Consider the following 115343-nt stretch of genomic DNA (forward strand, 5'->3'; position numbering starts at 1 on the left):
CGCCCTGCCTGCCGAGCAGCTTCCGGTCTGGGACGCCCAGGTCGCCGCGGTCAACGGTCCCGCATCCGTGGTCGTCTCCGCCGACCCGGCCGGGGTCGAGGAGGTGCTGGCGTGGTGCGCCGAACACGGTGTGCGCGCGTCGCGCGTCGCGATCGGCTACGCCGCCCACTCCGTCCAGGTCGAGGCGCTGGAGCAGGAACTGGGCACGGCGCTGGCGGGGATCAGCCCGCAGGCCGGTCCGGTGCCGTTCTGTTCCACGCTCACCGGGGACCTGCTCGAGACCACCGAGCTCGATGCCGGTTACTGGTACCGGAACCTGCGCAACCCGGTGCGCTTCCACTCCGCGACGGAAGCGTTGCTGGCCCAGGGGCACACCGTGTTCGTCGAGGTCAGCCCGCACCCGGTGCTGACGATGGCCCTCAACGAGACCTTCGACGCCGCCGCCGGTGACGCGGTGGCGTTGGGGACGCTGCAGCGGGACCGCGACGAGGCCACGCAGTTCCTGACCGCGCTCGCGCACGCCCACACCGAGGGGGTCGCGGTCGACTGGGCGGCCTTCTACGCGGGGCACCGGCCGCAGCGGGTCGAGCTGCCGACCTACGCCTTCCAGCACCGGCGTTACTGGCCCGAGGCTCCGGCCGCGGTGGCTTCCGGCCGCGGGGACGTCGTGCAGGACGGCTTCTGGGCCGCCGTCGAGCAGGGTGACCTCGATGTGCTGGCGGACGGTTTGGCGGACGGCGAGGCGGAGTCCCTGGAGGCCGCGCTGCCCGCGTTGTCGTCGTGGCGGCGGCGGAACCGTGATCGCTCCACAGTGGACTCGTGGGCGTACCGGGTCGAGTGGGTGCCCGTCCCGGGTTCGAGCGGTGTGGTGGCGGGGACGTGGCTGGTGGTGTGCCCGGCCGGTGGTGACGCGGCGGGCGTGGCGGCCGGGCTGCGTTCGGCCGGCGTCGACGTGCTCACCCGGACCGTCGAGCCCGGCGGCGAGCCGGCCGGGGTGTTGGCCGAGCTGCCGGAGATCGCGGGTGTGGTGTCGTTGCTGGCTTTGGACGAGTCGCCGGGTGTGGTGCACCCGGCGGTGCCGGCGGGGCTGGCGAGCACGATCGAGCTGGTGAAGCTGATCGCGGGCTGGGAGACCCCGGTGCCGGTGTGGGCGGTGACCAGTGGTGCGGTGTCGGTCGGCCGGTCGGATGCGGTGTCGAGTGCGGCGCAGACGATGACGTGGGGTTTCGGCCGGGTTGCCGCGCTGGAGTACCCGTCGTGGTGGGGTGGTCTGGTCGACGTGCCCGCGACGGTGGATGCGCGGGCCGCGATCCGGCTGCGGGACGTTCTCGCCGGTGGTGAGGATCAGGTGGCGATCCGGTCTTCGGGGGTGTTCGCCCGCCGTTTGGTCCACGCACCCGTCACCGCCTCGGTGGCGTCGTGGTGTCCGCGGGGCACGGTGCTGATCACCGGTGGCACCGGTGGTCTGGGGTTGCTCACCGCGCAGTGGGCGGCCGACGCGGGCGCCGAGCACCTGGTGCTGCTCTCGCGCAGCGGCCCGGCGGCCGAAGGCGCCACCCGGGTGCGGGAGCAGCTGGCGGCCGGGGGCACCCGGGTGTCCATTGTGGCCTGTGACGTCGCCGACCTCGGCGCGCTGGCGTCCGTGGTGGCGGGACTGCGCGAACAGGGTGCGGACATCACCGCTGTCGTGCACACCGCGGGTGTCTCGCAGCTGAACCCGATCGCCGAGACCAGCGCGGCCGACTACGCCGCCGTGGTGACGGCGAAGGTCGCCGGTGCGGCGAACCTCGACACCGTGTTCGGGGACACCGAGCTGGACGCGTTCGTGTTGTTCTCCTCGATCTCGGGCGTGTGGGGCAGTGGTGGGCAGGGTGCCTATGCCGCGGGTAACGCCTATCTCGACGGTCTCGCGCAGTACCGCAGTGCGCGTGGGCGCACGGCGACGTCGATCGCCTGGGGTGCGTGGGCCGGCGGTGGCATGGCGAAGGACGCGGCGGAGGAACGCCTCGCCCGGGTCGGGCTGCCGACGATGGATCCGCAGCTCTCCCTGGCCGCGCTGGGTGTTGCCGTGGGGTCCGGCGAGCCGCTGGTGACGGTGGCGGACGTGCGGTGGGACCGCTTCGTACCGAGCTTCACCGTCGCCCGCCCGAGCACGTTGCTGGCCGATCTCCCCGAGTTCGCAGCCATCCGTGACGCCGCCGCGGTGGCCCAGGACGAAGTCGCCGGGACGGTCACGGAGTTCCAGGCGATGCTGGCCGGCGTGGCCGAGGCGGACCGGCTCGGGGTGGTGAAGGACCTGGTGCGGACCGAAGCTTCGGCGGTGCTGGGCTTCGCGGACCCGGCCGGCTTGGACCCGGCGCGGGCGTTCCGCGAGCTCGGTTTCGACTCGCTGACCGCGGTGGAGATGCGCGGCCGGCTGAGCGCGGTGACCGGGCTGCGGCTGCCCACCACCATCGTTTTCGACTACCCGAACGCCAACGTGCTGTCGAAGCACCTCCTGCGGGAATGCCTGGGCGGCACCGACGAGTCCCTGACCGTGCCGGGGCCGGGCGTGGTGTCCGACGACCCGGTGGCCATCGTCGGGATGAGCTGCCGCTTCCCCGGCGGCGTCGGTGATCCCGAGCAGCTGTGGGACCTGCTGAGCCGCGGTGAGGACGCGATCTCCGGGTTCCCGCGTGACCGCGGCTGGCCGGACGCCCACGACAGCCGGTACACCCGGCAGGGCGGGTTCCTGGCGAACGCGGGGGAGTTCGACCCGGGGTTCTTCGGGATCTCCCCGCGCGAAGCGGTCGCGATGGACCCGCAGCAGCGGCTGCTGCTGGAAGCCTCGTGGGAGGCGTTCGAGCACGCGGGCATCGCGCCGCACACCCAGCACGGCAGCGGCACCGGGGTCTACATCGGGGCGTCGTCGCAGGGGTACGGGAGCGCCACCCCGGAGCTCGCCGCGAACGCCGACGGGTACGGGCTGACCGGCACGGCCACCGCGGTGATCTCGGGCCGGATCTCGTACGCGCTGGGGTTCGAAGGGCCGTCCGTGACCGTGGACACGGCGTGTTCGTCGTCGTTGGTGGCGATGCACCTGGCCGTGCGGGCGTTGCGGTCCGGCGAGTGCGCTCTGGCGCTGGCCGGCGGTGTCACCGTGATGGCGACCCCGACGGCCTTCGCCGAATTCGACAAGCAGGGCGGGCTGGCCGGTGACGGGCGGTGCAAGTCGTTCGCGCAGGCCGCCGACGGCACCGGCTGGGGCGAGGGTCTCGGGATGGTGTTGCTGGAGCGGCTCTCGGACGCGCAGCGGTTCGGGCATCCGGTGCTGGCGGTGGTGCGTGGTTCGGCGGTGAACTCCGACGGCGCTTCCAACGGGCTGAGTGCTCCGAACGGCCCGTCGCAGCAGCGGGTCATCGCCCAGGCGCTGGCCGACGCGGGGCTGACCACCGCCGACGTGGACGCGGTGGAGGCGCACGGCACGGGCACGAAGCTGGGTGACCCGATCGAAGCGCAGGCGTTGCTGGCGACCTACGGGCGGGACCGCCCCGCGGACGAGCCGGTGTGGCTGGGGTCGATCAAGTCCAACATCGGGCACACGCAGTCCGCCGCCGGTGTCGCCGGGGTGATCAAGATGGTGCAGGCGATGCGGCACGGCGTGCTGCCCAAGACGCTGCACGTCGACGAGCCGTCGTCCGTTGTGGACTGGGAAGCGGGTGCGATCGAGCTGCTGACCGAGCAGCGCGACTGGCCCGAGACGGGGGAGCCCCGCCGGGCCGCGGTGTCCTCGTTCGGGATCAGCGGCACCAACGCGCACCTCATCATCGAACAAGCTCCTCCGATCGCGGAACCGCCGCGGTCCGCGCCGGTTTCCCCGGTGCCGTGGGTGGTGTCGGGCCGCACCAGAGCGGCACTGGCCGCGCAAGTCGAGCGGCTGCGGTCCTTCGTGGCGTCCCGGCCGGAGCTGTCGCGGGTGGACGTCGGGTATTCGCTGGTGACCGGCCGCTCGGTGTTCGACCACCGGGCGGTGCTGCTGGACGGCGCCGAGATCGCCTCGGGCTCGGTGGTCTCCGGCGGGCTCGGGGTGTTGTTCTCCGGGCAGGGTTCCCAGCGGGTGGGGATGGGCCGGGAGCTGTATGACGCCTTCCCGGTGTTCGCCGACGCCTTCGACGCCGTCTGCGCGGAACTTGATCAGCACCTCGACCGCGGGGTGCGGGACGTCGTGTTCGACGACGGTGCCTTGCTGGATCAGACGGTGTACGCCCAGGCCGGGTTGTTCGCGGTCGAGGTCGCGTTGTACCGGTTGGTGACTTCCTGGGGCGTGCGGCCGGATCATCTCGCCGGGCACTCCATCGGTGAACTGGCCGCGGCCCACGTGGCCGGTGTGTGGTCGCTGGCGGACGCGGCCCGGGTCGTGGCGGCGCGGGGCCGGCTGATGCAGGCCCTGCCTGCCGGCGGGGTGATGGCTTCGATCCAGGCATCCGAAGCCGAGGTCGCGGCGACGGGTGTCGAGGTCGCCGCGATCAACGGGCCGTTGTCGGTCGTGGTGTCGGGTCCGCAGGCCGAGATCGAGCCGGTGGTGGCGCGGTTCGCCGCGACCGGGGTGAAGACGACCACGCTGCGGGTCAGCCACGCGTTCCACTCGGCCTTGATGGAGCCGATGCTCGAAGACCTCCGTGAGGTGCTCGAGACGGTGGAATTCGGGGAACCGTCGACGCCGATCGTTTCGACGGTGACCGGGCAGCTCGCCGAAGTCTCCGAACCCGGGTACTGGGTGGAGCAGGTGCGCCGGACCGTCCGGTTCGGTGACGCCGTGGGCACGCTGGCCGGGCTGGGTGTCCGGACGTACCTGGAACTGGGACCCGGCGGAACCCTGGCCGCGATGGGCCCGGACAGCGCCCCCGACGCGGTGTTCCTCCCGGCCCTGCGCAAGGACCGGGCCGAAGCCGGCACGCTGATCACCGCGGTGGCGCGGGCGTACGTGCGCGGCGCCGACGTGGACTGGACGTCGTTCGTGGCCGGCGGGTCGCGGATCGAGCTGCCCACCTACGCCTTCCAGCGCGGGCACTTCTGGGTCGAACCGCCGGAGCCGCGCGAGAGCGCCGTCGACGAGCTCGACGCGGAATTCTGGGACGCCGTCGGACGTGCGGACGTCTCGGCGCTCGCCGGGACCCTGCGCCTCGACCCGGGCACCGAGGACTCGATCGGCTCGCTGCTGCCCGTGCTGTCCACGTGGCGCCGGGAACGGCGCACCCAGTCCGTTGTGGACGGCTGGCGGCACCGGGTGAGCTGGAAGCCCGCCCCCGGGACCGGCCCGGCCGGCCTGTCCGGCGTCTGGCTGCTCGCGGTGCCCGCCGGGCGCGGCAGCGACGACGCGGTGCTGGCGTGCGCGGCGGAGCTCGGCGAGCGCGGCGCCGTTGTCGTGCCGATCCCGGTCGACGGCGCGAACGACGACATCACGGACCTGACCGAAGAGTTCCGGGTCGCCCGGCGGAACAACGACCCGGTTTCCGGGGTGCTGTCGCTGCTGTTCGCCGACCCCGGGGACCACCCCGCGCACGAAGGCCGTCCGATCAGCGCGTTCGCGGCGCTGAACCTCGTGCGGGCGATGGCGGCGGCCGACCTCGAGGCGCCGCTGTGGCTGGTGACCCGCACCGCGGTGTCCGTCGGTGCGGACGACCTGCTCGGACGGCCCGAGCAGGCGCAGGTGTGGGGGCTCGGCCGGGTCGCCGCCCTGGAGCAGCCGCGCCGGTGGGGCGGGCTGATCGACCTCCCCGAGCTGATCGACGCCCCGGTGCTGAACCGGCTGGCCGGGCTGCTGGCCCGGGCCGACGGCGAGGACCAGCTGGCGATCCGCCCGGCCGGGGTCTTCGTGCGGCGGCTGCTGCCCGCGCCGATCGGCGCGGCGACGGCGCCGCCGTGGGAGCCCCGGGGCACGATCGTCATCACCGGTGGCACCGGCGCGCTCGGCGGGCACACCGCCCGCTGGCTCGCCGGCCGGGGCGCGGAGCACATCGTGCTGCTCAGCCGCCGGGGCGAGCAGGCGGACGGCGCGGCGGAACTGGTCGCCGAACTGTCCGGGCTCGGCGTCCGGGCCGCGGTCGCGGCCTGCGACGTGGCGGACCGGGCCGCCGTCGCGAAGCTCGTCGACGGGCTGGCCGAGGCCGGCGATCCCGTGCGGGCCGTGGTCCACACCGCCGGGATCGGGCAGTTGCTGCCGCTCACGGAGACGACCGCGGCCGACTTCGCCGCGATCGGGTCGGCGAAGGTGCTGGGCGCGAAGCACTTCGACGAGCTGCTGGACGCCGGCGACCTCGACGCCGTCGTGTACTTCTCGTCGGTTTCGGCGGTCTGGGGCGTCGGGGACCACGGCGCGTACGCCGCGGCGAACGCGTACCTGGACGCCACCGCGGAACGACGACGCGCGCAGGGCGCGCCGGTGCTGTCCGTGGCGTGGGGACCGTGGAGTGACGGCGGCATGACCACCGCGGGCGCGGCGGAGTCGCTGCGCCGGATCGGCACCCCCATGCTCGACCCGGAGCCGGCGGTCGCCGCGCTGGGCCGGGCGATCGACAACCACGACGGCGCGGTCGTGCTGGCCGACGTCGACTGGGAGCGGTTCGCGCCGGTGTTCACGGTCGCGGGCGCCCGCCCGCTGATCGGCGACATCCCGCAGGTGCGCCGGATCGCCGAGGCGCCGGCGGAGGACAGCGCGGACATCGCCAAGGCGGTCGACGAGTTCCGGTCGAGCCTGGCACTGCTGCCCGAGACCGACCGGAACGACGTGGTCCTCACCATGGTCCGCGAGCACGCGGCGGCGGTGATCGGCCACGCGGCCGGCGGCGACGTCGAGCCGGGCCGGGCGTTCCGCGAGCTCGGGTTCGACTCGCTGACCGCGGTCGAGCTCCGGGACCGGCTCGGGTCCGCGACCGGGTTGCGGCTCCCGTCGACCCTGGTGTTCGACTACCCGACCCCGCTGGCGCTCGCGGCCCACCTCCAGGCCGAGGCGCTCGGCGAGGTGACCGAGCCGGACCTGCCGTCGGGTGGGGAGCTCGACCGCCTCGAGGAGGTCCTCGCCGGCCGCGCCGCCGACGACCTGGGGCGGATGCGGGTGGTCATGCGGCTGGAAACGCTGCTGGCGAACGTGAGCAAGGCGTCCGGCGCCGGTGACGGTGTCGACGGCCGGCTCGGCGCCGCCACGAACGAAGAGCTCTTCGAACTGATCGACAGGGATCTCGGGATCTCCTGACCACACGGGCAAGAACGGTTTTTCAATGGTCGAGCGGAGCGGTGCGTCGATGTCGGATGAAGGCAAGCTGAGGGAATACCTCACGCGGGTGATCTCCGAGTTGCAGCAGACTCGTCAGCGCCTTCGCAACGCGGAGTCGGGCGAGCCGGAGCCGATCGCGATCGTGTCGATCAGCTGCGCCTACCCCGGTGACGTCCGGTCGGCCGACGACCTGTGGCGGCTGCTGGAGACGGGCACCGACGCGATCTCCGGGTTCCCGGCCGACCGCGGCTGGGACATCAGCGGGCACCGGACGGCGGACACGGACCAGGAGATCACGCCGGAAGGCGGTTTCCTGCACGACGCCGCCCGGTTCGACCCCGGCTTCTTCGGGATCTCGCCGCGTGAGGCGCTGGCGATGGACCCGCAGCAGCGGTTGCTGCTGGAGGCGTCGTGGGAGGCGTTCGAGCGGGCCGGGATCAACCCGCGGGTGATGCGCGGCAGCTCGACCGGTGTGTTCATCGGCGGGTCCACGCAGGGGTACGGCGTCGGCGCGGGCCGGTCCGAGGGCACCGAGGGCTACGGCCTCACCGGCGACGTGACTTCGGTGCTGTCGGGGCGCGTCGCCTACAGCCTCGGCCTGGAAGGGCCGGCGGTGACCGTGGACACGGCGTGCTCGTCGTCGCTGGTGGCGCTGCACCTGGCGGTGCAGGCCCTGCGTGGCGGTGAATGCACGATGGCGCTGGCCGGTGGGGTCACCGTCATGGCGACGCCCGGCAACTTCATCGAGTTCAGCCGTCAGCGCGGCCTGGCCGGTGACGGCCGGTGCAAGGCGTTCGCCGAGGCCGCCGACGGCACCGGGTGGGGCGAAGGCGTCGGCATCCTGCTCGTCGAGCGCCTTTCCGACGCGCAACGGCTCGGGCACCCGGTTTTGGCCGTGGTGCGGGGGTCGGCCGTCAACCAGGACGGCGCGTCCAACGGCCTGACGGCGCCCAATGGTCCTTCACAGCAGCGGGTCATCCGGGCGGCGTTGGCGAGTGCGCGGTTGTCGGCGGATCAGGTCGACGCCGTCGAGGCGCACGGCACTGGGACCACTCTCGGTGACCCGATCGAGGCTCAGGCGTTGCTGGCGACCTACGGCCAGGACCGGGTGCGGCCGTTGTGGCTGGGGTCGATCAAGTCGAACATTGGGCACACGCAGTCCGCGGCGGGTGTGGCTGGTGTGATCAAGATGGTGCAGGCGATGCGGCATGGTGTGTTGCCGCGGACGTTGCATGTGGACGCGCCTTCGTCCCATGTGGACTGGTCGGCTGGTGCGGTGGAGTTGCTGACCGAGCAGCGGGAGTGGCCGGAGACTGGGCAGCCGCGGCGGGCTGGTGTGTCGTCGTTCGGGATCAGTGGCACCAACGCGCACGTGATCTTGGAGCAGGCGCCGCCGATGACGGAAACCCCGCCCCCCGCAGTGGTTTCGCCGGTGGTGCCGTGGGTGGTGTCCGCCCGGAGTGAGGCGGCGCTGGTGGCGCAAGTTGAGCGGCTGCGTTCCTTCGTCGATGCCCAGTCGCCGGTGGACGTCGGGTACTCGCTTCTGACGGGACGGGCGCTCTTCGACCACCGGGCCGTGCTGCTGCTCGATGGCACCGAGATCGCCACCGGTTCGGTGGTCTCCGGCGGGCTCGGGGTGTTGTTCTCCGGTCAAGGATCGCAGCGGGCCGGGATGGGCCGGGAGCTGTATGAGGCGTGCCCGGTGTTCGCCGAGGCCTTCGACGCTGTCTGTGCGGAACTGGACAAGCATCTCGACCGTGGGGTGCGGGATGTCGTGTTCGGCGACGGCGACTCCCTGGATCAGACGGTGTACACGCAGGCCGGGTTGTTCGCGGTCGAAGTTGCCTTGTACCGGCTGGTGTCCTCGTGGGGTGTCAGCGCGGACTACCTTGCGGGGCACTCCATCGGTGAGTTGGCCGCGGCTCATGTTGCCGGGGTGTGGTCCCTGGCGGACGCGGCCCGGGTGGTCGCGGCACGCGGTCGGCTGATGCAGGCCTTGCCTTCGGGTGGGGTGATGGCGTCGATCCAGGCTTCCGAAGCCGAGGTCGTCGCTGCCGGTGGTCAGGTGGCGGCGGTCAACGGGCCCACGTCGGTGGTGGTGTCCGGGCCGCAGGCCGAGGTGGAGGCTGTAGTCGCGCGCTTCGCCGATGCGGGCGTGAAGACGACGATGTTGCGGGTCAGTCATGCGTTCCATTCGGCGTTGATGGACCCGATGCTGGCCGAGTTCCGCCGGGTGCTGGAGACGGTCGAGTTCGGGGAGCCGTCGACGCCGATCGTGTCGACGGTGACCGGGCAGATCGCCGATCTCGCGGAGCCGGAGTACTGGGTGGAGCAGGTGCGTCGGACCGTCCGGTTCGGTGATGCCGTAAGCACTCTGGCCGAGCTGGGTGTTCGGACGTATCTGGAGCTGGGGCCTGGCGGCTCGTTGTCGGCGATGGGTGCCGACATCGCTTCCGAGGCCGTGTTCCTTCCGGTGTTGCGCAAGGACCGTGACGAGGTCCGGACGTTGGTCACCGCGCTGGCGGGCGTCTACGTGCGAGGCATCGAAGTGGATTGGGCGCCGTTCGTGGCCGGTGGGTCGCGGGTCGAGCTGCCCACCTACGCCTTCCAGCACGAGCACTTCTGGCCCTCGGAGCCCGCCGGGTGGCTGGGGGACGCGACCGGGCTGGGCCTCCGCCCGGTCGACCACCCCCTGCTCGGCGCCGCGGTGTCGCTGGCCGAAGGTGACGGGCTGGTGCTGACCAGCCTCCTGTCGACGCGGTCGCACCCGTGGCTGGCCGACCACGTCGTGCTGGACACCGTCCTGCTGCCCGGCACCGCGTTCGTCGACCTCGCCCTGCACGCCGGTGAGCAGGCGGGCTGCCCCGTCGTCGAAGAGCTCACCCTGCAGACGCCCCTGGTGCTCGACCAGGACGACAAGGTCACGCTGCAGGTCGCCGTCGCCGCCGCCGACGAATCCGGGCGGCGCACGGTGAGCGTGTACTCCCGCGCCGCGGGTGACGAAGACGGCGACTGGACGCAGCACGCGACCGGCGTGCTCGGCGCCGGCGAGCCGGCCTCGGCGGAATCGCTCGCCGAGTGGCCGCCGCGCGACGCCGTCGCGGTCGGCGTCGACGGCTTCTACGACCGGCTGGCCGAGCTCGGCTACGGCTACGGCCCGGTGTTCCGGGGCCTGCGGGCCGGGTGGCGCCGCGGTGAGGAGATCTTCGCGGAGGTGGCGCTCCCGGAATCCGTGGACGTCGAGGGCTTCGGCATCCACCCGGCGCTGCTCGACGCGGTGCTGCACCCGATGGGGCTGGCCACGCCGGAAGGCGACGAGCAGCCGGGCGGGGCCGGGCTGCCGTTCGCGTGGACCGGGGTTTCGCTGACCGCGGTCGGCGCCACCGCGGTTCGGGTGCGGATCACGCCGGCCGGCTCCGGGGTGTCCGTCCTCGTCGCGGACGGCGCCGGGGACCCGGTGGCCTCGGTGGCTTCGCTGGTGCTGCGTCCCGCTTCGGCCGAGGGCCTCCGCGGCGCCGCCGCACGGGCGGGGGAGGACTCCCTCTACCGGGTCGTGTGGTCGGCGGCGCCCACCCCGGAGAACGACGGCGGCGAGAGCTGCGTGGTGCTCGGTGAGCCGGCCTGGCTGGCACCGCTCGGCCTGCCGTCCTACCCCGGCCTGGCCGCCGTGCCCGAGGTGCCCGAGCTCGTCCTCGTCGCGTTCGGCGCCCCGGACGGAGACCTCGCCGAGGGCACGCACGCCGCCGTCCACGAAGCGCTGGCCCTGGTGCGGACCTGGCTGGCCGACGACCGGTTCGCCGGGGCGCGGCTGGGCTTTGTCACCTCCGGCGCGGTGCTCGCCGTCGACGGTGACGACCTGACCGATCTTCCCGCCGCGTCGGCGTCGGCGCTCCTGCGGTCGGCCCAGGCGGAGAACCCGGGCCGGATCGTCGTGGTGGACGTGGACAGCGCCGCCGAGTCGGTGCCGGCCGTCCTGGCCGCGGCTTCGCTCGAAGAGCAGCAGGTGGCCGTCCGGGCGGGTGAGCTGTTCGTGCCCCGCTTCCGCACGGTTGCCGCGGACGACGGCCTGCGGGCGCCTTCGGGCCCGGTGCCGTGGCGGCTGGACAGCACGGAGAAGGGGACGTTCGGGAACCTCGCCCTCGTGGAGTCGCCCGAGGCGGCGGCGCCGCCGGGCCCGGGCATGGTCCGGGTGGGCGTGCGGGCGACCGGCGTGAACTTCCGCGACGTCCTGATCGCGCTGGGGGTCTACCCCGGCGACGCGATGATGGGCATCGAGAGCGCGGGCGTGGTGCTCGAGGTCGGCGCCGGAGTGACCCGCCTGGCGCCCGGCGACCGGGTGATGGGCCTGGTCACCGGCGGCTTCGGCCCGATCGCGGTGACCGACCACCGGCTGCTGGCGCGGATCCCGGCCGGCTGGTCCTTCGTGGACGCCGCCGCCGCGCCGATCGTGTTCATGACCGCGTACTACGCCCTGGTCGACCTGGCCGGCCTGAAAGCCGGCGAGTCGGTGCTGGTGCACGCCGCGGCCGGCGGAGTCGGCATGGCGGCGGTCCAGGTGGCGCACCACCTCGGCGCGACCGTGTACGGCACGGCCGCCCCCGCCAAGTGGGACACCGTCCGCGGGCTCGGCGTCGACGACGAGCACCTCGCGTCCTCGCGAACCTTCGAGTTCCGGCACAAGTTCCTCGACACCAGCGGGGGCAGCGGCGTCGACGTCGTGCTGAACTCGCTCACCGGTCATTTCGTCGACGCCTCCCTCGGCCTGCTGCCGGTCGGTGGCCGCTTCGTCGAGATGGGCAAGGTCGACCTCCGGGACCCCGCCAAGCTCAAGGCCACCCATCCCGGCGTCGGCTACCAGGCGTTCGACCTGATCGAGGCGGGCCCGGACCGCATCGCCGAACTGCTGGCCGCCGTGCTCGAACTGTTCGACAGCGGCGCCCTGCGCCCGCTGCCGGTCCGGGTCTGGGACGTGCGCCGCGCGCCCGACGCGTTCCGGTTCCTCGCCAAGGCCAAGCACGTCGGCAAGGTCGTGCTGACGGTGCCCGAACCGGAACCGCGGCACGGCACCGTGTTGGTGTCGGGCTTTTCGGGTGGCGTGGGCCGGGCCGTGGTGCGGCACCTGGCCGGGTCGGGGGTGCGGCGGCTCGTGCTGCTGTCCCGCCGCGGTGAGGCGGGCGCCGAAGACTTCGTGGCCGAGTTGCGCGCCTCGGGGGTGGCGGTGGAGGTGGCGGCGTGCGACGTCGCCGACCGGGCCGCGGTGGCAGCCGTCGTCGCGGGGCTGGGCGCCCGGCTGACGGGTGTGGTGCACCTGGCCGGCGTGGTGGACGACGGAGTGGTGTCGTCCTTGTCGCCCGCGCAGGTGGATGCGGTGCTGCGCGCCAAGGTCGACGCGGTGGTGAACCTGCACGAGCTGACGGCGGGGATGGACCTGTCGATGTTCGTGATGTTCTCCTCGGTGGCCGGGATCATCGGGTCGGCGGGCCAGGGCAACTACGCGGCCGCAAACGCTTTCCTGGACGCCTTCGCGCAGTACCGGACGGCACGCGGGCTGCCCGCGGCGTCGCTGGCCTGGGGCCCGTGGGCGTCGCCGGACGGGATGCTGGGGACGCTGGGTTCGGTGGACGCGGGCCGGATCGGGCGTTCGGGCATGGTGACGCTCTCCGCGGAGCAGGGTGTCGCGTTGTTCGACGCGGCACTGCGGTCGGCCCACCCGGTACTGGCCCCGGTGCGGTGGGACCTGGGCGTGCTGCGGGCCCATTCCGCGGCGTCGGCGTTGGCGCCCGTGTTGCGGGGTCTGGTCCGCACCGGTGCGCGCCGGAGCGCCGGGCGGGGTGCGGGGTCGTCGGCGCTGGTGCGGCAGCTGCAGGCCGCGGCGGAGCGGGACCGGACCGCGATGGTGCTGGAGCTGGTGCGCACGCAGGTCGCGGCCGTGCTCGGGCACGCGGGCGCCGGCAGCGTGCCGGAGAGCCGCCCGTTCAAGGACCTGGGGTTCGACTCCCTGACGGCGGTGGAGCTGCGGAACCGGTTGACCGCCGCGACCGGGCTGCGCCTGCCCGCGACGGCGGTGTTCGACTACCCGAACCCGGCGGTGCTGGCGCGGTTCGTGCTGGCCGAGCTGCTGCAGACCCAGCCGGTGGTCACGACGGCGACGGCGAGCGTGCGTGCGGACGAACCGATCGCCATCATCGGCATGGGCTGCCGCCTGCCGGGCGGGGTCGGTTCGCCCCGGCAGCTGTGGGACCTCGTGGCCACGGGCGGGGACGGAATCGGGGCGTTCCCGGCCGACCGCGGCTGGCACCTGGACCGGTTGTACTCCGCCGACGGCGGGTCGACCACGGTCGAAGGCGGCTTCGTCGAAGCGGCCGGCGCGTTCGATCCCGGCTTCTTCGGTATTTCCCCGCGCGAAGCGCTCGCGATGGACCCGCAGCAGCGGCTGTTGCTGGAGACGTCGTGGGAAGCGTTCGAGAACGCGGGCATCGACCCGGCGCGGGTGCGTGGGGAGCAGGTCGGGGTGTTCGCGGGCACGGCGTCCTCGGGTTACGGCGCCGGGATGAAGCTGCCCGACGGTGTCGAGGGGCACGTGCTCACCGGCGGCGCCACGAGCGTCATTTCGGGGCGGGTCGCGTACACCTTCGGGCTCGAGGGCCCGGCGGTGACCGTCGACACGGCGTGCTCGTCGTCATTGGTGGCGCTGCACCTGGCCGCGCAGGCGCTGCGGTCGGGTGAATGCACGCTGGCGCTCGCCGGCGGCGTCACGGTGATGGCCACGCCCAGCATCTTCAGCGAGTTCAGCCGGCAACGGGGCCTGGCGGGTGACGGCCGGTGCAAGTCGTTCGCCGACACCGCCGACGGCACCGGCTGGTCCGAAGGCGCCGGGGTGCTGCTGGTCGAGCGGCTGTCCGACGCGCACCGGCTCGGGCACCCGATCCTCGCGGTGGTGCGGGGTTCCGCCGTCAACCAGGACGGTGCGTCCAACGGCCTGACGGCGCCGAACGGGCCGTCACAGCAGCGCGTGATCCGGGCGGCGCTGGCGAACGCGGGGTTGTCTCCGCACCAGGTCGACGCCGTCGAAGCCCACGGCACCGGGACGACGCTGGGCGACCCGATCGAAGCCCAGGCGCTGCTGGCGACCTACGGCCAGGACCGGGAACGGCCGCTGTGGCTCGGCTCGATCAAGTCGAACATCGGGCATGCGCAGGCGGCTGCCGGTGTCGCGGGGATCATCAAGATGGTGCAGGCGATGCGGCACGGTGTGCTGCCGCGGACGTTGCACGTGGACGCGCCTTCGTCCCAGGTGGACTGGGAAGCCGGTGCGGTCGAGCTGCTCACGGAGCAGCGGGAGTGGCCGGAGACCGGGGCTCCGCGGCGGGCTGGTGTGTCGTCGTTCGGGATCAGTGGCACCAACGCGCACGTCATCCTGGAGCAGGCGCCGCCGGTGGCGGAAACCGCGCCCGCCGCAGTGGTTTCGCCGGTGGTGCCGTGGGTGGTGTCCGCCCGGAGCGACGAAGCTCTGGCCGCGCAGGTCGAGCGGCTGCGGTCCTTCGGTGCCTCGCAGTCGCCGGTGGATGTCGGGTATTCGTTGCTGACGGGACGGTCGGTGTTCGATCACCGCGCGGTGCTGCTGGACGGCGACGAGATCGCGTCGGGTTCGGTGGCGTCCGGTGGGCTCGGGGTGTTGTTCTCCGGTCAGGGATCGCAGCGGGTGGGGATGGGCCGGGAGCTGTATGAGACGTTCCCGGTGTTCGCCGAGGCTTTCGACGCTGTCTGTGCGGAACTGGACCGGCATCTCGAGCGTGGTGTGCGGGATGTCGTGTTCGGCGATGGTGCGCTGCTGGACCAGACTGTTTATGCCCAGGCCGGGTTGTTCGCGGTGGAAGTTGCCTTGTACCGGCTGGTGTCTTCGTGGGGTGTCGGCGCGGATTACTTGGCTGGACATTCGATTGGTGAGTTGGCTGCGGCTCATGTGGCCGGTGTGTGGTCCCTGCCGGACGCCGCTCGGGTGGTGGCGGCGCGGGGTCGGTTGATGCAGGCTCTGCCTTCGGGCGGGGCGATGGCGTCGATTCAAGCCACCGAGGCTGAGGTGGCCGCGGCGGGTGTCGAGGTGGCTGCGGTCAACGGGCCGACCTCGGTGGTGGTCTCCGGGGCGCAGGCCGAGGTGGAGGCCGTAGTCGCGCGCTTCGCCGCGGCCGGTGTGAAGACGAGCATGTTGCGGGTCAGCCATGCGTTCCATTCGGTGTTGATGGAGCCGATGCTGGCCGAGTTCCGGCAGGTCCTCGAGGGCGTGGAGTTCGGGGAGCCGTCGACGCCGGTTGTGTCGACGGTGACCGGGCAGCTCGCTGATCTCTCCGAGCCCGGGTACTGGGTTGAGCAGGTTCGTCGGACGGTCCGGTTCGGTGACGCGGTAAGCACTTTGCACGAGTTGGGTGTTCGGACGTATCTGGAGCTGGGGCCTGGGGGCTCGTTGTCGGCGATGGGTGCTGACACGGCTGTCGATGCGGTGTTCCTGCCCGCCCTGCGCAAGGACCGTGACGAGGTCCGGACGTTGGTCACCGCGCTGGCGGGGGCGTATGTGCGTGGCGCCACGGTGGATTGGGCGCCGTTCGTGACCGGTGGGTCGCGGGTGGAGCTGCCCACCTACGCCTTCCAGCACGAGCACTTCTGGCTCTCCGGACCGGGCGTCGGCGGCGACGCCACGCAGTTCGGCATGGTGGCGGGTGAACATCCCGTGCTCGGCGCGGGGGTGAACCTCGCCGGGGCGGACGAGTTCCTGTTCACCGGGCGGCTGTCGCCGGACAGTCACCCGTGGCTGGCCGGCCACGTCGTCTCCGGCGCGGTTGTCGTGCCCAGCTCGGTGTTCGTCGAAGCCGCGCTGCACGTCGGGGAACGGGTCGGGTGCGAGGTGGTCGAGGAACTCGTCGCCGACGCGCCGCTCGTGCTCCCGGAACGGGGCGGGGTCGCGATCCAGGTCTCGGTGTCCGCCCTCGGACCGGACGGCCGCCGGACGATCGTGGTGTACTCCCGGGACGGCGCGGACGCCGACGGCGAATGGGCTCCGCACGCCACCGGCGTGTTGTCGGCGACCCGGCCCGGCACCGAGGACTCGCTGGCCGAATGGCCGCCCCCGGACGCGGTGCCCGCCGACGTCGGCGGGGTGTACGCGGAACTGGCCGGCTTCGGGTACGAATACGGCCCGGTGTTCCAGGGCCTGCGCGCCGCTTGGCGGGTCGGATCCGTCGTCTACGCGGAAGTCGTCCTCCCGGAGCAGGCCGAGTCCGGCGGGTTCGGCATCCACCCGGCGCTGCTCGACGCGGCGGTGCACGCCAGGAGCCTGCTCCCGGCTGCCACCGCCGGTGTTCCGGTCTCCTGGACCGGCGTGTCCCTGTCCGCCGTCGCGGCTTCGACGCTGCGGGTGCGGATCACCCCCGCCGGCCCCGGCGTCTCGGTGCTGCTGGCCGACGGCGCCGGCGCTCCGGTGGCGTCGGCGGACTCGGTGGTGACGCGGGCGTTCTCGGCGGACCAGCTCCGCGAAGGCACGGCGGACCAGCACGCGCTGCTGCGGATCGGCTGGACCCCGGTGCCAGTGCCGGGGGAGACCGTCGACTGCCTTGTGCTCGACGAGCGCGCGCTCGCGGACCCGGACACCCTGGCCGAGGCGATCGGCGACCGGGCGCCGGAGTTCGCGCTGGTCCCCGCCACCTCGCGAAGTGACGACCTGAGCGTCGACGCGCACCACCGCGTGAAGGAAACGCTGGCGCTGCTGCAGTCGTGGCTCACCGACGACCGCCTCGGCGACACCGCCCTCGTGCTGCGGACTCGCGGCGCGGTCGGCACCGGGGCGCCGGAGGAGCTGACCGACCCCGCCGGCGCCGCGATCTGGGGCCTGGCGCGGGCGGCGCAGTCGGAAAACCCGCACCGCGTCGTCCTGGTCGACAGCGACGACACCGTAGCGTCCCGGGACGCGCTCGCGGCCGCGCTCGCCACCGGCGAGCCCCAGCTGGCGATCCGGGCCGGGCAGGTGCTGGTGCCCCGGCTGACCCGCGCCTTCGCCGGGCCGTCCGCGGCCGCGCCCGTCGTGGACCCCGAAGGCACGGTGCTGGTGTCGGGGTTCTCTGGTGGCGTGGGCCGGATGGTGGTGCGGCACCTGGCCGGGACCGGGGTGCGCCGGCTGCTGCTGGTCTCCCGCCGCGGTGAGGCGGGCGCCGAAGATTTCGTGGCCGAGCTGAGGGACTCGGGGGTGGCGGTGGAGGTGGCGGCGTGTGACGTCGCCGACCGGGCCGCCCTGTCCGGTGTGGTGCGCGGCCGGTTGACGGGTGTGGTGCACCTGGCCGGCGTGGTGGACGACGGGGTGGTGTCGTCGTTGTCGCCTGCGCAGGTGGATGCGGTGCTGCGCGCCAAGGTCGACGCGGTGGTGAACCTGCACGAGCTGACGGCGGGGATGGACCTGTCGATGTTCGTGATGTTCTCGTCGGTGGCCGGGATCATCGGGTCGGCGGGGCAGGGCAACTACGCCGCCGCAAACGCTTTCCTGGACGCTTTTGCGCAGTATCGGGTGGCGCAGGGCCTGCCGGGACTCTCGCTGGCGTGGGGCCCGTGGGCGTCGCCGGACGGGATGCTGGGCGCGCTGGGTTCGGTGGACGCGGGCCGGATCGGGCGTTCGGGCATGGTGACGCTCTCCGGAGAGCAAGGCGTGGCCCTGTTCGACGCGGCGCTGGGACTGGGGCACCCCGCGGTGGTTCCGGTGCTGTGGGACCTGGGAGTCCTGCGGGCGCAGGCGGTGTCGGCCGGGTTGGCGCCGTTGCTGCGGGGCTTGGTCCGCACCGGCGTCCGCCGGAGTGCGGGCCGCGGCGCGGGATCCCCGGCCCTGGTGCGGCAGGTGCAGGCGGCAGCCGAAGACGACCGCGCGTCGCTGGTGCTGGAAGTGCTGCGTGGCCAGGTGGCCGCGGTGCTCGGGCACGCCGGTGCCGGCAGCGTGGCGGCGTCCCGGTCGTTCAAGGACCTGGGGTTCGACTCGCTGACCGCGGTGGAGCTGCGGAACCGGTTGACGGCCGTGACCGGGTTGCGGCTGCCGTCGACGGCGGTGTTCGACTACCCGACCCCGGCGGTGCTGGCGCGGTTCGTGCTGGACGAGCTGCTGCAGACCCAGCCGGCCGTGGCCGCGGCGGTGGCGTCCGTGGCGGACCCGGGTGAGCCGATCGCGATCGTCGGGATGGCCTGCCGGTTCCCGGGTGGCGCGGGGTCGCCGCGGCAGCTGTGGGACCTGGTGGCCTCCGGTGGCGACGGGATCGGGGCGTTCCCGGCCGATCGCGGCTGGGACCTGGACCGGGTGTACTCCGACGGCGCCGAGGGCCCGGTGGAGGGCGGCTTCGTCTATCCCGCGGGGGAGTTCGACCCGGGGTTCTTCGGGATCAGCCCGCGTGAGGCGCTGGCGATGGACCCGCAGCAGCGGTTGCTGCTGGAGACGTCGTGGGAGGCGTTCGAGGACGCCGGCATCGACCCGGCCGGAGTGCGTGGCGGCCCGGTCGGCGTGTTCGCCGGCACGGCGTCGTCCGCGTACGGCGCCGGGATGGAGCTGCCCGAAGGTGTCGAGGGGCACGTGCTCACCGGCGGCGCCACGAGCGTCGTCTCGGGGCGGGTGGCATACACGTTAGGGCTGGAGGGCCCGGCGGTGACGGTGGACACGGCGTGTTCGTCGTCGCTGGTGGCGTTGCACCTGGCCGCGCAGGCGCTGCGATCCGGTGAGTGCAGCTTGGCGTTGGCGGGCGGCGTCACGGTCCTGGCCAATCCGGGGATCTTCAGCGAGTTCAACCGGCAGCGGGGGCTGGCCGCGGACGGCCGGTGCAAGGCGTTCGCGGACGCCGCGGACGGCACCGGCTGGTCCGAAGGCGCGGGGATGCTGCTGGTCGAGCGGCTGTCCGACGCGCACCGGCTCGGGCACCGCGTGCTGGCCGTGGTGCGGGGTTCGGCGATCAACCAGGACGGCGCCTCCAACGGCTTGACCGCTCCGAACGGACCCTCACAGCAGCGCGTGATCCGGGCGGCGCTGGCGAACGCGGGGTTGTCTCCGCGGCAGGTCGACGCGGTCGAAGCGCACGGCACCGGGACGACGCTGGGCGACCCGATCGAAGCCCAGGCGCTGCTGGCGACCTACGGCCAGGACCGGGAACGGCCGCTGTGGCTGGGGTCGATCAAGTCGAACATCGGCCACACCCAGTCCGCCGCCGGGGTGGCCGGGGTGATCAAGGTGGTGCAGGCGATGCGCCACGGTGTGCTGCCGCGGACACTGCACGTCGACCGGCCATCGTCTCATGTGGACTGGTCGGCCGGCGCGGTCGAGCTGCTGACCGAGCAGCGGGCGTGGCCCGAGACCGGCGAGCCGCGCCGGGCCGCGGTGTCCTCGTTCGGCATCAGCGGCACCAACGCCCACGTCATCCTCGAACAGGCGCCCCCGGTGCAGGAGACCCCGCGGACCGCGGAAGGTTCGCTCGGCGCCGTCGGACTGCCTTGGGTGCTTTCGGCCAAGACCGAGAAGGCGCTGGCTGCGCAGGCCGCGAAACTGCTGTCCTCCGTGGACGGTGCGGACCTCGACGACGTGGCGTACTCGCTGGCCACCCGCCGTTCGCAGTTTGAATTCCGGGCCGCGATCGTCGCCGGGGATCGGGACGGGGTTCGCGCTGGGCTGGAGGCGATCCGTGACGACCGGGCGGTGCCGGGTGTGGTGCGGGGGACTGCGCCGCAGTCGGTGCGGCCGGTGTTCGTGTTCCCGGGTCAGGGTGCGCAGTGGGTCGGCATGGCGACGGGGTTGCTCGAGTCGTCTCCGGTGTTCGCCGCGGCGATGGCCGAGTGTGAGCAGGCGCTGTCGACGTGGGTGCCGTGGTCGCTGACCGAGGTGCTCGCTGATTCGGAGATGCTGGCGCGGGTTGATGTGGTGCAGCCGGTGTTGTGGGCGGTGATGGTGTCGCTGGCCCGTCTCTGGCAGGCGTGTGGGGTGGAGCCGGGCGCTGTTGTGGGGCATTCGCAGGGTGAGATTGCTGCGGCGTGTGTGGCGGGTGCGTTGTCGCTGGACGATGGCGCGAAGGTGGTTGCGTTGCGGTCGTTGGCGATTCGTGCGCTCGCTGGTGGTGGCGGGATGGTGTCGGTGGCGTTGCCGGCCGATGAAGTCCCGGACTGGGTTGCGGTTGCGGCGGTCAATGGTCCTGGGTCGGTGGTGGTGTCGGCGGATCCGGCCGGGGTGGAGAAGCTCCTGGCGTGGTGTGACGAGCGTGGTGTGCGTGCGAAGCGGATCGCGGTGGATTATGCGTCGCACTCGGTGCAGGTGGAGGAGCTGGAGAAGGAGCTCGACACCGTGTTGACGGGGATCAGCCCCCAGGCCGGGGCGGTGCCGTTTTACTCGACGTTGACCGGGGACTTGCTCGACACCGTTGAGCTCGACGCGGGCTATTGGTACCGGAATCTGCGCAACCCGGTGCTGTTCCACAATGCGACGGAGGCATTGCTGGGTCAGGGGCACACGGTGTTCCTGGAGATGAGTCCGCATCCGGTGCTGACGATGGCGCTGAACGACACCTTCGACGCCGCCGGCAGCGACGCGGTCGCGTTGGGGACGTTGCAGCGTGACCGTGACGAGGCCACCCAGTTCCTCACCGCGGTGGCGCACGCCCACACCCACGGCGTCAGCCCGGACTGGAAAACCCTCGGCCACGGCAGGCACGTCGACCTGCCGACCTACGCCTTCCAGCACGAGCGCTACTGGCTGGAGACCGCGGCGTACCTCCCCGGCGACGGCGCGGATCCGCTCGAAGCCCGGTTCTGGGACGCGGTCGACCAGGGCGACCTGGACACGCTGACCCGGACGCTCGACTCCGGGGACGCCGGCGAGCTGGCCGCGCTGGGCACCGTGCTGCCGATGCTGTCGTCCTGGCGGCGGCAGCGGCGCGCGGACTCCACAGTGGACTCCTGGTGCTACCGGGCCGAATGGGCGCCGGTCACCGGCGAGCGCGCCCGAGGCGGGACGTGGCTGGTCGTGGCGGGCCCGCGGCATCGGGACCACCAGCTCATCACCCGGCTCCGCGCCGGTGGCGCGGAAGTCGTCGTGGCCGGTCCGGACGAACTGGACGGCCACGCGGACGTGACCACCGTCGTTTCGCTGCTGGGACTGGACGACAGCACGTCGCCGGCCGGGGTCGCCGCGACGGCCGGGCTGCTGCGCGCGCTGGGGGAGGCCGGGCTGACCGCTCCGCTCTGGTGCGTCACCCAAGGCGCCGTCTCCGTCGGCGGCGCGGACCGGCTGACGCACCCCGCGCAGGCCCAGGTCTGGGGCCTCGGCCGGGTCGCGGCACTCGAGTACCCCACCCGCTGGGGCGGCCTGATCGACCTCCCCGAGGTCGTCGACGAACGCATCGCGGACCTCGTCCGCGCGGCCGTGGCGAGCGACGAGGACCAGGTCGCCGTGCGGTCGTCCGGGATCTTCGGGCGACGGCTGGCCCGCGCGCGGTCCGACGGCGGCGGTGGCAGCTGGACGCCGTCGGGCACCGTCCTGGTGACCGGTGGCACCGGCGCGCTCGGGCGGCAGGTCGCCCGGTGGCTGGCGGCCAACGGCGCGGACCACGTGGTGCTCACCGGCCGCCGCGGGATCGACGCCCCGGGCGCGGCGGAGCTGCGCGACGAGCTGGCCGCGCTCACCGAGGTCTCGGTGCTCGCCTGCGACGTCTCCGACCGGGACGCGCTGGCCGGGCTGGTCGAAGGGCTGACCCCGCGGGTCGAGGCGGTCGTCCACGCCGCGGGCGACCTGGACGACTGCGTGCTCGGCTCGCTGACCCCGGCGCGGCTCGAAGAAGCCTTGCGCGCCAAGGTGACGGGCGCGGCGAACCTGCACGCGGTGACCGACGGGCTGGACCTTTCGGCCTTCGTCCTGTTCTCCGCGTTCGCCGGCGTGACCGGCGGGGTCGGCCAGGGCGCCTTCGCCGCGGCCAACGCCTACCTGGACGCGCTCGCCGAGCACCGGCGCGGCCGCGGGCTGACGGCGACCTCCGTCGCGTGGGGTCCGTGGCTGGACGGGAGCATGGCGCTCGAGGACGACACCTTCGCCGAGCGGATGCGCGGGCGCGGCCTGCCGTGCCTGCCGGCCGAAGGCGCACTCGCCGCACTGGCGAAGACGATCGCGCGCGGCCGGCCGGCCACGATGATCGCCGACGTCGAGTGGGACCGGTTCGTGCCCGGCTTCATCGCGGCCCGGCCCAGCCCGCTGCTCGCCGACCTCCCGGAGGCGCGGCCGTTCCTGGCGGGCGACGAGGCGGCACGGGACCGCGGCGAAGAGTTCCGGCGGAGCCTCGCCGCGATGTCCGAGGCCGAGCGGCAGAAGGCCGTGCTCACGCTGGTGCGCACCGAAGCCGCCGGAGTGCTCGGGTACGGCACGGTCGAGCCGGTGAGCCCGAAACGGCAGTTCCGGGAGCTCGGGTTCGAGTCGCTGACGGCGGTCGACCTCCGCAACCGGCTCGCCGCACGCACCGGGCTGCGGTTGCCGGTGACCGTGGCGTTCGACCACCAGACGCCGCTCGCGCTCGCCGGGTTCCTGCGGTCCGAGCTCTCCGGTGCCGAGCCGCCGCCGGTCTCGGTGCTCGGCGAGCTGGACCGCCTCGAAACCGCGCTGGCCACGGCGGCACCGGACCGCACGGCACGGCACCGCATCACCACCCGGCTACGGGACCTACTGGCCATCTGGGACGAACAGCCGGGCGCCACCGAAGACGACACCGTCACGGCGAAGCTGGGGTCCGCGACCGCGGACGAAGTGCTGGCGTTCATCGATCAAGAACTCGGAGCGTCCTGACAATGAGCGCCGAACTTCGGCACGGGCAAGGGAGTCAGCGGCCAATGGCGGACGACGAAAAGATCCTCGACTACCTCAAGCGGGTCGCGGCCGACCTCCACCAGACGCGCCAGCGGTTGCGTGACGTGGAAGCGGGCCGGCAGGAACCCATCGCGATCGTCGGCATGAGCTGCCGGTTCCCCGGCGGGGTGAGCACCCCGGAGCAACTCTGGGAACTGCTCGCCGAAGGCCGCGACGCACTCACGCCGGTCCCGGCCGATCGAGGCTGGGAAGCGGGCGCGCCCGACGACGGGCAGCCGCGGCCGTCCGGCGGGTTCATCCCCGCGGCGGACTTCGACCCGGAGCTGTTCGGGATCAGCCCGCGTGAGGCGCTGGCGATGGACCCGCAGCAACGGCTGCTGCTCGAGACGTCGTGGGAGGCGTTCGAACGCGCGGGGATCGACCCGCTGTCGCTGCGCGGCGAACGGGTCGGCGTGTTCGCGGGCACCTCGGGCCAGGACTACGGCATGGTGGCGCAGCTCGCCGCCGACGGCGCCGAAGGCCACGCCCTGACCGGGACCGCGGCCAGCGTGCTGTCCGGGCGCGTCTCCTACGTGTTCGGCCTCGAAGGCCCGTCGGTGACCGTGGACACCGCGTGCTCCGCGTCGCTGGTCGCCCTGCACCTCGCCGCGCACGCCCTGCGCCAGGACGAGTGTTCGCTGGCGCTGGCCGGTGGCGCGACCACCATGGCGACACCGTCGGTGTTCGTCGAGTTCGGCAGGCAGGGCGGGCTGTCGACGGACGGGCGTTGCAAGGCGTTCGCCAAGGCCGCCGACGGCACGGGCTGGGGCGAAGGCGCCGGGCTGCTGGTGCTGGAACGGCTCTCGGACGCCCGTCGCCACGGCCACGACGTGCTCGCGGTGCTGCGGGGGTCGGCGATCAACTCCGACGGCGCGTCGAACGGCTTGACGGCGCCGAACGGGCCGTCCCAGCAACGGGTGATCCTGCAGGCGCTGGCCAACGCCGGCCTGGCCACCGAACAGATCGACGCGGTCGAAGCGCACGGCACCGGCACCGTGCTCGGCGACCCGATCGAGGCGCAGGCCCTGCTGGCCACCTACGGCAAGGGCCGGCCGGCCGGGCGGCCCTTGCTGCTGGGCTCGATCAAGTCGAACATCGGCCACACCCAGGCCGCGGCCGGGGTCGCCGGGGTCATGAAGATGGTGCTGGCGATGCGGCACGGCACGCTGCCCCGCACCCTGCACGTCGACGAGCCGACGCCGCACGTGGACTGGTCCACCGGTGGCGTTTCCCTGCTGACCGAACCGGCCACCTGGCCGGAGACCGGCGAACCGAGGCGCTTCGGCGTCTCGTCGTTCGGGATGAGCGGCACCAACGCGCACGTGATCATCGAGCAGGCGCCGCAGCCGGAGCCGGTCGCGGTCGCCGGGGACGCCCCGATGGCCGTCGTGCCGTGGGTGCTGTCCGGGAAGACCGAAGCGGCCCTGCGGGCACAGGCCGGGCGGCTCCTGTCGCACGTGGACGTCGTCGGGCTCGACCCGGCCGACGTCGGCTTTTCCCTGGCGACCACGCGTGCCGCCCTGGAGCAGCGCGTCGCGGTGCTCGGCGCGGACCGCGAGGAGCTGCTCGACGGGCTGCGGGCGTTCCTCGACGGCACCGCCAAGCCCACCGTCCTGCGGGGCGAGGCCGTCGAAGACGCGCAGGTGGGATTCCTCTTCTCCGGCCAGGGCGCGCAGCGCGGCGGGATGGGCCGGGGGCTGTACGAGCGGTACCCGGTGTTCGCGAAGGCGTTCGACGCCGTGTGCGCCGGACTCGACCGCCACCTCGACCGTCCCGTCAAGGACGTCGTGTTCGACGGTGGTGACCTGGTCGACCGGACGGTGTACACGCAGGCCGGCCTGTTCGCCGTCGAAGTGGCGTTGTTCCGGCTGCTGCGGCACTGGGGCGTCACCCCGGAAGTCCTTTTCGGACACTCGATCGGCGAGCTGGCCGCGGCCCACGTCGCGGGGGTGCTCACCCTCGAGGACGCGACCACGCTGGTGGCCGCGCGCGGGAAGCTGATGCAGGCGCTGCCGTCCGGCGGGGCGATGGTGTCCCTGCGGGCGGCCGAGGCCGACGTCCGGCCGCTGCTGACCGGCGACGTGGCCATCGCGGCCGTGAACGGCCCGGAGTCGGTCGTCATCTCGGGTGACGAGGACGCCGTGCTCGCGCTGGCCGCCCGGTTCGGCAAGGCGAAGCGGCTGCGCGTCGGCCACGCGTTCCACTCCCCGCGGATGGACGCGATGCTCGAGGAGTTCCGGCGGGTCGCAGCCGGGCTGACCTACTCGGCGCCCGAAATCCCGATCGTGTCGGACCTGACCGGCGAGCTCGCTTCGGCCGAGCTGTGCGAGCCCGGGTACTGGGTCCGCCACGTCCGCGAGGCGGTCCGCTTCGGCGACGGTGTCGAGTGCATGCGCCGGCTCGGCGTCACCACGTTCCTGGAGCTGGGCCCGGGCGGTGTCCTCACGGCGATGGGCGCGGACTGCCTGGCCGACACCGCCTGCGCGTTCGTCCCGGCCCTGCGCCAGGACCGCGCCGAACCCGCCGCGGTCACCGCGGCGCTCGCGCAGCTGTTCACCCGCGGGGCCGGGATCGACTGGCCGGTGTTCTTCGAGGGCTCGGGCGGGCAGGTGGTCGGGCTGCCGACGTATGCCTTCCAGCACCGGAGCTTCTGGCCGAAGCCGTCGGCCGGCCGGCCCGGCGACGTCGCCGCGGTCGGGCAGGCCGGCGCGGACCACCCGCTGCTGGGCGCGGTCGTCACCCGGGCCGACGGGGACGGCGCGCTGTTCACCGGCCGGCTTTCGCTGCGGACCCACCCGTGGCTGGCCGACCACACCGTGCTGGACACCGTGCTGCTGCCGGGCACCGCCTTCGTCGAACTGGCGATCCGCGCGGGCGATCAGCTGGGCTGCGGCCGGATCGCCGAGCTGACCCTGGAGACCCCGCTGATCCTGCCGGAGCGCGGCGGGCTCGCGGTGCAGCTGACCGTCGACGCCGAAGACGAGTCGGGACACCGGTCGCTGAAGCTGTACTCGCGCCCGGACGACGACACGGGCGAGCAGCCGTGGACCCGCAACGCGAGCGGTGTCCTCGCCACCGGCGGCGGAGCCGAGCCCGACTGGGCCGACTTCACCGAGTGGCCACCGGCGGGCGCGACCGAAATCCCGGTCGTCGAGTTCTACGAACGGCTGGCCGAGGGCGGTTACGGCTACGGCCCGGCCTTCCAGGGGCTGCGGAAGGTGTGGCGGCGCGGCCCCGACGTGTTCGCCGTGGCGAGCCTGCCGGCCGAGAGCGTCGCCGAGGCTGCGCTGTTCGAGCTGCACCCCGCGCTGTTCGACGCGGCCATGCACTCGCTGGCGATGCAGGACGTCGGCCGTGGCGGCGGCCCCGGTGGGCAGCGCCTGCCGTTCTCGTGGACCGGTGTGCGGTTGTACGCGACCGGCGCATCCGAACTGCGGGTCCGGCTCTCGCCGGCGGGCGCGGACGGTGTCGCGGTGGCGCTGGCCGACCAGACCGGCGCTCCGGTCGCGTCGGTCGAGGCGGCCGTGCTGCGGCCGGTGTCGCGCGACCAGCTGGACCAAGCCCGGAGCGGCCGGCGGGAATCCGTGTTCCGGGTCGACTGGCCGCTCGCCGAGCTGCCCGGAGCCGACCCCGGCGCCGCCGGCTGGGCCGTGCTGGGCGACGACCCGTTCGGCCTCCCCGCCGCCGAGCGGTACCCGGACTTCCCGGCGCTGCGCGCGGCGGTCGACGGCGGTGCGGCGATGCCGCCGGCCGTGCTGGTGCCGTGCGCCGCGCCGTCGCCGTCCGTCGAAGCCGCGCACGCCGGTGCCGCCGGTGTGCTCCAGCTGGTGCAGGAAGTCCTTTCCGACGACCGGTTCGAGGACACCCGGGTCGTCCTGGTCACCCGGAACGCGCTGGGCGCGACAGCCGACGACCGCGTCGAAGGCTTCGCGCAGGCCACGATCTGGGGGCTGATCCGCTCGGCCCAGTCCGAGCACCCGGGCCGGTTCCTGCTGCTCGACCTCGACGGATCGGCCGCCTCCGGCCGCGCGGTGCCCCGCGCGCTGGCGCTCGGCGAACCCCAGGTCGCCCTGCGCGGGGGACAGGCCCGCGCGCCCCGGCTCGTGCGGGCCGTCGTCCCCGACGAGCCGCCGCCCTTCCCGATGGACCCGGACGGCACGGTGCTGGTCACCGGCGCGACCGGCACGCTGGGCCGGCTCTTCGCCCGGCACCTCGTCGAAGCCCGCGGCATGCGGCGGCTGCTGCTGCTCAGCCGGCGCGGGCCGGCGGCCGAGGGCATGGCGGAGCTGGAAGCCGAGCTGACCGGGCTCGGCGCCACCGTCACCGTCGCCGCCTGTGACGTCTCGGACCGGGACTCGCTCGCCGCGGTGCTCGAGACCCACCCGGTCGCCGCCGTGGTGCACGCCGCGGGCGTCACCGACGACGGCGTGATCGGCTCGCTCACCGCGGACCGCGTCGCCGCCGTGCTGCGCCCGAAGGTCGACGCCGCGGTGCACCTGCACGAGCTCACCAAGGACCTCGGCCTGTCGGCGTTCATCATGTTCTCCTCGGTGGCCGCGACCTTCGGCGGGCCGGGGCAGGGGAACTACTCGGCGGCCAACTTCTTCCTCGACGCGCTCGCGCAGCACCGCCGCTCGCTCGGACTGGCCGCGACTTCGCTGGCGTGGGGCCTGTGGGCCGACCGGAGCGGGATGGCGGGCACCCTCGACGACCGGCAGCTGGGCCGCATCGGCCGCTCCGGCGTCACCGCGATGTCTTCGGAGGAAGGCCTCGCGTTGTTCGACACGACCTGCGGCCTGGCCGACGCCCTCCTGGTGCCCGCCCGGATCGACCTCGGCGCCCTGCGCGGCGCGGTGTCCCGGTCCGGCGTGCCGCCGGTGCTGTGGGACCTGGTCCGGCTGCCCGCGCGGCGGGCCGCGGCGTCGGGTGAGGCCGCGGCTTCTTCGCTGGCGCAGCACATCCAGGGGCTGCCCGAGCCCGACCGCGTGGGGGTGGTCCTCGACGTCGTGCGCGCCGTGGCCGCGGGCGTGCTGGGGTACGCCTCGCCCGCGGAGATCGACCCGCGGCGCGCGTTCAGCGACCTCGGCGTCGACTCGCTGCTGGCGGTCGAGATGCGCAACCGGCTGCAGGAGGTGACCGGGCTGCGCCTGCCGTCGACGTCGGTGTTCGACTACCCGACGCCGTCGGACCTCGCCGGGCACCTGTGCGAGCGGGTCCTCGGCCTGCCCGTCGAAGTCGCCGCCGTGGCCGGCGCCGTGCACACCGGCGAGCCGATCGCGATCATCGGGATGAGCTGCCGGCTGCCCGGTGCCGTCGACACCCCGGAGCAGCTGTGGCGGCTGCTCGCCGACGGCGTGGACGCGGTCACGGAGGTGCCCGCCGGCCGCAACTGGGGCATCCAGGGACTCCAGGGTGGCTTCCTCGAGCACCCCGGGGAGTTCGACCCCGCGTTCTTCGGGATCTCACCGCGCGAGGCCACCGCGACCGACCCGCAGCAGCGGCTCCTGCTCGAAACCTCGTGGGAGTCGCTGGAACGCGCCGGCATCGACCCGGAAACCCTGCGGGGCAGCGACACCGGCGTGTTCGTCGGCTCCAGCGGCCAGGACTACACCAGCCTGCTGGGCCAGGCCTCGGACGGCATCGAGGGCTACCTCCTCACCGGGACCACGGCGAGCGTCATCTCCGGCCGCGTCTCGTACTTCTTCGGGTTCGAAGGCCCCGCCGTCACGGTGGACACCGCGTGCTCGTCGTCCCTGGTGGCGTTGCACCTCGCGGCGCAGGCCCTGCGCCAGGGGGAGTGCTCGATGGCGCTCGCGGCCGGGGTGATGGTGATGGCGACCCCCGGCGGGTTCGCCGGGCTCAGCGGCCAGGGCGGGCTCGCCCCGGACGGCCGGTGCAAGTCGTTCGCCGAGGCCGCCGACGGCAGCGGCTGGAGCGAGGGCATCGGCGTCCTGGCCGTCGAACGGCTTTCGGACGCCCGGCGCAACGGGCACCCCGTGCTGGCCGTGGTCCGGGGTTCGGCGATCAACCAGGACGGCGCGTCGAACGGCCTGACCGCGCCGAACGGGCCGTCGCAGCAACGCGTGATCCGCCAGGCGCTGGCGAACGCGGGACTGGCCCCGAGCCAGGTCGACGCGGTCGAAGCGCACGGCACCGGCACCGTGCTGGGTGACCCGATCGAAGCGCAGGCCGTGCTCGCGACCTACGGGCAGGAGCGTGCCCACCCGCTCTGGCTGGGGTCGATCAAGTCGAACATCGGGCACGCGCAGGCCGCCGCCGGGATCGCCGGGGTGATCAAGGTGGTGCTGGCGATCCGGCACGGTGTGCTGCCGCGCAGCCTGCACCTCGACGAGCCCACGTCGCACGTCGACTGGACCTCGGGCGCGGTTTCGCTCCTGCGGGAGGCGACGCCGTGGCCGGAAACCGGCGAGCCGCGCCGGGCCGCGGTGTCCTCGTTCGGCATCAGCGGCACCAACGCGCACGCCATCATCGAGCAGGCGCCCGCGGAGCCGGTCACCCCGGCCGGGCCCGGCGACCCGGCCGTGCTCACCGGCCCCGCGACCCCCTTCGTCCTGTCGGCCCGGACGGCCCGCGCCCTGCGCAACCAGGCCGCGCGGCTGCACACGGCCCTTGTCGAGGGCGACGTGTCCGGCACCGACGCGGACCTCGGCTTCTCCCTGGCGACGAGCCGGGCGCGGTTCGAGCACCGCGCGGTCGTGGTCGGCACCGGCCGCGACGCGCTGCTGAACGGGCTCTCCGCGCTCGCGGCCGGGGACGAAGCCCCCGGCCTGGTGACGGGTGTGGCCGGCACCCCCGGCAAGCCGGTGTTCGTGTTCCCCGGGCAGGGTGCGCAGTGGATCGGCATGGCGACGGGGTTGCTCGAGTCGTCTCCGGTGTTCGCGGGTGCGATGGCCGAGTGTGAGCAGGCGCTGTCGAAGTGGGTGCCGTGGTCGCTGACTCGAGTGCTCGCCGATTCGGAGATGTTGGCCCGCGTTGATGTGGTGCAGCCGGCCTTGTGGGCGGTGATGGTGTCGCTGGCCCGCCTCTGGCAGGCGTGTGGTGTGCAGCCGGGCGCTGTTGTCGGGCATTCGCAGGGTGAGATCGCCGCGGCGTGTGTGGCGGGTGCGTTGTCCCTGGAGGACGGCGCGAAGGTGGTTGCCCTGCGGTCGTTGGCGATCCGGGCGCTGGCCGGTGGCGGGGGAATGGTGTCGGTCGCGTTGCCGGCCGACGAGGTCCCGGACTTTGTCGCGGTCGCGGCGATCAACGGTCCCGCCTCGGTGGTCGTGTCGGCGGATCCGGCTGGGGTGGAAAAGATCCTTTCGTGGTGTGACGAGCGAGAGGTGCGTGCCAAGCGGATCGCGGTGGATTATGCGTCGCACTCCCCTCAAGTGGAGGAGTTGGAGAAGGAGCTCGACACGGTGCTGGCGGGGATCAGTCCCCGTAGCGGGAGTGTGCCGTTCTATTCCACGTTGACCGGGGATCTGCTCGACACCAACGAACTCGATTCCGGTTACTGGTATCGGAATCTGCGCAACCCGGTGCTGTTCCACACGGCCGCCGAGGCGTTGCTGGCTCAGGGACACAACGTGTTCCTGGAGATGAGCCCGCATCCGGTGCTGACGATGGCGCTCAGCGACACCTTCGACGCCGTGGGCAGTGACGCGGTCGCGTTGGGGACGTTGCAGCGCGACCGCGACGAGCCCACGCAGTTCTCGACCGCGCTGGGCGAGGCGCACACCAAGGGCGTCGGCGTCGACTGGGCGGCCTTCTTCGCCGGGCACCGGCCGCGGCGGGTCGACCTGCCCACGTACGCCTTCGACAACGAGCACTACTGGCTGCGGATCCCGGCCGGGGCGGCCGGCGACGCCGCGTCCATCGGGCTCTCCGTCGTGGCGCACCCGATGGTCGCTGCCGGGGTCCCGCTCGCCGACGGTGCGGGGTACCTCTTCAGCGGGCGGCTGTCCGCGCAGACCCACCCGTGGATCGCCGAGCACCTGGTCATGGGCACGATTCTGGTGCCGGGCACCGGGTTCCTCGAAATCTCCACCCGCGTCGCCCGCGAAGTCGGCTGCGAAACGGTGCAGGAGCTCGTCCTCGAGGCGCCGCTCGTCCTCCCGGAGGAGGGCGGCACGCACGTCCAGATCACGGTCGGTCCCCTCGACCAGAACGGACGGCGCTCCTTCTCCGTGCACTCGCGGCCCGACGAAGGCGACCACGACCAGTCCTGGCTCCGGCACGCCACCGGGGTACTGGCCGACACCGGCGCCGCCGGGACCTTCGACCTCGGCACCTGGCCACCGGCCGGGGCGAACGCGCTGGACCTCGGCGGCTTCTACGAGTCCGCCGCCGAAAACGGGTACGCCTACGGGCCGATGTTCCGCGGCCTGCGTGCGGCGTGGGAGCGCGACGGCGACGTCTTCGTCGAGGTCGCGCTGCCCGACGACGCGAACGACGCCGGGGACTTCGGCCTGCACCCCGCGCTGCTCGACTCGGCGCTGCAGGCGACCGGGCTGGGCCTGCTGAGCATCGGCCAGAAGGACGACGACGCCGGCAAGGCCCGCCTCCCGTTCGCCTGGCAGGGGGTGACCCTGCACGCCACGGGGGCGGCCACCCTGCGGGCGCGGCTTTCGCCCACCGGAACCTCCGGTGTCGCGTTCGAGGTCGCGGACGCGACCGGCGCGCCGGTCGCGACGATCGCGTCGCTGGACCTGCGCACCATCGAGCCCGACCAGCTCAAGGCGGCCGCGGGCCCGCGCCAGGACTCGCTCTTCACGATCGACTGGGTGCCGCTCGGCGCCACCACGCCGTCGTCCGGCCGCCGCTGGGCGGTGGTCGGCGCGGCGCCGGCGAACCTGGCCGCGGCCGGGGTGGACAGCACGCCGTACGCCGACCTCACCGAGCTCGGCGCGGCGATCACCGACACCTCGCCCGCCCCCGACGTCGTGTTCCTCCCGGCCGCCTCCTCGGCCGGGGTCGACGCCGGTTCCGTGCACACGCTCGTGCTGGACGTCCTCACGGTGATCCAGCAGTGGCTGGAAGACGAGCGGTTCGGCTCGTCGCGGCTCGTGGTGCTGACGTCGGGCGCGGTGGCCGCCCGGCAGGGCGAGGACGTGCCGGACCTGGCCGCGGCCGCGGTGTGGGGGCTCGTCCGGTCCGCACAGGCGGAGGAGCCCGGCCGGTTGACCCTGCTCGACGTCGACGGCAACGACACGTCGTGGACGAACCTCCCGTCGGCGATCGGCGCGCCGGAGCCCCAGCTGGCGGTGCGTTCGGGCGCGGTCCTCGCGCCACGGCTGGTGCGGGCCACCCCGGCGGAGCAGGCGAGCGCCGTCGAGCTCGCCCCGGACGGGACGGTGCTCGTCACCGGCGGCACCGGGATGCTCGGCGCGGTGTTCGCGCGGCACCTCGTGGCCCGGCACGGCGTCCGGCACCTGCTGCTGCTGAGCCGGCGCGGCCCGGACGCCCCCGGCGTCGCCGATCTGATCGCCGAACTCGAGGCCGCGGGCGCCGCCGTTTCGGTCGTGGCCTGTGACGCGGCGAACCGCGACGAGCTGGCCGCGGTGGTGGCGTCGGTACCGGCCGAACACCCGCTGACCGCCGTCGTCCACGCGGCCGGGGTCCTCGAAGACGGGGTGGCCGGAACGCTGAACGAGACGCAGGTGTCGGCGGTGCTGCGGCCGAAGGTCGACGCCGCGGTGAACCTGCACCACGTGACGAAGGACCTGGCGGCGTTCATCGTGTTCTCCTCCGCGGCCGGTGTCTTCGGCAGCTCGGGACAGGGCAACTACGCCGCCGCCAACGCCTTCCTCGAAGCGCTCGCGCACCACCGCGGCGCGAGCGGCCTGGCCGGCACCGCGCTGGCCTGGGGCTTCTGGGCCCGGGGCAGCGGCATGACCGGGCACCTGACCGACATGGACCGGCGCCGGATGACGCGCGCCGGGTTCACCGGCCTGACCGAGGACGAAGGGGTGGCGCTGTTCGACCTGGCCCGCCTCGTCGACGAGCCGGTCCTCGTCCCGGCCCGGCTGGACCTCACGGCCATGCGAGCGCAGGCGGCGGCGGGTTCGCTCCCGCCGCTGATGCGCAAGCTCGTCCGCGGGGCGGCACCGCGCGCCGCGGACGCCGACGGTGCCGGTGACGGCGGAACCTCGCTGGCGCACCGGCTCGCGGGACTGTCCGAACAGGAACGCGACCGGGTCGTGCTCGACCTGGTCCGGGTCCGCGTGGCGGCCGTGCTCGGCCTCAACCGGCCGGACGAGGTGGACCCGGACGGGGTGTTCAAGAAGCTCGGCTTCGACTCGCTCCTCGCCGTCGACCTCCGCAACCGGCTGAGCGCGGCGACCGGGCTGCGGCTGCCGGCCACGCTGGTGTTCGACTTCCCGACGCCGTCCGAACTGGCGGAGCACCTCCGCACCGAGATGGTGCCGGCCGGACCGGCGTCGAACGCGCCGGTGCTGGCCGGGATCGACCGGCTGGAGGAGCTGCTGACCGGCGTCGGCCAGGACGACACCGAACGCGTGCGGATCACCACGCGCTTGCACGACCTGATGTCCAAGTGGGGGGACACCAGGGCTGTGGTGCCGGAAACGGCCGGCCAGCAGGACATCGACTCGGCCAGCGACGAGGAGATCTTCGAGTTCCTCGGCACCGAGTTCGGCATCTCATGAACAGTCGGCGACGACCGACCAGCCACGTCGAAGGGGTCAGCGAAACCATGTCCGAGGACGAAAAGCTCCGGTACTTCCTCAAAAAGGTCACCACCGAGCTGCAGGAAACCAAGGGGCGGCTGCGTTCCGCCGAAGAACGCGACTACGAGCCCATCGCCATCACCGCGATGAGCTGCCGCTTCCCCGGCGGCGTCGGCACCCCCGAACAGCTGTGGCAGCTGATGATGTCCGGGGTCGACGCGCTCACGTCGTTCCCCGAGGACCGGGGCTGGAACTTCGAGGACCTGTTCTTCCGCGACCCCAGCGAACCCGCGCGCAGCTACGCGCTGGAGGGCGGCTTCGTCCACGACCTCGCCCAGTTCGACCCGGAGTTCTTCGGGATCTCACCGCGTGAGGCCCTCGCGATGGACCCGCAGCAGCGGCTGCTGCTGGAGGCGTCCTGGGAGGCCGTCGAACGGGCGGGCATCGACATGAACTCCCTGCGCAACACCGAAACCGGCGTGTTCGTCGGGATGACCCCGCAGGGTTACGGCACGTCGGTCACGGTTCCGCCGGAGGGCACCGAGCTGTACCTCGGCACCGGCAACACCACGAGCGTCGCGTCCGGCCGGATCGCCTACACCTTCGGGTTGAACGGTCCCGCGGTCACCATCGACACCGCCTGCTCGTCCTCGCTGGTGGCGCTGCACCTCGCGGCGCAGTCGCTGCGCAAGCAGGAATGCTCGATGGCGCTGGTCGGCGGCATCACGCTGATGGCCAACCCCGGCGCCTTCACCGAGTTCAGCCGGCAGCGCGGGCTCTCCGGGAACGGCCGCTGCAAGGCGTTCGCCGCCAACGCCGACGGCACCGGCTGGGGCGAGGGCCTCGCCGTGGTCCTGACCGAGCGCCTGTCCGACGCCCGGCGCAACGGCCGACCGGTGCTCGCCGTTCTCCGTGGCTCCGCGATCAACCAGGACGGCGCGTCGAACGGGCTGACCGCGCCGAGCGGCCGCGCCCAGCAGAAGGTGATCCTGCGCGCGCTCGAGGACGCCCGGCTCTCGCCGGCGCAGGTCGACGCCGTCGAGGCACACGGAACGGGGACGAAGCTCGGCGACCCGATCGAGGCGCGGGCCCTGCTGGCGACCTACGGCAAGAACCGGGCCGGCAAGGACCCCCTGTGGCTGGGATCGGTCAAGTCCAACATCGGGCACACCCAGGCGGCGGCCGGCGCGGCCGGGCTGGTGAAGATGGTGCTGGCCGTCCAGCACGGCGTGCTGCCCCCGACCCTGCACGTGGAGCACCCGTCGGAGTACGTCGACTGGTCCTCCGGCGAGCTGGCGCTGGTCACCGAGCCGACGCCGTGGCCGGAGACCGGCAAGCCGCGCCGCGCCGGGGTGTCGTCGTTCGGGGTGAGCGGTACCAACGCGCACGTCATCCTGGAGCAGGCCGCGCCCGAGGACACCGAGGCCCCCGAGCCCGCCGAAGGGGACGGCTCGCCGCTGACCGTGGCGGCCGTGCCGCTGGTGGTGTCGGGCAACTCCGAGCAGTCGCTGCGCGCCCAGGCCGCCCGGCTGCGCGCGCACCTGACGGCGAACCCGGACCTGCGGCTGCCCGACGTGGGCTATTCGCTCGCCACGAGCCGGGCCTGCTTCGACCACCGCGCCGTGGTGCTCGCCACCGGCCGTGACGAAGCCGTCGAGGCACTCGGCCGGATCGCCGCGGGCAAGGACGGACCGGCGTTCGTGCGGGGCACCGCGGGCCGGTCCGTGCGCCCGGTGTTCGTCTTCCCGGGGCAGGGCGCCCAGTGGGTCGGCATGGCGGCCGGCCTGATGGAGTCCTCCGAGGTGTTCGCGGAGGCGATGACGGAATGCGAACAGGCGCTGTCGGTGTGGGTGCCGTGGTCGCTGTCGGTGGTCCTCGCCGACCCGGCGATGCTGGCCCGCGTCGACGTCGTGCAGCCGGTGCTGTGGGCGGTCATGGTCTCCCTGGCGCGGCTCTGGCAGTCGTGCGGCGTGGAGCCGGGCGCGGTCGTGGGGCACTCGCAGGGTGAGATCGCCGCGGCGTGCGTCGCGGGCGCGCTGTCGCTCGACGACGGCGCCAAGGTCGTCGCGCTGCGGTCGCGGGCGCTGCGGGCGCTGGCCGGCGGTGGCGGCATGGTGTCCGTCGCCCTGCCCGCCGACCAGGTCCCGCTGTGGGACGGCCGGGTCGCAGTCGCCGCGGTCAACGGCCCCGCCTCGGTGGTCGTCTCGTCCGACCCGACCGGCCTGGACGAAGTCGTGGCGTGGTGCGAGGAGCGGGGCGTGCGCGCCAAGCGCGTCGCGGTGGACTACGCGTCCCATTCCGTCCAGGTCGAAGAGCTGGAGAAGGAACTCGACACCGTGCTCGCGGGCATCAGCCCCCAGGCCGGGTCGGTGCCGTTCTACTCCACGCTCACCGGGGACCTGCTCGAGACCACCGAGCTCGACGCCGGTTACTGGTACCGCAACCTGCGCAACCCGGTGCGGTTCCACACCGCCACCGAAGCGCTGCTGGCCCAGGGCTACCCGGTCTTCCTCGAGATCAGCCCGCACCCGGTGCTGACGATGGCGCTCAACGACACCTTCGACGCCGCCGAAAGCGACGCGGTCGCGCTGGGCACGCTGCAGCGCGAGCGCGACGAGCCGGCGCAGTTCCTGACCGCGCTCGCGACCGCCCACACCAAGGGCGTCCGCGTCGACTGGGCGGCGCTCCACGCCGGGCACCGGCCCCGCCGGGTCGACCTGCCCACCTACGCCTTCCAGCACGAGCGGTACTGGATCGATGACGCCATCGTGCACCGGGAGGACACCGCCGTCAGCGGGTCCGCCACGGCCGATTCGGGGTTCTGGGCGGCCGTCGAACAGGGCGACCTGACGTCACTCGCCGACACCCTGGGCGCGGACGGCGCCGTGCGCGAGTCGCTCGGCGTGGTGCTCCCGGCGTTGTCGTCGTGGCACAAGCGCAGCGAAGCCAAGGCCGTCGCGGACGACTGGCGCTACCACGTCACGTGGAAGCCGCTCGCCGGGGCGACGGCGGCGAAGCCGTCGGGAACCTGGCTGCTCGTGGCGCCCGCCACCGAGCCGGAGACGACGGCGGTGTGCGCCGGGGTACTGGCCGGGCACGGGGCCGAGGTCGTCACGGTCGTCGTGGCCGGCGACGAGATGGACCGCGACTCGCTGGTGGTGAAGGTCGACGAGGCGCTCGTCCGGCTGCCGGCCGGGGTCGAGGTGACCGGCGTGCTGTCGCTGCTGGCGCTCGACGAAACCCCGAAGGACGACCACCCGTCGGTGCCCCGTGGTTTCGGCGGGACGGTCGGTCTCGTGCAGGCGCTCGGCGACGCGTTCGTCGACGCCCCGCTCTGGTGCGCCACGCGGGGCGCGGTCTCGGTGAGCCCGGTCGACCCGCTGACCGGGCCGCTGCAGGCGATGACCTGGGGCCTGGGCCGGGTGGCCGCCCTGGAACACCCCGACCGCTGGGCCGGGCTCGTCGACCTGCCCGCGGAGCTCGACAAGCGCGCGGCCGAGATGCTCGGTGCCGTGCTCGCCGGCGCGGGTGCCGAAGACCAGCTCGCGATCCGCTCGTCCGGCACGTTCGTCCGCCGGATCACGCGGTCGCGCTCTGGTGGCGCGAAGGCGGTCCGCTCGTGGCAGCCCTCGGGCACGACGCTGATCACCGGTGGCACCGGCGCCCTCGGCGGGCAGGTCGCCCGCTGGCTGGCCCGCTCCGGGGCCGAGCACCTGGTGCTCGTCAGCCGTCGTGGGCCGGACGCGCCGGGCGCGGCGGACCTGCGGGACGAGCTCACCGCGCTGGGCAGCCGGGTCACGGTGGCGGCCTGCGACGCCGGTGACCGGGACGCGCTGGCCGGCCTGATCGCGTCGATCCCGGCGGCGCAGCCGCTGACCGCGGTCGTGCACACCGCCGCGGTGCTGGACGACGGCCTGATCAACAGCTTCAACGTCGGCCAGTTCGAGAACTCCCTGCACGCGAAGGCGCTCGCCGCGGCGAACCTGCACGAGCTGACCAAGGACCTCGACCTGTCGGCGTTCGTCCTGTTCTCCTCGTTCGGCGGCATCGTCGGCACCCCGGGACAGGGCAACTACTCGCCGGGCAACGCCTACCTCGACGCCTTCGCGCAGTACCGCCGGACCCAGGGCCTGCCGGCGACCGCGGTGGCGTGGGGCGCCTGGGGCGGCGGCGGCATGGCCGACGGTCCGTTCGGGGAAGCCCTGCGCCGGCACGGCCTGCGCGAAATGGCCCCGGAGCTGGCCACCACCGCGCTGCACGACGCGCTGGAGCGGGACGAAACCGGGCTGCTGATCGCCGACATCGACTGGGAGCGGTTCTTCGTCGCGTTCACCGCGACCCGGAACAGCCCGCTGCTGTCCGACGTCTCGGACGTGCAGGCGCTCGTCCGCGCCACCGGCGGCACCGGGTCCGACGCCGTCGACGAGTCGTCGGCACTGGTCCAGCGGCTCGCCGGGCTCACCGAAGCCGAACAGAACTCGGCGCTGCTGGAAATGGTGCGGGAACAGGTCGCGTCGGTGCTCAACTTCACCGGTCCGGAGGCCGTCGCGCCGAAGCGGGCGTTCCCGGATATCGGCTTCGACTCCGTCACCGCGGTCGAACTCCGCAACCGCATGGTGGTGAAAACCGGATTGCGGCTGCCGGTCACCTTGGCGTTCGATTACCCGACGCCGAAGGAGCTCGCCGAATTCCTCCTGGAAAAGGTGATGCGCGACGGCGACACGGTCGCCACGGCCGCGCTGGCGGAACTGGACCGGATCGAGACCGCGCTCGCCGCGGTCGGGCCGGACGACCCGGGGCGCACCCGGGTGGCGATGCGGATGCAGTCGCTCGTCGCGAACTGGCAGACCCTTCGCGAAGAAGCATTGGAATCCGCGGGTGAAGACCTCGAAGAGGCCACGGATGACGAAATGTTCGCCCTGCTCGGCAAGAAGTTCGGTATATCTTGACCACACCACCGCTGGGGTGGGTGGTCTGAGCGGAGAGAGACGAAATTGAGCCAGACGGAACCGGCGTCGACCGCGGACGCGAACGCCGGGAAGAAGCCGGCAGCGGCACCGGAACAGCAGCACGCGCTCGAGGTCGCCGGGCTCAGGAAAGCGTTCGGGCACAAGGTCGCGGTGGACGACGTCGATCTCGTCGTCCCCGCCGGCAGTTTCTTCGGGCTGGTCGGTCCCAACGGCGCCGGCAAGACGACGATGCTGTCGATGGCGGTCGGGCTGCTGCGGCCCGACGCGGGCCAGGTCCGGCAGTTCGGTGTCGACGTGTGGGCCGACCCGGTCCGGGCCAAGGCACTGCTGGGGGTCCTGCCCGACGGGCTGGCCATGCCGGAGCGGCTCACCGGCCGGGAGATGCTCACCTTCGCCGGCGCGCTGCGCGGGATGGACGCCGCCGCGGTGGCCGAGCGCGGTGACGAGCTGCTCGCGGTGCTGGAGCTCGACGGCGCCGACCGGACGCTGATCGGTGAGTACTCGACCGGTATGCGCAAGAAGATCGGCCTGGCCGCGGCGCTGCTGCACGCGCCGCGGCTGCTGGTCCTCGACGAACCGCTGGAGGCGGTCGACCCGGTGTCCGGGGCGACCATCAAGACCATCCTGCGGCGGTTCGTCCGGTCCGGCGGCACGGTGGTGTTCTCCAGCCACGTGATGGCCGTGGTCGAGCAGCTCTGCGACCAGGTCGCGGTCGTCTCCGCCGGCCGCGTCGTCGCCGCGGGCCCGACCGCCGAGGTGTCGGGCGACGTCTCCCTGGAAGGCCGGTTCGTCCAGCTCGTCGGTGGTCACGTCGGCGGGACGGAGGGGCTGACGTGGTTGAGCTCCTGATCAAGCTGAAGCTGGCGCTGCTGCGCCGGTCGATGTCCGGCCAGCGCGCCGTCCAGCTGCTGATGGGCGCGCTCGCCGGGCTGCTCCTCGCGGCGGCGACCGTCTACGCCGCCGGCGTCGACTTCGCCGTGCCGTCGGTGTCCGGTGACGTGCTGGCCGTTCTCTTCGGGCTGTGGCTGCTGTTCTGGGCGTTCGGCCCGCTGATGTTCGGCGGTGGCGACTCCGAGCTCCGGCCGGAACACTTCGCGCTGTACCCGATCCCGCCGCGGAAACTGGCCGCGGGCCTGCTCGGCGCCGGCTTCATCGGGGTCACGCCACTGGTCAGCCTGGTCGCCTTCGCCGCGTTGATCGTCTACGGCGCGAAGCTGAGCTTCGCCGCCGCCGTGGTCGCGGTGCCCGCGGTGGTGCTGCAGCTGGCGCTGGTGGTGCTGGTGTCGCGGGTGATCTCGTCGCTGCGCGGCCAGGTCGTGCGGTCCCGCTCGAGCGCGGTGCTGTCCGGGTTGTTCACCGGGGTGCTGATGGCCGCGGCGAGCTCGATCTGGGCCATCAGCCCGGCGATCGGCTCGGCGCTGGCCAACGGGTTCTCGCCGGCGTTCGCGACGGTCGTGCGGATCCTGCCCTCGGGCTGGGGCCTGGTCGCCGTGGACGGGGCCGCCCGGTCGGACTGGGTGGCCGGGCTCGGCCTGCTGGCCGCGTTGCTGGTCGTGGACGTCCTGCTGCTGCTCCTGTGGGCGAGGCTGCTGGTCAAGGAGATCACCACGGGTGGCGGCGGGCACACGACCGTGTCCGCGCGCCGGAAGACCACCCCGGAGACCACCGGCGGCCGGCGGACGACCCCGGTCGGCGGCTTCGTGGTCAAGGAGGTCCTGACGTGGTTCCGCGACACGACGAGGACCCAGTTCTTCGTGTTCGCCTTCGTCTACGGCGCACTGCAGACGGTGGCCCCGCTGCTGCTCGACGAGCGGAGCTTCCTGCCGTGGACCGGCGTGAGCGTGGTGTTGTGGATGACCGCGGTCATCGCCAACCTGCACGCCACCGACGGCACCGCGCTGTGGCTGACGCTGGTGACGCCCGGCGGTGCCCGCGTCGACGTGCGGGGCAGGCAGTTCGCCTGGCTGATCGTGGTCGCCCCGGTGGCGCTCCTGCTCTGCGTGGTGTTCACCGCCCTGTCCGGGATCACCTGGGCGTGGCCGTGGGCCCTCGGCCTGACCGCGGCCGCGCTCGGTGCCGGCGCCGGCGCGGTGGTGCTGGTGTCGGTGTTCATGCTCGTCCCGATGAGCGACCCGCAGCGCCGGGGGAGTGGCGTCTGGGAGAACAGCATCGACGCCGTCCAGGTCCTCGCGGCCCTCGCGCTGGTCGCCCTCACCTGCACGCCGACGTTCGTGCTGCTGCGGCTCGGCTCGGACACCGGCTCGCCGGCGCTGAGCTGGCTCGGGGTGCCGGCCGGGATCGCGTCGGGCGCGCTGGCGGCCTGGCTGTTCGGCCGGATCGCCCACCGCCGCCTCGAATCGCACGGGCCGGACCTGCTGCACCTCATGCGGTCCGGGCACCGCAGCACCGTGCGTGGGGTCACCCCGCTCGGCGCGGGCGTGGCCGGGGAGCCGGACCGGGAGGCGTCGCCGGAGGACCTCGGTCCGGTGTGGCCTGCCGTCGTGGCGGTCACCTGCCTGATCGTCTGCTGGGTGCCGATCTTCCCGCAGGGGCTGATCCCGGCGTTCCTCAAGCTGTCCGATGACGACGCACCGCACTCGTGGTTCCTCGCGCTGTACCTGCCCGAGGCGTGGCAGTGGCCGGTGATCGCCCTGATGATCGTGGTCGGCGTCGCCATCCTCAGCGTGGCCTTCTACCTGGGCCGGAAGTACCCGGGCCGGCTGTCGCCGCCCAACGGCGGCCGGTTCGGCCGCCCGCCGGCCGGGGGGAAGCCGTCCTTCCGGCGCACCGCCGACCGGAGCGGGCAGCGGGAGAAGGTCAAGGCCGACTGAACCGGGCCACGCGATCGGCCCCGCACCCCGGAACCCGGGGCGCGGGGCCGATCGCGCGGCGCCGGTCAGCTCTGGGGACGCGCGGCGTCCAGGAACTCGTACCAGCCGCCGCGGCTGGCGGGCTTGAGCTTCGGCGAACCCAGGTAGCCCGCGAGGAACACCTTGCGGGCCAACGGCGGCACGGTGTAGCGGTCGCCGCAGGTCTCCCGCAGGTACTCCTGGGCGTGGTACCAGGCCTCGAAGCAGGCGGTGTCGTCGAGCAGCTCGAAGACGCCCATCGGCCAGCCGAGCCCGGTCTTCACCATCCGGTCGATCTCGGCCGGGCCCGCCACCCCCTGCTCGACCATGCGGATCGCTTCGGCGATGTAGGTGTTGATGAACCGGGTCATGAAGAACCCGGGACCGTCCTGGACCGCCACCGGCTTCTTGCCGATCGACTGCAGGAACCCGGTGACGGTCTCGACGGCGGCCGGGCGGCTGTGCTGCCCGCGGACCAGCTCGACCAGCGGCATCACGTTCGCCGGGTAGAACCAGTGCGTCCCGACCAGCCGTCCCGGGTCGGCGAGCACGCCGGCCAGCTCGGCGATCATGATGGACGACGTGCCGCTGGCGAAGATCGCCTTCTCCGGCGCCGAACGCTCGGCCGCGAGCAGCACGGCGTGCTTGGTGTCCCGCACCTCGGGCACGCTCTCGAAGACCAGGTCCGCGTCGGCCAGCCCTTCGTCGTAGTCGGTGGTCAGCCGCACGCGCGAAAGCATGTCGTCGGCCTGCGCGCGGTCGAGCTTGCCCCGGGTCACCCCGCGTTCGATGCCGAACGGACCGTCGCGCAGCAGTTCCGCACCGTGCTCCAGCGACTCCTTCCGATGCGACACCAGCGTGACCTCGGCACCCGGGGCCCGCAGGCACGCCAGTGCCATGCCGTGTCCCATGATGCCGCCGCCCCCGAGGATCGCCACCTGCTTGACGTCGTTCACCTGTCCTCCAGCTCTACCAACTCGTGTTGTCCGTGACCGCGGCCGCGGGGTCAGACCCGTTCGAGGACGAGGGCGGCGCCGAGCCCGCTGCCCGCCGGCGCGGTGGCCAGGCCGTGCCGCAGGTCCCGCTGCCGCAGCGCCTTCGCCAGGTGGATCACGATGCGCAGCGCGGACATCCCGACCGGGTGGCCGAGCCCGATGCTGCCGCCGTCCACGTTGAGGCGGTCGGACGGCCACTTGGCCATCCGCTCGCAGGCCACCATCTGCACGGCGAACCCCTCGCTGCACTCGATCAGGTCGATCCCGTCGAGGGTCAGCTCGGCGCCCTCCAGCGCGGCGTCCGCGGCCCGGGTGCAGCTGTACCCCATCAGCTCGGGCGGGCAGCCTGCCATCGCCATGCCGGGCACCACGACCCGCGCGATCGGCTCCAGGCCGAGCCGCGCGACCGTGGCGGCGTCGCAGAGCAGCGCGGCGGCCACCCCGTCGTTGTGCGCCGACGCGTTGCCGGCGGTGATCGTGCCTCCCGGGCGGATGGGCGCCATGGCGGCCAGCTTCTCGACCGAGATGCCGGGCCGGGGGTTCTCGTCCGCGCGGACCACGACCCGGTCGTGCTTGTGCGGCACCGTGATCGGGACGATCTCGTCGGCGAACCGGCCCGCTTCGGCGGCTTCGGCCGCCCGCCGGTGGGAAAGCACGGCGTACTCGTCCATGTCCGCACGCGACACCGCGTCCACCGCGGCGTGGTGCTCGGCGACGTCGATCATGTCCTGGGACGCGCCCCACCGGTTCGAGCCCGCCGTCTTGCATTCGGTCAGCGTGTCGACGAACTCGGTGTGCCCGAGGCGAAGCCCCCAGCGCGCGCCGTAGACGGTGTGGGGGGCGTTGCTCATCGATTCCATGCCGAGGGCGAGCACGCAGCCGGTGGCGCCCAGCGCGATCTGCTGCGCACCTTGGATGAGCGCCGCCATCCCGGACGCGCACTGCATGTTGAGGGTGAACGCGGGGGTGGTGCTCGGCACCCCCGTCCGCTGCCCGACGATCCTGGCCGGGTTCGACTCGCTCATGTCCTGCAGCACCATGCCGGCCACGATCTGCCGGACCTCGGCGGCGGCCACGCCCGTGCGGGCGAAGAGCTCGGTCACCACCGGATCGGCGATTTCGCTGGCGCGCAGGTTCGCGAGCGCGCCGCCGAACTTGCCGATGGGGGATCTGAACCCGTCGACAAGATAGACCTCGTGCATTTTGGCGCTCCTCGTCGTCCGACGTCGACAGGCACAACTTTGCCGACAGTATTGAGTCGCCCGCCGCGAAAGCACCCCCCTGAATGTGACTCGACCCCCCTGCGAACGGCGCCGGGAAGCGGTTGGCACCTAGGGGCTTGAGGGGTTCTCCGCGCGCTCGGTATCTTGCTGCGGTAATCACGGGATTCTTGACGGAAATCAGCGGGGATCGTACGCGCTTGCTTTTGAGGTGGGAACCTTTTCATGGAAAATGAAGACAAGCTCCGGTACTTTCTCAAGCGGGTTTCTGCCGAACTGGACGAAGCGCACGGGCGCCTTCGCGACGCGGAACTGCGGGAGACCGAGCCGATCGCCATCGTCGGCGCCGGGTGCCGGCTCCCCGGTGCGGACTCACCCGAACAGCTGTGGGACCTGGTGGCCTCCGGCGTCGACGCGGTTTCCGAATTCCCCGCGGACCGCGACTGGGACATGGCGACGCTGTACCACCCCGAGGTGACCAACCCCGGCACGAGCCACGCCAAGGAAGGCGGGTTCGTGGCCGGCTTCGCCGACTTCGACCCCGGCTTCTTCGGGATCAGCCCGCGCGAGGCCCTCGGCATGGACCCGCAGCAGCGCCTGCTGCTGGAGATCTCGTGGGAGGCCATCGAGCGGGCCGGGATCGATCCGGTCACGCTGCGGGAGACCCGGACCGGCGTCTTCATCGGCACCAGCGGCCAGGACTACTCGACGGTGATGTCGGTGGCGGCGGACGACGCCGGCCAGCACGCGCTGACCGGCAACGCCGCCGCGGTGGTGTCCGGGCGGATCGCCTACAGCCTCGGCTTCCAGGGGCCTGCCGTCACCGTGGACACCGCCTGCTCGTCGTCGCTCGTGGCCATGCACCTCGCCTGCCAGGCCCTGCGGGAGAACGAATGCTCCCTCGCCGTCGCCGGCGGGGTCACGCTGATGTCCACGCCCAACATCTTCGTCGTGTCGAGCGGCTCGGGCGGCATGTCGCCGGACGGCCGGAGCCGGGCGTTCTCCGCGGACGCGAGCGGCACGGGGTTCGCCGAGGGCGCCGGTGTGGTGCTGCTCGAACGCCTGTCCCACGCCGAGCGCAACGGGCACCGGATCCTGGCGCTGATCTCCGGGTCCGCGCTCAACCAGGACGGCGCGAGCAGCGGCCTGAGCGCCCCCAACGGCCCCGCGCAGCAGCGCGTGATCAGGGCCGCCCTGCTCAACGCGCGCCTGGCGCCGGCGCAGGTCGACGTCGTCGAGGCGCACGGCACCGGCACCGAGCTCGGCGACCCGATCGAAGCGGAGGCGCTGCTCGCCGCGTACGGCCAGGACCGGGACCGGCCGCTGTGGCTCGGCTCGGTGAAGTCCAACATCGGCCACACCCAGGCGGCCGCCGGCGTGGCCGGGGTCATCAAGATGGTGATGGCGCTGCGGGCCGGGGTGCTGCCCCGGACGCTGCACGCCGACGAGCCGACCCCGCACGTCGACTGGTCCTCCGGCGCGGTCTCGGTGCTGAGCGAAGCCCGGCCGTGGCCGGAGACCGGCGGGCCGCGGCGGGCCGCGGTGTCGTCCTTCGGCATCAGCGGCACGAACGCGCACACGATCCTCGAGCAGTACTGCCCGGCGGAGCCGGCCGAGCCCGCTGAGCCGGTGGCGCCGGCCGCGGGACCGGTGCCGTGGACGGTGTCCGGCCGTGGCGCCGACGCCCTGCGCGAGCAGGCCCGGCGGCTGCGGCGGCACGTGACCGACCACCCCGGCCTCACCGACGCCGACATCGGGTTCTCCCTCGCCACGACGCGGTCCCGGCACGAGCACCGCGCGACGCTGCTCGCCGGCGACCGGGACGGCTTCCTGCGCGGGCTCGACGCGCTCGCCGGCGACCGGCCGCACGCCGGGCTGGTGCGCGGGGTGGCCAAGGAGATCGACGAGGTCGTCTTCGTCTTCCCCGGCCACGGGCAGCAGTGGGCCGGCATGGCGGCCGAGCTGCTGGACAGCTCACCGGTCTTCCGCGCGCGGGCCGGAGAGTGCGCCGACGCGCTGGCGCCGCACCTCGGCTGGCCGGTGCTCGACGTCCTGCGCGGTGACCCGGGGCAGCCGTCGCTGGACCGGATCGACGTCGCGCAGGCCGCGCTGTTCGCGATGATGGTGTCGCTCGCGGAGCTCTGGGGCTCCTACGGCGTCCGCCCGGCCGCGGTGCTGGGGCACAGCCAGGGTGAGATCGCGGCGGCCTGCGTCGCCGGGGCGATCTCGCTGGACGACGCCGCGCGCGTGGTGGCCCTGCGCGGCAAGGCACTGCGGACGCTGGACGGCTCCGGCGCGATGGCGTCGATCCTGCTGCCGGTCGACGAGGTCACCGCCCGGCTCGAGCAGTGGCCGGGCCGGCTGGCGCTGGCCGCGGTGAACGGCCCCCGGTCCGCGTCCGTCACCGGCGACGGCGAAGCGGTGGCGGAGCTGGTCGCGCAGCTGACGGCCGAGGGCGCCCGCGTCCGCCGGATCCCCGGCGCGACCGCGGGCGGGCACTCCTGGCACGTCGACCGGCTGCGCGACGAGCTGCTGCGCGGGTTCGGCGAGATCACGCCGCGGGCGACCGAGGTCCGGATGTTCTCGGCCGTCACCGGCGCCCGGGTCGACCCGCTCACCCTCGGCACCGGGTACTGGTACCGCAACGTCCGCGAGCCGGTGCGGTTCGACCAGGCCACGCGTGCGGCGCTCAAGCACGGGCACCACGCGTTCCTCGAGATGAGCGCGCACCCGATGCTGGTGACGCCGCTGCAGGCCACCGCCGAGGAGCAGGGGCGGGAGATCCTCGCCGTCGGCTCGCTGCGCCGTGGTGAAGGCGGTCTCGAGCGGTTCTCGACGTCACTCGCGGAGGCGGAGGTCCGCGGGGTCGGCGTCCGCTGGGAGCCCGCGTTCGCCGGGGCGAAGGTCGTCGACCTGCCCACCTACGCCTTCCAGCGGCAGCGGTACTGGCCGCGGATCGAGGCCCGCGAAGAAGAGGTGACCGCGAGCGGCGCCGAGGACACGGCGTTCTGGCAGGCCGTCGACAACCAGGACCTGACCGAGCTGACCACCGCGCTGGACGTGCGGGGCGAGGACCCGCTCAGCACCGTGCTCCCGGCCCTGTCCGCGTGGCGCCGCCGACGGCGGGACGAGTCCACTGTGGACTCCTGGCGCTATCGGCTCACCTGGCGCCCGGTGCCGAAGACGGCGGCGGAGCGCGGTTCGGGCACGTGGCTCCTCGTGGTCCCGGACGGCGTCGCCGAGGACGTGGCCGCCGCCTGCGAGCGGGCACTGGGCCCGGCCGATGTCGTGCGTGTCGTGGGTGCCGGCTCCTTCGCCGAGGGGATCGCCGGGTGCGAAGGCCCGGTCGCGGGGGTGCTTTCGCTGCTCGCGCTGAACGAACGAGCGCTGCCGGACCTGCCCGGTGTGTCCGCGGGACTCGCGGGCAACCTCGCGTTGCTGCGGGCCGCCGACGGTCTTCGCGGGCGGCTCTGGTGCGCGACGAGGGGAGCGGTGTCGATCGGCCGGTCCGATCGCCTGCGCAGCCTCGTGCAGGCGCAGACGTGGGGGCTCGGCCGGGTCGCCGCGCTGGAGAACCCCCAGAGCTGGGGCGGCCTGATCGACCTGCCCGCCGTCCTGGACGACCGCGCGCTGGCCCGCCTCGGCGAAGTCCTCACCGGCGCCGAAGACCAGGTGGCGGTGCGCGGTTCCGGGGTGTACGGCTGCCGTCTCGTCCGGGCCGCCGCGGACACCCCCGTCGAACCCTGGCGCCCGCGCGGCAGCGTGCTGATCACCGGCGGCACCGGGGCGGTCGGCGCCGGCGTCGCCCGCTGGCTGGCGCAGCGGGGAGCCGAGCACCTCGTGCTCGTCAGCCGCCGCGGCGAGGACGGCCCGCAGGCCGCCGAGCTGCGCGAGGAACTGCGCGCGCTCGGCGCGGAAGTGACGATCGCGGCGTGCGACGCGGCCGACCGCGACGCGCTCGCGGCGGTGCTGGCCGGGCTGCCCGAGCGGCACCCGCTGACGGCCGTGGTGCACAGTGCGGCCGTGCTCGACGACGGCGTGCTGGACTCCTTGTCCCCGGAACGGTTCGCGGGCGTGCTGCGGTCCAAAGTAGACGCCGCGGTGCACCTGCACGAGCTGACCGCGGGCCTGGACCTCGACGCGTTCCTGCTCTTCTCGTCGATGGCGGGCATCACCGGCAACGCCGGCCAAGGCAACTACGCGGCCGCGAACGCGTTCCTCGACGCGCTGGCCCGGCAGCGCCACGCCGACGGCCTGCCCGCCACCTCGATCGCGTGGGGCGCCTGGGGCGAGAAGGGCATCATCGCGGAGAACGAGGCGGTCCGCACCCGGCTGCGCCGCGGCGGCACCCCGGGCATGGCCACGGACCTCGCACTGTCCGCACTGGACGGTGCGATCGCCGGGGACGACCCGGTGCTGGTGGTCGCCGACCTCGATTGGGACCTCTTCGCGCCCGGGTACGCCGGCACCCGCCCCAGCCCGCTGATCGGCGACCTGCCCGAGGCCCGCCGGGCGCTCGAGGCCGGCGCCGGCCCCGCGGACCCGGCGCCGGGCCGGGGATCGTCCGCCGTGCGGGACCTCGCCGGCCGGCTGCCGGGGGAGCAGGTGCGCGCACTGCTGGACCTGGTGCGCGCGCAGGTGGCCGTGGTGCTCGGGCACGCCTCACCCGACGCGATCGGCAACGACCGGCCCTTCAAGGACCTCGGCTTCGACTCGCTCACTGCGGTGGAGCTGCGCAACGTCCTCGCCGCCGCGCTCGGCATCAGCCTGCCGACCACGCTGATCTTCGACATCCCCACCCCGATCGCGCTCGCGGAGCACCTGCGCGCCGAACTGTTCGGCGCGGAGCCGGCCGTCGTCACCACGACGGTGGCGCCCGCGGCGGCCGTCGATGACGAGCCGATCGCCATCGTCGGGATGAGCTGCCGGTTCGCCGGCGGGGTGCGGTCGCCGGAAGACCTGTGGCGGCTCGTCGAAAACGGCGTCGACGCGATCGGCGAGTTCCCGGCCGACCGCGGCTGGCCCCTCGAACTGATCTACGACGAAGACCCGGACAAGCCGGGCACGAGCTACGCCAGGGAAGGCGGGTTCGTCCACGACGCGCCCGACTTCGACCCCGGCCTGTTCGGGATCAGCCCCCGCGAAGCGCTGGGCATGGACCCGCAGCAGCGGATGCTGCTCGAGGTCTCCTGGGAGGCGCTGGAACGCGCCGGCATCGACCCGTTCTCCCTGCGCGGCAGCCAGACCGGCGTGTTCATCGGCACCAACTACCAGGACTACGTCTCGCTCGCCGTCGCGGCCGACGGCATCGAAGGCAACCTGATGACCGGCAACGCCAGCAGCGTCATCTCCGGCCGGCTGTCCTACACCTTCGGCCTGGAAGGGCCGGCGATCTCCGTCGACACCGCGTGTTCGGCGTCGCTGGTTTCCCTGCACCTCGCGGTGCAGGCGCTGCGGCGCGGTGAATGCGACCTCGCGATCACCGGCGGCGTGACGATCATGGCCACCCCCAACGTGTTCATCGGCTTCAGCCGCCAGCGCGGTCTCGCGCCCAACGGCCGGTGCAAGCCGTTCGCCGCGGCGGCGGACGGCACCGGCTGGGGCGAAGGCGCCGGCGTCGTGCTGGTGGAGCGCCTGTCCGACGCACGCCGCAACGGCCACCAGGTCCTCGGCGTCGTCCGCGGCAGCGCGGTGAACCAGGACGGCGCCTCGAACGGGCTGACCGCGCCGAACGGGCCCTCGCAGCAGCGGGTGATCCGGCGGGCGCTGGCGAACGCCCGGCTGGCGGGCTCCGGCGTCGACGTCGTGGAGGCGCACGGGACCGGCACCCGGCTGGGCGACCCGATCGAGGCGCAGGCGTTGCTCGCGACGTACGGGCAGGACCGGGAACGGCCGCTGTGGCTGGGGTCGGTGAAGTCGAACATCGGGCACACGCAGGCGGCCGCGGGGGTCGCCGGCGTGATCAAGATGGTGGAGGCGATCCGCCACGGCGTCCTGCCGCGCACGCTCCACGTCGACGCGCCCACCCCCGAGGTCGACTGGTCGGCCGGCGCGGTGTCCCTCCTGACGGAATCCGTGCCGTGGCCGGAAACCGGCGAGCCGCGGCGGGCCGGCATCTCGTCGTTCGGGGTCAGCGGGACCAACGCCCACGTGATCATCGAGCAGGCGCCCGCCGAGCCCGCCGCCGCGCCCCCGGCCGAAGCGCCGGTCCGCGGTCCGGCGCCCCTGGTGCTCTCCGGCCGCGGCGATGCCGCACTGCGTGCCCAGGCGCGTCGCCTGCTCGACCACGTGACCACCCACCCCGGCCAGCGGCTGGCGGACGTCGCCCGCTCGCTGGCGACCACCCGCGCGTCGCTCGACCACCGCGCGGTGCTGCTCGCCGACACCGGCGACGACGCGGTCCGCGGGCTCACGGCGCTGGCCGACGGGCGGACGGCGCCCGGGCTGCACCAGGGCGTCTCGCACAGCGGCGGGGTGCTCGCGTTCCTGTTCAGCGGGCAGGGCGCGCAGCGCGCCGGAATGGGGCGCGAGCTGTACGCGGCCTTCCCGGTGTTCGCGGACGCGTTCGACGCCGTGTGCGCGCAGCTTGACCCCGAGCTGGACCGGCCCCTGCGCGAGGTCGTCTTCGGGGCGGACGACGAGCTGCTCTCCCGCACCGGCTACACCCAGGCCGGGCTGTTCGCGCTGGAGACGGCGCTGTTCCGGCTGGTGGCTTCGTGGGGGGTGCACCCGGACTACCTCATCGGGCACTCGGTCGGCGAGATCGCCGCCGCGCACGTCGCCGGGGTGCTCACGCTCGAAGACGCCTGCACGATGGTCGCCGCCCGCGGCCGGCTCATGCAGGCCCTGCCGCAGACCGGGGCGATGGCCGCGGTGGAGGCGTCCGAGGCCGAGGTCTGTGCCTCCCTCGCCGGGCACGGCGACCGCGTGGAGCTCGCCGCGGTGAACGGGCCCCGCTCGACGGTGGTTTCCGGTGACGAAGACGTCGTGCTCGCGGTGGTCGCGCACTGGACCGCGCTCGGCCGCAAGGCGAAGCGGCTCACCGTCAGCCACGCGTTCCACTCGAGCCGGATGGACCCGATGCTGGCGGAGTTCCGCCGGGTCGTGGCCGGGCTCACGTACTCGCCCGCCCGCATCGCGATCGTGTCCAACCTGACCGGCGAGCTCGCCGCGGCCGACGAGCTGCGCGCGCCGGACTACTGGGTGCAGCACGTCCGGTACACCGTCCGGTTCGAGGACGGGGTCCGGCGCCTGCGCCAGGCCGGCGTGACCCGCTTCCTGGAGCTGGGCCCCGACGGCGTGCTCGCGGCGATGACCCTGGACTGCGCGGCCGGCGACGACGTCGTCGCGATCCCCGTCCTGCGCCGTGACCGCCCCGAGGAGAAGGCCGCCTTCGCCGCCCTCGCCGAACTGCACGTGCGCGGGGTCCGCGTGGCGTGGGACGACGTGCTCGCCGGCCAGGACGCGCGGATCGTGGCCCTGCCGACCTACGCCTTCCAGCGAGAGCGGTTCTGGCCCGAGTTCACCATCCCGTCCGGGTTCGGCCGTGGCACCCCCGGAAGCGGCACCGGCGAAACCGGCACCGACGCGGAGTTCTGGGCCGCCGTGGAGGGGGAGGACTTCGCTGCGCTGGCGACCTCGCTCGACGTCGACGGGGACGCTTCGTTCCGGTCCGTCCTGCCGGCGTTGTCCTCGTGGCGCCGCCGTCAGCGTGACGACGCGGCGGTGGAGTCGTGGCGGTACCGGATCGGCTGGCGTCCCTTGACCGGCCTGCCGGCCCAGAGCCCGCCCGGGAACTGGCTGGCCCTGGTGCCCGCCGGCCACGAAGGGACCGAGACGGTCACGACGGCCCTGCGCTCGCTGACCGACCGCGGCACCCGGGTCACCTCAGTGGTGCTCGACCCGGCGGCCGCCGGCGCGGAGCGGCTCACCGCGATCCTGGGCGAGCGGCTGCCCGCCGGCGCCGGGGTGCTGTCGTTCCTCGCGCTCGACGAAGACCCGCACCCGGAGCACCCGGCGCTGTCCCGCGGTGTCGCGGGCACCCTCGAACTCCTCCGGGCCCTCGCGGGCGGGACGATCGAAACCCGGCTGTGGTGCCTGACCCGCGGCGCGGTCGCGGTCCACCCGGCCGACGGCGCCGTCCGGCCGGTCCAGGCACAGGTCTGGGGCATGGGCCGGGTGGCGGCGCTGGAGCACCCCGGGTTCTGGGCGGGGCTGGTCGACCTTCCCGAGGTCGTCGACGGCGGGCTCGACACCGTCCTGGCCGGCGCCGAGGACCAGGTCGCGCTGCGCCGGTCGGGGACCTACGGCCGCCGGCTGAACCGGGCGCCCCTGCCCGCGGACGTGGTGCGGGACACGTGGCGGCCGGGTGGCACCGTGCTCGTCACCGGCGGCACCGGTGGTCTCGGCGCCGAAGTGGCCCGCTGGCTGGCCGGCAACGGCGCCGAGCACCTCGTGCTCGTCAGCAGGCGCGGCCCGGCCGCCACCGGGGCGGCCGAGCTGGAAGCCGAACTCGCCCGGCTGGGCGCGAAGGTCTCGATCGTGCGCTGCGACGTCTCCCGCCGCGAGGAGGTCGCCGATGTCCTCGCGAACCTGCGCACTGCGGGCACGCCCGTCCGCGCCGTGGTGCACGCGGCAGGCGACGGCCGGTCGGCCCCCATCCGGGAGTCGACCGCGAGCGAGTTCGCCGAGGTGCTCGCCGCGAAGGTCGGCGGCGCGCGGCACCTGGACGAGCTGCTCGCCGACGAACCGCTCGACGCGTTCGTGCTGTTCTCCTCGATCGCCGGAGTCTGGGGCAGTGCCACGCAGGCCGCCTACGCCGCCGGCAACGCGTTCCTGGACGCGCTGGCCGAACGCCGCCGCGCCCTCGGCCGGACCGCGACCTCGGTCGCCTGGGGCCCGTGGGACGCCGATTCGGGGATGGCCACCGAGGACGCGGCGGAACAGCTCCGCAAGCGGGGGCTGCCGATGATGGCGGCGCGGCTGGCGATCACGTCCCTCCAGCACGCGCTCGACGCCGCCGACCCGGCGCTGGTGGTCGCCGACGTCGGCTGGGACCGCTTCCTGCCGATGTTCACCTTCAGCCGGCCCAGCCCGCTGCTGGGCGATCTGCCGGAGGCGGCCCGGCTGCTCGCCGCGGACACCGCCGCCCCCGACGGCGGCGCCGAGCCGGAACTGCGCGGGCGCCTGGCCGGGCTGCCGGCGCGCGACGTCGAGCAGGCCGTGGCCGACGCGGTCGCCGGGTACGTCGCGACGGTGCTCGGGCACGACTCGGCGAACCGCGTCGAGGCCACCCGCGGCTTCCTGGAGCTGGGCTTCGACTCCCTGACCGCGCTGGAGCTGCGGAACCTGGTCACGAAGGCCACCGGGCTCTCGGTGCCGTCCACGCTGGTGTTCGACTACCCGACGCCGGCCGCGCTCACCGGGTACCTGATCGGCCTGCTGGCGCCCGGGGCCGGCGGCGCGAACGACCCCGAAGAGGACCGGATCCGGCGGCTGCTCGCCGAAATCCCGGTCTCGAAGCTCCGCGACGCCGGCCTGCTCGACCCGCTGCTGCGGATGAGCGACCCCGGCGGCGAACCCGTCGCGGACGACGGCATCGAGACGATGGACGCCGCGGACCTGGTCCGGATGGCGCTCGGGGAATCCGGATCGTGACCCGGCGAGGAATGGGAGCGGACCGATGAGTGTCTCCGCGGACGAGGTCGTCAAGGCCCTGCGCGCGTCCCTGGTCGAAAACAAGCGGCTCAAGCAGCACAACGAGGAGCTGGTCGCGGCGGCCACCGAGCCGATCGCGATCGTCGGCATGGCCTGCCGCTTCCCCGGCGGGGTCCGCTCGCCGGGCGGGCTGTGGCAGCTCGTCGCCGGTGACGGCGACGCGATCTCCGAGTTCCCCGGCGACCGCGGCTGGGACGTCGACGCGTTGTACGACCCCGATTCCGCCGGTGAGGGCACGAGCTACGTCCGGCAGGGCGGGTTCCTGCACGACGCCGGCGACTTCGACGCGGCGTTCTTCGGGATCAGCCCGCGGGAAGCCCTCGCGATGGATCCGCAGCAGCGGCTGCTGCTGGAAGCGTCCTGGGAAGCGGTGGAGCACGCCGGCATCGACCCGGTTTCGCTGCGGGGCAGCCGGTCCGGTGTCTTCGCGGCCACGAGCAGCCAGGACTACCCGGCCCTGCTGATGGGGGCGCAGGCGGACGTCGAGGGGTACGTCGGCACCGGCAACTCCGCGGCGGTCGTCTCCGGACGGATCTCCTACGTCCTCGGCCTGCAAGGCCCGGCGGTCACCGTGGACACCGCGTGTTCGTCGTCGCTGGTGGCCATGCACCTCGCGGCGCAGGCCCTGCGTGACGGCGACTGCTCGCTCGCGCTGGCGGGCGGCGTCTCGGTGATGTCCACGCCCATGGGGTTCGTGGAGTTCAGCCGGCAGCGCGGGCTCGCCTTCGACGGCCGGTGCAAGTCGTTCGCCGAAGCGGCCGACGGCACCGCCTGGTCGGAGGGGGTCGGCGTGCTCCTCCTGGAACGGCTTTCCGACGCGCGCCGCAACGGCCGCGAGGTGGTGGCCGTGATCCGCGGCAGCGCGGTCAACCAAGACGGCGCGAGCAGCGGGCTGACCGCGCCGAACGGCCTGGCGCAGCAGCGGGTGATCCGGCAGGCGCTGGCGAACGCGCGGCTGACCGGCTCCGGGGTCGACGTCGTGGAAGCCCACGGGACCGGGACGACGCTCGGCGACCCGATCGAGGCGCAGGCCCTGCTGGCGACCTACGGGCAGGACCGGGAAAGCCCGCTGTGGCTGGGTTCGGTGAAGTCGAACATCGGGCACACGCAGGCGGCCGCCGGCATCGCGGGGGTGATCAAGGTGGTGGAGGCGATGCGGCACGGGATCCTGCCACGCACCCTCCACGTCGATCGCCCGACGTCCCACGTCGACTGGACGACGGGCGCGGTTTCCCTGCTGGAGGAGCAGGTTCCCTGGCCGTCGAGCGGCCGTCCGCGCCGGGCCGCCGTGTCGGCGTTCGGGGTCAGCGGGACCAACGCGCACGTGATCATCGAGCAGGACACCGCGCCGGACGAACCGCCGGCGGCCACCTGGCCGGCCCGCGACGGCCACCTCGCCTGGCTGCTGTCCGGGCGGACCGAGGCGGCCCTGCGCGCACAGGCGACCCGCCTGCTGTCGCATGTGGACAGCCGGCCGGAGCTGGCTCCGCACGACGTCGGCTACTCCCTGGCCACCGCCCGGTCCGCCTTCGACCACCGGGCGGTCGTCGTCGGCGACGGGCGCGCCGAGCTCCTCGGCGGGCTGCGCGCCCTGGTCGAGGGCGAGGACGTGCCGTCCGTGCCGACCGGGGTCGCCGCCGGCCAGGGCAAGACCGTGTTCGTCTTCCCCGGCCAGGGTTCGCAGTGGGCGGGGATGGCCGTGGACCTGCTGGCCTCGTCACCGGTGTTCCGCGCGCGGTTCGACGAATGCGCCCGGGCGCTGGCCCCGCACATCGACTGGTCGCCGGAAGCCGCCATCGAGGACCCGGTGCTGCTGGAACGGGTGGACGTCGTCCAGCCGGTGCTGTTCACGATCATGGTGTCCCTGGCCGGACTGTGGCGGTCCTGCGGGGTCGAACCGGACGCCGTCATCGGCCACAGCCAGGGGGAGATCGCGGCGGCCTGCGTGAGCGGCGCGCTGTCCCTCGAGGACGCGGCGAAGATCGTCGCGTTGCGCAGCAAGGCCCTGGTGGAGATCTCCGGGGCCGGCGCCATGGCGTCCGTCTCGCTCGCGCCGGAGGTCGCCGGGGAATGGATCCGGCGGTGGGCCGGGCAGCTGGCGATCGCGTCGGTCAACGCGCCGACCTCGGTCGTGCTCTCCGGCGACACCGTCGCCGTCGAAGAATTCCTCGCTCTGTGTGCCGCCGAAGGGGTCTGGGCGCGGCGGATCGCGGTGAGCTACGCGTCGCACTCGCCGCACGTCGACGCCATCCGCGACCGGCTGGCCGCGGCGCTGGCCGGGATCTCGCCGCGCGAGTCCGACGTCGTCTTCGGCTCGACCGTGACCGGCGAGCCGATCGACACCACCGCGCTCGACGCCGGGTACTGGTTCCGGAACCTGCGGGAGACGGTCCGGTTCGACCAGGCCGTCCGCGCGCTGGCCGGGCAGGGCTGCACGACCTTCGTCGAGCTGAGCCCGCACCCGGTGCTGCTGACCCCGGTGCACGAAACGGCCGAAGCCGCCGGCCCGGTCGTGGTGCTGGGATCGTTGCGGCGCGGCGAAAACGGACCGCGCCGGATGCTGACGTCCCTGGCGCAGGCGCACGTCGCCGGGGTGCGGGTGGACTGGGCGCGGGTCTTCGCCGACGCGGCGCCCCGTCGCGTCGAGCTGCCGACGTACGCGTTCCAGCGGGACCGGTACTGGCCGGCGCCGGGGACCGTGGTGGGGGAGCCCGCCGGATCCGCCGCGGACGCCGGTTTCTGGCGCGCGGTGGACGACGAGGACGTCGACGGTCTCGCCGCCGTCCTGGACGTCGACCGGGAAGCCGCGCTGGGCGCCGTGCTCCCCGCGCTTTCTTCGTGGCGGCGACGGCAGCGGGAGAGTTCCGCCGCGGACTCGCTGCGGTACCGGATCGGCTGGCGGCCGCTGACCGACGTCCTCGCGGCGCCGCTGTCCGGCACCTGGCTGCTGGTGGTGGGCTCGGCGCAGACCGGCGGCGAGCTCGCCGCCTCGTGCGAACAGCTGCTGGAGAAGCGCACCGGCTCCGTCGTGTGCCTCACGGTCGAGGAGCCGCTCAGGGAAGCGCTCGCCGCGCGGCTCGCCGGGATCGGCCCGGTCGCGGGTGTGCTGTCGCTGCTGGCGATCGACGACGTCGCCCACGAGGAGCACCCGGGGGTTTCGCGGGGCACAGCGGCGACTCTCGCGCTGCTCCAGGCGATCGGCGACGCGGGCGTGAGCGCCCCGTTGTGGTGCGCGACCAGGGGAGCGGTGTCGATCGGCGACGCCGATGCGGTCACCGCCCCGGCCCAGGCGCAGGTGTGGGGGCTCGGCCGGACGGCCGCGCTCGAGCACCCCGACCGGTGGGGCGGCCTGGTGGACCTGCCTGCCGAGCTCACCGAACGGACACTGGCCGCGCTGGCGGACGTCCTGGGCGGCGCGAACGGCGAGGACCAGCTGGCGATCCGGCCGGACGGCATCCACGCGCGCCGGCTGACCCGCGCGCCGGCGGCCCGGCCGGCCCGGCCGTGGCGCGTGCGCGGCACCGTGCTGGTCACCGGGGGCACCGGGTACATGGGCGCCCGGGTGGCGCACTGGCTCGCGGGCGCCGGCGCCGAGCGGCTCGTGCTGGCGAGCAGACGCGGCGAGGACGCGCCGGGCGCGGCCGGGCTGCGGGCGGAGCTGACCGCGCTGGGCGTCACCGTGCACATCGCCGCCTGCGACGTCTCGGTACGGGACGAGCTGGCGGAGCTGGTCGAAACCGAAGCGGCGCAAGGACATCGGATCACCGCCGTGGTGCACGCCGCGGGCGACCGCCGAGCCGCCCCGCTGGCCGATCTCGGGCCGGCCGAGTTCGCCGAGGTGTTCGGCGCGAAGGTGGCGGGCGCGGAACACCTCGACGAGCTCTTCGCCTCGGCGGACCTCGACGCGTTCGTGCTCTTCTCCTCGAACGCCGGGGTGTGGGGCGCCGGGGGCCAGGGCGCCTACGGAGCCGCGAACGCCCATCTCGACGCGCTGGCGCAGCGACGTCGCGACCGGGGCCGGGCCGGTACTTCGATCGCCTGGGTGCCCTGGGCCGACGACCGGAAGGCCGTCACCGACGCGCAGGAGCAGCTCGGCCGGCGCGGGGTCGCCCTGACCGACCCGGAGCTCGCGCTCACCGCGCTGCAGCTGACCCTCGACCAGGGCGAGCCGTTCGTCGCGGTGGCGGACCTGGACTGGGAACGCTTCGCGCCGGCGTTCACGTCGGCCCGGCCGAGCCCGTTGATCGCCGACCTCGACGAAGCACGCGGGTCGCTCGAGCGGTCCGCGCGCCCGGTGGAGCCGGCCGCCGGGTTCCTGGCCCGGGTGCGCCGGGCGCCGGAGCCGGAACGACGGCAGCTCGTCCTCGACCTGGTCCGCACCCACGCGGCCGCGGTGCTCGGGCACCCCGACGCCGGCGCGGTGCCGCCCGGCGGCGAATTCCTGGCGCTGGGCTTCGATTCGCTGACCGCGCTGGAACTGCGCAACCGGCTGATGGCCGCGACCGGCCTGACCGTTTCGGCCACGCTGCTGTTCGACTTCCCGACCCCGGCCGCCGCCGCCGGGCACCTGTGCGACCAGCTGGCGTCCGACGGCGACGACGGTGCGGCGGCTTCGCCGACGGCGCCCCCGCCCGGCCTGATCAGCTCGATGTGGCAGCACTCCCGGGCCGGTGGGCGCACCGACGACTTCGCCCGCGTGCTCACCGAGATCGTCGCCTTCCTGCCGTCGTTCGAAGGCACCGGGGACTTCGGCGAGCCGATGCGGCTGACCCGCCTCGCCGACGGCGGGAGCACCCCCGCGCTCATCTGCTGCTGCACGATGTCGCCGATGTCCGGGCCGCACGAGTACGCGCGCCTCAGCGGCAGCTTCCGCGGCCGCCGCGACGTGTTCGCGCTGCCAAATCCGGGTTTCGCCCCGGGTGAGCTGATGCCGGCGACGGTGGCGGCCGCCCTGGCCGTGCAGGCCGACGCCATCCTCCGGCAGCTGGACGGCGCGCCGTTCGTGCTGCTGGGGCACTCGGGCGGGTCGATCATGGCCAACACGCTGGCGTGCCACCTCGAGGCGCAGGGCTCCGGCCCGGCCGGAGTCGCGCTGCTGGACAGCTATCCGCCGTTCAGCCCGGTGCTGGGCCGGTGGTCGGGTGAGCTGATGAGCGGCATGTTCGACCGCGAGCAGTCCTTCGCGTCGATGGACGACGCGAGGATCACCGCGTGGGCCGGGTACCTGCGTCTGATGTCGGCGTGGGAACCGGCCGCGATGACCGCGCCGACCCTGCTGATCCGCGCGACCGAGCCGGTGGGCGCGATCGTGGACGGCGAAGACTGGCGGGCTTCGTGGAAGTTCCCGCACGCCGCGGCCGAAGCGCCGGGCAACCACTTCACCATGATCGGCGAGCACGGGAGTGTGACGGCGCAGGTCATCGAAGACTGGCTCGGCGAGCTCGGCTTCGACCGGTGACCGACCACACGAAGGGACAGGGGATGACCGAGCACTCGGCGGACCTGATCACGGCGGACGCGATCGCGGAGTACTACGACGGTTCGGTGGAGGCGTTCGGGATCCTGCTCGGCGAGGGCGGGAGCATCCACTCCGGGTACTGGCCGGACGGCGAGCGGGACGTCTCGTTCACCCGGGCCCGCCTCAACCTGACCGAGCTGGTCGGCGACCGGTGCCGGCTCGCGCCCGGGCAGCGGCTGCTCGACGTCGGATCCGGGCTCGGCGGCCCGGCGATCCACCTTGCCGGTGCCTGCGAGGTGCGGGTCACCGGGATCACCTTGAGCGGCAAGCAGGTGGAGACGTCCCGGGCGAAGGCGGCGGCCGTCGGCTGCGACCTCGTCGACTTCCACTGCGCCGACGCGCTGGCGCTGCCGTTCGAGGACGGAAGCTTCGACGCGGTGATGTTCGTCGAGACGATGATGCACATCGAGGACCGGGCGACGGCGTTCGCCGAGGCCCGGCGGGTGCTGCGGCCGGGTGGGCGGGTGGTCGTCGCCGACTTCGTCGAGGACACCCCACTGTCCACTGTCGAGAGCGGCATGCTGAAGTCGGTGGTCCGGTCGCCGTTCATGCCGACCCGCGAGCACTACCGGAAACTGGCCGAGGGCAACGGTTTCTCGGTCGAGGAGATGCTGGACATCACCAAGCAGGTCCGGCCGACGGCCGAGCACTACAACCGGGCGGTGGTGGCCGCCCGCCGTAAACTGTCCGAGGCGTACGGCGTCTCGGGCGCCGGGGCCATCGCGGCCATGATCAACGCCTTCGGCCGGGTGGCCGTGCGGGCGCACGGCTACCTGCTGCTGGTGGCGGCCAAGCCGTGAGTCGGCTAGCCTTTCCGCAGTATCGAAACCGCCACACTGGGTGAGGAATCGTCGAATGTCGGAGGAAACCGGGAATGCACCGGTCGTGAACGCACCTGCTCCGGGTCGTTACGGGATCGATGTCGCGAACAGCGTCGTCAAGTTCGAAACCCGGCACTTCTTCGGCCTCGCCGGGGTGACCGGGACTTTCGCCATCGCGGGCGGTGAAGTGGTGGTCGACCCGGTCACCGAGAAATCCACCGCGAGGGTCACCGTCGACGCCGCGAGCTTCCGGACGAATACGCCGGCCCGCGACAAGGCGATTCGGTCGCGTTCCTATCTGCACACCGATTCGCACCCGACGATCGGGTTCGTCTCGTCGGGCCTGCGCGAAGCGAACGGCTCCTGGGTGCTGTCCGGTGACCTGACCGTGCGCGAGGTCACCCGCCCGGTCGAGTTCACCGTCGAGCGCGCCGAGCCGACGGCGTCGGGCTTCCAGGCGCACGCCACCACCCGGATCGACCGCCACGACTTCGGCGTCTCCGCGGCCCGGGGCATGGTCGCCCGGATCCTGACCATGTCGGTCGACGTCACCGCGAACCGGGTGGCCGCGCCGGAGGAGCGCTGATCAGCCACCCCGGGACCGACGTCGGCGGTGGCCGAGGCACGTGAAGCGGGCTGGGCGCACCTGGTCCACCTCGGAGCAGGCGCCGGAGCCGGCGGCGGCGCAACACCGCCGGCTCAGCCGGGCACCTTGGCGAGCAAGGCCCGGGCCGCCAGCCGGTAGCCGGTCGCGCCGAGGCCGGCGATCACGCCCGTGGCCAGCGGGGCCAGCACCGAGTCGTGGCGGAACGCTTCGCGGGCCCAGATGTTGGACAGGTGCACCTCGATCCACGGCCGCGGGTAGCTGGCCATGGCGTCGCGCAGGCTCCAGCCGGCGATCATCAGCGCGCCCGGGTTGAGGATGGCGCCGACCGTGTCGTAACGGCGCTGGATCGCGCCGATCAGGTCGCCCTCGGAGTCGTGCTGGATCGAGGTCACCTTCCAGCCGCGGTCGGCGATTTCTTCGCTCACCGCTTCTTCGATGTCGGCGAGTGTGTCCGTGCCGTACACCTCCGGTTCACGTTTGCCCAGAATTCCCAGATTGGGCCCGTTGAGCAGCAGCAGTTCGTTCAAGGCACACCTCACGTCCGGTTGTCGAGCTGGTCCATGGATAACACGAAAACGGCCACCGAAAGCGCGCAAGGGGATATCGAGGGGACCGTGAGGGGGATTCGTAGGGGGGTGGGCACGTCACCGGCGGCGGTAGCGTCGTGAACGAAATCGCAGGTCGCGAAAAGCTGATTCGATCCGCCGAGGAGGCGTGAGACACCATGAGTGCACGGCAGCCGCTGGAGTTCCCGGCCTGGCCCCAATACGGTGACGAGGAACGAGCCGGTCTGCACCGCGCCCTCGAACAGGGCCAGTGGTGGCGGATGGGCGGGAGCGAGGTCGAGAGCTTCGAGCGGGAGTTCGCCGAATACCACGGCGCCGGCTACGCGCTCGCCGTCACGAACGGCACCCACGCGCTGGAGCTCGCCCTCGAAGTGCTCGGCGTCGGCCCCGGCACCGAGGTCATCGTGCCGGCCTTCACCTTCATCTCCTCGTCGCAGGCCGCGCAACGGCTCGGCGCCGTCGCCGTGCCGGTGGACGTCGACCTGGACACCTACTGCATCGACGTCGCCGCGGCCGCCGCGGCGGTGACGTCGAAGACGCGGGCGATCATGCCGGTGCACATGGCCGGGCAGTTCGCCGACATGGACGCGCTCGGCAAGCTGTCCGCCGACTCGGGCGTCCCGCTGCTCCAGGACGCCGCGCACGCGCACGGCGCGCAGTGGCAGGGCAAGAAGGTCGGTGACCTCGGTTCGCTCGCGTCCTTCAGCTTCCAGAACGGAAAGCTGATGACCGCGGGCGAGGGCGGGGCCGTGCTCTTCCCCGACGCCGAATCCCATGAGCAGGCCTTCCTCCGCCACAGCTGCGGCCGCCCGCGTGGCGACCGCACGTACCGGCACCGCACGTCGGGTTCGAACTTCCGGATGAACGAGTTCTCCGCGAGCGTGCTGCGCGCGCAGCTCGGCCGGCTCGGCGGGCAGATCGACACCCGCGAGCAGCGCTGGCCGGAACTGGCGAAGCTGCTGGCCGCGATCCCCGGCGTGGTCCCGCAGGGCACCGACGACCGCGCGGACCGCAACCCCCACTACATGGCGATGTTCCGGCTGCCCGGCGTGGCCGAGGACCGGCGCAACGAGCTGGTCGACGAGCTCATCGCCCGCGGCTTGCCCGCCTTCGCGGGATTCCGCGCGATCTACCGCTGCGACGGGTTCTGGGAGAAGGGCGCGCCCGAGGAGGCGGCCGACGCCATCGCCCGGCGCTGCCCCCGTTCGGAGCTGCTCAGCGCGGAGTCGATCTGGCTGCACCACCGGACGCTGCTCGGCACCGCGGAGCAGATGCACACCATCGCGGAGATCGTCGCCGACGTCGTGGCGCACGCGTGAGCGGGCCGTCCCCGATCCGGGTCGCGGTGGTCGGGCTGGGCTGGGCCGGCCGGTCCATCTGGCTGCCGCGGCTGCGTTCGCACCCGGCGTTCGACGTCGTGGCGGCGGTGGAGCCCGAGGCGGCCGCCCGGGCCGCCGCCACCCGCGGCGAACCCCGCCTCACGGTACTGGCGGAGATCGACGACCTCGATCCGGCCGAGGTGGACCTCGCCGTCGTCGCGGTGCCGAACCACCTGCACAGCGCGCTGGCCAGCCGGCTGCTCGCCAAGTCGATCCCCGTCTTCCTGGAGAAGCCGGTGTGCCTGAGCTCGGCCGAAGCCGACCAGCTCGCCGCGGCGGAGCGTGACGGCGGCGCGGTGCTGCTGGCCGGCAGCGCCGCCCGGTACCGCGCCGACGTGCGGGCCCTGCAGGCGATCGCCGGGTCGCTGGGACGGCTGCGGCACGTCGACGTCGGGTGGGTGCGCGCCCGGGGGGTGCCGGACGCGGGCGGCTGGTTCACCCGCCGCCGGTTCGCGGGCGGCGGGGCGCTGGTCGACCTCGGCTGGCACCTGCTCGACACCGTGGTGCCCTTGATCGGCCCGGTCGGGTTCACCCAGGTGGTCGGCACGGTGTCCGCCGACTTCGTCAACCGCGGCGAGGCGCGGGCCGTGTGGCGTGCGGGCGACGCGCCGGACGTCCTCGGCGCCGGTGACGTCGAAGACACCGCGCGCGGCTTCCTGATCGCCGAGAACGGGATTTCCGTGGCGCTGCGGGCGAGCTGGGCGTCGCACGAGGAGTACGACGTCACCCTGATCAAGCTCGAGGGCAGCCACGGCACGGCGACCCTGCGCTGCACCTTCGGGTTCAGCCCGAACCGCCCCGGCGACTCGGTGCTCACCCTGACCCGCGACGGGGCGACCGAGCCGATCGAGGTCCCGGACGAGCCGATCGGCACCGAGTACCTGCGGCAGCTGGACGAGCTGCCCGCCCTGCTGGCCGATCCGGCCGGCCGGGGCAAGGCCATCGGCGAAGCCGGCCGGACCATCAACGTGATCGAACGGCTCTACCGCTCGGCGAGGCTGCCGGACGCGGCGGAACAGCCGGTGCCCGTGGGGCAGGCCCGGCCGTGAAACCAGGAGCGCGCACGGAGAACCGGACCGGCGCCGGGGGCGCCACCCCGCTCGCGGTGATCTTCGACCTCGACGGGGTGCTCGTCGACAGCACCGACGTGATGCGGCGGGCGTTTTCCGTCGCCTACGCGGAAGCGGTGGGACCGGGACCGGCGCCGTTCGCCGAGTACAACCGCCACCTCGGCCGCTACTTCCCCGACATCATGCGGATCATGGGGCTGCCGCCGGCGATGGAGGAGCCGTTCGTCCGGGAGAGCTACCGGCTGGCACATCTGGTTCCGCTGTTCCCCGGGGTGCCCGCACTGCTCGCCGCCCTGCGCGACCGCGGGCTCAAGCTCGCCGTCGCCACGGGCAAGAGCGGCCCCCGCGCCCGCTCCCTGCTGGACCAGCTCGGCGTGCTGGGCGTGTTCGACGAGGTGCTCGGCTCCGACGAGGTGGCCCACCCCAAGCCGGCGCCGGACATCGTCCTGCGGGCACTGGAGCTGCTGGGGGTCGCCGCCGGCGACGCGATCATGGTGGGTGACGCCGTGACCGACATCGCCAGCGCCCGCGGCGCCGGGGTCAGGGCGGTGGCCGCCCTCTGGGGTGAGTGCGACGAGGCCGAGCTGCTCGCCGCGCGGCCGGACGACGTGTTGCGTGCACCCGGTGAGCTGCTGGACTTCTTTCCCGCCTTCGCGCGGTGACGTCCCGGTCGCCGCGCTGGTGGCTCAGCGCGGCGACCGGGGCATCGCGGCCAGCGTCCCGGCGACGACCGCCACCGGCACGTCCCGCACCAGCTCCGGCCCCGCCGGGCCGTCGAGCACGAAGCTCAGCCCGGTCACCGCCTTCTTGTCCGAGCGCATCAGCGTGATCAGCTCGTCGTGGCCGACGTCCGGCGGCAGCGCGTCCGGTGTCCCGTAATGGCGCACCACGGCGAAGTGCTCGGCCACCCGGGCCTCGTCGATCCGGCCCAGTGCGTGGGCCAGCAGGCCGGCGAACACCGTGCCGATCGAGACACCTTCGCCGTGGCGCACCGAGAAGTTCGTGGCGCGCTCCAGCGCGTGGCCCAGCGTGTGGCCGTAGTTGAGGATGTGGCGCAGGCCCGAGTCGCGCTCGTCCGCCGCCACGACCTCCGCCTTGCGCGCCACCCCGGCCGCGATCTGCCGGTGCACCGGCAACGTGCGCAGGTCGCCCGCGCCGATGAAGTGGCTGCGGGCGATCTCGCCGTAACCGTTGATCCATTCGCGGTGCGGCAACGTGTCCAGGTACCCGGTGTCGCAGAGGACCGCCGCGGGTTGCCAGTACGTGCCGACCAGGTTCTTGCCCGCCCGCAGGTTCGTCGCGGTCTTGCCGCCGACGCTCGCGTCCACCTGGGCCAGCAGCGACGTCGGCAGGTGCACGACGGGCACCCCGCGGTGGTACAGGGCGGCCGCGAGCCCGACGTAGTCCGTCGTGGTGCCGCCACCGCAGGACACGACGACGTCGGAGCGGGTCAACCCGAAACCGGCGAACTCCTCGCAGAGTTCTCCCACCGTCGCCAAGGTCTTCTCGTGCTCGCCGTCCTTCGCCGGGAGCACCAGCGACTCGACGCCGGGGTCGGGGACCAGCTCCGGTGGGCGGGCCGTCACCACGACGGCGCGCCGCGCGCCGAGCCCGGCCACCACCTCCGGCAGCAGGTCGCGGACCCCGGGACCGATGTGGACGGGGTAGGAGCGGTCGCCGAGGTCGACGTCGACGCGGTGGTGCTCGGTCATGCCGGGAGTTCCTTTCGCGGGGGCACGGGAACCGGGCCGCCCGGCAGGGCGCTGCGCAGCACCCTCGCCGCCGCCGCTTCGGTCGCGGTGGTGATGCCGAGGCAGTCGTTCGTCAGGTGCGCGTGGGTGAACAGCAGGTAGGCGGGTGGGTGGTCCGGAGTCCGCGGCGCGCCCAGCACGGCCTGCCGCAGGCTGCCGAGGTAGTGCCGGACGGCGCGCTCGTGCCGGTCGTGCAGGAACACCTCGCCCGCGGCACGCAGGCTTTGCGCGTCCTGGGCGTCGGCGTCGGCGGCCAGCGCGAGCCGCTGCTGCGGGCGCATTCCGCGGCTCCACTGTTCCCAGTAGAGGAACAGGAACGAGCGCCGGTCGGCGGCCGGCACCAGGCCGGCCACCCGGTCCAGCAGGTACGCGGCGACCGGCAATTGCGCCGCGGCGGGCAGGACGCCGTCGCGGAGAACGCCGAGCGCGAATTCGCTGGCGATCCACGCGAGGTCCGCACCGGGCCCGGTGGTGTCGGGTTCCCGGCGGGTGCCCAGCCGCCGTTCCAGTTCGGTCAGGACGTCCGGTCGCGTGTGGAACCACATGCCGAAGTGGGGGACCGGCTCGTGGATCCGGCGGAAGTACCATCGGCCGCCGTCGTCCGCCGTTCCCAGGTGGGCCACCAGATCGGGCACGATGGCGGGAATGCGGCGGTCGGCGACGGCCGAAGACGGGCCGAGAACCCGGAAGAACGCCCAGTTCCGTGTCAGCAATGGTCACCTCGGTCGACGTTCGAACCACCGTCACGCGTCTGCGGGATCGCCGCGCGCCTTCCTCGCCATCATGAACCGGTGCCGCCGATTCGGGAGTTCCGGTGGAAAGTTAGGGAGGTCGTAGGGGGCGGGCAGGGGGTATCCGCCCGCTCCGGAGAGGCGAGACTTGAGCGAGCCCGCCGGACGTGGTGTGCGACGCGCGTTTCGCACCCGGCGCAGAGGTCGCGTACCGAGTCGACGGATGTGATGAGATGTTGCGAACCGAGTTGATCAGGCCGCTGCCCGAGTTGATCAGGGCGCACGCCGATCGGTTCGGCGGGAAGACCGCGTTTCGCGACGCGCGCCGGAGCGTGACCTACGCGCAGCTCGAACTGCGCACCCGGCGCATCGCCGGCCACCTGGCCGAACTGCGGCTGCACCCCGGCGAGCGAGCCGCGATGTTCCTCGGGAACTGCGTCGAGGTGGTCGAAAGCTACCTGGCGATCACGCGGGCCAGTGCGATCGGTGTCCCGCTCAACCCGCAGGCGACCGACGCCGAGCTGGCCTACCTGCTGGCCGACAGCGGCGCCCGGGTGGTCATCACCGAGCCGTCCCGGGTCGAGCAGGTCCGCCGGGTGACGCGCGGCAACGAAGACGTCCGGATCGTGGTCACCGGGCCCGAGGCACCCGACGGCGACCTGTGGTTCGAAGCCTTCGCCGGCACGGACCCCGCCACGCCCGCGCGTGACGACCTCGGCTTGGACGACCTGGCCTGGATGCTCTACACCTCGGGCACGACCGGCAAGCCCAAGGGCGTCCTGTCGACCCAGCGGAGCTGCCTGTGGTCGGTGGCGGCCTGCTACGTGCCGGTGCCCGGACTGTCCTCGGCGGACCGCGTGCTCTGGCCGCTTCCGCTGTACCACAGCCTTTCCCACATCGCGTGCGTGCTGAGCGTCACGGCGGTGGGCGCGACCGCCCGGATCGTGGACGGGTTCGCCGCCGACGACGTGCTCGACGCGTTGCGGGAAGAGTCTTCGACGTTCCTGGCCGGCGTGCCGACGATGTACCACTACCTGGTCCGGGCCGCCCGTGAGCGGGGGTTCAAGGCACCGGACCTGCGGATGTGCCTCGTCGGCGGCGCGATCACGACGGCCGCGCTGCGCCGCGAGTTCGAAAGCGCGTTCGGCGCGCCGCTGCTCGACGCCTACGGCAGCACCGAAACCTGCGGGTCCATCACGATCAACTGGCCGACCGGCGCCCGGGTCGAAGGGTCGTGCGGCCTGCCCGTGCCGGGGCTCGGCGTGCGCCTGGCCGATCCCGAGTCCGGTGTGGACGTCGACACCGGCCAGGAAGGCGAGGTGTGGGTTCGCGGCACCAGTGTCATGGTCGGGTACCACAACCAGCCGGAGGCCACCGCCGAAGCGCTGCGCGACGGCTGGTACCGCACGGGCGACCTCGCCCGGCGTGACGACGCCGGCTACTTCACCATCACCGGCCGCATCAAGGAGCTGATCGTCCGGGGCGGCGAGAACATCCACCCCGGCGAGGTCGAAGAGGTCCTGCGCGGCGTGCCCGGCGTCGCGGACGTCGCGGTGGTCGGCAAACCCCACGAGATCCTCGGCGAGGTGCCGGTGGCGTTCCTCGTGCCCGGGCCCGGGGGGCTCGAGCCGGAGCGGCTGTTCGCGGCCTGCCGGGAGAAGCTGTCCTACTTCAAGGTGCCGGAGGAGCTCTACGAGATCACCCGGGTCCCGCGGACGCCGTCGGGCAAGATCACCCGGCACGTCCTGCTCGACCGGCCCGGCCGGCTGCGGGCCACCGGCCGGAGCCACTACGAGTCGTTGTTCCGCGTCGACTGGGTTCCGCTGCTCACCCCGCCGGAGCGGCCCGAGGCCGCGCCGCGGGTGGTGTGGGTGGGCGGTGCGGAAGACGCGCACGCCGACCTGGCCGCCCTGCGCGACGCCGTCGCGGCGGGGGAGCCCGTGCCGGACGTGGCCGTGGTGCACGCCGGTCCCGGTCTCCCGGACGAACTGCCCGGCTGGCTCGCCGACGAGCGGTTCGCGGCGGGCCGGCTGGTCGTGGTGACCCGCCGCACGGTGGCGACCGCGTCGGACGAGGACATCGAAGATCTCGCGAGCGCCCGGACGTGGGGCGCCGTTCGCGCCGAACAGGAGCGCCGTCCCGGCCGGCTCGTGCTCGTCGACCTGGACGACGACGGTGAGCTGCCGGACGCCGCACTGGCGGCCGCGGCCTCCTCGGCCGAGCCGCGGCTGGCCGTGCGGGCCGGGACCGTGCTGGTGGCCCGGCTCGCCCGGGTGGAGGTGCCGTCCGGCGCTCCGGCGAGCACGCCGGTGCTCGACCGCAAGCGCACCGTCGTGCTCACCGGGGCGGGCAGCGCGCCGGCGATCGCGGTGGCCCGCCACCTCGTTGCCGGGCACGGCGTCCGCCACCTGCTCCTCATCAGCCGTGACGGTGCGGCCGGCCCCGAAGCCGCGGCGGCGAAGGCGCAGCTGGCCGGCCTCGGCGCGAAGGTCACGCTGGTGGCCTGCGACGTCGCCGACCGGGACGCGCTGGCCGGGGTGCTGAGCCGGGTCAAGCGCCCGCTGACCGCGGTCGTGCACACCCAGGACGACGCGTCTTCCGTCGACGGTGCGCGGAACCTGCACGCCTTGACCACCGGCGCCGGCCTGGCCGCGTTCCTGCTCTTCTCCACAGTGGACAGTGCGGACGGCGGTTACCTCGACGCGCTGGCCCAGCACCGCCGGGTGGCCGGCCTGCCCGCGCTTTCGCTCGCGTGGGGGCCCTGGGAAACCGTGGCCGAACCCGGCGCGAACGTCCTGCCGGTGCGTGACGGCCTCGCGATGTTCGACGCCGCGCTGACCGCCGACCACGCGTCGGTGGTCGCGATGCGGCTCGACACCAGCTCCCTCGCCGAAGCCACGCCGCTGTTCGACGGCCTCGTCGACGCACCGGCGCGGCCGGCTTCGACGGCGCCCCGCACCGGCGGGCAGGCACTCCGTCGGCGGCTGACCACCATGGCGCCGCCGGAACGCCACCGGACGTTGCTGGAGCTCGTCCGCGCCGAAACGCGGAAGGTCGCCGGGCGCCCCGCCGACGAGGCGCTGCCGGCCGAGCTGCCGTTCAAGGAGCTCGGGTTCACCTCGATGTCGGCGGTCCGGCTGCGCACGGTGGTCGCCGACGCGACCGGGCTCCGCCTGCCCGCGACGGTGGCCTTCGACTACCCGACCCCGGAGTCCTTCGCGCGGTTCCTGCACTCGGAGCTGTTCGGCGGCGGACCATCGCGGACGAGCGCTCCCGTGGTCACCGCGGACCGGCAGGACCCGATCGCGATCGTGGCCATGAGCTGCCGGCTGCCCGGCGGCGTGAACTCCCCCGAAGACCTGTGGCAGCTGGTCGACGACGGCCGCACCGGCGTCTCCGGCTTCCCCCGCGACCGCGGCTGGAACTTCGACGACCTCTTCGGCCCCGGCCCGGACCAGCCCGGCACGTCCGTCACGGGCGAAGGCGGGTTCCTCTACGACGCCGGCGCGTTCGACGCGGAGTTCTTCGGGATCTCCCCGCGGGAAGCGCTGGCGATGGATCCGCAGCAGCGGCTGCTGCTGGAGGTTTCGTGGGAGGCGCTCGAGCGCGGCGGGATCGACCCGGTTTCCCTCCGTGGCACCGAAGCCGGCGTGTTCTACGGGATGATGCACCACGACTACGCCGCCGCCGCGGAACACGCGCCCGAAGGCACCGAGGGGTACCTGGGGATCGGCAGCGCCGGCAGCGTCGCGTCCGGGCGGGTGTCGTACGCGCTCGGCTTCGAAGGCCCGGCGATCACCGTGGACACCGCCTGCTCGTCGTCGCTGGTCGCCCTGCACCTGGCGAGCCAGGCACTGCGGGCCGGCGAATGTTCGCTGGCACTGGCCGGCGGGGTCGCCGTGATGGCCACCCCCGGGGTCTTCGTGGAGTTCAGCCGTCAGCGCGGACTGGCCCCCGACGGCCGGTGCAAGTCGTTCGCCGCGGGCGCCGACGGCACCGTGTGGTCCGAAGGCGTCGGCGTCGTGGTGCTGGAACGCCTCTCCGACGCCCGGCGCAACGGGCACCGGGTACTGGCCCTCGTGCGCGGTTCGGCGGTCAACCAGGACGGCGCGTCCAACGGGCTGACCGCGCCGAACGGCCCGGCCCAGGAACGGGTGATCCGGCGGGCGCTGGCCGGCGCCGGGCTGACCACGGCCGACGTCGACGCCGTGGAGGCGCACGGCACCGGCACGCGGCTCGGCGACCCCATCGAGGCGCGGGCGATCCTGCGGACCTACGGCCAGGACCGGCCCGCCGACCGGCCGCTCTGGCTCGGTTCCCTGAAGTCGAACATCGGCCACACCCAGGCCGCCGCCGGCGTCGCCGGGGTGATCAAGACGGTGCTGGCGATGCGGTCCGGGGTGCTGCCCCGCACGTTGCACGTCGACGAGCCGACCCCGGAAGTGGACTGGTCCGCCGGCGCGGTCGAGCTGCTGCGTGAATCCCGGCCGTGGCCGGAAGCCGGGCGCCCGCGCCGGGCGGGTGTGTCCTCCTTCGGCGTCAGCGGCACCAACGCGCACGTGGTGCTCGAGCACGTCCCCGAGCCGGCCGGGACCACCCCGTCCGCCTCGGCCGGCCCGGCCGAGGCGGACGGGGTGGGCGGGGTGGTGCCGTGGCTGCTGTCCGCGCGAACCCCCGAAGCGCTCGCGGCCCAGGCGGGCCGGCTGGTGTCCGCGGCCGGTGCTTCGGACGCGACCCCCGCGGATCTCGGGTACTCGCTCGCGACCACGCGGTCGGTGTTCGCCCGGCGGGCCGTGGTGCTCGGCGAAGACCGGGACGCGCTGCTGGCCGGTGCCCGGTGCCTCGCCGGCGGCACCCCGTCGCCGTCGGTCGTGGCGGGCACGGCCGACGTGGACGGCAAGGTCGTCTTCGTGTTCCCCGGCCAGGGCTCGCAGTGGGCCGGGATGGGCGCCCGGCTGCTCGGCGAGGCCCCGGTCTTCGCCCGCCGCATGGCGGAGTGCGCCGACGCGCTGCGCCCGCACGTCGGCTGGGAGCTGCTCGACGTCGTCCGGCAGGCCGAGGGCGCGCCTTCGCTGGAGCGCGTGGACGTCGTGCAGCCCGTTTCGTTCGCGGTGATGGTGTCCCTGGCGGAGCTGTGGCGGGCCCACGGGGTGGTTCCCGACGCGGTGCTGGGGCATTCGCAAGGGGAGATCGCGGCCGCCTGCGTGGCCGGCGCGTTGTCGCTCGAGGACGCGGCCGCCGTGGTCGCGTTGCGCAGCAAGGAGATCGCCGCCGGGCTCGCCGGCGCCGGCGGTATGGCTTCGGTCACGCTCCCGCTCGACGAGCTCGAGCCCCGGCTCGGCGACCTCTCGGTCGCGGCGGTCAACGGCCCGGGTTCGGTGATCGTCTCCGGGGCGGTCGAAGCGCTCGACGGGTTCTTGGCCGCCTGTACCCGCGACGGAGTCCGGGCCCGGCGGATCCCGGTGGACTACGCCTCCCATTCGGCGCAGGTCGAGCTGATCCGGGAGAAGCTCACGTCGGTTCTCGCGACGATCGCCCCCCGGGCGGCCGAGGTGCCGTTCTATTCCACTGTGGACAGCCGGTGGCTGGACACCGCCGGGATGGCCGCCGGGTACTGGTACCGCAACCTCCGGGAGACGGTGCGGTTCGAACCGGCGGTCCGCACGCTGCTGGGGGAGGGGTTCGGGTTCTTCGTCGAGGTGAGTTCGCACCCGGTGCTGACCACGGCCGTCCAGGAGACGGCCGAGGATGCCGGGAGCGTGGCGGCCGGAGTGGGCTCGCTGCGCCGTGACGACGGTGGCCTGGCGCGGTTCCTGACTTCGGCGGCCCAGCTGCACGTCCGGGGTGGCCGGGTGGACTGGGCGGCCGCCTTCCCGGGGGACGCGCGGGTCGTGGCCTTGCCGACGTACGCCTTCCAGCGCCGCGACTACTGGTTGCGCGCACGGGAAACCGGCCGCGGCATCCCGGCCGCGGCGGGGCTGGAGCCCGTGGCGCACCCGCTGCTCGACGCCGCGGTGACGGTCGCGGGCGACGACCTGACGGTCTTCACCGGCCGCCTCTCGGCCGACGGCCAGCCGTGGCTGGCCGACCACGTGGTCGCCGGCGTCGTGCTGGTGCCCGGCACCGCGTTGCTCGACGTGCTCGCCCACGTCGGCGAGCGACTGGGCGCGCCGGAGGTGGGGGAGCTCACCATCTCCGCGCCGATCGTGCTCGGTGACGGCCCGACCGGCCTGCAGGTCACGGTGGCCCGCGCCGACGACGAGGGCCACCGCTCGGTGCGGGTGCACACCCGGGCCGGGGAAACCGGCGAGTGGACCGAAAACGCCACCGGCGTACTCAGTGCGGCTTCGGCGGCGCACCCGGCGCCCGGTCCGGAGCAGTGGCCGCCCGCGGGTGCGCGAGCGGTCGATCTGACGGGCTTCTACGACGAAATGGCCGTCGGTTACGGACCGGCGTTCCACGCGGTCGAGGCGGTCTGGACGGCGGACGAGCACGTCTACGCCGAGGTCCGGCTGCCGGACGCGGCCCTCGCCGACGGCACCGGCGGGTTCGGCATCCACCCCGTCCTGCTGGACGCCGCCCTGCACCCCCTGGGCGTCTCGGGGTTCTTCCCCGACCGTGACCAGCCGCGGCTGGCGTTCTCCTGGTCGGGTGTGCGGCTGCACGGCCGCGGTGCGCGGGCCCTGCGGATCCGTCTCGCCCCGGCCGGCCGGGACGCCGTCCGGATCAGCGCCACCGACCACGCCGGGGTGCCGGTCCTGGACGTGGACAGCCTGGTCCTGCGGCCGGTTTCCCCGGACCAGGTGCGGGCCGCGTCGCCGGCCCGGCGCGACGGCATGTACGAGGTCGGCTGGGTGCCGGCGCGGCCGGTGTCGCTGTCCACAGTGGACTGGGAGCGGCACGCGCAGCTGCCGGAGGGAAACACGGCGGAGGTCGTCGTGCTCGGCCCGGACGGCGGTGACCCGGCGCTGCCGGTCGAACGGCGGGCGCACGCGGCCGGCCTCCGGGTGCTGACCGCCCTGCAGGAGTGGCTCGCCGACCCGCGGCGGGCGTCGGCCCGCCTGGTGGTCGCCGTCGACGACGGTGACCTGGCGCAGGCCACGGTGCCGGGGCTGGTGCGCACCGCGCAGACCGAGCACCCGGGACGGTTCACCCTGCTCGAGACCGGGGAGCTCACCGACGCCGTGATCCGGGCCGCCCTCTCGGCGGGCCCCGGCGAGCCGCACGTCGCGGTCCGGGACGGCCGGGTGTTCGTGCCCCGGCTGAAGCGCGCCGACGTGCCCGCGAGCCCCGCACCGCCGGTCCTCGCCGGCCGCACCGTGCTGGTGACCGGCGCGACGGGCGGGCTCGGCAGGCACGTGACCGAACACCTCGCCCGCGCACACGGAGTTTCCGAACTGGTGCTGGTGTCGCGCTCCGGCGCGCCCGGCGAATGGGTCGAAGAGCTGGCGGGAACGGGGGTGGCGGTGCGGTCGGTCGCGGCCGACGTCGCCGACCGCGACGCCATGGCGGAGGTGATCGGCTCGATCGCCGACCGCCTGGCCGCGGTCGTGCACATCGCCGGCGTGGTGGACGACGGCGTTCTGACGTCGCTGGAACCCGCTCAGTGGGACGCGGTGCTGCGGCCGAAGGTCGACGCCGCCTGTCACCTGCACGACCTGACCCTCGGCCTCGACCTGCGGGCGTTCGTGCTGTTCTCGTCCGTGTCGTCGACCTTCGGCGGCGCGGGACAGGCGAACTACGCCGCGGCCAACGCCTTCCTGGACGCCTTCGCGCGCCATCGGCGGGCGCAGGGACTTCCCGCGGTCTCGCTGGCCTGGGGGCTCTGGGGTGAAGACGCCGGCATGGGCGGCCGGATCGGCTCGGCCGGCCGGGCCCGGATGGCCCGGGGCGGCACGCTGCCGCTCCCGGTCGAGCACGCGCTGGGGTTGTTCGACAGCGCGCTCGTAGCCGGACCACCCGCGCTGGTCCCGGTCCGGCTCGACCTGCCCGCCGTCCGCCGCGGCGCCGAAGTGCCCGCCATCCTGCGCGCCCTCGTCCCCACGGCCACGCCGGACACCGGCGCCGTGCCCGGCGACGCCGCTCCGGTGGCCCGGCTGGCGACGATGCCCGAGGGCGACCGCGAAGCGGCCCTGCTCGACCTGGTCCGCGCCAACGCGGCGGCCGTGCTCGGTTACGCCGGCCCCGGGGACGTGGATCCGGGCCGGGCGTTCAAGGAGCTGGGCTTCGACTCGCTGACCGCCGTCGAGCTGCGGAACCGGCTCTGCTCGGTCACCGGCATCCGGCTGCCGGCGACGGTCGTCTTCAACCACCCGACGTCGAAGGCGCTGACCGCGTACCTGTCCGGCGAGCTCTGGGACCACGCTCCGGCGGCCGAGGCGCCGGTCACGGTGCTCGCGGCCGCGGACGGCGAACCGATCGCGATCGTCGGGATGAGCTGCCGCTTCCCGGGTGGGGTGAGCACACCCGAGGAACTGTGGCGGCTGGTCGACGCCGGCGGCGACGCCATCACCGAGCTGCCCGCGGACCGCGGCTGGGACGTCGCCACCCGGTACGACCCGGACCCGGACGCGGTGGGCAAGACCTACGTGCGCGGTGGCGGGTTCCTCGACGGCATCGGCGACTTCGACGCCGGCTTCTTCGGGATCTCCCCGCGTGAAGCCGCGTCGATGGACCCGCAGCAGCGGCTGCTGCTGGAAGTGTCGTGGGAGGCCTTCGAACGGGCGGGGCTCGACCCGGCCCGGTTGAGCGGCACCGGCACCGGCGTGTTCGTCGGTACCCACGGGCAGGACTACGGCTCGTCGGCCCCGGCCCACGCGGACGACGGCCTGCTGGTCATCGGCAAGGCCGGCAGCGTGCTGTCCGGCCGCCTGTCCTACGCGCTCGGGCTCGAAGGCCCCGCCCTCACGGTGGACACGGCCTGCTCGTCGTCACTGGTGGCCCTCCACCTCGCCGCGCAGGCGCTGCGCCAGGGCGAGTGCTCGCTCGCGCTCGCCGGCGGCGTCTCGGTGATGACCTCGCTCGAGGGGGTCATCGGGTTCAGCCGGCAGCGCGGCCTCGCCCCCGACGGGCGGTGCAAACCGTTCTCCGACGACGCGGACGGCTTCGGCATGGCCGAAGGGGTCGGCGTCCTGGTCGTGGAGCGGCTCTCGGACGCGCGCCGCCACGGGCACCCCGTGCTGGCGCTGCTCAAGGGATCCGCGATCAACCACGACGGCGCGTCGAACGGCCTGACCGCCCCGAGCGGGCCGTCCCAGGAACGGGTGCTCCGGGCGGCGCTCGCGAACGCCCGGCTCACGCCGTCCGACGTGGACGCGGTCGAGGCCCACGGCACCGGCACGACGCTCGGCGACCCGATCGAAGCGCAGGCACTGCAAGCGGTTTACGGCCGCGGCCGGGAGCACCCGCTGTGGCTCGGGTCGGTCAAGTCCAACATCGGACACACCCAGGCGGCCGCCGGCATGGCCGGCGTGATCAAGATGGTCCAGGCCTTCCGGCACGGCCGGCTTCCGGCGACGCTGCACGCCGGCCGGCCGTCGTCCCACGTCGACTGGACCGCCGGCGCGGTCGAGCTGCTGGCCCGGCCGCGGGAGTGGCCGGAGGCCGATCGTGCGCGCCGGGCCGGCGTGTCCTCGTTCGGCGTCAGCGGAACCAACGCGCACGTGATCCTCGAAGAGCCACCCGCGCCGGATCTTCCCGCCGAGGCCAGCGAAAGCCCCCGGCCGGCCGCGACGCCGTGGGTGCTCTCCGCGCGCACTCCCGAAGCGCTGCGGGCCGCGGCCGCGCGGCTCGTGCCCGCCGCCGAGGGGCGCCGTCCGGTGGATGTCGCCCTGTCGCTGGCGACCACGAGGACCGCGATGAAGCACCGTGCCGTCGTGGTCGCGAACGACCTCGACGACGCGCTGGCGGGCACCCGGGCGCTGGCCGCGGGTGAGACGGCGCGGCAGATCGTCACCGGCACGGCCGACGTGACCGGCAAGACCGTGTTCGTGTTCCCCGGCCAGGGTGCGCAGTGGGCGGGCATGGGCGCCCGGCTGCTCGACTCGTCGCCGGTCTTCGCCGGGCGGATCGCGGACTGTGCCGCGGCACTCGCGCCCCACGTGGAATGGGACCTGCTCGCGGTGCTCCGGCAGGAACCGGACGCGCCGTCGCTGGACCGGGCCGAGGTCGTCCAGCCGGTGATGTTCGCCGTCATGGTGTCGCTCGCCCACCTGTGGTTGTCCTGCGGCGTCCGGCCCGACGCGGTGATCGGCCACTCGCAGGGCGAGCTGGCGGCGGCCTGCGTCGCGGGCGCGCTCTCGCTGGCGGACGCGGCGAAACTCGTCGCGACGCGCAGCCGGGTCATCTCGCGGCGGCTGGCCGGCCTCGGCGGCATGGCCGCGCTGGGCCTGCCCGCCGCCGAGGTCACCGGCCTGCTGCCGGAGTGGGACGGCCGGGTCGAACTGGCGGCGGTCAACGGGCCGGCGTCGGTCGTGGTGGCCGGCGAACCGGCGGCACTGCAGGAGCTGGTCGCGCGCTGCGCCGCGACGGGAGCGCGGGCCCGGCTGATCCCGGTGGACTACGCGTCGCACACCTCGCAGGTGGAGGCCATCGAAGACGAGCTGCTGACGTCGTTCGAAGGGATCGTGCCGCGGGCGGCCGAAATCCCGTTCTACTCGACGGCCGAACAGCGGTGGATGGACACCACCGAGCTGGATTCCGGGTACTGGTACCGGAATCTGCGGCACGCGGTGTGGTTCGCCCCGTCGGCCGAGGCGCTGGTGGCCGGGGGGCACCGGATCTTCGTGGAGGTCAGCCCGCACCCCGTGCTGGTCCCGAGCCTGCAGGAGATCCTCGAGGGCGAAACCGGCGTGGTCACCGGGTCGCTGCGGCGCGGCGACGGTGGCCTGGCCCGGTTCCTGACCTCGGTGAGCGAGCTCCACGTCCGGGGCGTGCAGGTCGACTGGCCGTCGCTGTTTGACGGCGCGACCCGGGTCGACCTGCCGACCTACCCCTTCCAGCGGCAGCGGCACTGGCTTCCCGCGGCTCCCGCCGCCGGTGACGTGACGTCGGCCGGGCTCGAGTCCGCCGGGCACCCGCTGCTCGGCGCGGTGCTGGCGCTGCCGGAGTCCGGCGGGGTCGTCTTCACCGGCAAGCTTTCGGTCGGCACCCAGCCGTGGCTGGCCGACCACGTGGTCTCCGGCGCCACCCTGCTGCCCGGCACGGCGCTGGTGGAGCTGGTCGTCCGCGCGGGGGACGAAGTGGGCTGCGGCGTGGTCGAGGAGCTGCTGCTCGAGTCGCCGATGGTCCTGCCGGCGCCGGGCGGCGTCGCGGTGCAGGTCACCGTCTCGGGACCGGACGAAAACGGCCGCCGGTCGGTGTCCGTGCACTCCCGTCCTGCCGGCGCACCGCCCGAGTCGCACTGGGAGGGACACGCCAGGGGAATCCTGACGGCGAAGCCGGCCACCCCGGGCACCGTGCTGCGCAACTGGCCGCCCGCCGGCGCGGAACTCGTGGACACCGAAGGGTTCTACGCCGGGCTCGCCGAGTCCGGCTACGAGTACGGCCCCGCGCTGCAAGGCGTGCGCGCGGTCTGGCGGCGGGGCGCGGACGTGTTCGCCGAGGTCGCGCTCCCCGGCGAGCTGCGAGCCGAGGCGGGCCGGTACGGCCTGCACCCGGCGCTGCTGGACGCCGCGCTGCAGACGACGAACTTCGGCGTCCTGCCCGCGGTCGAGCCGGGCCAGGTGCTGCTGCCCTTCGCCTGGGCCGACGTCACGCTGCACGCTTCGGGAGCCGCCGCGCTGCGGGTGCACTCGACGCGGGCGGGCACCGACGGCGTCGCACTGGAAATCACCGACGAGACCGGTTCACCGGTCGCGTCGATCGGCTCGCTGACCCTGCGGCCCACCTCGACCGACCGGCTGCTGCGCGCCGGTTCACCGCGGTCGTCGCTGTTCCGCGTCGACTGGGTGCCGGTGCCCGCGGGGAAGCCCGGCCCGGCGGACGAGCTCGTCGTCGCCGACTTCAGCGCCGGCGCCCCGGACGACGGGCCGGCCGGCGCGCGTGCCCTGACCGTCGATGTGCTGAGTTCGCTGCGCTCCTGGCTCGGGGGGACGGAACCGGGCCGGCTCGTCGTGGTGACCCGGAACGCCTTCACCGGCGCCGGCGACCCGGCCGCCGCCGCGGTCTGGGGCCTGGTGCGGGTGGCGCAGGCGGAGCACCCGGACCGGATCGTGCTGGTCGACGTCGAAGACGGCGGCGGCGACTGGCGGGCGGCGCTGCCCGGCGCCGTCGCGTCGGGTGAGCCCCAGCTGGCCATCCGGCAGGGCGAACTGCACGCGCCGCGGCTGGCCGGAGTCCTCGACGCCGTCCCGGAACCCGCCCGGCCGCTCGACCCCGGCGGCACGGTGCTGATCACCGGCGGGACCGGAACGCTCGGCGCCGCCCTCGCCCGGCACCTCGTGGCCGGGCACGGCGTCCGGCACCTGGTCCTCACCAGCCGCCGCGGCCCGGCCGCGGACGGCGCCGCCGCCCTGACGGCCGAGCTGACCGAGCTGGGCGCGAGCGTGGAAGTGATCGCCTCGGACGCTGCCGACCGGGAGTCGCTGGCGGCCGTGCTGGCGGCGATCCCCGCCGAACACCCCCTCACCGGCGTGGTCCACGCGGCCGGTGTGCTCGCCGACGGCATGGTCTCGACGATGACCCCGGACCTGGTCGACACCGTGTTCCGGCCGAAGGTCGACGCCGCCTGGAACCTGCACGAGCTCACCCGCGGGACCGAGCTCGCGGTGTTCGCCCTCTTCTCCTCGGCCGCGGGCCTGTTCGGCAGCGCGGGCCAGGCCAACTACGCGGCGGCCAACGGCTTCCTCGACGGGCTGGCGCGGCTTCGCGCGGAGAACGGGTTGCCCGGCGTTTCCCTCGCGTGGGGCTTGTGGGCGCAGGCCAGCGGGATGACCGGCCACCTCGGCGAGACCGAGCTCGACCGGGTCGGCCGTGGCGGCACCCGGGCGCTGTCGGCGGCCGAGGCCACCGCGCTGTTCGACACCTGTCTCGGCGCGGGCGAAGCGGTGCTGGTGCCGGCGAAGCTGGACCTCGGCGGCCTGGCGAAGTCCGGGCAGCCGTCCCCGCTGCTGCGTGAGCTGGTGCGGCGCGAGCGCCCCGCGGCGGGCGGCGGCCACGCGGCCGCCGAGTCGCTGGCGGGCACCCTCGCGCTGCTGGACGCCGACGAACGGGCCGGAATGGTGGTGAGCCTGGTCCGGGCGCACGCCGCGGCGGTGCTGGGGCACCCCGGGACCGGCGCGATCGAAGCCGGGCAGGCGTTCAAGGAGATGGGCTTCGACTCGCTGACGGCCGTCGAACTGCGCAACCGGCTCGCCGACGTCGCGGGCCTGCGGCTGCCGGCGACGCTGGTGTTCGACTACCCGACCCCGGCGGCGCTCGCGGACCACCTGCTGGAGCGGCTCGCCGTGGACGGCGGACCCGGGGCCCCGCCGATCCTGGCCGAGCTGGACAAGCTCGAGGCGGCGTTGTTCACCAAGGCCTTCGACGAAGAGCTGCACCTGGCCGTCTCGGCGCGGCTCGACACGCTGACCACCCAGTGGAAGGCCACCGGCAGCGGGTCCCGCGGTGACGAGCCGCTGAACCTCGACGCGACCAGCGACGACGACCTCTTCGAACTGCTCGACAACGATTTCGGGCTGTCCTGACATGGACACGAACGTTCCCGGGAAGGGACCCGCGGTGGTGGACACGGACGTGCTGATCGTCGGCTACGGCCCGGTCGGCAAGGTGCTGGCGATCCTCCTCGCCCGCCTCGGCCACGGCGTCACCGTGGTCGAGCGCTGGTCGGAGCCCTACCGGATGCCGCGTGCGGTCACCTACGACGACGAGGCCGCGCGCATCCTCGCGCTGACCGGCGTCGCGGACTCGCTGGACGACGTCATCGAACCCACGCGGGACTACACCTTCCGCAACGCGCAGGGCCTCACGCTGATGCACCTCACCGTGCCCGAGCGGGGCTGGTGCGGCTGGCCCGAGTCGACGTCGATGTACCAGCCGGGACTGGAAGCGGCCCTCGACGCGAAGGCGGCCGAACTGCCCAACCTCACCGTCGTGCGCGGGCACGTGGTGGAGGAGCTCACCGACCACGGCGACCACGTCGAACTCGTCGCGAAGGGCCCCGGCGGCGAACGGTTCGGCGCGACCGGGCGCTGGGCGGTCGGCTGCGACGGCGCCAACAGCTTCGTCCGGAGCCGGATCGAACCCGGGTTCACCGACTTCGGCTTTTCGCCCGACTGGCTGATCTGCGACGTCGTGGAGAACGAGCCCCGCGAGTTCACGCCGAACAACCTGCAGATCTGCGATCCCGCCCGGCCGCGGACCTCGGTGTCGGCGGGGTACGGCCACCGGCGCTGGGAGTTCATGCGGCTGCCCGGCGAGCCGGTCGAGGAGTTCGGCTCGATCGAGACGGTGTGGCGGCTGCTGGGGCTGTTCGGCATCGACCGGTCGAACGCGACGCTCCGGCGGCACGCGGTCTACACCGTCCGGGCGCGGTGCGCCGACCGGTGGCGCTCGGGTCGCCTGCTGCTGGCCGGCGACGCGGTGCACGTCATGCCGCCGTTCCTCGGCCAGGGCATGTGCTCCGGGTTCCGCGACGCGGTGAACCTGACGTGGAAGCTCGACCTGGTGCTGGCCGGCCTGGCCGACGCGCGGGTGCTCGACTCCTACACCACCGAACGCGGGGCGCACACGCGCTCGGTGATCGAGGCGTCGGTGGACATCGGCAAGGTCATCTGCGAGACCGATCCCGCCGCCGCTCGCGGCCGCGACGCGACCATGGTCAAGGCCTTCCGCGCGGGCCGGCAGCAGGGGCAGCAGCGGCGGGTCTACCTGAAGCTCGCCGACGGCCTCCTGCACCGCGACGACGCCGGTGCGCCGGCCGCCGCGGCGGGAGACCTGACCCCGCAGGGGATGGTGGCCCGCGGCCCGCACACCGGCCGGTTCGACCAGGTCGTCGGGCCCGGGTTCGCGCTGATCGGCAGCGAGCACCCGGACGACCTGCTCGACGCGGACAGCGCCGGCTTCCTGAAGGCGATCGGAACGCGGCTGGTGCGCGTCCTGCCCGCCGGCACACCGGCCGCCGGGGGCAGCGAGCACGACGTCGTCGACCTCGACTCCGTGTACCTGCCCTACCTCGAGCGGACGGGTGCGGTCGCCGTGCTGGTGCGCCCCGACTTCTACCTGTTCGGGGCCGCGGCCGGGCCGGCGGAACTGACCGGGCTGGTCGCGGACCTCCGCCGTCAGCTCACGGAACCCGGGTAGCAGGGGAGGACCGGGTGAAGCCGCTCGTCGAGCGCACCGGGCAGCTGCGTGCCCTCGACCGCCTGCTGGCCGCCGTCCTGGCCGGGAAAGGTCAGGTGGCGCTGGTGGACGGTCCCGTCGCCAGCGGGAGAACGACGCTCCTGCGGGCGTTCGCCGAACACGCGGAGGACGCCGGGGTCGTGGTGCTGGAAAGCACCGGCTCGCACGCGGAACGGATGCTGCCCTGGGGCGTGCTGAACCAGTTCGGGCACGGCACGAGCTTCCCGGCCGGCCTGCTCGAAGACCTGCCGCCGTCGCTCGCCGACGGCGACACGGGTTCCGGCGCGCCGGAACCGGGTGTCGTGCGGGTCTTCGACCGGCTGGCTTCGGCGGTCCTGGACCTGGCGGCCCGGTCGCCGGTCGTGCTCGGCGTCGACGACGTGCAGCACGCGGACGCGCTGTCGGTGCGCTGGTTGCTGCACCTCGTCCGGCGCGTGGGCTCGGCGCGCATCTTCGTCGTGCTCACCGACGACGCCACGGTGACGACCACGCACCCGCCGTTCCGGGCCGAGCTGTCGAGGCACGCGCACTTCCGGCGGTTGAGCGTCGGCCCGCTGTCCGGTAGCGGCGTGGGCGAGCTGCTGTCGGCGCACTTCGGCGAGACCGAGGCGCGGGGGCTGACCCCGGAACTGCTGGCCGCCAGCGGCGGGAACCCGGTGCTGGTGCACGCTTTGCTCGAAGACCACCGGGCCGGGGGTGCCGTCCGGCGGCGGGGGTACGGGGTGGCGTTCGTCAGCTGCCTGCACCGCGGCGGGCCGGACCTGACGCAGGTCGCGCGGGCGATCGCCGTGCTCGGCGACGGCTCGTCACCCGGCGACCTCGGCCGGCTGATCGGCGTCGACGCCGAGACGGTCGGCGGGCTGCTCCACGCGATGACCGCGGCGGGACTGCTGACCGGCTGCGGGTTCCGGCACCCGGTGGCCAGGGCCGCCGTGCTGGACGACCTCGGCGCGCAGCGGCGCGTCGCCCTGCACCGCCGCGCCGCGGGACAGCTGTACGAACGGGGGCGGCCGGCCGCGGAGATCGCGCCCCACCTCGTGCAGGCAGGCGAAGCCACCGAGCCGTGGGCCGGCGGCGTCCTGCTGGAAGCGGCCGGGCAGGCGGTGCTCCGCGACCGGCACCGGGCCGCGGTGGACCTCTTCGCGCTGGCGCACCGGTCGTCCGCGGACGACGCCGGCCGCGCGGCCATCCTGAGCCGGCTCGCGCACTCCGGCTGGCAGGTCAACCCGGCGGCGGCGGTCCGCCACCTCGCCCCGCTCGTCGTCGCGGCGCGCGAGGACCGGCTGGGGCACCGCGATCGGCTCGTCCTGGTCAAACAGCTGCTGTGGCACGGCCGGGTGGACGACGCCGTCGAGGTCCTCGGCCTCGTCCGCGCCGCCGCCGCGGACGACCCCGGCCGGGCGGCCGAACTGAGGGACGTCGAGCAGTGGCTGACCTGCGTCCACCCGCCGCTGGCGCGCCGCCGCCGTCCCCCGGCCCGGCAGAGCGCCCACCAGGACACGCTGCTCCCGGCCAAGAGCGACCCCGTGCTCAACGCGGTGGCCGAGCTCTCCGGCCTCCTCACGCACGGCCGCACCGGAGACGCGACGGCCCGCGCGGAGCAGCTCCTGCGTGACGGCGACCTGGTCCGGACCGCCTCGTGGGGTGACGAGGCCACCCTGCTCGCGTTGCTGGTCCTGCTCGGCGCCGACCTGCCCGGCCCGGCCATGCTCTGGTGCGACCGGCTGCGGACCTCGGCGGCCCGCCGGGAAGCCGTGACGAGGCAGGCGATCCTCACCGCGGCGCAGGCCGAAATCGCCCTCAGGCAGGGCAGCCTGGCCGACGCGGCCGACCACGCGCGGGCGGCGATGGCCCTGGTCGACCCCACGGCGTGGGGCGTCGCGCTCGGCCTCCCGCTGGGGAGCCTGGTGACGGCGGCGACCCGGATGGGCGACCACGACGACGCCGCGAAGCACCTCACCCACCCCGTCGACGACGCGATGTTCACCAGCCGCTACGGGCTCCACTACCTGCTCGCCCGGGGCCACCACCACCTCGCCACCGGCAAGCGGCACGCCGCGCTCGCCGACTTCCTGTCCTGCGGGGAGACCATGCGGGCGTGGGGCGTGAACATGTCCGAGCTGATCCCGTGGCAGGCGAGCGCCGCGGAAGCCTGGCTGAGCCTGGGAAACCAGGACCAAGCCCGGCGCCTGGCCTACGAGCAGCTCGCGGAGCCGGACGTCGGGCGGCACGCCAGAGGCCTGTCGCTGCGGGTGCTCGCGGCCACGACCCCCGTCGAGCAGCGGCCGCGGCTGCTCACCGAAGCACTCGACCTGTTCGAAGCGTGCGGCGCCCGCTACGAGCAGGCACGCGCGCTGGTCGACCTGAGCTGCGCCCACCACGAAGCGGGCGACGGCCGCCGGGGCCGCATGGTGTTCCGCCGCGCCTGGCACCTGGCCGAAACCTGCGGGGCAAGGCCACTGACCCAGCGGCTCCTGTCGATCAGCGCCGACGTGGGCGACCCGTCGACCGGCCCGGACCCCGGCCGCCACCGCGCGGTGCTGACCGGCTCCGAGGAGCGGGTCGCGCTGCTGGCCGCGATGGGCTGCACCAACCGGGAGATCGCGGAGAAGCTCTACGTCACCGCGAGCACGGTGGAGCAACACCTCACGCGGGTCTACCGCAAGCTGAACATCAAGTCCCGCAAGGACATCCCGGCGGACCTGAGCGCGAACGCGCCGGTGCGGCCGGGCCGCGGGTAGCCGGCGAGCCTTCCGGCCGCCCGCGTCCCGCGCGGCCGAGGCCCCAATGTGGCCTTGGGTGCGTTGGGCGCACCGAAGGCCACCTTGGGTGCGTTGGGCGCACCGAAGGCCACCTTGGGTGCGTTGGGCGCACCGAAGGCCACCTTGGGTGCGTTGGGCGCACCGAAGGCCACCTTGGGTGCGTTGGGCGCACCGAAGGCCGCCTTGGGTGCGTTGGGCGCACCGAAGGCCACCTTGGGTGCGTTGAGCGCACCGAAGGCCACATTGGGGCGCACCCGTCGGCGGGCGACCCCAGCCGGCGGCGCGAACGATTCCGACACGGGCCGCCGGTCGCCGGTGCTACGGCAGTTCGGTGCGGCCCGGCTCGGTGGCGTTGACCAGCACCGTCATGTTGCCGCCCGGGTGCTGGTTTTCGTACATGAGCTGGTGGGCGGTCCCCACGCTTTCGAAGGACTCGCACCAGGTCAGGCACGGGTCGAGGTGGCCGGAGTCCACCAGCGAGATGACCTCGCGGCAGTGGCGCAGGTTCGCGAAGTGCGAGCCCTGCAGGCGCTTCTGCCGCATCCACAGGAACCGGAGGTCGACGTCCGCGTGGTAGCCGGTGGTGCCGCCGCAGATCACCACCATGCCCGCGTTGTCGCAGAGGTACATCGAGGTCGGGATGGTGTCCTCGCCGGTGTGCTCCAGCACGATCTTGGGTGCCGTGCGCGAGCCGACGACCTCCCAGAACTTCTCGCCGAACCGGCGGGCTTCCCGCAGCCACGCCGTGAACGCGGCTTCGTCGCCGAAGTCCGGCAGCTGGCCCCAGTGGTGGAAGTCGCGCCGGTCGATCGTGCCCTTCGCGCCGAGCTTCTCGCAGAAGTTCGCGCGCTCCTCGCTCGAGACCACGGCGACCGGGATGCCGCCGTGCAGCGCGACGATCTGGATCGCCATCGAGCCGAGGCCGCCGGCACCGCCCCAGATCAGCACCGGGTCGCCCGGGCGCACCGTGTTCGGCGGCCAGCCGCAGAGCTGGCGGTACGCGGTGGCGCCGGTCAGCAGGAACGCCGCCGCCTCCTCCCACGACAGCCGCGCGGGCTTGGGGTGGCACTGGTAGTCGTCGACGAGGCTGAACTGCCCGAAGGAGCCGTAGCTCTCCTGGTAACCCCAGGCCGACTGGCTCTTCGACGCGATCGTGTCGGCCCCGAGCCGGATGTCCGGCGCCGACTCGTCCCACATGCAGCCGGAAAGCACGACGTGGTCGCCGACCGAGACGGACTGCACGCCGTCGCCGACCGCCCACACCACGCCGGAGCCCTCCGAGCCGCCGATGTGGAACGGTTCGCCGCCCCCGCGCTTCAGCCGCGCGGCGATGACGTCCAGCGGCTTCCCCATCGCGGACCAGATGTTGTTGTAGTTGATGCCGGCCGCCATGGTGTAGACCAGTACCTGCCCGCGACCGGGCACCGGGGTGTCGACCACCTCGGTCCGGAATGCCTGCTCGGGCGGCCCGTACCGCTCCGGCCGGATCACGGACGCGTACATTTTCGGCGGAATTTCGCCGAAAGGTGGGGTCTCGCCGATTTCGTAGAGTGTTTTCATCGATTTCCTCATGTCGACGTGACCGCTGGTCCGCTGGGCGGCGCGAGGCAGTTGACAACCCGGTGTTCGCGGCGAAGTCTAGGTCGGCGGCGCGAATGCCCGGTACCCCCTAGGAGCGGCAGGCAGGGGTCCTCGCCGGAGCTTAGGGGGTTGTCCGGGGTCGCGGCCGATCGATAGGTTCGCCTCGACATTTCCCGACGCGGCGGGAACGGGATTCTGCCGATTCCCGCGCCGGGGGACACCGTGTTTTCCGGCGCTCGCCCGCGCGTGAATCGACGGGACGGACTTCATCCCGGTGCCGAGTGCGTTGACTGAAAGAGAGTGCCTGGTAATGGGAGCAGCGCGCACGAGCTACACCAAGCAGGTTTCTCCGATGGAGACGTGGTTCCTGTCGTATCCGGAATCGGTGCCGGGTGTCATCCAGATCGTCGTCGAGGGCGACGGCCGGATCGGCCACGACGAGCTGACCCGCGCGGTCGCGGTCGCGTCGGAAGCCTGCCCCGGCGCGCGGCTGGCCCGCCGGGACAGGACGTGGGTCGACACCGGGGTGGCCCCGGTCGTGCGGTCCGTGCCGGGTGCCGAGTTCGACCGCACGAAGTTCTCCGGCGTCCCCGAGCTCTACCAGCCGCTCATGCGGGACGGGGACGGCCCGACCTGCGAGGTCCTGCTGATCACCGGCGACCCGTGCGTCGTGGTGTTCCGCGCCTTCCACGGCGTGATGGACAGCAAGGGCGTGCTCCTGTGGCTCGAAGACGTCTTCCGGGTGCTGCGCGGTGAGCCGCCGGTGGGCGCGCCGTCCCCGATCACGGTGACCGAACTGCTCGACGGCGTTCCGGTCCCGCCGCGGCCGGGGCTCAAATCGGACATGGAGTGGCCGTCGGCGCTGGGACCGCGGACCCCGGGCCGTCCGGGCATCTTCTGGCGACGGCGGACCGTCGACGGGGTGCACCCCGCTCTGGTGGCCAAGGTGACCCAGGCGATCACCCGGTTCTGCGGCCGGGACACCGGCCGGTTCCTGGTGCCCGTCGACCTGCGCCGGTACCTGCCGGACGTCCGCGCGACCGGGAACCTGGTCCAGACCCCGCTGATGGAGGTCCGCGGCGACGACTCGTGGGAGACCGCGCACGAAGCGCTGCTGACCCTGCTGAGCAGCGGGCGGGACCTGGCGGCCACGGTCGAGACCTCGCTGCTCGACATCCCGCTGGCGAAGCTGCGCGAGCAGGTCGTCGCCCTGGACTCCTTCTCCGCGAAGCGTGACCGCTACGCCGCGCTCGCCGTCGTCTCCCACGTCGGGCGGATCGACCTGACCGGGCTGACCACGGATTCCTTCGTCGCCAAGGTGATCTACGGGTTGCCCAGCCTCGGCCTGGTCGGCCCGCCCGAGCTGAACATCGTCGAGTGCGGCCAGCGCACCGAGATCACCGTCGGCTGGTACAACGGCCCGACCGTCATCGACGAGGCCGAGAAGCTCCTCGACCACCTCGAAGGGGCCCTCTCGCCCCGCAAGCACCGGCAGTGGGCCGGCAACGACACGGAGCGGCCGCAGTCCCGGCCGGGCACCGTCGTCGACTGGTTCGCCCAGCAGGCCGCGGCCAGCGGCGGGAAGGTCGCGCTCGCCGGCCCCGAAGGGGACGTGACGTTCGCGGAGCTGGACCGGCGGTCGGACGCGATCGCCGCGGAGCTGACCGGCCGGGGGCTCGGCCGGGGTTCGGTGGTGGGCATCGTCGCCGCGCGGACCGTCGCCGCGGTGGCCGGCATCTGGGGGGTGCTCAAGGCGGGCGCCGCCTATGTGCCGCTGGACCCCGAACAGCCGGACCACCGGATCACCGAGATCATGCGGGACGCGGGGTGCGCGGCCGGCCTGGTCGAGCGCGCCTTCCTCGATCGCCCGCTCGCGCCGGCGGGCTGCGGGCTGCTGGCGCTGGAGGACCTGGCCGCGAACACCGGCGAGCGCCCGGACGTGGAGATCCGGCCCGACGACCTCGCCTACGTGATCTACACGTCCGGCTCGACCGGCCGCGCCAAGGGCGTCGAGGTGACCCACGGCAACCTGGCCGCCTTCGCCGGCTGGGCGATCCCGGCCTTCGGGATCGACGCGGAGATCCGCTTCCCGCTGTTCACGTCGCTGGCCTTCGACCTGCCCAACACCGCGATCTACCTGCCGCTGCTGGCGGGCGGCTCGATCGCGCTGGTGCCCGACGCGCCCAACCACCTCGTCCTGCGCGAGATGCTGGAGCGCTCCGGCGCCAACGCGCTGAAGGTGACGCCCACGCACCTCGACCTGATCAACCGGCTCGACCTGAAGCCGGCCGGGTTCCGCGTGGTGATCTCCGGCGGGGAGCTGCTCACCGGCGCGGTCGCGGCCCGGGCCCAGCGGACCTTCGGCGAAGACTGCCGGATCTACAACGAATACGGCCCCACCGAAGCGACCGTCGCGTGCACGTCGCACCTGTTCGACGCCGCGAAGGAGAGCGAGCTGGCCTCGGTCCCGATCGGCGTCCCCGGGGACAACACGAAGATCTTCCTGCTGAACGGCGAAGGCCGGCACGTCGAGATCGGCGAGATCGGCGAGATGTACCTGAGCGGCGCGCAGGTCGCGCGCGGCTACCGGGGCCGGCCGGAACTCAACCACGAACGGTTCGTCACGCTGGCCGACGGCACCCGCGCCTACCGCACGGGCGACCTCGCGAGGGTGCTGCCCCACGGCGAGCTGGAGTGCCTCGGGCGCAACGACGAGCAGTTCAAGCTGCTCGGGCACCGCGTCGAGCCGGCCGAGACCGCCCGGGTCCTGGAAGGGCACGACGCCGTCGCCGGCGCGTTCGCGCTCGGCCACGCCCGCCGCGCCGGCGGCGACAAGAGCCTGTGCGCCTACGTCGTGCTGCGCGAAGACGTTCCGGTGGCGGACCTGATCGAGTACCTCCGGGGACGCCTGCCGAGCTACCTGGTGCCCACGGCGATCGTCGTGGTCCCCGAGCTGCCGCTGACCGCCAACGGCAAGGTGAACGCCTCGGCCCTGCCGGACCCGTTCGGCGACATCGTCGCGGCGGCCCCGGTGAAGACCCGCGTCCGCGACGACGTCGAAGAGGCGGTGGCCAAGATCTGGGCCGGCACCTTGATGCTGGAGACCGACGAGGTCAACGACGTCGCCGACTTCCACCAGCTCGGCGGGAACTCGGCCACGCTGCTGGCGATGCTGGCCGCGGTGTCCAGTGAGGTCGTCGGCGGCGGGCAGGAGCGGAACTTCCTGCGCAAGCTGCCCCTGATCATCCGCCGTCCCACGTTGGAGTACGTGTCGGAACTGGCACGCGAGGCGCGTGCCGCCGCCCGCCCGCCCGCCTGAGCCACGACCACGCGAACGGGAGCGGCTGGACCCATGCCCTTGGACAGTGGTGGTGCTTCGCGCGTCGCGGTGGTCGGGTTCGCGTCCGGCCGCGGGCCGGCGGTGACGATCGCCCGGCGCGCGCTGGAGAACGCGGCGATCCTCCCCGGTCCGGCGGAGGTGGCCGGGCTCTTCACCGCCGGGCACGCGGCGCCGTCCGCCGCCGAACTCCACCTGACGGGCCCGGCGGTGCCGTCCGGCGGCTCGCTCGTGTCGGCGGTTCACCTGGCGGCGCGGAGCATCCAGGCCGGCGAGTCGATCCTCGCGCTCGCCGGGTGGGTTTCGCCGGGCCGGTCCGATTACGTGGTGCTGAAGTCCGCGGCGCACGCCATCGCGGACGACGATCCCGTGCACTGCCTGCTCGGACCCGGTGCGGTCGCCGGTCTCGACGACGTGCCGGCCGCCGACCTCGTCGACGCACTGCCCGGCCTCCCCGCGTTGTTCGCGCGGAGCGCGGTGCTTCGCTGTGCCGAGGAATCCGGAACCGGGAACGCGCTGGTCCTGGAAGCGCCGCCGGAGCGGCCCGCGCTGCCCGAGCCCGCGACGGTCGTGCCGGTTCTCCTTTCGGCCGGCAGCCCGGAAGAGCTGCGCGGGAAGGCCGAGACCCTGCGCGGGCACCTCGACCGGGCCGAGCCGCGCCTGCTCGACGTCGCGCACACGCTGGCGGTCGCGCGGCCGCACCTGGCGCACCGCGCGGTCGTGCTCGGCGCGGACCGGGCGGAGCTGACCGCCGGGCTCGCGGAGCTGGCGACCGGTGCGGTCGCCCCGGTCGCGGCCGGGAGCGGGCGCAAGGTGGCGCTGATGTTCCCCGGGGAGGGCGGGCAACGCCCGGGCATGGGCCGTGAGCTGTACTCACGGCTCGAGGTGTTTGCCGAAGCCCTCGACGAGGTGTGCGCGCACCTGGACGCCGTCTCGACGTGGTCGGTGCGCGACCTCCTGCTGGGTGACGGCGGGACCGGCGTCGCGCCCGCCGACGAAGCCCTCTACAGCCAGGACGCGTTGTTCGCGGTGCAGATCGCGTTGTTCCGGCAGTTCGAGCACTGGGGCGTGCGCCCGGACTTCGTGGTCGGCCACTCGGTGGGGGAGCTGGCCGCGGCCACGGTGGCCGGGGTGTTCTCGCTGCCGGACGTGTGCGCGGTGCTCGCCGAGCGGATCCGGCTGTTCCGCGAGAAGACGACGGTCGGCGGCGCGATGGTGGCGATGCGGGTCACCGAGGCCGAAGCCCGCGAATCCCTCGAAGGCTGCACGGACCGGGCGGCGATCTCCGCGGTCAACGCGCCGCGGTCCGTGGTCGTTTCCGGCGACCGGGACGTCGTGCTGCGGATCGCCGGCGAGTGGGAGCGACGCGGCCGCAAGGTCAAGCGGCTGGCCGTGGACCGCGCCTTCCACTCCCCGCACATGGCGCCGATGGCCGCCGGCTTCCAGGAGTTCCTGCGTGGCCTGCCGTCCCGGCCGCCGGGCATCCCGATCATCCCGGTGCACCCCGGCTTCGGCGACGACCCGGAGGTGGTGTGCCGTCCCGAGTACTGGGGCGGGCAGGTGCGCGGCACCGGGCACTTCCTCGGCTGCGTGCGGGGGCTTGCGGCGGCGGGCGTGGACACCTACCTGGACATGAGCGCCAACGGGGTGCTCGCCGCGCTCGTCGAGGAAACACTGCCCGAGGCCGCGCGCGGCGACGTCCTCGTGACGTCGGCCCTGCGGGACGGCCGATCCGAGCTCCACGCGGTGCTGGGCGCCGTGGCGGGGCTGCACGGGCACGGCGTGCCGCTCGCGTGGCCGGAAATCGCCGGGGGACGGCGGATCCACCTGCCCACCGAGGTCGCCGAACCCGTTGCGACCCGGCCGCCCGTCCGGGACCTGGCCCGGCTCATCCGGACCGAGACCGAGGCGTTGACCGGCGCGGGCTACCGGGCGGACCGGACCTTCCTGGAACTGGGCCTGGATTCCGTCGCGGCGGTGGAGCTGGTCCGCGCGCTGCGCCGGCGGACCGGGCTGCCGATCGCCACGACCGCGTTGTTCGACCACCCGACCCCGGAGCGGCTGGCGGAGCACCTGGACGGCAGCGCGCCCCGGCCGGCCGCCGTCGTGTCCCGGCGCGCCGCGTCCGGCGAGCCGATCGCCATCGTCGGCATGAGCTGCCGCTTCGCCGGCGGTGTGCAGAACCCGGACGACCTGTGGCGGGTCGTCGACGGCGGCCGGTCGGTGCTCGGGCCGATGCCCGGCGACCGCGGGTGGGACGTCGAGGCCCTCCACGACCCGGACCGCGTCCGGCCGGGCACCAGTTACGTGCGTGAGGGCGCCTTCCTGCACGACGCCGCCGAGTTCGACAACGCCTTCTTCGGCATCGGCGGGCACGAGGCGCTCGAGATGGACCCGCAGCAGCGGCTGCTGCTGGAGCTGGCCTGGGAGGCGTTCGAGCAGGCCGGCATCGACCCGGCGACGCTGCGCGGCAGCGACACCGGCGTCTACGCGGGGGTGGCCCACGACGACTACGGCGCCGGTGGTCTCGGCACGCGCGAGAACCTGGCGATCGGGACCGTGTGCAGCGTCGCGTCCGGGCGGATCTCGTTCACCTTCGGCCTGCAGGGGCCCAACCTCTCGGTCGACACGGCGTGTTCGTCGTCGCTCGTCGCCGTGCACCTGGCCGCTTCCGCCCTGCGCCGCGGCGAGTGCTCGCTCGCGCTGGCCGGCGGGGTGGCCGTGTTGTCCTCGCCCACCGTCTTCGTCGAATTCAGCCGGCAGGGCGGGCTGGCGCCGGACGCGCGGGTGAAACCGTTCGCCGAAGGCGCCGACGGCACCGCGTGGGGCGAAGGCGGCGGGATGTTCGTGCTGGAGCGCTATTCCGACGCCCGCCGCAACGGCCACCCGGTCCTCGCGCTGATCGCCGGCTCCGCGGTCAACTCCGACGGCGCGAGCAACGGCCTCACCGCTCCCAACGGCGCCGCCCAGCAGCGGCTGCTGGCCACGGCGCTCGCCGACGCCGGGATCCGGCCCGCCGACGTGGACGTCGTCGAGGCGCACGGCACGGGCACGAAGCTCGGCGACCCGATCGAAGCCGGGGCGCTCGCGGCGGTCTACGGCGCGCACCGCCCGCCCGGCCGGCCGCTGCTCGTCGGCTCGCTCAAGTCCAACCTCGGCCACACCCAGGCCGCGGCCGGAGCGGCCGGGGTGCTCAAGATGGTGCTGGCGATGCGGCACGGCCGGATCCCGGCCACGCTCAACGTCGACCGGCCCAGCTCCCACGTGGACTGGACCGGCGGCCTCCGGCTCGTCACCGAAGCCACCGCGTGGCCGGAGCGGGACACCGTCCGGCGGGCCGGCGTCTCGTCGTTCGGCATCGGCGGCACCAACGCCCACGTGATCCTGGAGCAACCGGCGGCGGCGCCGGAGGAAACCCCCGCGCACACCGGTGCCGTCACTGATCCACTGTGGACACTTTCGGCCGGTTCGCCGGACGCGCTGCGGGCCCAGGCGGCCCGGTTGCTCGCGCACCGCGCGACCGGCCCCGGGACCGACGTCCACGACCTCGGGTTCTCACTGGCCACCACCCGGGCCGCCTTGACGCACCGGGCCGTCCTCACCGGCGGCGATCGCCCGCAGCTCATCCGCGCGCTGACCGCGCTGGCGGCCGGCCGGACCGACCCCGCTCTGACGACCGGCGCGGCCGGGGACGGCGGCCTGGCCTTCCTGTTCACCGGACAGGGAAGCCAGCGCATCGGGATGGGCCGGCGGCTGGCCGAGCGCCACCCGGTTTTCGCGCGGGCGTTCGACGACGTGTGCGCCGAGCTGACCGTGCCGCTGCGTGACGTCGTGTTCGGCGCCGACCAGGACCGCCTCGACCGGACGGAGTTCGCGCAGCCCGCGTTGTTCGCGTTCGAGGTCGCGTTGTTCCGGTTGCTGGAGCACTGGGGCATCCGGCCGGACCTGCTGCTCGGCCATTCGGTCGGCGAGCTGGCCGCGGTGCACGTCGCCGGGGTGCTGTCGCTGGCGGACGCGTGCCGGATGGTTGTCGCGCGGGGCTCGCTCATGCAGGCCCTGCCCGAAGCGGGGGGCATGTGGGCGGTGTCCGCCACACCGGACGAGCTCGGGGAGCTGCCGCCCGGAGTCTCGGTGGCCGCGGTCAACGGGCCGCGTTCGGTGGTGCTTTCCGGCGCCGCCGACGCCGTTTCGGCGGTGGCCGGACGGTTCCGGCGGCAGGGCCGCCGGACCAGCCGGCTGCAGGCCTCCCACGCGTTCCACTCCGAGCTGGTGGAGCCGATGCTGGCCGGCTTCCGGGAGGTCGTGGCGAGCCTGGACTTCCGGACGGCCCGGATCCCCGTGGTCTCGGCCGTCACCGGCCGGATCGCCACGGACGAGCAGCTGTCCGCACCGGACTACTGGGTGAGCCACGCCCGCGAAACCGTCCGGTTCGCCGACGGCGTGCGCGTGCTCGCCGGCGAGGGCGCCACCACGTTCCTGGAGGTCGGCCCCGGGGCGGCCCTGACCGAGCCGGCCGCGGAGTGCCTGGACGACGCCGTCGACACGGTCGTGGTGCCCGGTGTCCGGGACGACGACGTGCTCGGCGCGGTCGCCGCGCTGCACGTGCGCGGGCACGGACCGGACTGGGCCGCCTGGTTCGCCGGGAGCGGCGCGCGGCCGGTGGCCCTGCCCACCTACGCCTTCCAGCGCCGCCGGTTCTGGCTGCTGCCCGAGAAGCCACCGGAAGCCCCGCGCGGCGCGGACGCGGAGTTCTGGGACGCCGTCGACGGCGGGGACGCCGAGCGGTTCGGCAAGCTGCTGGGCACCGACCTCGACGTCGCCGAGCTGCTGCCCGTGCTGGCGCGCTGGCGGCGCGGCCGCGACCAAAGCGCCGAGGCGGACCGGCTGCGGTACCGGATCAGCTGGCAGCCGGTCGCGGACTCCATCGCCACGAAGCGCAACTGGGTCGTCCTGCACTCCGCCGGGCAGCCCGTACCCGAGCCGCTCGTCGCCGCGCTCGACGGCGCCGTGCTGGCCGTCGACGCGGGCGCCTCCCGCGCGGAGATCGCCGGGCTCCTCCGCGACAGCGGGCCGGTGGACGGCTTCGTCTCCCTGCTGGCGCTCGACGAACTGCCGCACCCGGGCACCCCCGGGGTGCCCGCCGGGCTCGCGCTGACCACCGCACTCGTGCAGGCCGCCGTCGACCTCGACCTCGACGTGCCGGTGTGGTGCGTGACCCGGTCCGCGGTGTCGACCGGAGCCGGTGACCGGCTCGGCGCGCCCGGGCAGGCGATGGTGTGGGGCCTCGGCCGCGTCGCGGCGCTGGAGCACCCGCTGTGGTGGGGCGGCCTGGCCGACCTGCCGGAGACGGTGGACCGGGCCGCGGCCGAACGGCTGGCCGGGGTGCTGGGCGGCGCGGAGGACCAGGTCGCGGTCCGCGCGTCCGGGGTGTTCGCCCGGCGCCTGGTGCGGGCACCGGCCGCGCACCGGGCCGTCACCGGCTGGCCGCGGCGCGGCACCACGCTGATCACCGGCGCGTTCGGCGCGCTGGGCCGTCGCCTGGCGCGGTGGCTGGCCACCGAAGGCGTCCAGCGGCTCCTGCTGACCGGCCGGCACGCCGACGACCCCGCCCTCGTCGCCGAGCTGACCGCGCTCGGCGCCGAGGTCGAAACGGCCGCCTGTGACGTCGCCGACCGGCGGGCCGTGGCGGACCTGCTCGCCACGATCCCCGCCGACCGGCCGCTGACCGCGGTCGCCCACGCGGCCGGCGTGCTCGACGACGGCGTCATCGGCGCGCTGGACCCGCCGCGGCTCGCCCGGGTCCTGCGCGGCAAGGCCGACGGCGCCCGCCACCTCCACGAACTCACCGGCGGGCTCGAGGCGTTCGTGCTGTTCTCCTCCGCGTCCGGAGCCGTCGGCAACGCCGGGCAGGCCAACTACGCGGCGGCCAACGCCTACCTCGACGCGCTGGCCGAGCAACGGCGCGCCGACGGGCTGGCGGCGACCGCGCTGGCCTGGGGACCGTGGGGCGACGGCGGCATGGCCGTGGACGGCGCGGACGCGGCGGTCGTCGGGAACCGGTTGCGCCGCAACGGGATGACCGTGCTCGACCCCGGTGTGGCCCTGGCCGCGCTGGCGACGGCCGTCGCCGGTGACGAGTCCGGCCTCGTGCTCGCCGACGTCGACTGGGACCGGTTCCTGCCGGTGTTCGCCGGCACCCGGCCCAGCCCGCTGCTCGCGGAACTGCCGGAAGCCCGCCGGAGCCCGGCCGGCGCCGAACCGGCGGCCGGGCCGGCCACGCTGCGGCTGGCGGGGCTCTCGGCCGCGCAGCGCCGCCGCGAACTGCGCGACCTGGTCTGCCGGCACACCGCATCGATCCTCGGGCACGCCTCCGCCGCGCCGATCCAGCCGGGCCGGCCCTTCCACGAACAGGGGCTCAGCTCGCTGGGGGTGGTCGAGCTGCGCAACCAGCTCGGCGCGCGGACCGGGCTGCGGGTGCCCGCGAGCGCCTTCTTCGACCACCCCACCCCCGTCGCGCTGGCCGGCTACCTCGAAGCCGCGCTCACGGACGTGCCGTCCGCAGCGCCGGAAACCCCGGCGGCGGCCGAAGAGACGACCGAAGCGTCCGAAGTGGACGTGCTGAGCCGAGCCGAACGGGAAGTCTTGCTGGCACAGGAGGATCTCATCGATGGCTGACGACAACGCGGTGCTCGCCACGCTGGACCGGGTGACGACCGCGCTGCGGGACACCCGGGAACGGCTGCGCGCGGTGCAGGCGCGGGCGCGCGAGCCGATCGCGATCGTCGGGATGGGCTGCCGGTTCCCGGGCGGGGTGGCCGACCCCGACGCGCTGTGGCGGCTGGTCGAGGACGGCGAAGACGCCGTGACGGCGTTCCCCGCCGACCGCGGCTGGCCGGCCGAGCTGACCGGCGCGGGCGGCTTCCTCGCCGACCCCGCGTGGTTCGACGCCGCCTTCTTCGGCATCGGCCCGCGCGAAGCCGAGTCGATGGACCCGCAGCAGCGGCTGCTGCTGGAGGTCTCCTGGGAGGCACTGGAGCGGGCCGGGATCGACCCGGCCGGCCTGCGCGGCTCCCGCACCGGCGTCTTCGCCGGCACGAGCGACCAGGACTACCGGCAGCTGCTGCTGTCCCACCTCGACGCGCACCCCGACCACCTGGCGACCGGCACGTCGGCGGCCGTGGTGTCCGGGCGGATCGCCTACGTGCTCGGGCTGGAAGGGCCGTCGGTCTCGGTCGACACCGCGTGCTCGTCCTCGCTGGTGGCGCTGCACCTGGCGGTGCGCGCGCTGCGCGGGGGAGAGTGCGACCTCGCGCTGGCCGGCGGCGCGCTGGTGATGTCCACCCCCGGCGTCTACCGCGCGTTCGAACAGCAGGGCGCCCTCGCGGCCGACGGCCGCTGCAAGGCCTTCGGCGACACGGCGGACGGTGTCGGCTGGGGCGAAGGCGCCGGCGTCGTCGTGCTGGAACGGCTGTCCGACGCTCTCGAGCACGATCACCCCGTGCTGGCCGTGGTCCGCGGCACCGCGGTCAACTCCGACGGCGCGTCCAACGGCCTGACCGCGCCCAGCGGACTGGCCCAGCAGCGGGTCATCCGCGCCGCGCTGGCCGACGCGGGCCTGCAGAGCCGCGACATCGACGCCGTCGAGGCGCACGGCACCGGCACCCGGCTCGGCGACCCCGTCGAGGTCGCGGCCCTGCAGGCGGTGTTCGGCGGGGACCGCGCCACCCCGCTCGCCATCGGCTCGATCAAGTCCAACATCGGGCACAGCCAGGCCGCGGCCGGAGTCGCCGGCCTGCTCAAGGTGGTGCTCGCCCTGCGCCACCGCACGCTGCCCCGGACCCTGCACGCGGGCACCCGCTCGTCCCAAGTGGACTGGACGGGCGCCGTGGAGGTGCTCACCGAGAACCGGGACTGGCCGCCGGACGGCGAGCGGCCGCGCCGGGCGGGGGTGTCCGCGTTCGGCATCAGCGGCACGAACGCGCACGTGGTCGTCGAAGAGGCACCGGACCGCGCCGCCGCGCCGTCGGCGAAGGAGCAGCTGCCCTGGGTGCTGTCCGCGCGCACCGAGTCCGCGCTGCCGGCCAAGGCCGGGCAGCTGCTGTCCCACCTGGACGGCCGGGACCCGGTGGCCGTGGCGCACGCGCTGATCACGACGCGCAGCACGTTCGAGCACCGCGCCGTCGTGCTCGACGAAGACCCGCGGATGGCGCTGGACGTGCTGGCCTACGACTCCATCACCCCCGGCCTGGTCCGCGGCGTCGCCGACCTGACCGGCAAGGTCGTGTTCGTCTTCCCCGGCCAGGGCGGCCAATGGGCGGGCATGGCCGCGGACCTGCTCGACGGTTCGCCGCTGTTCCGCGAGCACGTCGAACGCTGTGCCCGCGCGCTGGCGCCGCACACGGACTGGGACCTCCTGGCCGTGCTGCGGCAGGAGCCGGACGCGCCGTCGCTGGACCGCGTCGACGTCGTGCAGCCCGCGTTGTTCGCGGTGATGGTGTCGCTCGCCGCCGTCTGGCGTGCTTCCGGCGTCGAGCCGGACGCCGTCGTGGGCCACAGCCAGGGTGAGATCGCCGCCGCTCACGTCGCGGGCGCGCTGACCCTGGACGACGCCGCGCTCGTCGTCAGCCGCCGCGCGAAGGCGCTGACCGCGTTGTCCGGCCTCGGCGGCATGGCCTCGGTCGAGCTTTCGGCCGATCTGCTGGGCCCCCGCCTCGACGAGCGGCTGTCGATCGCCGCGGTCAACGGACCGGACGCCGTGGTCGTCGCCGGGGACCCCGCGGCGCTCGACGCACTGGTGGCCGAGCTGGCCGGGTCCGGGATCAAGGCCCGGCGCCTCGATGTCGATTACGCGTCGCACTCGCCGGCCGTCGAGCCGGCCCGCGACCGGCTGCTCGCCGAACTGGCCCCGATCACCCCACGGGCCGCGGAGATCCCGTTCCACTCCTCGGTGACCGCGAGCGTCCTGACCGGCGCCGAGCTCGACGCCGGCTACTGGTACCGGAACCTGCGTCAGCCGGTGCGCTTCGCCGAGGCGCTGGCCGGGCTCCCGGTGCCGGAGCACACGTTCTTCGTCGAGGTCGGGCCGCACCCGGTGCTCGTGCCCGCGGTGCTCGCGGCCGTCGGGGACGGCGCCGTCGTCACCGGGACGCTGCGCCGCACCGAAAGCGGCCGGGACGCGTTCTTCGGCGCGCTGGCCGAGGTGTACGTCCGCGGTCTGAGCCCGAAGTGGACGGCGCTGGGCGAGCCGGGCACGCCCGGGTTCGCCGAGCTGCCGACGTATCCCTTCGAGCGCAAGCGGTTCTGGCTGACGCGGAAGGAAAGCCGGCGCAGCACGCACCCCGTCCTCGACCCGCCGGTCGAGCTGGCAGGCACCGGCGAGCTCGTGCTGGCCGGCCGGCTGTCGACGGCGGAGACGCCGTGGCTGGCCGACCACCGCGTCCTCGGCGAAGTGGTCCTGCCCGGCACCGCCTGGCTCGAACTCGCCCTGCAGGCCGGCGTGGCCGCTCGGTGCCCGGTGGTCAAGGAGCTCACGCTGGAGCGGCCGTTGCTCTTGCCGGACGACACGACGGTCGCCGTCCAGCTGCGCGTCGGTGCGCCGGACGCGGCCGGGCACCGCGGCCTCGAGCTGTCCGCGAAGGCCGGCGCGACGTGGGTCCGGCACGGTCAAGGGCTCCTCGGGCCGCGGCAGGCGGAACCCGAGCCGATCGGCGCGTGGCCGCCCGAAGGCGCGGAACCCGTCGCGCACAGCGGGCACTACGCCGCCCTGGTCGAGCGGGGACTGCGTTACGGCCCCGCCTTCCAAGGACTGCGTGCGGTGTGGCGACGCGGCGACGAGGTCTTCGCCGAGATCGGCTGCCCGGTCGACACCCGGGGCTTCACCGTCCACCCGGCACTGCTGGACGCCGCCCTGCACGCCCTCGGCTTCGCCGGCGGCGGGCCGGTGACCGACGGGCCGGTGCTGCCGTTCAGCTGGGCCGACGTGACCGCGCACGCCGCGCGTCCGGCGGCGCTGCGGGTGCGCCTGCGTGGTGCGGTGGACGGCTCGGTGCGGCTGGACGTCGCCGACGGCGAAGGCACGCCGGTGCTGTCGGTGGGCTCGCTGGTGCTGCGGCCGGCCGCAGCCCGCGACGACGTGCCCCGGGACGCGCTGTTCCGGGAGAAGTGGGTCGAAGTGCCCGCCACGGGCAGCGCGGTGGGCACGGTCGTGGCCGTCGGCACGGACACCGGCCGGTTCCCCGCCTTCGCCGACCTGAACGCGCTGGCCGCCGCGGTCGTGGCGGGGGAACCGGTGCCGGGCGCGGCGCTCGTCACCGTCGGCGGCGCATCGGTGCGGGAGTCGGTCCACCGCGCGCTGGAGCTGGTGCAGTGGTGGCTCGCCCACCCGGCCTTCGCCGCGTCGAAGCTGGTCTTCCGGACCGCGGGCGCGGTCGCCGCCCGGACCGGCGACGAGGTCGGCGACCTGGCCGGCGCGGGCGTGAGCGGCCTGGTGCGTTCGGCCCAGACCGAGGAGCCCGGCCGGTTCGTGCTGCTCGACGCCGACGACGTCACGCCGCTGACCGTGGCCGCCGCGCTGGGCACCGGCGAGCCCGAGCTCGCGCTGCGCGGGGGAGTGCTGCTGGCGCGCCGCCTGGTGCGGGCGTTCGTGCCGGCGCCCACGCGGTTCGCCGGCGCCGAGGACGTCGTGCTGATCACCGGCGGCACCGGGACCCTCGGCGGCCTCCTCGCCCGGCACCTGGTGACCGGGCACGGCGTGCGGCGGCTGGTGCTGGCCGGCCGCCGTGGCGGTGCGGCGGACCTGGTGGCCGAACTCGCCGGGCTCGGCGCGACGGCCGTCGTGGCCGCCTGCGACGTCACCGACCCGGACCAGCTGGCCCGGCTGCTCGCCGAGCACCGGCCGACGATCATCGTGCACGCGGCAGGCGCGCTCGCCGACGGTGTCGTGTCGGCGATGACCCCACAGCGGCTGGACGAGGTGCTGCGGCCGAAGGCGGAGACCGCGCTGCACCTGCACGAACTGACGAAGGACCAGCCGCTCAAGGCGTTCGTGCTGTTCTCCTCGGCCGCGGCCACCGCGGGCAGCGGCGGCCAGTCGAACTACGCCGCCGCGAACGCGGTGCTCGACGCGCTCGCCCACCGGCGCCACGCACTCGGCCTGCCCGCGGTCTCGCTCGCGTGGGGGCGCTGGGCCGAGCGCAGCGACCTGACCCGGCACCTCCCGGCCGCGCCGGAAGCGCTGTCCACCGAGGAAGCACTCGCGCTGTTCGACGTCGCGGTGTCGCTGCGCGACCCCGTGCTGGTGCCCGCCCGGTTCACCCCGGAGGCCGCCGCGGGCCGGCCCCTGCTGCGGGAGCTGGCCGAGCGGCCGGACGACGGGGACGGCGACCTGCGGCAGCGGCTGGACGGCCTCGCCGGCCCCGAGCGCGAACAGGCCCTGGTCGACCTCGTCCTGACGACCGTCGCGGCCACCCTCGGCCACGACGACGCCGGGGAGCTGCGCCCGACCGCCGGGTTCCTCGAAATCGGCGTCGACTCACTGGCCGCGGTCCGCATCCGCAACCGGCTGGCCGCGGTGCTGCGGCTGCGGCTGCGCGCGACGGTGACCTTCGACCACCCCAGCCCGGTGGTGCTCGCCCGGCACCTGGCCGAGCTGCTGGCCACCGGCGCGGAAGAGGTGATCGACGAGGACAGCGCGCGCATGCGCGAGTCGGTGCTGCTCACCCGGGACTCCGACTGGCAGGTGACCCGCACGTTCCTGACCTCGGCCGCCGAGCTGCCGGAGCCGCCGGCACCGGTCCGGCTCACCGGCGGCCCGGGACACCCCGCGCTGGTGTGCGTCCCGGGCATCGTCGGCATGTCCGACCCGGTGCAGTTCGCGCGCCTGGCCAAGTCCTTCAAGGGCGAACGGGACGTCTGGGCGCTGCGGCACCCGGGCTACCGCCGCGCCGAGGCGCTGCCCCGGACCCGGGAACTGCTGCTGGACCTGCACGCGGCCGGCCTGCGTGCCGAACTGGGCGACCAGCCGTTCGTGCTGGCCGGGCTGTCGGCCGGTGGCCTGGTCGCGCACCAGATCGCGCGGCGGCTGCACGAGCTGGGCACGCCGCCCGCCGGCGTGGTGGTGCTGGACAGCTACGTCCCCAGCGAGCACCAGCGGCTGGTCCGCCTGCTGCCCGGGCTCGGCGAGGAGGCCCAGGCCCGGATGGACAACCCGGACCTCGCGGTCCCCGGCGACGACGGCTGGATCACCGCGATGCTGCACTACCAGGAGTTCGACTGGACGCCGGCCGAGCTGCCGATCCCGGTGCTGTTCGTCCGCGCGGCCGAACCGCTGGAGGGGTGGCCGCCGGACTGGGCGCCGGTCTGGCCGTTCGAGCACACGCTCGCCATGGCTCCCGGCAACCACTTCACGATCCTGGAGGAACACGCCGCGGACACGGCGGCGCTGATCGGGGACTGGATGCGCCACACCTTTCCGCGCACGGGCAACGGGAAACCGGACCAGACGACGACCACCTGAGGGGATTCAGCGTGCCACCCAAGCGAACCGCCCGGCTGGCCGGGCACACCCTGGGCGAAAGCCTTGCCCTGCTGGCGAAATCGACGCCCGAAGCGCGGGCCAGGTTCCCCGCGGCCGGCGACGGGATCACCGCGGCCGAGCTGGACCTGGCCGCCACCGCCGCCGCGCACGAGTTCCTCCGCGCCGGCGTGCGCCCCGGCGACGTCGTCGGCGTGCTGGTGCCCACCGCGGCCCGGTTCCTCACCACGATCTACGGCCTGTGGCGGGCCGGCGCCGCGGTGAGCGTGCTGCCGGTCCAGGCCGGCTTCGCGGACGTGCCCAACACCGCGCGACGGCTGGCGCGGATCGTGACCGCCGCGGGCATGCGCCGGCTCGTCCTGGACCCCGGCTACGGCGACCTCGGCGACGCGCTCCTCGAACTCGGCACCGGCGTGACCCTGGTGGCTCCGGCCGTGCCCGGCGCCACCGGCGACGCGCGCTCGTTGCCCGCCGTCGAGCCGGACGCGCTGGCCATCGTGCAGTTCACCTCGGGCAGCACGAGCCTGCCCAAGGGCGTGCTGCTGCCGCACGCGACGACCATGGCCGGGCTGCGGTCCTGCGTGGTCTCCGGGGGCTTCAGCCCCGACGACGTGTTCCTGCAGTGGGTGCCGACGTTCCACGACATGGGCCTGATCGGGCTGCAGTCGCACTGGCTCAACGGCGCGGACGTGCACGTCTTCCCGCCGACCACGTTCCTGCGGCGGCCGGAAGCGGTGCTCGAGCACTTCGCCGCGCACGGCGGCACGGTGATGACTGGCCCCAACTTCGCCTACGACTACCTCGTCGACCGCGTGCCGGCCGAGCGGCTGGCCACTTTGGACCTGTCCGGCTGGCGGCTGGCCTTCAACGGCGCGGAACCGGTCAGCGCGACGACCGTGCGCCGGTTCACCGAAGCCTTCGCCCCCAGCGGCGTCGACGCGTCGGTGATGTACCCGGTGTACGGCATGGCCGAAGCCACCCTGTCGATCAGCTACCCCGACCCCGGCTCGGTCGCGCGCGTCCGCGCGGTCGACCGCCAGGAGCTCGGCGGCGCCGGCGTCGCGCGCCCGGTCGCCGAGTCGGCGGCCGGGGCCAAGCCGGTGGTCTCGGTCGGCCGCGCGGTCCACGGCATCACCCTGCGGGTGGTGCGCGACAGCGGCGCCGTCGCCGCCGACGGCGAGCTGGGCGAGATCCAGATCAGCGGCGAGTCGGTGACCACCGGCTACTTCCGCGACCCCGAGGCGACCGCGGCCGCGTTCGACGACGGCTGGCTGCGCACCGGGGACCTCGGGTTCCTGCTCGACGGCGAGCTGTACGTCACGGGACGGCGCAAGGAGATGGTCGTGGTGCACGGCCAGAACTTCTTCCCCGACGACGTCGAGAAGGTCGCCCGGACCGTGCCGGGCGTCTACCGCGGCCGGTGCGTCGCCTTCGCCGACACCGACGACGAAGGCGGTGAGCGGATCGGGGTGATCGTCGAGACCGCCGGGGACGCCGCGGCCGTGAGCGCCGAGGTCCGGCGGCGGATCGCCGCCGAGGTCGACCTGCCGCGGGTGGAGATCTACCCCGTCAAGCCGCGCTGGATCCCGCGCACCACGAGCGGGAAGTGGCAGCGCGTGCTGGCCGCCCAGCGGCTCGCGGCGGGCCAAGCCGAAGTCACCGAGACCGCCCCCGACGCCCGAGGAGAACGAGTGTGAACACCAGGACGACATCGCGGGCCGGCGTGCCCCTGCTGGCCGACGAGGAGATGCACAGCGCCCGGATCTTCGCCGAGTACCAGCACGCCACCTGGGAGCTGCACCACATCCCGTGGCCGGACTTCCGGCCGGAGCTGGTGCGGCCCGAGCACGTGATCTTCGCCAAGGGCGCCATCATCGGCGAGTCCAATGTGGTCGCCGCGACGCACGGCCTGCTCAACGAGTTCGGCATGGACTACGACTTCTCCCAGTTCACCTGCATCTGGGGGTACCAGGAGATCCAGCACCACCTCGCGTTCCAGACCTGGCTGCAGCTGGCCGGGCACCGCATCGAGCACCGCACGATCGCGTCGATGCGCGAGGCCTACCCGCCGGGCGTCACCCGCGCGGCGACCCTGGCCACCAACGTCATCTGCGAGGTGCTCGCCACGCACGCCTACAAGTGCGTGGCCCGCAGCATGGACGAGCCGGTGCTCGCGGAGATCCTGCGCAAGGCGAGCGGGGACGAAGCCCGGCACGCCCGCGAGTTCGTGCACTACACGGCCCGGCAGCTGGCCGAGCATCCCGAAGAGCTCGTGTCGGTCTTCGAGACGCTCTACATCTACATGGGCACCACCCGCGACCTGTACCGGCACCCGGTGAGCCGCTTCAAGGGCAACCTGCCGGAGCTGGCCGGGCACGAGACGATCGACGAGATGTTCGCCTACTTCGCCGAGGTCGACGAGGACGGCGCCGAGTGGGCCAAGTGCTGCGAGCAGCTGTTCAAGTACTTCTCCACGATCACCGGGTACCCGCTGACGAAGATGGCCGACGTCCGGCGCGCGATCGCCGAAGAGTCGATCAAGGCCGAGGCGGCGGTATGACCGTCAGCTCGTTCCGGGTGGGGGAAGAGATCGAGTTCCCCTGGCAGGCCGAACCCGCGTTCAACTGCTTCGGCTGCTCACCGCGCAACCCCGTCGGGCTCAAGCTGCGCATGCGGAAACTGGCCGAGGGGGAGTTCGCCGCCGAGACCGTGTTCTCCGAGGACTACGCGTCCTACCCGGGGATCGTGCACGGCGGCATCGTCCAGGTGCTGCTGGACGAGGTCATGGGCGACACCCTCGCGCTCGTGCACGGCATGCTCGCGTTCTCGGTGAGCCTGAGCAGCCGGATGCTGCTGCCGCTGCGGGTCGGCGTGCGGTACGCGACGACCGCGCGGATCACCGGCCGCGGCAACGGGGTGCTGCACACCGAAGCCGAGATCACCGGGCCGGACGGCGAGGTGCACGTCATGGCGCGCGGCACCTTCCAGCCGATCCGCTCCGAGCAGGCCCGGGACCTGATGGACCTGGACGAGGCCACGTTCGGCCGCGTCCGCCACTACTTCGACCACGGAACAGGAGAGTCATGAGCACCGACACGACCACCCGCGAGGAGATCGCGGCCACCACCACCGAAACCCTCGCCGCCGAGCTGAAGATCTCCGCCGACGGCATCGGCCCGGCCGACGTGCTGCGGGACCTGCCCGGCGCCGACTCGATGAAGATGCTGCGCGTGGTGTCCAAACTGGAGCGCCGGTGGGACGTCGAGTTCGAGGACGAGGAGATCTTCGCGGTCAAGACCGTCGACGAGCTGGTCACGCTGGTGCAGAAGGGCATCGGCGGCGGCGAGCCGGCGGGGTCATGACCGCGCCGACCCCGCAGCAGGCGCGCGAAGCGACGAACAAGCACTACGAGCTGCCGCCCGAGTTGTTCGCGCTCTACCTGGACCGCCGGTTGAAGTACAGCTCCGGGCTGTACGACGACGAGCACACGGGCCTCGACGAGGCGCAGACGAACAAGCTGCACTTCGTCGCGCGCCGGCTGGGCCTGCGCGGCGGGGAACGGCTGCTCGACATCGGCTGCGGCTGGGGCAGCCTGATCCTCTTCATGGCCCAGGAGTACGGCTGCCACGCGACCGGCGTGACGCCGTCCGGGCCGCAGGCGGACTTCATCCGGGCGCGCGCGGAAGAGGCCGGCGTCGCCGGCCTGATCACGCTGGTGCCCGGGTCGTTCACCGACGTCGAGGTGGCCGGGCCGTTCGACGCGGTGACCATGCTGGGCTCGATCGTGCACATGCCCGACCGCACCGACGTGCTGCGCAAGGTGCACTCCTTGATGCGGCGCAACGGATCCCTGTACGTCTCGGAAAGCTGCTTCCGCGACCACAAGACCTACCGCGAGTTCTCGCGGCGGCCGGGCACCGTGCACGTCACCGACGCCATCTTCGGGTTCGCCGACATGGTGCCGGCGTCGGTGCTGCTGGAGGCGATCGAGTCGGCGGGGTTCAGCCTCACCGGGCTGACCGACCTGACGGCGCACTACCACCGCACGATCGAGCAGTGGGAGGAGCGCGTGCACGCCGGGCGTGACCGCGTCGAGGAGGTGGCGCCCGGCATGAGCGAGCCGCTCATCCGGTACCTGCGGACCGCCAACGCCGGCTGGGGGTACACCACCAAGCACTACGCCCTCACCGCGGTGAAGTCCCGGATGGGTCCGACGGAGGTGCGGTGAACCAGCCCGAGAGGTCCGGCGCCGGGCTGGACCCGGCGGACATGCGGCGGCTGGCCGGCTTCGCGGTCGGCCGCGCGGGCGCCCGGCAGTGGTCGGTCGACGACCTGGCGTGGGACGCGCTGCGCCCGGAAGAGCTCACGGAGACCGACCGCTCGGTGGTCCGGTTCATCACGTTCATCGAGGACCACATCCCGGGGTACCTGACCCACTTCCTCCAGGCGTTCCCGGTGTCCGGCGGTGACCAGGCCATCGAGGAGTTCTGCTTCAACCGGGAGTACTTCCGGTTCCTGATCTCCTGGGCCAACGACGAGGAGCGGCACGCCTCGGTGCTGACCAGGTACCAGATCGAGGCGGGCATCAACGACCCCGACACGCTGATGTGGGAGCTGGCGCAGGAGGGGCACAAGAAGTTCGCGCTGCCCTACGAGACCCCGGTGCAGGCGTTCACCTACACCCTGGTGCAGGAGAAGGCGACGCAGCTGTTCTACCAGCGGTTCAAAGCCGTCGCCAAGGAGCCGGTGCTGCGTGACCTGCTGCACCGGCTGGCCCGTGACGAAGCCCGGCACTTCGCGTTCTACAGCGAGCTCGTCGGCGCCTACATCGGCCGGCACGGCCTGGCGGCGACGGTGCCCGACCTCAAGGACGTGCTCGCCACGTTCCGGATGCCGCTGGCCGACACGCTCAACGGGTACTGGCGGTGGTCGCTGAAGATCACCGACGCGACGTCGTACGACCACACCGAGGCCTACGACGCGCTGGTCCGGCTGGTCACCGGCTTCGCGAGCGAGGGCGGCCGGGCTTCGGCGGCGGACCTGACCGAGTTCGTGCACCGCATCCGGGCGATCTGAGCAGGGGGACGATCCAGGATGACCACGCTGTTCGACCCCCGCGACCCCGCGGTGCGCCTCGACCCGTACCCGGTGTACCGGCGGCTGCGGGAGACCGATCCGGTCCACCGGTCGGACTTCGGGTTCTGGGTGCTCTCGCGCTACGCCGACGTGGACGCCGTCCTGCGGGCGCCCGGCGTGTCCAGCGAGTTCTACCGGAGCCGCAGCTGGGCCGGGCGCCGCGGCGGGCCGGACAGCCCGCTGGTGACCAGCGTGCGGAGCTGGATGCTGATGCTGGACGGGCCGGCGCACCGGCGGATCCGCGCGGTCATCGGCAAGGTCTTCACGCGCGCGGCGGTGGACCGGCTCCGCCCGCGCGTGGCCGCGGAGACCAACCGCCTGCTCGACGCCGTCGGCGAGGGGACGACGGACCTGATCGCGAGCCTGGCGTTGCCGCTGCCAGTCACGGTGACCTGCGACCTGCTCGGCCTCCCGACGGAGAACCGCGACCGGTTCCGGAGCTGGACCGAGCAGATCAGCCGGGTGATCGACCCGGCGATCACCGTCGAGGACGCGGCGGAGCTGAACCGCGCCGAGACGGAGTTCCGCGAGTACGTCACGGGTGAGCTGGACCGCCGCCGCGCCGAACCCCGCGACGACATCCTTTCCCTGCTGGCGCACGCCGAATCCGACGGCGTGCGCCTGACCGACCACGAGATCATCGCGAATGTGCTGTTCCTGTTCGTGGCGGGCCACGAGACGACGGTGAACCTGATCGGCAACGGCCTGCTGGCGCTGCTGCGCCACCCGGACGAGCTGGACCGGCTGCGCGCGGACCCCGGCCTGATCCCGGGCGCGATGGACGAGCTCACCCGCTACGACGCGCCGGTGCAGATCGTTTCACGGCTGCTGGACGAACAAGTGACCCTGGACGACGCGGTCCTGCCGGCGGGCTCGAAGGCGATGCTGCTGTTCGGTGCGGCCTGCCGCGACCCGCGGCGCTACCCGGACCCGGACCGCCTCGACGTCACCCGGCCGCCGGTCAAGAACCTGGCCTTCAGCGGCGGCCCGCACTACTGCCTCGGCGCAGCACTGGGGAAGATGGAGGCGGCGACGGTGTTCCGGGAGCTGCTCGCCCGGTACCGTTCGATCGAGCTGGTGGCCGAGGAGCAGCTGCGGTGGCGGCCGAACGTGAGCTTCCGCGGCCTGGAAAGGCTCCCCCTGAGCCTCAACCACTGATCAGGTCTCCGGCGCGGTGATCGCCCGCCACCCGGCCGGGCGACCGAGCGCCGGCTGTGGAGGTTCATGCTGGTAGCGGTTGTCCGTGGTCGCGAAGCAGGTCGAAGCTACCGGGACAAGACCGTCGGTTTCGTCGGGGAGGGCGTCATGAGGCCTGGTCTGGCCGTTCTGCTCGCGGTCGCGCTGGTCGCCACGGCGTGCGGCGGGTCCGGCGGCGCACCGCCCGCCGGCCGGGACGAGGTCGGTTACCTGACGTCGTTCGGCACCTTCGGGCGTGACGCCTACGCCTACGTGGCCCAGGAGAAAGGCTTCTTCGCCGAAGCCGGGCTCGAGGTCACGATCACGCCGGGCAGTGGCACGGTGGACGTGCTCAAGCTGGTCGCCGGGGGCCGGGCGGAGTTCGGCACGGCGGACTTCACCGCCACCGCGATCACCGTGGCGAAGGAGAAGCTGCCGGTGACCGCCGTCGCGGCGGTGCACCAGCGGTCGCTCGCCGCGATCGTCTCGCTCGAGGGCAACGGCATCACCAAGCCGGCGGACCTGGCCGGGAAGAGGATCGCCGATCAGGCCGGCTCGACCAACCAGGTGATGTTCCCTGTCTACGCCAAGGCCGCCGGGATCGACCCGGCCTCGGTGCGGTTCGTGCCGGCCGCTCCGCCCGCCCTCCCGCAACTGCTGGCGAGCGGGCAGGTGGACGGGATCGGGCAGTTCGTCGTCGGCCGGCCGCTCATCGAAGCGGCGGCGCGGGGCAAGAAGGCGGTCGTGCTGCCCTACGGTGACCTGGTCCCCGACCTGTACGGCAACGTGGTCGTCACCTCGAAGGAGCTCGCGGTCAGGAATCCCGCGCTGGTGCAGCGGTTCACCGCGGCGCTGCTCAAAGGGCTCGGCTACGCGATCGAGCACCCCGGCGAGCTCGGCGCGATCCTCGAGAAGCACCAGCCGGCCCAGGACGCGGGCGTGGCGGGCGCCGAGATCGGGTTGATGGCGTCCTACGTCCGGCCGGCCGGCTTCACCGGCCCGCTCGGCCAGGTCGCCGAGGCCCGGGTGCGGAAGATCATCGGCACCCTCACCGACGCCGGTGCCGTCCCGGCCGGTGCGCTCACCCCCGCCGACGTCGTCTCCTTCGGGCTGGTGCCCCAGCCGTGATCGTCCTGGACGGCGTGACGCAGGTCTTCGACGGCCGGGCCGGGCCGGTCCAGGCGCTCGCCGGAATCGACTTCGAGGTGGGCGAGAAGGAGTTCGTGGCGGTCATAGGGCGGTCCGGGTGCGGCAAGTCGACGTTGCTGCGGCTCATCGCCGGGCTGCTGCCACCGACCCGGGGACGGATCTTCGTCGACGGCGAGCCGGTGACCAGGCCGCGTCGGGACGTCTCGGTCATGTTCCAGCGCCCGGCGCTGCTGCCGTGGCGGTCGGTGCTGTCGAACGTCATGCTGCCGATCGAGATCTTCGGCCTGGAGCGGAAGGCCTACCGGGACCGGGCGCACGAGCTGCTGGAGCTGGCCGGCCTGCGTGGCTTCGAGAAGCGGCTGCCCCACGAGCTTTCCGGCGGGATGCAGCAACGGGTCTCACTGTGCCGATCGCTGGTCCACGCTCCGGCGGTCATGCTCATGGACGAACCGTTCTCCGCACTGGACGCCTTGACCCGGACGGAGCTTTCGGAGGAGCTGCAACGCATCCAGCTGGAGCAGCCCAGGACGGTCGTGTTCGTGACGCACTCCATCGAGGAGGCGGTCGTGCTCGCCGACCGGGTGGCCGTGCTCACCCCGCGGCCCGGCAGGCTCCGCAAGATCGTCGACCTCGCCGTTCCCCGGCCCCGCGTGCCCGGGCGGCCCGACGTCGATCAGGCGGGTCGTGAGCTGCGCGACCTGCTCACCGCCCCGGTCGACGGCGCGGCGACATGAGCAAGGCGCGCGTGCTGCCCGTCGTGGGGCTGCTGGTGCTCATCGGCCTCTGGTGGCTGGCGACGATCGTCTTCTCGATCGAGCGGTTTCTCGTCCCCAGCCCGGCCGACGTGGTCGCGTCGTTCCTCGAGCTGCCGGGATACCTGCTCGGCCAGAGCCTGGTCACCCTGCTCGAGACCATCGAAGGCTTCACACTGTCCATAGTGGTCGGAATCCCGCTCGCGGTGCTGATCGTCCGTTCCCCGCTCCTGGAACGGACTTTCTACCCGATCCTGCTCGCCGTGAACGCGGTGCCCAAGATCGCCATCGCGCCGATCCTGGTGGTGTGGTTCGGCTTCGGCCAGGGGCCGAAGGTGGTCCTGGTCGTGCTGGTGTGCGTCTTCCCCGTGGTCATCTCCACCGCGTCCGGGATGAAGTCCACCCCGCACGAGCTCGTCGAGCTGCTCCGCTCGTGGGATTCTTCCCGCCGTCAGGAGTTCTTCAAGCTGCGGTTCCTGTACGCCCTGCCGCAGATCTTCGTCGGGCTCAAGGTGGCGGTCTCCCTCGCGGTCATCGGCGCGGTGATCGCGGAGTTCGTCGGCGCCGACGCCGGGCTCGGTTTCGTGATCGTGCAGTCCGGCGCCAGCGCCGACACGTCGCTGGCCTTCGCCGCGATGACCCTGCTGGCGATCATGAGCATCGCGTTGTTCTACGGACTCGCCCACCTCGAGCGGAAGCTGTTGCCGTGGGCCGAAGAGCACCGGTGATCCACCCCACCGCCGGCGGCCGTGTCAGGGCCGGGCGGCCATCCCGTGCGCCGGCAGGATGTCGCGCGGTCCCGGTGCCAGCACGTGGTCTTCGTCGCGGTCGATCCACTGGCGGCGCAGCACGGCGAGGGTGGTCGACATGTTGAGGCCGTTGATCCCGGGCAGTGCGCCGAGGTCCTCGGTGACGAACCGGGAGAGGTGGTCCTCGCCGGTGAACACGCCGTGGTGCAGGACCGAAGCGGGCCCGGCGGTCATCGCGGTGAACCGCCCGTGCGGGTGTTCGCCGAGCGCGGCCAGGACACCCGGCACGTCCCGCGGCCGGACGTCCAGGGTGAACAGCGCCGTGATCGGGAAGCCGAGCACCGCCGGCTCGATCTCGACCCGGGGCCGCACCGCACCGGTTTCCAGCAGGGACTGGATGGTCCGGTAGGCGGTGGACCGGCTGAGGCCCAGATCGCGGGCGACCTGGGCCGCGGAAATCCGCCCGTCGTCGAACAGGAGCCGGAGCGTGGCGAACTCGGCCTCGGTGAGCGGCCCCAGCGCGGTGGGCATCGGGCTGGGGGTGGCGTCGGCCTGCTGCCGCAGCGCCGCGGCCTGTTCCGCGGGCAGCCGGTGCAGGCGCCAGGCCACCGCCTGCCGGGGCGCGTTCAGCACCAGGTGCGACTGCAGGGAGGCGATGCCGGGCGTGGCGGGCAGCGTCTCGGTCAGCAGGCGGCGCATGTCCGTGCCGGGCAGGGGATACAGGGTGCAGTAGAGGTCCGCGTCTCCGGTGGTGACGAACAGGGACTGGGCCTGCGGCACTCCTTGGACGGCGACGCGAACTTCCTCGCCCCGCTCGGTGTGCCGGTGCTCGACGGGCTCGGCAGCAGCGGCGCGGGCGCCCACGCCCGCCACGAACACGTGCTCGTCGACGCGATCCCCGACCGGATCGCACTGGTCGCCGGCCTGCTGACGCGGTTGTAGCGGCGGTCGGTCGCGGCCCTTGTGCATCCGGCCGGTGAACCTCGCACCCGTGGTCATGGACGGCCGAGGAAGCCAGGGGCGGCGACTCGGCTCGATCGGCCGCCGGGCCGGTTGTCCGGCAGCAGCTCACCAGCCCGGATCGTCCGCGGCACGGCTCACCGGGGCTTCGGCTCGGTGCCCGGGGCCGGCCCTCCCCGGGCGGGGCAGACGCCGGCGGCGAGCCACTTCTCCCGCAGGTCTGCCGGGATGTTCAGCGCGGTCGGCTGCCCGTTGGTGAGCGTGCGCACGCTTCCACCGAGCAGCAGGCTGCCCGCCTTGTCGAGCACCGCCGTGGCGGTCCGGCTGCGGCCTTCCGACCGTTCGAGCAGCTGCATCAAGCGCGTTCCGGCGCCGACCACGCGGCTCCAGCCCCGCGAGCGCGGTACCTCGAGCCAGTCGGCGACCTCCGGGGTGACGACCTGGCGGACGACCGCGGCGGCCACCCCGTCGAACGCCTTGCCGGGGATCATGCCCTCGTACAGCCGCAGGAGGTTGCGGGTGAGCTCGATTCCTTCCGCGGACGGGCCGTAGGTCGCTTCGACGAGTTCCGCGTTCAGTTCCCGGGCCCCGGCCAGCGTCTCCGGCATGGCGTCGGCCGGGATGCCGAGCATCGCGCCCGTCACCCGCCAGACGTAGTAGTAGTCCTCCGCCTCGCGTTCGGTCACCGTGATGCCGATCCGGCGCATGCCGTCGATGACCTGGACCGAGAAGATGAGCAGCGCACCCAGCATGTCCTGCTGGCACAGCGGCACCCCGTCCGCCGCCGCGTCCCACTCACCGGAGCGGGCGATGAAGTACCGGACCGCGGCGTGGATGAGCCGCGTCTTCTGGATCGTCGGCACGAACCCGCCGCCGGAGCCGAACGGCGCGGGACCCATCATGTTCAGCACGAACTGGGAGGTCTCCGACAGCCGCCGGTGTGGCTGGTTGAGCCGGTGGGTCAGCGACAGCACCCGGGACGGCCGCGGCTGGGCGTAGCAGTTCACCATGGCCCCGAACGACAGCACCGAGGCCACGTGCACGCCGTCGTCGACGAAGAACTCGTACGCGTCCGCGACCCGATCGAGATCCGCCCACTCCGGCGGGACGTCCGTGGCGACGAGGTAGCGGCGCACCGCCTCCGGCAGGTTCTCGGGAATGGGCTGGTCGTTGTCCCGGAAATGCGCCAGGACCTCGTTGACCACCTCGGTCTTCCCGCTGGACACCAGATCCGCGATCACGGCGTCGGCGAGCGGATCACCGTGGAACTTCAGCTCTTCGAAAGCGGGCGATCCGGCCGACGTGGATTTTCCGGTTTCCGGCACCCGCTGATTCTTGGCGGAAAGGAAATGCGCGGCTAGCGCCATCCGGGGACAACCGAGCCACGAACCAGTGACGGCTCCGGTCACATTCCGTCGACAATTGGCGTCGCTGACCGGGCCGGGGCCGATCAGCGTGGTGCTCAGGCCGGTGTCTCCCGAGGACGGTCGCCGAGCTCGAGGAGTGCGTCCAGCAGTTCTTCGGGCGTCTCGACTTGCGGCAGGTGGCCGGTGCGGGGGAGCAGGGTGAACGTCGAGAGCGGGATCGCGGCGGCGTAGGCCTTGCCGTATCCGGGGTCGACGATGCGGTCGCTTTCGCCCCAGAGCACGTGGACCGGGATGTCGAGGGCGCCGAGCCGGCCGGCGAGGGTGGGGTCGGCCATGGCCGGGCCGGTGTAGCCGAGCAGGGCCCGGACGTCCGGGCTCGGCCCGGTGCCGCCGCCCGGCGGGACGGGTGCCTTGCCCGGGTCGTGGAAGGAGTGCGCGCGCAGCTCGGCGGGGGAGAGGCCGCTGACGTCGGTCGGCGGGTGGCCGTCGACCTCGATGCCGATCCCGGCGATGATCACCGCGCAGCTGACCCGCGGGCACCGCTGCAGGGCGATCTCGGCGGCCAGCCAGCCCCCGAACGAGTTGCCGATCACGGTGACGTCGGTGAGGTCGAGCTTCTCCAGCAATGCGACGTACGTCCGCGCCAGCGCCTTGACGTCGGTGAAGCTTTCGGCTTTCGGGGTGCCGCCGAAGCCGGGGTGGGTGGGCAGCAGCACCCGGGAACGGGTGCGCTCGGCGAGCAGGTCGGCGAAGCCGGTCATCGTGGCGACGCCGCCACCTCCGTGCAGGAGCAGGAACGGCCGGGTGCGGTCGCGGTCCTGGAGGGTCACCTCGGCCGGGCCGAGCGTGCGGATTTCGGTGCGGGTGGGCCGGGGCGAGCCGGTCGTGGGGAGAGTCGTCATGGGTCCTTCTCGGTCGTCGGCTCGGTACCTAAGCGACCTTATATAAGGTTCCTTAGATAAGCAACCTGTCTCAGGTCGGTTAGGATGCGCGCATGGAGTACCGCCCCGGTGATGTCGCGTTGGCCGTCAAGCGCCTGCAGTACCGCCACCATCGCGCGCTGAGCCGCGCGCTGGCGCCGCTGGGGCTTTCCCTCGTGCAGTGGGACACGCTGCGGCACCTGCACCGCGAGCCGGATGCCTCGCTGCACGAGCTGGCGGTGCTGACCTTCCAGACCGACCAGTCCTTCGGTTCGCTGGCCACGCGGATGGCCGAGCGCGGCCTGATCGAACGGGTTCCCGGGCCGGGCCGGGCCGTGCGGCACCGGCTCACCGAGGAAGGCGCGCGCCTGCGCGCCGAGGGGCAGGACCTCGTGGACGCCGTCGTCGAATCTTCGTTCCGGGACCTGTCGGCCACCCAGCTCGACCAGTTGGGCGAGCTGCTGGACCGCGCACTCGGTCCCGGCCCGGCCGCTTAGGGCGTGTCTCAGGTGGCGAGCATGCGAAGCCTCTTGAAGCTGGTGAGAGCTGCGCCGGGGGTGAGGAATGCGAGGAAGTTGCCGGCTTTGCGTTCGTAGCGGATTCGAGTCGGGCTTCCCGCGATCCATCGAGCTGGGCGCAGTTGGGGCCCTTGCATGCCCGTCCAAGGCCGTTCAGCGTCTGCTGAAAATGGCGGAGGAGTGGCTCGCGGAGTTTCCTGCCCCGCCGGCAATCGTGATCAGCTGCCGGCCGGCCCGGCAGCTCACGCCCGCCGAGATCGAAGAAAAGGTGGCGGCTGCGCGGGCCGGGATGGCCGTCCGGGGGCTCGCTACTAAGTGTCAGTATTCACTGATCTATGGTCGGCAAGCACCTCGAAGCGCACGGGTGAACACACGTCGGCTTCTGCTCGATGCTGGTCAGACGGCCTTGGCGCAAGATCTGCCCCGGATTCGGCCCCTGACCACGCCCTGGTGGGGCGGCCGGGACTCGTAACCACCCTCGGCCGGTTCATCCCCCTTGCGGACAGTGACAGCAAGCCGTTGAACAGTCAGTATGGACGCTGGGGGCGATCATGGCGGGAGTGTCGGAGCTGGCGGCAGCCGTGCGCACGGCGCTCGGCAAGCTGTCCACCGCTAGTCTGACGCAAGCCGCCAGCTTGCTTGAAGAAGCCGCCAAGCCCTGAACCAGACCGGCTCACAGCAGCAGGAGATGACACGGGCTGTTGGTGGCTTGAGCACCGCCGCTCAGGCGGCCAATGAGATGGCCGATCTCGTCAACCGTGCCAGTGGCGCACTCAGCGGCTACCTCGAACGCCTCGGAGCTGCCAACCCGCCGGATGAAGGCGGCTCCCCTGCTGGAACGCCGACACAGCCACCAGTTGCCCCCGCGCAGGCCTCGGCGGTGCCGGACGGCCAGCGCCTCACCCGCGAACAAGCCGAAGCCCTCCAAGCCGACCTGCCGCCGCCCGTCATCGCCAACACGGGCGTCAAAACGTACGGGCAGTGGGTGGACGAGCACGGCCAGGCGCACCCCATTGCCAGCGGACGGGATGAGGACTCGGCGCGG

Annotated in this window: 37 protein-coding genes and 4 pseudogenes (2 of these 41 running past the window's edge); 32 read left to right on the top strand and 9 right to left on the bottom strand. The window is 73.6% G+C overall.

Annotated elements, in window-relative coordinates; all coding sequences use genetic code 11:
* The 6 genes in view from ACLJQE_RS24450 to ACLJQE_RS24475 are tightly spaced (at most 49 nt apart) and all read left to right on the top strand, a layout consistent with a single transcriptional unit that may run on beyond the window.
* On the top strand, positions 1-7231 hold the 3' portion of the coding sequence (locus ACLJQE_RS24450; protein ID WP_410641658.1) for a type I polyketide synthase. 2075 nt of this gene lie to the left of the window's left edge; the window shows 7231 of its 9306 coding nt (coding positions 2076-9306); its start codon lies beyond the left edge, outside the window; its stop codon occupies positions 7229-7231.
* Positions 7232-7280: 49 nt separating this feature from the next.
* Positions 7281-23078 (top strand): type I polyketide synthase, encoded by a 15798-nt coding sequence (locus ACLJQE_RS24455; RefSeq protein WP_410641659.1) that lies wholly within the window; start codon positions 7281-7283, stop codon positions 23076-23078.
* Between the two features lie 44 nt (positions 23079-23122).
* Positions 23123-33805: a type I polyketide synthase gene (locus ACLJQE_RS24460; RefSeq protein ID WP_410641660.1), complete on the top strand. Its 10683-nt coding sequence runs from the start codon at positions 23123-23125 to the stop codon at positions 33803-33805.
* Entirely contained in the window at positions 33802-38775 is a 4974-nt protein-coding gene (locus ACLJQE_RS24465; RefSeq protein WP_410641661.1) for a type I polyketide synthase, read from the top strand. Before ACLJQE_RS24460 ends, ACLJQE_RS24465 begins: the two co-directional genes overlap by 4 nt.
* A 45-nt stretch (positions 38776-38820) precedes the next feature.
* Positions 38821-39645, top strand: coding sequence for an ABC transporter ATP-binding protein (locus tag ACLJQE_RS24470; protein ID WP_410641662.1), 825 nt, complete (start codon positions 38821-38823; stop codon positions 39643-39645).
* The gene (locus tag ACLJQE_RS24475; protein ID WP_410641663.1) at positions 39630-41627 is read left to right on the top strand and encodes a hypothetical protein; all 1998 of its coding nucleotides are present in this window, start codon (positions 39630-39632) and stop codon (positions 41625-41627) included. Before ACLJQE_RS24470 ends, ACLJQE_RS24475 begins: the two co-directional genes overlap by 16 nt.
* 65 nt (positions 41628-41692) lie before the next feature.
* On the opposite strand, the gene ACLJQE_RS24480 is transcribed toward ACLJQE_RS24475, so the two are convergent.
* Together ACLJQE_RS24480 and ACLJQE_RS24485 are read right to left on the bottom strand one after the other, a co-directional pair.
* The gene (locus tag ACLJQE_RS24480) at positions 41693-42601 is read right to left on the bottom strand and encodes a 3-hydroxyacyl-CoA dehydrogenase family protein (RefSeq protein WP_410641664.1); all 909 of its coding nucleotides are present in this window, start codon (positions 42599-42601) and stop codon (positions 41693-41695) included.
* A 50-nt stretch (positions 42602-42651) separates the two neighbouring features.
* On the bottom strand, positions 42652-43842 hold the full coding sequence (locus ACLJQE_RS24485) for a thiolase family protein (protein ID WP_410641665.1): 1191 nt from the start codon (positions 43840-43842) through the stop codon (positions 42652-42654).
* Between the two features lie 243 nt (positions 43843-44085).
* Here ACLJQE_RS24485 and ACLJQE_RS24490 point away from each other — a divergent pair, with 243 nt between their 5' ends.
* The 4 genes and pseudogenes from ACLJQE_RS24490 to ACLJQE_RS24505 all read left to right on the top strand — a co-directional run bounded on the left by ACLJQE_RS24490 (position 44086) and on the right by ACLJQE_RS24505 (position 60502).
* Complete coding sequence (locus ACLJQE_RS24490) at positions 44086-53517, top strand: type I polyketide synthase (protein ID WP_410641666.1); 9432 nt, start codon at positions 44086-44088, stop codon at positions 53515-53517.
* Between the two features lie 58 nt (positions 53518-53575).
* A pseudogene (locus tag ACLJQE_RS24495) lies at positions 53576-59035 on the top strand (type I polyketide synthase); the annotation flags it as partial.
* Positions 59036-59058: 23 nt separating this feature from the next.
* A complete protein-coding gene (locus ACLJQE_RS24500) occupies positions 59059-59895 on the top strand; it encodes an SAM-dependent methyltransferase (protein ID WP_410641667.1) in 837 nt (278 codons plus the stop codon).
* An 85-nt stretch (positions 59896-59980) separates the two neighbouring features.
* A complete protein-coding gene (locus tag ACLJQE_RS24505) occupies positions 59981-60502 on the top strand; it encodes a YceI family protein (RefSeq protein WP_410641668.1) in 522 nt (173 codons plus the stop codon).
* Between the two features lie 113 nt (positions 60503-60615).
* Here the strand turns inward: ACLJQE_RS24505 and ACLJQE_RS24510 are convergent, their stop codons facing one another.
* Complete coding sequence (locus ACLJQE_RS24510; RefSeq protein ID WP_410641669.1) at positions 60616-61050, bottom strand: type II 3-dehydroquinate dehydratase; 435 nt, start codon at positions 61048-61050, stop codon at positions 60616-60618.
* A gap of 197 nt (positions 61051-61247) precedes the next feature.
* Here ACLJQE_RS24510 and ACLJQE_RS24515 point away from each other — a divergent pair, with 197 nt between their 5' ends.
* Genes ACLJQE_RS24515 through ACLJQE_RS24525 form a run of 3 tightly spaced genes read left to right on the top strand, consistent with a single transcriptional unit; the run spans position 61248 to position 64200 of the window.
* Positions 61248-62408, top strand: coding sequence for a DegT/DnrJ/EryC1/StrS family aminotransferase (locus ACLJQE_RS24515; protein WP_410641670.1), 1161 nt, complete (start codon positions 61248-61250; stop codon positions 62406-62408).
* Entirely contained in the window at positions 62405-63517 is a 1113-nt protein-coding gene (locus ACLJQE_RS24520) for a Gfo/Idh/MocA family protein (protein ID WP_410641671.1), read from the top strand. The genes ACLJQE_RS24515 and ACLJQE_RS24520 overlap by 4 nt, the downstream gene beginning before the upstream one ends.
* Positions 63514-64200: an HAD-IA family hydrolase gene (locus tag ACLJQE_RS24525; RefSeq protein WP_410641673.1), complete on the top strand. Its 687-nt coding sequence runs from the start codon at positions 63514-63516 to the stop codon at positions 64198-64200. Before ACLJQE_RS24520 ends, ACLJQE_RS24525 begins: the two co-directional genes overlap by 4 nt.
* Positions 64201-64224: 24 nt before the next feature.
* Here the strand turns inward: ACLJQE_RS24525 and ACLJQE_RS24530 are convergent, their stop codons facing one another.
* Both ACLJQE_RS24530 and ACLJQE_RS24535 read right to left on the bottom strand, forming a co-directional pair.
* Positions 64225-65250: a 3-dehydroquinate synthase family protein gene (locus ACLJQE_RS24530; protein ID WP_410641674.1), complete on the bottom strand. Its 1026-nt coding sequence runs from the start codon at positions 65248-65250 to the stop codon at positions 64225-64227.
* A complete protein-coding gene (locus ACLJQE_RS24535) occupies positions 65247-66002 on the bottom strand; it encodes a hypothetical protein (protein ID WP_410641675.1) in 756 nt (251 codons plus the stop codon). The genes ACLJQE_RS24530 and ACLJQE_RS24535 overlap by 4 nt, the downstream gene beginning before the upstream one ends.
* Positions 66003-66253: 251 nt before the next feature.
* On the opposite strand from ACLJQE_RS24535, the gene ACLJQE_RS24540 reads away from it, so the two are divergent.
* Genes ACLJQE_RS24540 through ACLJQE_RS24550 form a run of 3 tightly spaced genes read left to right on the top strand, consistent with a single transcriptional unit; the run spans position 66254 to position 84100 of the window.
* Positions 66254-79705, top strand: a complete 13452-nt coding sequence (locus ACLJQE_RS24540; protein ID WP_410641676.1) for an SDR family NAD(P)-dependent oxidoreductase — start codon at positions 66254-66256, stop codon at positions 79703-79705.
* Between the two features lies 1 nt (position 79706).
* Positions 79707-81320, top strand: coding sequence for a bifunctional 3-(3-hydroxy-phenyl)propionate/3-hydroxycinnamic acid hydroxylase (locus ACLJQE_RS24545; RefSeq protein WP_410641677.1), 1614 nt, complete (start codon positions 79707-79709; stop codon positions 81318-81320).
* A gap of 14 nt (positions 81321-81334) precedes the next feature.
* Positions 81335-84100 (top strand): helix-turn-helix transcriptional regulator, encoded by a 2766-nt coding sequence (locus ACLJQE_RS24550; RefSeq protein ID WP_410641678.1) that lies wholly within the window; start codon positions 81335-81337, stop codon positions 84098-84100.
* A gap of 339 nt (positions 84101-84439) precedes the next feature.
* On the opposite strand, the gene ccrA is transcribed toward ACLJQE_RS24550, so the two are convergent.
* Positions 84440-85681 carry a crotonyl-CoA carboxylase/reductase gene (ccrA, locus tag ACLJQE_RS24555; RefSeq protein ID WP_410641679.1) on the bottom strand — a complete coding sequence of 414 codons (1242 nt, stop codon included), beginning with the start codon at positions 85679-85681 and terminating at the stop codon, positions 84440-84442.
* 373 nt (positions 85682-86054) lie between these two features.
* Here ccrA and ACLJQE_RS24560 point away from each other — a divergent pair, with 373 nt between their 5' ends.
* The 13 genes and pseudogenes from ACLJQE_RS24560 (at position 86055) to ACLJQE_RS24620 (ending at position 110512) form a co-directional block, all read left to right on the top strand.
* A complete protein-coding gene (locus ACLJQE_RS24560; protein WP_410641680.1) occupies positions 86055-89021 on the top strand; it encodes a non-ribosomal peptide synthetase in 2967 nt (988 codons plus the stop codon).
* Between the two features lie 33 nt (positions 89022-89054).
* Positions 89055-90806: pseudogene (locus ACLJQE_RS24565) on the top strand (acyltransferase domain-containing protein); the annotation flags it as partial.
* 165 nt (positions 90807-90971) lie between these two features.
* A pseudogene (locus ACLJQE_RS24570) lies at positions 90972-101550 on the top strand (type I polyketide synthase); the annotation flags it as partial.
* Between the two features lie 14 nt (positions 101551-101564).
* Positions 101565-103268 (top strand): AMP-binding protein, encoded by a 1704-nt coding sequence (locus ACLJQE_RS24575; protein WP_410641772.1) that lies wholly within the window; start codon positions 101565-101567, stop codon positions 103266-103268.
* Positions 103265-104131: a ferritin-like domain-containing protein gene (locus ACLJQE_RS24580; RefSeq protein WP_410641681.1), complete on the top strand. Its 867-nt coding sequence runs from the start codon at positions 103265-103267 to the stop codon at positions 104129-104131. Before ACLJQE_RS24575 ends, ACLJQE_RS24580 begins: the two co-directional genes overlap by 4 nt.
* Positions 104128-104658: a PaaI family thioesterase gene (locus tag ACLJQE_RS24585; protein ID WP_410641682.1), complete on the top strand. Its 531-nt coding sequence runs from the start codon at positions 104128-104130 to the stop codon at positions 104656-104658. Before ACLJQE_RS24580 ends, ACLJQE_RS24585 begins: the two co-directional genes overlap by 4 nt.
* Positions 104655-104933: an acyl carrier protein gene (locus ACLJQE_RS24590; protein WP_410641683.1), complete on the top strand. Its 279-nt coding sequence runs from the start codon at positions 104655-104657 to the stop codon at positions 104931-104933. Before ACLJQE_RS24585 ends, ACLJQE_RS24590 begins: the two co-directional genes overlap by 4 nt.
* A complete protein-coding gene (locus tag ACLJQE_RS24595) occupies positions 104930-105799 on the top strand; it encodes an SAM-dependent methyltransferase (RefSeq protein ID WP_410641684.1) in 870 nt (289 codons plus the stop codon). The genes ACLJQE_RS24590 and ACLJQE_RS24595 overlap by 4 nt, the downstream gene beginning before the upstream one ends.
* The gene (locus ACLJQE_RS24600; RefSeq protein WP_410641685.1) at positions 105796-106647 is read left to right on the top strand and encodes an acyl-ACP desaturase; all 852 of its coding nucleotides are present in this window, start codon (positions 105796-105798) and stop codon (positions 106645-106647) included. Before ACLJQE_RS24595 ends, ACLJQE_RS24600 begins: the two co-directional genes overlap by 4 nt.
* Before the next feature lie 18 nt (positions 106648-106665).
* The gene (locus ACLJQE_RS24605; protein ID WP_410641686.1) at positions 106666-107865 is read left to right on the top strand and encodes a cytochrome P450; all 1200 of its coding nucleotides are present in this window, start codon (positions 106666-106668) and stop codon (positions 107863-107865) included.
* Positions 107866-108012: 147 nt separating this feature from the next.
* Positions 108013-109011 carry an ABC transporter substrate-binding protein gene (locus ACLJQE_RS24610; protein WP_410641687.1) on the top strand — a complete coding sequence of 333 codons (999 nt, stop codon included), beginning with the start codon at positions 108013-108015 and terminating at the stop codon, positions 109009-109011.
* On the top strand, positions 109008-109766 hold the full coding sequence (locus ACLJQE_RS24615; RefSeq protein ID WP_410641688.1) for an ABC transporter ATP-binding protein: 759 nt from the start codon (positions 109008-109010) through the stop codon (positions 109764-109766). Before ACLJQE_RS24610 ends, ACLJQE_RS24615 begins: the two co-directional genes overlap by 4 nt.
* Complete coding sequence (locus tag ACLJQE_RS24620) at positions 109763-110512, top strand: ABC transporter permease (RefSeq protein ID WP_410641689.1); 750 nt, start codon at positions 109763-109765, stop codon at positions 110510-110512. Before ACLJQE_RS24615 ends, ACLJQE_RS24620 begins: the two co-directional genes overlap by 4 nt.
* Positions 110513-110536: 24 nt before the next feature.
* Here the strand turns inward: ACLJQE_RS24620 and ACLJQE_RS24625 are convergent, their stop codons facing one another.
* Positions 110537-111313, bottom strand: a complete 777-nt coding sequence (locus tag ACLJQE_RS24625) for an Lrp/AsnC family transcriptional regulator (RefSeq protein ID WP_410641691.1) — start codon at positions 111311-111313, stop codon at positions 110537-110539.
* A 12-nt stretch (positions 111314-111325) separates the two neighbouring features.
* Between ACLJQE_RS24625 and ACLJQE_RS24630 the strand changes: the two are divergent.
* Positions 111326-111475 (top strand): annotated as a pseudogene (locus ACLJQE_RS24630) (M20 family peptidase); the annotation flags it as partial.
* 155 nt (positions 111476-111630) lie between these two features.
* Here the strand turns inward: ACLJQE_RS24630 and ACLJQE_RS24635 are convergent.
* Positions 111631-112818 (bottom strand): oxygenase MpaB family protein, encoded by a 1188-nt coding sequence (locus tag ACLJQE_RS24635; protein ID WP_410641693.1) that lies wholly within the window; start codon positions 112816-112818, stop codon positions 111631-111633.
* Between the two features lie 137 nt (positions 112819-112955).
* Positions 112956-113762 carry an alpha/beta fold hydrolase gene (locus ACLJQE_RS24640; RefSeq protein ID WP_410641695.1) on the bottom strand — a complete coding sequence of 269 codons (807 nt, stop codon included), beginning with the start codon at positions 113760-113762 and terminating at the stop codon, positions 112956-112958.
* A gap of 92 nt (positions 113763-113854) precedes the next feature.
* On the opposite strand from ACLJQE_RS24640, the gene ACLJQE_RS24645 reads away from it, so the two are divergent.
* Positions 113855-114277, top strand: a complete 423-nt coding sequence (locus ACLJQE_RS24645) for a MarR family winged helix-turn-helix transcriptional regulator (protein ID WP_410641697.1) — start codon at positions 113855-113857, stop codon at positions 114275-114277.
* Between the two features lie 730 nt (positions 114278-115007).
* Positions 115008-115343, top strand: the 5' portion of a protein-coding gene (locus ACLJQE_RS24650) for a DddA-like double-stranded DNA deaminase toxin (protein WP_410641699.1). Its footprint extends 258 nt past the window's final position; only the first 336 of its 594 coding nucleotides appear in the window; its start codon is at positions 115008-115010; its stop codon lies off the right edge, out of view.

Source organism: Amycolatopsis sp. lyj-346, assembly GCF_046548975.1.
Classification (GTDB): Bacteria; Actinomycetota; Actinomycetes; order Mycobacteriales; family Pseudonocardiaceae; genus Amycolatopsis.

Bases quoted from the DNA above. Each gene is read 5' to 3' on its own strand.
- ACLJQE_RS24455 (WP_410641659.1), top strand. From the start codon at position 7,281: ATGTCGGATGAAGGCAAGCTGAGGGAATACCTCACGCGGGTGATCTCC.
- ACLJQE_RS24460 (WP_410641660.1), top strand. From the start codon at position 23,123: ATGGCGGACGACGAAAAGATCCTCGACTACCTCAAGCGGGTCGCGGCC.
- ACLJQE_RS24465 (WP_410641661.1), top strand. From the start codon at position 33,802: ATGAACAGTCGGCGACGACCGACCAGCCACGTCGAAGGGGTCAGCGAA.
- ACLJQE_RS24485 (WP_410641665.1), bottom strand. From the start codon at position 43,842: ATGCACGAGGTCTATCTTGTCGACGGGTTCAGATCCCCCATCGGCAAG.
- ACLJQE_RS24490 (WP_410641666.1), top strand. From the start codon at position 44,086: ATGGAAAATGAAGACAAGCTCCGGTACTTTCTCAAGCGGGTTTCTGCC.
- ACLJQE_RS24500 (WP_410641667.1), top strand. From the start codon at position 59,059: ATGACCGAGCACTCGGCGGACCTGATCACGGCGGACGCGATCGCGGAG.
- ACLJQE_RS24515 (WP_410641670.1), top strand. From the start codon at position 61,248: ATGAGTGCACGGCAGCCGCTGGAGTTCCCGGCCTGGCCCCAATACGGT.
- ACLJQE_RS24530 (WP_410641674.1), bottom strand. From the start codon at position 65,250: ATGACCGAGCACCACCGCGTCGACGTCGACCTCGGCGACCGCTCCTAC.
- ACLJQE_RS24540 (WP_410641676.1), top strand. From the start codon at position 66,254: ATGTTGCGAACCGAGTTGATCAGGCCGCTGCCCGAGTTGATCAGGGCG.
- ACLJQE_RS24545 (WP_410641677.1), top strand. From the start codon at position 79,707: ATGGACACGAACGTTCCCGGGAAGGGACCCGCGGTGGTGGACACGGAC.
- ccrA (WP_410641679.1), bottom strand. From the start codon at position 85,681: ATGAAAACACTCTACGAAATCGGCGAGACCCCACCTTTCGGCGAAATT.
- ACLJQE_RS24560 (WP_410641680.1), top strand. From the start codon at position 86,055: ATGGAGACGTGGTTCCTGTCGTATCCGGAATCGGTGCCGGGTGTCATC.
- ACLJQE_RS24585 (WP_410641682.1), top strand. From the start codon at position 104,128: ATGACCGTCAGCTCGTTCCGGGTGGGGGAAGAGATCGAGTTCCCCTGG.
- ACLJQE_RS24590 (WP_410641683.1), top strand. From the start codon at position 104,655: ATGAGCACCGACACGACCACCCGCGAGGAGATCGCGGCCACCACCACC.
- ACLJQE_RS24595 (WP_410641684.1), top strand. From the start codon at position 104,930: ATGACCGCGCCGACCCCGCAGCAGGCGCGCGAAGCGACGAACAAGCAC.
- ACLJQE_RS24605 (WP_410641686.1), top strand. From the start codon at position 106,666: ATGACCACGCTGTTCGACCCCCGCGACCCCGCGGTGCGCCTCGACCCG.
- ACLJQE_RS24610 (WP_410641687.1), top strand. From the start codon at position 108,013: ATGAGGCCTGGTCTGGCCGTTCTGCTCGCGGTCGCGCTGGTCGCCACG.
- ACLJQE_RS24620 (WP_410641689.1), top strand. From the start codon at position 109,763: ATGAGCAAGGCGCGCGTGCTGCCCGTCGTGGGGCTGCTGGTGCTCATC.
- ACLJQE_RS24640 (WP_410641695.1), bottom strand. From the start codon at position 113,762: ATGACGACTCTCCCCACGACCGGCTCGCCCCGGCCCACCCGCACCGAA.
- ACLJQE_RS24645 (WP_410641697.1), top strand. From the start codon at position 113,855: ATGGAGTACCGCCCCGGTGATGTCGCGTTGGCCGTCAAGCGCCTGCAG.